Origin of the sequence: Halorussus halophilus (assembly GCF_008831545.1) — an archaeon.
Classification (GTDB): domain Archaea; phylum Halobacteriota; class Halobacteria; order Halobacteriales; family Haladaptataceae; genus Halorussus; species Halorussus halophilus.
Genome location: NZ_CP044523.1, coordinates 1,736,064 through 1,847,628, shown reverse-complemented (window position 1 = coordinate 1,847,628; position 111,565 = coordinate 1,736,064). Strand labels below are relative to the sequence as shown.

The following is a 111,565-nucleotide window of genomic DNA, read 5'->3' as shown; positions in this document are numbered from 1 at the left end:
TGGACACGGACGTTCTTCTCATGCCCGAGGGTGCGACCCGCGAGCAATTGGAAGAGACGCGCCCCGTGACCGCCGAGTTGGCGCGCGAGTACGGGTTCCGATACACCCCACGACTGCACGTCAACCTCTGGAACGACGCGCCGGAAACGTAAGTGAACGAAAAGAAGTGTAGTTAGTCAGCGCCCATGGCGACGCCAGCGTCTTCGGACTTGCCGGGGTCGTCGGTTCGCTCCACGAGTTCGCCGTAGAACGCCACCTGGTAGGTGTACATGAACCCGCCGAACAGCGCAGTCATCAGGAGGGTCGAGACGAGGTAGCCTGCGATAGTCGCCGTGCTGAGGCCCGTGTAGAGCGTGAACGTCTGGGGGTTCTCCATGAGTTGTTCGAACTGCGAGACGTAGAGCCAAACGGTCGGAAGACTACTCAGGACGCCGATGACGAAGACGACGACGTCGAATCCGAGCGTGGCGAGAACGTTCCGACGAACCAGGCCGAAACTCTTCTTGAGCGACCCGACCGCGCCAGTGTCGGAGACGACGACTGCCGGGCCGTAGAACTGCAGGAAGAACACCGGCAGCAGTGCAAGCAAGTAGATGAGGACGATTCCGAGAACCATCATCGAACCACCACCACCTGCTGCCGCGGCACCGAATATCACGATGAAGCCGACGATGAAGATGGGGATGAACGTCGCAATCATCACGCCGACGAGGAGCAGCGTCGCTCCGAGCATCGAGACGTAGTTCTCCTTGCCACCCGTGAAGAGCGTGCCGAGACTCGTCCGGCCGTCGAGTGCTTCGTCGGCCATCGCGTACGCTCCGGCGACGAAGAACAGCGAAACGAACTGCACGACGAACGACAGTCCCGAGACGAGAAACGGCGACACCTCGGCTACGGCCGATTGGACGCCGAGTACGACGGAACTGACGAGCGATACGAAGAACGCTGCGACGAACAGCACTGGATTTTGTTTCAACGTACTGAGAGCCGTCGAAACGGAGGAAGTGACACTCATACTGACGTGTTATTTTGTGAATTGATAATGTTGTTGGTAAACCTGACTTCTCGTCTCGGCTCAAATATTACCTATTCAGCAATTATGCGAATTGGGGCTGCCGATACCGCACGACTCATGTCGCGTTCTCCCCTTCTGTCGTCCATGAGCGACGATTCGAAACGTGCCGTCGTCCTCGCGTCCGGCGGCATGGACAGCGCGACGGCGGCCTATCACGCCGCGGAACAGGGGTACGACCTTTACCTGCTCCACACTTCCTACGGACAGGAAACCGAGAACAAGGAGTTCGACTGTGCGGAACGACTCGCGGAGGAGACCGACGCCGAGGACTTCCTCCACGTCGAGACGAGCCACCTCGCCAAAATCGGCGGGTCAAGTCTCACGGACGACGAGATGGACGTAGACGACGCCGACATGGAGAGCGAGGAGATTCCGACCTCCTACGTCCCGTTTCGGAACGCCAACCTGCTCTCGATGGCGGTTTCCTACGCCGAAGCGAACGACTGTGACGCCGTGTTCATCGGCGCGCACAGCGAGGACTTCTCGGGGTATCCCGACTGCCGTCCGGCGTTCTTCGACGCATTCCAACAGGTCGTGGACGTGGGCACGAAAGACGACACGCAAATCGACCTCGAAGCACCCTTCGTGGAGTGGTCGAAGACCGACATCGCGGAACGCGGCACCGAGTTGGGAGTGCCGTACGAACACACGTGGAGTTGCTACCGCGCCGAGGCACCGGCCTGTGGTACCTGCGACGCCTGTGCGTTCCGCTTGCAGGCGTTCCAGAATATCGGCGTTCGGGACCCCATCGAGTACGAAGAGCGGCCGGAGTACAGCGAAGCGTAGTTCGGAAGTGCCCCTCCAATCGTCGAAAATCCTTTACTCTGGTCGATAGTACCCAGCGGAAGGACTGAACCCTGGACATGGAGCCGATGGCACTCGTCTTAGGCGTCTCCTTCGTATCGTTGGGATACTACGCGTACAGGTATCCGGAGCGAACGCGGAGTTTCGTCAGTGCCCGAACGTGGGCTCAGCGTCCGAACTACGCCGAACGACTGCACGAGCGTCGTGCTCGGCGGTCAGCGATTTTCTTCGTCCTTTTCGGACTGACGTTCGTGGTTCTCGGCCTGTTGTTGTGAAGCGTGACCCAGCGTCGGATACGTCCTCCTGTCACGCTCGCCGTCGCGCCAACAGCACCGCAACCACCAGCGCGACCAGCGAAATTCCAACCCCGAATCCGGGAATCATTCCAATTCCGCCGGTTCCGCTCTTCTTCTCTTGGGCCTTCACCGACAACTCGACCGTCTGCTCGCCAACCTGCACGTCGTAGTCGCCCGGCGCGTCAACCTGCTGGACGAACGTCACCTGCTTCTGCTCACCAGCGGCTACTGTCACGTTCTCGGTCGCTATCTGCTCGCCGAATAGCGAGAGTGCGACCGACCGGGACCCCGACGCCCCGCCGAGGTTTTCGACGGTCGCCGTTATCTCGACAGAGTCGCCCGCGGTCACGGTGGAACTATTGAGCGACAGATTCGTCACTCGTAGGTCGGCAGGATTCTGGGCCACGGTCACCGACCCGACGCGCTCGCCGTCGATACTGACGTTTTCGCCACCGACGGCGAGTTCGTGGGTGCCGACCGAGAGCGTCGCTTCGAGCGAGACGTTCTTGGTTTCGCCGCCCTCCACCTCGACCTCCTCGCTGGCGACGACTTTACCGTCTGTGGTGAGATTCAGGGCGAGCGATTCGGCGTCTCCACCCGGGTTCTCGACCGTCGCCGTCACGACGACCGGCTCGTCCGGCCCGACTCGCTCCGCATCGAGACTCACACCAGTCACCTGCGCCGGGCGGTCTACACCGACTGCGACGGCAGTGAACTTGTCCGCGCGAGCTTTGACGCGCACGGAGTCGCCGCGGTCGTCTACTGTGGTGTTCAGTTCGGTCCACTCCCCGTCCAGTTGTCCGTACGCTCTTAGGTCCTCCTCGGTGACGCCGAGGTCGGCGAGTTTGCTCTTCTGAACGTCCACGACGTACCGAACTTCGGAGACTGCCCCACCGTCGAGATACTTTGGTGTGGTCGAGAGCGATCCGAGGGTCACGTCGGCTGGAATCGGCGAAAGCTCCACGTTCCGGTCAGTTTCCACCGCGAAGTGCGGTTCGTCGTCCGCGAGGTCCACCGCGAGACTGTAGAACCGCACGCCGGTTTCGTCGTCGGCCGCCGTCTCGGGCAACGTCGCCCGAATCGTCTTGTCGTCGCGGCCGTTCTGCACGTCTACGAGCGCGCTGCCGTCGCCCTGCGATTGCACGTCCAACGCGACCGGCGGCGGGCCGACACTGGACGCTCCGCCGCCACCGCCACCGCCTCCGCCGCCACCGCCGCCGAAGTTGCTCCGCTTCGGTTTCACTTCGAAGGCGACGGTGGCCGTGTTCGTATTGCCTGCCTCGTCGGTCGCAGTCACCGTCGCGGTGTAGTTGCCGGTCGCTTCGTAGCTGTGAGTCACCGTCTCGCCGGTTTTCGTCGTGCCGTTGCTGAAGTCCCATTCGTAGGTGACCGACCCCCTGTCGTCGGCACCCGTCGCCTCGAAGGAGACAGATTCCCCGACGCGAACCGTGTCGTCGTTTATCGCGGCCGAGACGTCCGGCGGCGTGGTGTCCGGACCTAGCACCTCGATTTGCGCGCTCGTCGTGGTCGTCTCCCCGACGGCGTCCGTGACTCGGAGCGTCACCGTCACGTTCCGCGACTCGTTTCCGGCCGGAGCGTAGGTGTAGGATGCTCGCTCGCCGGTCGCGTCGTCGAACTGACCGTCGCCGTCGAAGTCCCACTCGTAGCTCGCGACGCCGCTGTCGTCGGAGGCCGTCGCTTCGGCGGTGACCGACGCGCCTGCCGACACTTGGTCGGGGAGTTCGATACTGGCCTCCGGCGCGCTCCGGTTGGTCACTTCGACGGTCACGTTCACCGAGTCGGCGTTGTCGTTACCGTCGGTGACCGTCACAGTCGCGGTGTACGTACCCGGACTCGTGTAGCGGTGCGCAGCGTTCGCTCCGGACCCACTACTCCCGTCGCCGAAGTCCCAACGGAACTCGGCGAGTTGCCGGTTGTCCGTCGAGTCGGTGGCGTCGAAACCGATGGGTGCGCCTGCCTCGACGCGCGTCCGGTTCGCGCTCGCTCTGGCGTCGGGCGGCGACTCGTCGGGAGCCAACACGTCGAAGGTTCGGCTGACGGTCGTGTTCTGACCGCTGTTGTCGGTCGTTTCGAGCGTCACTGTGTAGGTCCCCTCGTCGGGGAACTGGTAGGTCACTCGCTGACCGGTCGCGGTGGCGTCGTCGCCGAACGTCCAGCGGTATTCGCTGATGGCGAGGTCGTCAGAGCTGTTCGAAGCGTCGAAGACGATGGTGTCGTTGCTGACGACGAACTCGCCAGCGTTAGTGCCGAAGGCCGCGTCCGGCGGGTCGTCCGTGTCGATAGTGACTGTGGCCGTTGCGCTCGCAGTGTTGTCACCGCCATCGACCACGGTGACGCTAGCTTCGTACTCGCCGGTCGATTGGTAGGTGAAACTCGTCCGCGGCCCGGTGGTCGTTCGGTCGATTTCGCCGTCGCCGTCGAAGTCCCAGCGGTACTGCTCGATGCCTTCGTCGTCGGTGGACCCGGCGGCGTTCAGCGTGACGGGGTGGCCCTCGACGCCATCGACGCCCGCGAGTGACGCGCTCGGCGGCGTCACGTCGGGACCGCACGTCCCGGTCCGAATCGTGACTGGCCGGTTCATGTTCAACCCGACCGTCTGGTAGTCGTTGATGCTTCCAGTGAGGAACTGCCACGCGCGGACGTTGCCGTCTCGGTTCAGGTCGTCGTAGAGCGCAGCGTCCTCGTCGAACTGCGGGCGAATGGTGACGCTCGTGCCGTCGCGGTCCAAGCCACGGAACACGCCGCCGTCGGTTCGCTCGCCGTACCACGTCCAGTCGATTCGGTTGCGCGAGAAGCGGTCGTCTTGGTCGCTGTAGGTGTCGTCCACGACCACCCAGTCGCCGCCGCTGGGGAGGCCGCTGAACCGGAACGTCGCGGCGCTGCCGCCGCTGGTACTTCGGCCGCCGTTTCGCAACCTGTTGTGGACGACGACGAGGCTCACGCCGTCCGGGCCGTCGTAGAGAAACAGCCGACTGGTGTCGTCGGCTTGGAGGTGGTTCGGCATGTACGAACTGTACGTCGTCGCAGTTCGGCCGTCGTAGTTGTCGGTACTCCGATAGTCGTAGAAGTTCACCGCGTTCTGACTTCCACGGAGTGGCGTCACCTCGACACAGCGAGAGCCTTGCTCGATAGCGAAACTGTGGGTGGCCGCGCTAGCGGTGCCGACGGAGGGCGGCACGGGCGGGACCGCCGCCACGACCAACAGGAGAACGATACAGACGACGAGTGGGGTTCGTATCCGAGTCATATGTTCGTGTGTTCGCGGATGACGGCCCGAGGCAGACGACGTGAGTCGTGGGCGACATCGAACCACGTCGTCAGGGGGCCGCGTTGTGTCACCGCCGCCGAGTTGGCGGGATACCCCGACGTTCCTGTGATTCGCCCTTTGTTATGTGTCAGCTGTACGTGAACCGGACACACGGGGCCTGAGACGACGGCGTAGCTTAACCGAGCGTCTGCGACCGCCGAACGAACCACCAGAACTGACCGAACTGTCGGTATCAACTCCGAGTCGGTCGAACTGGAGCTAGTGTGCGCGTAGCGACTCGGAAGGGCGAGAGTAACGTCCCGGTCTCGCGGAACGAAGCGGGGAAAACAGCGACCGCAACGAAAGGTGACAGAGAAGAGAGGAACCGGAGACTATCGCGTCATCGCTTCCGCGTGGCGACGAACGCGGCGAGTGCCAGCGCGAGTAGCGCGGCCGCGACGCCGAAGCCGGGGACGGTCCCCGTCGATTCGTCGTTCGTCTCCGTCACGTCGGGCACCGTCGTCGCGGTTCCCGTCGTCGTCTCGGTCGTCGTCTCCGTCTCGATGCCAGCGATGGTCAGCGAAGTCGTCGCGTCACCGACGCCGACCGTGTAGATGCCGGGCGCGTCGGCACTCACGTCGAAGGTCACTTCGCGGGTCTCGCCCGCGGCCACTTCGACCGGTTTCGCGACGACGGCGTTGCCGCCGACGGTCAGTATCGCCTCGAAGGTGCCGTTCGCACGGCCGTCGTTCGAGAGCGTGACGGTCAGTTCCGTCGAACCGTCGGCGTCGATGCGCGTCTCGGCCAGCGAGAGGTCGGCGACCGAAATCGAAGGCTGGTCGAGACCGACCGCGTAGGTGCCGCTTACCGACTCGATAGTTCGGAACCGGTAGGCGTCTCCCTTCGTCTCCAGTTGCTCGACTTCGACCGCGGACCAGCTACCGTTCTCGAAGCGGAAGAGGTTCACCTCGTCCACTGTCGCGCTCTCGTTCGCGAGTCGGTCTTGATCGACCGTGAACGTCATTCGCTTCGCGTCCCCCGTAATCTGGAGATACGAGAGCGCGGCGAAGCCATCCTCGAACGCGGGTTCGCGAACGTTCTGCGGAACCGTCGCGTTCGTCGCGACGGACGCGTCGCCCGAACCGGTCTTCAGCGAAATCGTTCCGAGGTCGTCGCCGAAGCTCTCGGTAATCGGCGCTGTCTTCGCGGCCGAGTCGCCGTTCGAGTTGCTCGGCGGGTTCGCGGCGGGGACCGAGCCACCGGTCGAACCTTTCGGCGGTTCGTCGCCCAATCCGCCTTCGTCGGGGTTCTCAGGGTCACTCGGGCCGGGGTCGCTCGGAGTCGGGTCCTTCGGGTCGCTACCCGAGTCGGCGACCACGGTTATGGTCGTCTCGACGGTGTGCTGGTTGCCCGCACGGTCTCGGAGAACGACCTGCACGGTCTTCTCACCGGTCGAGTCGAACGACCACGTGGCCGTCTTTCCTTCGGGGCCGTGTTCCTCGCCGTGGCCGTTGGCGGAGAACACCCAGCAGATGTGTGCGAGGTTCCCCTCGCTGAACTCCGTTGCTCGGAGTTCGAACTGCTCGCCGACGGTGACGGTGTTCGGCGCGTCGATGGTCGCCGTCGGTTTCGTGTGGTCTTTCTGCTCGATAGTGACCGTCTTGGTCACGCTGTCGGTCTCGCCTTCCTCGTCAACGACGGTCAGCGTCACGTCGTAGGTGCCAGCCTGTCCGTAGATGGCGTCCTTCCACGGAACGACCCACACACCCGACTGGTCCGTGAACGTGTGTTCGTACGTGCCGTCGCTGTCGAAGTCCCACTTGTAGGCCGCGATGCCTTTGTCGTCTTCAGAACCGCTCGCGTCGAGGTGGAACTTCTCGCTCAGCGGCGACGATTCAGGAATCGAGAAATCCGCCTTAGGCGGGACGTTCTCCGGCGGGTCGTTACTCGGCGGTTCCGATTCCTCGACCATGAACGTCGCTGTCGTCGTGTCCGTCTTCCCGGCTGCGTCGGTCACGGTCAGGGTGACGGTGTGTAGGCTCGCGCTGTCGTAGGTGTGAGTCACTGTCTCGCCGGTCTTCGTCGTGCCGTCGTCGAACTGCCAGTGGTAGCTGACGATGCCGTTGTCGTCGGTCGAGTCGCTTCCGCTCGCGGTGAACTGTTCGCCGACGGTCACGGTCGCGGGCACGTCGATTACGGCGGTCGGCGGCGCGGTTTCGGTCGGCTCCTCGCCGATTTGCTCGGGCGTCGGACTCGTCGCCGTCGTCGCACCGTAGCCGAAGGTGGAGAAGTCAGTCTCCCAGACGAGGTTCGAGTCGTTGCTGGCGGGTTCCCACGTCACCGTGAACGTGTGGCGACCGGGTTCGAATTCCGTCGGGGGTGCCGGGGTAGCCGACCCGCTGGTGAACTCGCTGCCGCCCACCATCATCTCGTCGTTCGGGTTGACGTAGCCGAACGTCACCTCGTAGGTGCCGTCGCTGACCTTCGTCGCGTTCTCGACGAACGTACTCGGTCGGTCCGGTCGGACTGCGTCGAGTTGCGCGTCGAAGTTCGGGTTGTCCTTCGCTGCCTCTTGGGGCGAGTCGAGGTCGCCCTCGTGAACCGCCACGTGGGAGATGACCGGTCCCCAGACGCCCTCTTCACGAGCGTTGACGACCGTCGTCCCGCTGACCGGACCGAGGTCGTAGTTCGAGGTGCCGACGCCGCTAGAGTCGAAGAACGTCGAATCCACGAACACCGTCTCGAAGTCGCCGTCGATGCGGACTGCCGTCGCGTTGATGTACTCGATAGTCGGTTCGTCGTCGGCTTCCTGCACCGTGATATCGACCGACGCGGTGTCGGTGAGGCCGTTCGTCCCGTTGTCCTCGACCATCACTTCGACCTGATACTCACCGGGGGCCGAGAACGCGTGGGTGTTCGTCGGCGATTCGGTGGTCTCCTCGAACTGGTTGTCGCCGTCGAAGTTCCAGTGATAGAACTCGATGCCGCTCTCTTCGTCGGAGCTATTCGAGGCGTCGAATCCGACGGATTCTCCGACCTCGACGGTGGTTTTCGACGCTGTCAGGTCGGCGGTCGGCGAGTTCAGGTCTTCCTCCCGAATCTCGACGGTCGCCGTCGTGCTGTCGGTCTTGCCTGCCGTGTCGGTCACGGTCAGCGTCACCGTGTGTTCACCGGTCGAGTCGAACGCGTGCGTGACTTCTTCGCCGGTCGCGGTGTCGCCGTCGTCGAACTGCCAGTGGTAGCTGACGATGGCGTCGTCGTCAGTGGAACCGCTCGCGCTGAACGAGGCACCTTCGTTCATGAAGGCCCAGTCGGGCGCTTCGATTCGGGCCGTCGGCGGCGTGTCGGTCTCGGTTTCTTCGACGGTGACCGTCACCGTCGTAGAGTTGTTGTTTCCAGCGGCATCGATGACGGTCAGCGTCGCGGTGTGGTCGCCCGCGGAGTCGAACGCGTGCGTGACCGTCTCGCCGGTCGCGGTGTCGCCGTCGTCGAAGGACCACTCGTAGCTGACGATACCGGTGTCGTCAGACGAGCCACTGCCGTCGAAGGTGGCGGACTCGCCGACTGAAACGGTGTCGGGCGAGACGCTCGCCTTCGCGTCTGGCGGCGTGTCGTCAACAGTCTCTTCGACCGTCACGCTCGCAGTCGCCGAGTCAGTGTTGCCGCCGCCGTCCACGACGGTCACCGTCGCGTCGTAGGAACTCGCGTTGGCGTAGCTATGCGTGACGGTTGCGGCGGTGGTCGTCTCATCGACGTTCCCGTCGCCGTCGAAGTCCCAGCGGTACTCGCTGATAGCCGTGCCGGTACCGTCGGACCCGCTGGCGTCGAAGGTGACGCTCTCTCCGGTCTCAACTGTCGAAGGCGAGGCCGAGAGGGCCGCGCTCGGGTCGGTCGTGTCCGGACAGCTACCCTTCGAGATGCTCACCTGCTGGCCCTTATCGAGCGGAATCTCGGTACCGTCGCCCGATTGGAGTTCCCAACTGAGGTCGTCGGTCGCGTCGGGCCACTGGGGGCTTCGCTCCTGATATGCCCACGACTGCTCGCCGAAGGCGGGGTCGATGGTGATCGCGTCGAAGTCGGCACTCATCCCACGGACGATTGCACCGTCGGTGCGGCCGTTCGACCACATCCAGTCGATGGAGGAACTGGTCGCGGCGTGGTCGAAGTTGTCGTCGCGGTTCTGATAGTCGTCGTCCTCGACCAACCACTCGCGGTCGCTCGGGAGGCCCGCGATGTCGAACGTAATCGCGCCGCCCTCCGACTGATTGAGGTCGTCGTGGAGCATGACCAAGCTGAGGCCCTCCGAGCCGCTGTAGAGGAAGAGATGGCTGACTTGGTTCTCCTGAATTGCTTGGGAGCCAGCACCGTAGGAGCCGTACTTCGTTCCCGCTCCGGCGCGGTAGTCGTAGAACTCCTCGGCACTGACGGTGCCGTCACCGATTGGGGTCACCTCGTAACACTGGCCCGCTTGCGTGACGTGGAACGTCGGCGACGTCGCGGCACTCGCGGGTGCGGTCCCGACGCCGACTGCTGTCAGCGGCGAGAGCAACAGCATGGCGACGAGCAACAGACTCCGAAGTCGCTGGCGGGTCACGCAGTCGCTCCCGTCGGTACGCTTCGCGGCGCGCACCACGCCGTAGTTATAGGCCGATACTGTCTGGGTCGCCCGTCGGGGATAGTCCGAGAGTACAGCCGAGTATCGGACGATTCGGGCGGTCTATTGGGGGTATTCGTTCCGGGCATCGTCGGTTCGGTTTCAGTGGGTAAGTTCGCGTTTTCAGTCCATTTCGGCGGTCTTAACGTCCGAGACGAGTATCACGGCATCGTTATCCAGAGCATCCAACAGGACCACCCTTTGTTATCGTCCGACTGTAGAACTGGCAGGCGGCGTATTCCGAATCGAGAAGCAGTGGCTGTTCGCTAGCAAGGAGCATCTACTATCGACAAGCGGTGCCTACACGGCCCCTTCGCCGTTCCTACGCCGCCGATTCTCGGCCCGTCGCAGTGACGTAGATTCCGAGGAGGACGACGACACCGCCGACCACGGTGAACGCGTCGGGGACCTCGCCGAGAAGCGCGAGCGCGAGCAACGTCGAACCGACCGGTTCCCCGAGTAGCGTGACACTGACGACGCTCGACTCGACGTACTTCAGCGCCCAGTTGATGACTGTGTGTCCGAAGATGCCGGGTCCGACTGCCATCCCGAGGAAGAGAAGCCACTCGTGGGGTGGGTACGCAGTCGGCGCGACTACCGCTCCCTCAGCGACTGCGACCCCGAGCAGTACCACCGCACAGACAGTGTAGACCACCGTCACGTAGGGGACGAGCGCGACGCGCTGGCGGAGCGACCGACCGGCGAGGACGTACCCGGCGGCCATCACCGCACCGACGAGTGCGAGTCCGTTGCCGTAGAGTGGTCGGGCACCAGCGAGTGCCGCACCGGACAAGAACCCGCCGAGAGACATCTCGACGGTTCCGGCGACCGCTACCAGTATTCCGAACACCATCCGGCGCGAGATTCGCTCGTCTAACAGCGCCGCCGCGCCCATCGCGACGAAGATGGGTTGGGCCTGCACGAGCGTCACGCTCGCGGCGACGCTCGTCCAATTCAGACTCTCGAACCACGTCGCGAAGTGCGCCGCGAGCGCCACACCAGTCACGACGGCCACGGTCAAATCGCGGCCAGATAGGGCCGCGAGGTCGTCGCGGTAGCGCGTCACCGCGACCGGCGCGAGCAGGAGCGTCGTCAGTACGACGCGGTAGAACGCCTTCACGACGCTCGGGGCGTCGCTGAACCGAATCAGAATCGCGCTGGTACTCACCGCGACGATAGCGACGGCTAAGGCCGCCATCGGCGGTGTTCGATCTTCGAGCGAGACCAGCGGTTCCATCGTGCCCGAAATTAGGGGGGAGACGTTTAGTCGAACCGGTTTAGTGACTCCTCTCCGAACGCCGACCATGGACCGTGTCGGCGTCGCGTTGGTGTTGATTTCGGCCGCCGGATTCGCCACGTTGGGAGTCCTCGGCAAGCTAGCGACGGCGGCGGGGTTGTCGATTCCGACCGTGCTGGCGTTTCGGTTTCTGCTTGCTTCCGCAATCGTCTGGGTAGTACTGGCCACTCGTGGTCAGTTGAAACTGCTTCGTGGGCGCGCGCTGGCAGTCGGTTTCGGACTCGGCGCGCTCGGCTACGCGGTCATGAGCGGCCTGTTCTTCTGGGGCTTGGAGTTCATGACCGCCGGACTGGTCGGCGTGGTTCTGTACACGTACCCCGTCTTCGTCGTCGGATTCGCGGCGATGCGACTCGGCGAGTCGGTGACGCGCCGAAAGGTCGTGGCGCTAGTCGCCGCACTCGCTGGCGTCGCGCTGGTCACGGGCGCAGACACCGCCGGTGCAGACCCCCGCGGAATCGGCATCGTCTTGCTGGCGGCGGTGGTGTACGCCTCCTACATCACGGCCAGTCGCGCGGCGCTCGACACGGTGGAACCGCCGGTGTTGACCGCGCACGTCCTTCCTGCCGCGGCGGTGGCGTATCTGGTCTTCGGCACGGTTTCGGGAAATTTGGGCGTTCCAGCGACAGACTACCAGTGGGCGATAGTCGTCGCTATCGCGGCGGTGGCGACGGCGATTCCCATCTTCACGTTCTTCGCTGGACTGCGCCGAATCGGCGCGAGTCGCGCGAGCATCGTCAGCACCGCGGAACCCGTGGTGACGCTGTTGCTCGGCGCGGTCATTTTGGACGAACCGATTACCGGCGCGACAGTCGTCGGGGCCGGACTGGTTCTTGCGGGCGTGTTGCTCGTGCAGACCGGCGCGGAGTAGTGGTCGCTAGTGAACCTGCGCGGAGACTGCACTCCCACGCCCTCCGCAGATTCGACGGGCAAAATAGACGGTACCGGTGCGTATATGCAGTGTCCGGGCTACCGTTATCGAAATGTCGTCCGAGTCGATTACCGTCCACCTGATTGGAGATTCCACCATGGCCGAGAAGGCGGCGGCCGAACGCCCCGAGACGGGCTGGGGGACGCCGTTCGCCGAACGCCTCGACGACTCGGTGACGGTGCAGAACCACGCTCGCAACGGGCGCAGCACCCGCACCTTCTTGGAGGAGGGTCGCTGGGACCCCGTCGTCCGTAGCTTAGCCGAGACCCACTACGTGTTCGTCCAGTTCGGCCACAACGACGAGGTACCCTCGAAGGAACAGCACACGACCGAGGCGGCGTTCGTCGCCAACCTCGAGAAGTTCGTCGAAGAGACGCGCGAACACGGGGCAGCGGCGGTTCTTCTCACGCCCATCGCGCGCCGTCACTTCGACGAGGATGGCGACCCGAAAGACACCCATCGAGTCTATTCGGAGTTGACACGCGAGGTAGCACGGGCACGTAGCGTACCGCTCATCGACGCGGACGAGCGGAGTCGGTCGCTCCTACGCGAACTGGGGCTGGAAGAGTCGAAAGCCCTCTACAACCATCAGTCGCCCGGCGAACACCCCAACTATCCCGAAGGTGTGGCCGACGACACGCACTTCAGCGAGCGCGGGGCTCGCCGGATGGCCGAACTGGTTCTCGACGGGGTCGCGGAACTGAACCTCGGGTTGGCAGACCACGTCGAACAGAACGAGGAGTAACTGGTCCGTTCCGGCAGGACGAGTCGTGGGGCCGTCGCATCTTCTCGGGCGAACGAGCGTCAGATGTACCCTGCTTCGCGGAAGTACGCCACCAGAATCACAGTCACCATGCCCATTCCGAGCATCACCGCGGGATAGCCGTACGTCCAGCCGAGTTCGGGCATCGTCGTGAAGTTCATGCCGTAGACGCCAGCGACGAACGTTAGGGGAAGGACGATGGTCGCCACGACGGTCAGTTTCTTCATCACCTCGTTGGTCGAGAGCGAGAGCGTGTTGAGGTAGATGTCGCGCGCACCGCTGGCCAAGTCGCGGTACGTCTCGGTCAGGTCCACCAGTTGGACGAGGTGGTCGTACACGTCGCGGAAGTACTTCTCGGTTTGCTCCTGAATCTGGTCGGGGTCGCCCCGTGCGAGGTAGCCGACGGCTTCCCGCGTCGGCCACAGTAGTTTCCGGAACGAGAGCAGTTCCCGGCGGACGTTGTTGATGACTTCGAGCGTCTCCACGTCGGTCGAAGTCGTGACTTCCTCTTCGACGGCTTCGATTTGGTCTTCGATTCTGTCGAGTACCTCGAAGTAGTCGTCCGTGATACCGTCCACGATGCGGTACGTCGCGAAGTCGGGGCCGCGACTGAGTATTCGCCCCTCCTCTCGGGAGACCAGTTCCCAGACTCGTTGGACGGAACCGAGTCGGTCCTGTGACAGCGAGACCAACCAGTCGTCGCCGACGAACAGTCCCACCGATTGGGTGCCGATTTCGTCGCGGAACGTCGTCTCGCCGCGGCGTAGCGTCGCCGATTTGACCAACACGAACGTGTGGTCCTCGAACTCCTCGGTCTTCGGGCGAACGCCGTTTCGAAGGTCTTCGACCGAGAGTGGGTGGATATCGAACGTCTCGGCGACGCGGTTCAGTTCCCCGGTCGAAGCGTCGGAGGCCCGAACCCACGTCGTGCCGTCGGCGTCACGTGCGGTCTGCAAGTCGGTGTGGTCGGTCGCGCCCGCTTCGGTGTAGACGACGGCTTCGACGGTCACGTCTCTGCACCTCCATCCGCACCGACGACGAGAAGCGCAATCCCGACCATCACGCTAGTCACGGAAAACGCCCGGCCGGGATAGGCGGTGGTGAGTCCGACGAGGTAGCCGACCAGTCCGGCGAGGGTGAACCCGAGACCGGCGGCCATCGCGGTGTTCATGTGGTTCGCTGATACGTCGGCACGCAAAGTGTTATCGGAGAAATCCAGACGAGGTCGAAGGGAAGCCGAGACGCTACGCTTCGTGTTCGATGCCTTCGATGAGACGGTCTACTTTCTGGTCGTGGTCGCTGAGTTGCTTGGGGTAGACGGCTAACGCGACGACGTGGTCGTTGCCGTGTTTGACTTTGGTGACGTGCAGGTACGCGTCGAACTGGATACCAGCGACCGTCGTCACGGTCGCTTCGTACTTCGAGACGGTCGTCTCGTTGCCGAGCATCGTGACCTGCCGCGTGCTAACCTCCTTCTGGATATCGACGTTCTCGAACTTGGCCGTGAACTGCTCCGCGAGTTTGCGATTGTTGTACTTGTCGAGCGGGTTGAACGACTTCCCGACGACTTCGACCTGCGGACTGGAGAAGGTAGCGAAGACTGCCGTGCGCTGTTCGGCGATGCCGGGAATGCCGACGCTCTGGTGGTACTCGGAGACCCAGTTAGTCACTTTCACTTCCTTGCTCTGGCCCGCCGCGGAGAACGTCCGACTCACGGTCATCTCTGTCGTGCGATTCTTCTCGTAGCCGGTGTCTTGCAAGGCCGCATCCTCGACGGTCGCCTCGGAGGCCGTGAACGTGACCGGTCCCGATAGCATCCCGACGCAACCGCTCGTGACGAGTAGCAACGCCAATGCGACGCCAGCAACTGCGCTCCGTGTCATGTAAACGGCCAATACAGGGGGAGGTAATCAATCCGGCGACCGAGAACTGGTGTATATGGGGTTCTACGTGTCGCCGAGGCGGAACGTCGGTCCCTCGTCGGTGTCCTGCACTTCGACGCCGAGCGCTTCCAAGTCGTCGCGCAACTCGTCGGCGCGCTCGTAGTTGCCGGAGTCCCGTTCCTGCTCGCGCAGGTCGAGGACGAGTTCGACCACCTCTTCGAGCAGGTGGACGTCGCCTTCGCCGTCGCCGACGAGTGCGAAGCCGAGTACGTCTTCGCCGAGTTCTTCGAACGTCTCGACGGCGTCGCAGAGCGCCCGATAGTCGTATTCCTCGTTGCTGTCGAGGTGTTTGTTCACCGCACTCACGAGTTCGAGCAGGGCGGTGATGGCTTCGCGGGTGTTGAAGTCGTCGTTCATCGCTTCCGCGAAGGTGTCGCGAGTCTCGGCGACTGCGGCGCGAAGCGCGTCGTCTTCGACTTTCGTTCGCGCGGTGGGGCTATCGACCGCTTCGACGGCCCGTTCGTAGCCGCGTTCGAGTCGCTCCCAGCGTTCGACGGCCTCTTCGAGAACTTCCTCGCTGTAGGTCTGGCGGTTGTTGTACGCCGTCGAGAGCAGGAACATCCGGATGGCGTCGCCGCCGAACTCCGCGACCGCGTTGCGCACCGTGAAGTAGTTCTGGAGACTCGACGACATCTTCTCGCCGCCGGTTTCGAGCAGGCGCACGTGAAGCCAGTAGTTGACGAACTGCTTCCCTGTGGCGGCCTCGCTCTGAGCGATTTCGTTCTCGTGGTGCGGGAACACGAGGTCCTGGCCGCCGACGTGGATGTCGATGGTGTCGCCCAGATGGGTCTGACTCATCGCCGAGCATTCGATGTGCCAACCGGGGCGGCCCTCGCTCCACGGAGACTCCCACGTTTGGCCCCCGGAAGAGGCGTCGTCCGGGTGTGCTTCCCCAGCTTTCCAGAGCGCGAAGTCCGCAGCGTGGCGCTTGTCGGCAAGTTCGTCTTCCTCGCCTTGGGCCTCCATCTCCTCGACTTGCTGGTTCGAGAGCTTACCGTACTCTTCGAACTTCGTCACGTCGAAGTAGACAGAGCCGTTCGACTCGTAGGCGTAGCCTTTCTCGATGAGCGTCTCCACGAGGTCGATGATTTCCGGAATGTGCTCGCTGACACGGGGGTAGACCTCCGCCCGAAGGAGGTTCAGCGAGCGCATGTCCTCGATGACTTCCGAGATGAACTTCTGTGCGATTTCGCCCTCGCTGTCGCCTAACTCGTCCTCGCCGATTCTGGCGACGATTTTCTCGTTCACGTCGGTGAAGTTCTCGACGTGGCGCACGTCGTAGCCGGAGTGTTCGAGCCAGCGGTGCATTACGTCTACGTGGACCCACGACCGCGCGTGGCCAAGGTGGGCGAAGTCCGAGACGGTCAACCCGCAGTAGTACAGCAGTACAGATTCGGGGTCCTGCGGTTCGAACGTCTCACGCTCGCCAGTCAGCGTGTTCGTCACGTGGAGCGTCATTGCACAATAGTATCCGTAGCGGCCGTTTTAAAGCGTCGGTAACAACATTACGCGCCTATTTTTCGGGAAATCTACGCAGAGCCGTGACGCGGCACCACGTCGAGTGCGTCTTCGACGAGTCGCACCGCATCCGGACCGTCGCGGCGCTCGACCACTACGAGAAGCGCCGCTTCGGAGACGCCTGCCGCGAGAATCTCGACCTCTTCGGCGGCGAGTCGCGCGAGAACCGCGGTCAGTGCCGTCGTATCGACCGCTCCAGTGGCGAGAATCCCGGTCAGCGAACCTTCTCCCGGAACGAACCCACTGTCGCCGACTGCGAGGAGTTCGTCCCCGGCGTTGCTATCTTTTAATTCCCCAAGCCCACTCTTCATGCTCACGCGTGCGCGTCGGTCGGTAGTTTCGTAGTCGTCCAGCGATTCAGAGAACCGGCGAAGTGCGGTCGCGACAGCGTCTACGTCCGCGTCGCGGTCCAGTTCCTCGGCCAGAAATCGGGCGGCCGCAGTGTAGTTCAGGACGCCTGCCCGGAGCGCGTCGAGGAGGAACGGACGGCGGCGAACGGCGGCGCGTGCGTCTTCCGCAAGTGACATGCGCGACTGGTCGAACCCGAGTGCGAAAAACGATGCGATTACCGACCTACCCGACCAGTAGGTATCCGGCGACGAGGACGCTTCCGACGACGACCAGCGCACCGACGAAGACCACGCCGCTGTGGGAAAGCACGGCCGACCCTCCGGCCACGAGAACTGCGAACACCGCGAACGCGAGGACTGGGGCGCTTTCGCGTACGGTATCGATGGAAGATACGAGTCCACCAGCGTCGCCCTCGTTCGTGTCCTCGGCGTTCGCGCGTTGCTTGAATTGGGCGGCGGGTGTAGCGAGCGTGCCGTCGATATCGACCGCGTCTTCGCGGTCTTCGGGTTCGACGATGGAGATGTCGATGTACTCCGTCTCCGCCCCGTGGCCAGTGACTATCTTGAGTCGGCCTTCGACGGGGTAAGCGCCGTCCCGAACTTCGACGGTCACTTGTCGAGTCGAGTCGGCATCGACGTAGTGGTTGTTCGCCGGAATCGTCGCGACTTCCGAGAGTGCGTCGTCCAAGTGCAGGTGGACGTGGACGGGGGCGTCACCGTTCTTCAACAGGAGCGGGAACGACCCCGTCGCCTCGAACGCTGTCGCGGTGCGAATCTCGTGCAGGCGGTCGTCGTTGAGGCTGACGGAGAGACTCTCGGACACAGTAGTCCAACCTCAAACGGCTAATAGAAAAAAGTATCGTCAGGCCTCGATGTCGCGCATGTCCGGCGGCAGGAGGTTCGGAATCCCGTCCTCGATGGGGTAGGTTTCGCCACACTCCGTGCAGGTCAGGGTTCCTTCGAGAACCTCCTCGCCCTCCTCCCGCTCGGCGTCAAGTTCGAGCTCCTGTTTGTCCAGCGGGCAACAGATGATGTCCATCAGCGACTGCTTCATACAGGTGGGTGTGAGCGGACGGGGCAAAAGCGTGACGGGTTCGGTGGGCCGAGCGTAGCTACTCGTCGTCACCTCTCGAAGAAACTGTTCCGCGGCGCGGCGTGGCGACGAATCGGGAACCGTCGCACCTGCTTCGACTGCGAGCGCAAACCTACTGCCGCGCGGGCTTACACCCGTTCTTCGTCGGTTCGCGGCTACGTTCGTGCGATTCGGTCGCTTCCGTTGTGTCGGCGGACCTGACCGACTCCGCCGATTCGCTCGACCGTTCGACTTCCAGCAATGACGCGCCCAATCCCTTCGACAGCAACTGCACCGCCGCCTCGTGGTCTGCTTTCCGGCGTTGGACCTGATACGGGCCGACTGCGCTCGTCTCGTACTCCTCGAACGCGTCCGATTGGAGGTCCCGTCGTCTCGCCACGTGCTCGTACAACTGTGCGAACAGCGCGTGGAGATAGATGAGTTCGACCTTCCGCATGCTTCTCTCGGGCGTCGAGGCTGACTGACACAGACGACGCTCCTCGACAGTCGCGTCACGCCTCCCCGACCAACCCGCTAATAGAGTGTGACTAAAATTCCTTAAAATATGTTCGTCTGACACCGACAGGTCCGAAAGAGAAAACGTCCGCGTAGAGAGGACAGGAGGTTCGACTACGCGACGAGAGGCCCAACTACGCGAAGGGGTCCTCTACGACGACGGTCTCTTCTCGGCCGGGACCGACGCCAACCGCGTAGATGTCCGTGTCGAGTTCGTCGCTAACGTATTCGAGGTAGGTCCGTGCGTTCGCCGGGATGGCGTCGTATCCGGTCTCGGCGACCTCGCCCCAATCGACGGACTCCCAGCCCTCGAAACTCTTGAAGTTCGGTTCGCACTCGCTCCACATCTCCGTGGTCGCGGGGATGGTGAAACGCTCCTCGCCGCGGAGGTCGTAGCTGTGGCCGACTTTCACTTCGTCGAGTCCGGACAGCACGTCGATGTGGTTGACTGCGAGACCAGTGAAGCCATTCGCTCGCGTGGAGTGCCGAAGCATCGGCATGTCGAGCCAGCCGACGCGGCGCGGGCGGCCGGTGACTGTGCCGTACTCGCCACCTTCTTCGCGAATGTACGTGGCGAGTTCCTCGTTTTCGCCTGCGCCCTGTTCGTCGTAGCCGGGGGTGTCGCCTTCGACGCCACCGAGTTCCGTCGGTAGTGGACCGCTCCCGACGCGCGTGAGGTACGCTTTGACGATGCCGACGATTTCGCCACCGCCGACGACGCCGGGGCTGAGACCGGTGCCTGTCGCCGCGCCGCCAGCGGTCGGATTCGAGGAAGTGACGTACGGGTAGTTGCCGTGGTCGATGTCGATGATGGTTCCCTGCGCACCCTCGAACATGACTTCCTCGCCGTCGTCCATCCGGTCGGCGAGGAACTCGCCCGCGGCGACGGTCATGTCGTTCTCTTCGAGACGCTCCCCGTAGCGTTTGTACTGGTCGTAGAGCGCGGCGATGTCGAACTCTTCGCCGACTTCGACGCCGAACACGTCTTCGGCGAGCGCGCGCTTCTGCGGGACGACGTACTCCAGTTTCTCGCGGAGGACGTCGGGGTCGAGCAGGTCGCCGACGCGGATGCCTCGGCGGCCCATCTTGTCCTCGTAGGTCGGGCCGATTCCGCGACCGGTCGTTCCCACCTTCACGTCCGAGTCGCTCTTGACCTCTTCTTCGATGCCGTCCAGCACTCGGTGATAGGGGAGGATGACGTGTGCGCGCCGCGCCACGCGAACGTCGGGGTCCAGTCCGCGTTCTCGAAGTGCGTCTATCTCCTCGAACAGCGTCTCGGGGTTGATGACACAGCCGTTGCCGAGAACGCCGACTTTCCCTCGCACCGCGCCGCTCGGCACGAGCGAGAGTTTGTACTCAGTGCCGTCCTCGACGACGGTGTGGCCTGCGTTGTCCCCGCCCTGATAGCGGGCGACTACGTCGGCGGCGTCGCCCCAAACGTCCACGATGCCGCCTTTTCCCTCGTCGCCGAGTTGTGAACCGACGATGGTTACGGTCATTACGCCGAATGGTTCTCGCGCACTTCCTAAACCGATTACGGTCTTTCTCATCCGAAAATACACGAACGTGCATAAAACAGTGGCTGTCAGCACATCATAACGCACTTTCGAGGATATCTGTCACCAGCCGAGGCCAGAACTGTTAACTACTAGCACCAGAAATATTCGAACAACGTCCTGCGATTCTGCGGTCTTCGACAACAACTTTTAAAAGCCTCTAAGACAAGTTAACACATGCCATGATAGACCGACTTGAGAAGGAAGTCGATATGTTGGAACGTCACCTGCAGGTTCTGAAGATGGTAATCGAGAGCGAGCCTATCGGCATCGTGAAGATGTCGAACGAGACGGGCTACCCGCACCACAAGGTGCGCTACTCCCTGCGCGTCCTCGAAGAAGAGAACCTCATCGAGCCATCGAGCCAAGGTGCCATCACGACCGAGCGCACCTCGGAGTTCGTCGCCGAACTCGACGACAAGATCAACGAGATCAACGACAAACTCGAAGGCATGAAGATCGGCGAAACCGCCGAAGCAGAGTAACTAACTACCTACTGTCTCGTTTGCACGCCCTGTGAAGTGTCCCCCAGCTATTCGCTGTGTCACTTCTGTAACTGCGGTTGCAAACGAGACAAAACGCGAAAACGAGGCGATACTACAGTTCGGGGACGTTCAGGTGGAAACCGCCACTACGTGACTCCACCAAGCAGAGGTGGAACCCCCGCTTTCGAGAGAGCTTGACGAAGCTCTCTCTCTTTTCGCGGCTCAGGAACCCGCCGCTAGTCGCGTTCTCGGCAGTTTCGAGCGCGGCCGGTTCGAAGAAGCTCGCAGTGACTTGGAACGCGCCAGCGAGTTCCTCGTGGGCCTCTGCGACGCCCGTCGAGGCGTCCACCAGCGACCCCATCATCTCGCCGGTCGTCGGGTCACGCGAGGCGTTGAGGTCTGCCGCCACGAGCGGGTTGCCCATCCGGTCGCGCATGATGACGTCGAACGACTCTTGGCGCGTGCCGTCCTCGTCCTCGCCTGCGCTGACCGAACCGTGGAAGTCCACGCGGTCCACCTTCGGGATGGCGTCGTAGAGGTCCTTCAGACTGCCACGATGGCCAGTGTCGCGGATTTCGTACAGGAGGTTCTCGACGACCCACGACGCGAACCGGTACTCGAAGGAGTCGGTCAGGAAGGCGTCGAACTCCTCTCCATCGACGGCCACGTCGTCGGCGTCGAACTGCGTGTGGTGTTCGAGTTGGAGGTTCGCGTTCACGTCGTCCGGGTCCGCGTTACCTTGCGCGGCTTCGTCTAAGGTCGCCTTCCCCTTCGACTGATAGCGGACGAACAGGTTCGTTCCCTCGAACGCCTGTGCGACGGTGAGCTGTGTTCCGGCGCTCGTCCCGCCGCCCTGCTGGGCCGCCGAGAGCTTCGATTCTAGTCGTTCGACCTCTTGGCGGAGGGTGTCGCGTTCGCGCTTCAGTTCGTCGCGCTCGGACTCGACCGTCGAAACGCGCTGTTCTAACTGCTCGACCTGCTGTTGGCTCTGCTTGAGCTTCGAGCGTAACTGCTCGGTGCGTTCGTTCGACTGGGAGTGTTGTTCTGTACTCGAAGCTTGTGCGGACTGCGCAGTACTGTTCGACTGTCGCTCGGCGGAACTACCGGAGCTACGCGAACTCGACTGCGCGGACGAACTACGAGCAGACTGTTCCGACGGCGTACTCTGGTCGCTGGACGACCCCGCTCCACTGGCGGACTGACTCGACGTACTCGTCGCTCTTTCGGTGGTCCCTGCCGCCGCGCTCGCAGCGTTCGACGCACCTGCGCCCGCAGCCTTCGACTTCGATTGGGACTTGCTCCGGTCGGGGTTCAGCGAGGGAATCGTCGTCGTCTCGCGCCACTCCTCTTCGTCGTCGAACGCAGCCCCGTCGGCGTCCGTTTCGGCGCCAGCACCAGAACTTGCGGCTGCCGCTTTCTCGCTCGAACTCGCTTCTGTGTTCGGTTCGGCAGGTGTCTCCGGATCGGACGCCTTCGACGCTGGAGTCGAAGCCGAGGCTTCTGACGACTGCGCTGGCGACTCACTGGCCGATTGCGACGCACTCTGACTGCCCGACTGGTTCGTGCTGGCTTGGCTGGCGGCGTCAGATTCTGCAGCAGTGCGCTCGCTGCGCTCAGTTCGTGACTGCTCGGCCGTCTCCGTCGCCGAGTCAGTCGATTGGGCATTCGATTCACCAGTCTGTTCGTGCGCATCAGAAGACCCGGCCGTACTCCCTGCTTCTGGACTCGGGTCGGAATCGGCCGTTTTCCCGCCACTCGGGTCGAAGGACTCGTAGTCGCCCGTCGCTTCGGTCGTCGATTCAGTCGCCGTTGACTTGTTCGATTCGCTCGCCCCACTGCTTCCAGTGGCCTGTCCTGCTCCGGCGGCACCAGCCGCTGCTCCGGTTGCACCGGCCCCAGTTGCAGCACCAGCACCTGCGGACCCGGAGGCCGCTGGCTCTTCGTCCGTCTCGGATTCGGGAACGTCGATGACGTCTAAGTCCACGTTCCGGACTTCGTAGATGCCGACTTCGTCGTTAGCCCGCTGGAAGGCGTCGTCGCCGGTGACGACCTGCTCGCTCGCGCCGACGAAGGCCACACTCATCGACCGCCCTCCGTAGTAGGCGACGTAGTAGTCCCCGCTCAGAACGTTCTCGCTGAGTTCGATGAAACCGGTGAAGTTCCCACTCTTCAGCGTCGAGTCGGCCTCCGAGAGGGCCGTGTCGTTGGTGTAGTACTTCGCCTGCGTCTCGCCACCCTTCTCTCGCATGCTAAACAGCAGTGGGAGAGAGGGATGGGGAGCACTGTAGGCGGTTCCGCTCGCGTCCTCGAAGCTTTCGAGTGACCCCTCGTAGATACCAATGATGCGCCCGTTGAGCATGAACAGCCACGCACCACGGGCGTTGATGGCCCCCGAAAATTCCCTGTCAGAGAGCTGTCGCAACCCGTCGTACCCACCGGAGAACGACCGGGAGTCCCAGCCCTCCACTTGTTCGACCGTGCGCGTTTCCATATTACGGTGAAACCACAAGCCACCCATATATTTTTCGGGCCAACCCCCAACTTTTCTACTCAACCTTTTGCTGCGCTTGCGTCGCCTAAGGCGACGCTGCGCTGGCAAAACGTCGATGAAAAGCACGTCGTCACCGCCTACGACGCGGCTTCGCCGCGTCTCCGACGGTTCCTCGGACGCGCTCGTTCAGCCAGACGCGCTCTGCGCGTCTGGCTTCTCTCGCGGTACAGACACTTGTGTTCGACCGCAGGTAGAAAGTGTCGCATGTCGATATAGTTCACAAATCACTTGCCGAAACCACCCCCAGTTCCGCTCGGCTAACCTTGTGCGGTTGAACACCGTAACCTACCGTGAGCGTAGCGAGCGGGCCAAGGAACCGTCGAAGGAGCGTCAGCGAGTCGGCTCCTCCGACTCGCAAGCGACTGAGGCGGTAACGCCGTGCTTTTCATCGACGTTTTGCCAGCGAGGTCGTGTGGAAGCCAACGGCTTCCACCGACCGAGCGCAGTAAAAGGTCGAATTAGATCTTCTGCTCAGCATCATCAGCAAGTTCTTCCATGCGCTTGCCGATGCGGCCCGCTTCGCTGAACTCGTCTTCACTCATCGCCACGGCGAGTTTGTTGCCCAGCACGAACACGGCGTGTTTGTGTTCGCTCTTGGACTTGTGGACGTGCGAGGGGTCCACGTCGAGTTGTTCGTACTCGTCGAACAGGCCGTCTTTCACGCTCTCCTGACGCTGGAAGTACTCCATGATGAGAACCATCTCCTCGTGGAGTTCGAGAAGTTCGTCTTTGTGCATGTCTGTGGCTACGGAACTGTCCGGTTTAAGGATTTCTGAGAACGGTTGGCACGCAGTGGAGATTAGAAGACGTACTCGTCTTCGTGACCCATCATCCCTTCGTCTTCAAGTCCGGGGTCTCGGTCGTCGTCGTCCATGGGGCCGCTCGTCTTGTAGGCTTTCAGACCGGTCGAGAGGAGGTCTTCTATCGCCTCCTCTCGGTTGACGAACTCCCCCTGCTCCACCATCTGCGCGATCTGCATTTCGAGATGCTCCGGGATAGTTATCTCTACCTTCGGCATTGGAACATTCGAGGGTTCGGGAGGGGTGTTCTTAAGTCTGACGGGTAGATTATTCCTGCCCGCGAATATTTTGGCTTCTCAACCGAAGATAAGTTCTCATTTTTGGAACTAATTATACTGGAGTGACAATCAGGGCCGCAGGGCAGAACCGGCGAAACCTGTGATTACTGGCCGTAAGACAGTGAAAAACGGCGATAGTCTCTCGATTTAGCTCAGCATCTGTTCGAGAGACTTTCGAATCCGACTCGGACCGACCGACTTCACGGCTTCTTCGATACGTTTTTGATTGTAGTAACTGGCGAACGCGAGTATAGTCGGCGGCCAGAGACCGATGAAGATTCCCTGTTCTTTGTTCCCCCGGACGAAGAACTGATGTAGCGCGAGCGCGACGGAGGTGGCGGCGGCCAGTACTGTCAGGTCGGTCGCCGTCTCCTCGGCGGCCTCCACCTTCGTCTCACCTTCCATCGTCCGTCGTTTTTGCGTGGACATGCGACCCGTAGGTTAGCCCACGGCGTCCTTTGTTATTCAGTCGGTACTTGGTGGTACCCTACATTGCCGAACGATGTGAGAGATTACCGTCGGGGAAACGCAGGGTTAGTTCGGCAGCAGCGACCGCAGTCGATAGACATACCACGCTCGATAGCCGATTCACGACCATGACTACGGACGTGACCGACCTCCACGAGGAGTTCGACGGCGAACGACTCCCGCCGGGCCAGCGCGAGACGAGCAAGTTCCCGGTCCTTTCGAAGGGTTCGACGCCCGACTGGGACCCCGAGTCGTGGAACTTCACAGTCGGCGGCGCTGTCGAGGACGAACTCGACCTCTCGTGGACGGAGTTCACCGACCTCCCCAGCGAGACGCAAACGCAGGACTTCCACTGCGTCACGGGCTGGAGCAAGTTCGACTGCGAGTTCACCGGCGTCACGTTCCCCACGCTCGCCGAGGCCGCAGGCGTCGAAGACGACGCCGTCCACGTCATGTTCTCTGCGCTCGACGGCTACACGACGAATCTCCCCCTTTCTGACTGCATGCGCGAGGAAGTCATGTTCGTCTACGACTTCGACGGCGACTCGCTTCCCGCCGAACACGGTGGCCCGCTCCGGGTCGTCACGCCCCACAAGTACGCTTACAAGGGCGCGAAGTGGGTAGACGGCGTCGAATTCCTCACCGAACCGGAACGAGGCTATTGGGAAAAGCGCGGCTACTCCAACACGGCGAACCCGTGGGAAGAAGAGCGATATAGTTAAACTGAAAGTCACTGGGTCCTGAGTGCGAACGAATGGAGTCACCGCCCCGCGACGGACAGGTGTCGGCCGAAGCGACCGGCTCCACCCTCGTCAGCCGGACCACGAAACTACCGGACCGCACCGCCCGAGCGTTCCTCGTCGGCCGAGACGCCCCGCGCGTCTACTGGTCGAGTCCGTACGGCCCGGAACTCGCCGGTAGCGGCACGGCCGCCCGAATCACGGCCGACGGTCCCGACCGGTTCGACGCCGTCAGAGACGGGGCACAGAATCTCTTCTCGAACCTCGGCTACGACGGTCCCGAACTCGCTCGCCCGCGACTGTTCGGCGGCTTCGCGTTCCACGACCAGCACCGCGCGAGCGCACCTTGGGTCGGCTTCCCGGGCGCGCAGTTCGTCCTTCCCCAAACACAACTCATCCGCGCCGACGGCGAGACGTGGCTCACGGTTTCGGCACGCGACGAGAGTCCCGAAGTCGTCGAGGACGTACTCGCAACTGTTCGTGACGAACTGGTTGCGAACTCCGACCCCGAATTCACCGACCCACCGGGCGTCGTCGGCACGGAACCGACCACGAGCCGCGAGGAGTGGGCCGAACAGGTCGAGGCGGCAGTCAGGAAAATCGAAGACGACGACTTGCAAAAAGTCGTCCTCGCGCAAGCGCTGGCCGTCGATTTAGACGGGGAAACCGCCGTTCCTGACGTGCTGGAACGCCTCGGTGAGTCGTACCCCGACTGTTTCCGGTTCTTCTTCGAACCGACTGCCGACGCGGGCTTCTTCGGTGCGACGCCGGAACGACTCGCCACGCTTCGCGGCCAGACCGTCGAAGCAGACGGACTCGCAGGGTCGGTCGGCCGCGGCGAAACTCCGGAGGAGGACGCCGAACTGGAACACAGTCTCCTCGACAGCGAGAAGATAGCACACGAACACGAGTTGGTCGTGGACGCCATCCGCGACCAGCTATCTCCCCTCACAGGAGCCGACGGCCTCCGAATCGCCGACCGTCGCGTACGGAAGTTGGCGAACATCCAGCACCTCTGGACGCCCATCGAAGCCGACCTCGAATCGTCGGACCACGTGCTGTCCATCGTGGAGGCACTCCACCCGACCCCGGCAGTTGGTGGCCTCCCGCCCGAAGACGCACTGCGCGCGATTCGTGACACCGAGACCTTCGACCGTGGCTGGTACGCCGCCCCGGTCGGCTGGTTCGACGCCGATGGCGACGGCACCTTCGCGGTCGGTATCCGGTCTGGCGTCGCGGCCGACGAGCGCGTCACGCTGTTCGCGGGCAACGGCATCGTCGCCGACAGCGACCCAGACGAGGAGTACGAGGAGGTACAGTTGAAATACCGGCCGATTCTAGACGAGTTGGAGCGATGACGGACGACAACCGCGACACTCCCTCGAACCGCGACACTGCGCCAAATCGAAATACGCTCTGGGCCGAGACGCTCGTCTCGGAACTCGCAGAGCAGGGCGTCGATGCGGTCTGTATCGCACCCGGTAGTCGTTCGACACCGCTCACAGTCGCCTTCGCGCAGCACCCCGAAATCGAGATTTTCTCGCACTTAGACGAGCGCTCGGCCGCCTTCTTTGCGCTCGGCCGAGCGAAGCGTACCGGGAAACCCACACCTCTCGTCTGCACCTCGGGAACTGCCGCCGCGAACTTCCACCCCGCAATAATCGAGGCCAATCAGGCCCGCGTCCCGATGGTCGTCCTGACGGCCGACCGACCCCCGGAACTGCGCGACAGCGGGGCGAACCAGACCATCGACCAAGAGAAGTTGTACGGCGACTCGGTCAGGTGGTACAAGGACCTCGCGGAGCCAGAAGCGACCGGCCGGAAACTGCGGTATCTCCGGACCACCGCGGCGCGAGCGATGGTGCAAGCAACAGGAAATCCGCCAGGCCCCGTTCATCTCAACGTCCCGTTCCGCAAACCGCTGGAACCGGTCGAGGTGCCCGACGACGTAGCGGAGGGCTTCGAGTCTGCGAATCCGCTCGCTGCTGAGGGGCGAGACGGCCCGTTCGTCCGAACCACGCAGGGAGTTCCCGAACTCTCGGAGGCCGACGTTTCGGAAGTTGGCCAAGCACTCGAATCGGTGGAGGGCGGGCGCGGACTCCTCGTCGTCGGGCCTGCCGACACACCGACGCCCGATAGAGACGCACTCGCGGACCTCGCGGACGCCACCGGATTCCCGATTCTCGCCGACCCGCTGTCGGGCCATCGGTTCGGCCACCCCCAAAGCGGTGAGAAAGCAGGGCCGACTATCGTCGGCGGCTACGACGGCTACCTCGACGCGGTTTCCGAGGCGTGGCCCGACCCGGAGGTCGTCGTCCGATTCGGGGCGTCGCCGACTTCGAAAGTTCTGCGCAACTACCTCGAAGCGAGCGATGCCCGGCAGTTCCTCGTTGACCCCGCTGGCGAGTGGCGCGAGGCGACCTACACGACGACGGACTTGCTTGTTGTGGACCCGACGCGATTCGCCGAGCGAGTCGCGTCCGAATTCGATGGCGTGGAGAGCCCCGAAAACTCGGCGTGGCGCGAGCACTTCGAGCGCGCCGAAGGGCGCTACTGGGAGGCCGTCGCCGACGGGCGGGAGGAACGACTGTTCGAAGGTGGCGTCCTCTCGCTCGTCGCCGACGAGACGCCCGACCCGGCGACCGTGATGGTCTCGAACAGCATGCCGGTTCGGGACCTCGACCGGTTCGGCGCGCCACGCGCGGCGGACGTGACGGTGCTTGGCAACCGCGGGGCGAGCGGCATCGACGGAATCACCAGCACCGCATTGGGTGCCGGAAGCGCCACGGACGACCCGCTCGTCCTCGTGACTGGCGACGTTGCGTACTACCACGACATGAACGGCCTGCTCGCAGTCGCGCGATGCGGCGTGGACGCGACCATCGTGGAAATCAACAACGACGGCGGCGGCATCTTTCACATGCTCCCGATAGAGGAGTTCGACCCGCCGTTCACCGAGCAGTTCCGAACGCCCCACGGCCTCGACTTCGACGCCACGGGCGACCTGTACGACGTGGAGTTCGAGCGCGTCGAGACGATAGACGGCTTCCGCGATGCGTTCGTCCAGTCGGTGTCCAGCGAGGGGACACAAATCATCGAAGTCGTCACCGACGCCGAAGCGAGCCATCGATTCCGCGAGCAGTTGACCGAGCGACTCGGTGCAGAACTGACAGACGGCGAGTAGTCACCTCTCGAATTCTAATCGTTCCCTTAGATTATTTAATATTCTGGTCAGATCATCAAGATTAATTATAGCGGAAGTATAATATCAGGGAGTCCCAATGAGCGAAGTCGCCTCCGAAGCACTGGCCGATTTTCTGAAACAGCGCGTCGGCGACCACCTGCGGAGCGTTCTCTACTACGATAGCGACGGGGGGAACGTGCTGTATCTCCGTGACGACGTTGCCGAGCAGTACGACGACAGCGAACGGGAGAAAGTCCTTCAAGACGTGCGCCTCGAAGCGTTCGAGAAGCCCCATCAAGAGGACCTCTACGAACACGGGCCGCTGAACTGCACGGTTCGGTGTTTCGAGGACGCAGTCGAGATGCACTTTGCCCACGACGAGACGAGCGGAACCGCAGTCGCGCTAGACGGCGAGGTGTTCGCCATCCACAACACCTTCATCGGCAAGTGTCTCGAAGCGATGGAAGAGTGACAGACCGGAACTACGTCTGCGTCTCTGTTTCCCTTACTGAACTGCGCGCGCCATCTCTTCGAGGCGGCCTATTCCGGTCTCGATGCGCTTCTCGCTGTTCGCGAAACTGATTCGAAGATAGCCTGCTCCCGCGTCGCCGAAGCCCTCTCCGGGAACTGTGACGACGCCGTACTCTTCGAGCAGTTTCTTGGCAACTTCGAAACTCGTTCCGGGGAGGTCGCCCACGTCGAGGAAGGCGTAGAAGGCACCCTCCGGGTTCGCACAGGAGACACCGGGAATCTCCGCGATTCGCTCGACTACCAAATCGCGACGTGCTTCGAACGCGGACTTCATCTCCGCGACCGGTTCCTGCGGACCAGTCAGTGCGGCCAGCGCGGCGTATTGGCTCACGCTCGACGTACAGGCGGTCGTACTCTCGCCGATGTGGCTCACCGCGTCAACGACTTCCTGTGGCCCGGCCAGCCATCCGAGTCGCCAGCCAGTCATCGCATACGTCTTCGAGCAGGAATCGACGGTTAGCACGTTTTCGGGGTACCCCGTGTAGCTTGCGACCCCCCGAAAGTCGCGGTCGTAGACCAGTCGGCCGTACACCTCGTCGGCGACGACGTAGGCGTCGTGTGCCGCAGCGGCCGCGACGACTTCCTCGATTGCGTCCTCCTCGTAGACCCGACCGGTTGGATTCGACGGACTCGTCAGAATGACCATCGCAGTCTCCTCGCCGATAGCGTCCACCACGCGTTCGGGGTCGAGGTCGAACCCCGTTTCGGAGGCCAGCGGAACCGTCACTGGAGTCGCCCCAGCGATTCGTGCTTGGTTGACGTAGTTCGGCCACGCGGGCGTGGGAACGACCACTTCGTCGCCCGGCCCTGCAAGCGCGAGGGTCGCCAGCGACAATGCTTCCATCGCGCCGTTCGTCACAGTCACCTGCTCGGGACCGACCTCGACGCCGCTCTCGCGGGCCATCGTCTCGGCGATGGCTTCCCGAAGTTCTGGGATACCGGCGTTCGCGGTGTAGTGGGTCTCGCCTGCGCGAGCGGCCTCCGCGGCGGCGTCGATGACGTGGCCGGGCGTGTCGAAGTCCGGTTCGCCCACTTCGAGTCGGACGATATCACCCTCCGCTTTCTCGGCGAGACCGAACATCACCCGAATCGTCGAGCGTTCGAGGTTGTCCACCCGGTCGGCGAGTCGCCGGGCAGTCTCGGTAGTCTCTGTCATGCCGATACCCACGGAACGTGCCCGCAAGTAAGTTTTCGCCCCGGAAGGGAAGCGACCTGATGGTCTCGGTGGCTACTCAAACTACCAGTATCGCCTCTCTGGATTTCACTACGGGTGGGACTGAAAGGGGCGGCCCGCTCGCGTTTGCGTGGTCGGTTCGGCGACCTCTATTCGGCGCGGGCGTTGCTGAGAGCGTCGAATATGTCGTCGGGAGACCGCGAGCGGGCCGGGGCTTTCGAAGTAGTCACAGTAGTGGTGATGGAATCTATCGACCGTGGTGAACCAATCACGACTTTCGAGACAGCTACGTTCTCGATAGAAATTCCTCCTCGTCGTGAACGAGGAATCTTTTTGCGCGCTCCGTCCGGACCCCGACACATGGTCTCAGAAATCTTCGACCCCGACGCATGGGAGTCTGCGGGTCCTGAATTCGACGACATCACCTACCATCGAGCAGTCGAGTCGGGCACCGTCCGGATCGCGTTCGACCGGCCGGAGGTTCGAAACGCCTTCCGACCCAAAACTGTAGACGAACTGTACGACGCGCTTGACCACGCGAAGCGCCAGACTGACGTGGGCTGTGTCCTCCTCACCGGCAACGGCCCGTCGCCCAAAGACGGCGGGTGGGCGTTCTGTTCGGGCGGCGACCAGCGGGTACGCGGCGACGAGGGCTACGAGTACCGCGGCGAAGACGGACAGAGCGAGCGAGCATCCAAGGGCGGCCGCCTGCACATCCTGGAAGTCCAGCGACTCATCCGCCACATCCCCAAACCAGTCCTCTGCGTCGTTCCCGGCTGGGCCGTGGGCGGCGGCCACAGCCTCCACGTCGTCTGCGACATGACCATCGCCAGTGAGGACCACGCGCTGTTCAAGCAGACCGACCCCGACGTAGCCTCTTTCGACGCCGGATTCGGCTCGGCGTATCTCGCCAAGCAGGTCGGCCAGAAGAAGGCCCGCGAAATCTTCTTCCTCGGGAAGAACTACGACGCCGAAGAAGCCGCCGAGATGGGCATGGTCAACGAGGCAGTCCCGCACGAGAAACTCGAAGAAGTCGCGCTCGACTGGGCCGAGACGATGAACGAGAAGAGTCCGACTGCGATGCGGATGCTCAAGTACGCCTTCAACATGACCGACGACGGCATGGTCGGCCAGCAGGTGTTCGCGGGCGAAGCGACTCGACTGGGGTACATGACCGACGAAGCGAAAGAGGGTCGAGACGCGTTCGTGGAAGGCAGAGAGCCTGACTTCGACGAGTTCGATTGGCACTACTAGGACCGGCCTTTTTTCCGCTCGGGTGGCAACGGGCCGCTTCGCGGCCCTGCCACCGCTCGCGCAAAAAACGTCGATGAAAAAAGGGACGCTCGAAATCCGTGCGCCGAGCGCACGGATTTCTCACGTCTTCTGCCACTGGACCGCAAGCGCGCCGCAGGCGCGCAGAACCGCGCTCACTGCGTTCGCGCAGACGCTGGAGGTGGTTGATTCGTCCTCTCGTTTCCGCCGGTGGTCAGTCCTGTCTTGACGCCTTCTACCCCAAATCCTTGGCATATGTGAGTCGCGGCAAGTCGAAGTTACCCGCACCACCCTCTTCGACTCGCTCGAAACCAGACGACTCGTAGAATCCGATTGCATCCTCGTTCTCCTGAAACACCGACAGTCGGAGCCGTTCCACGCCACGACTTTGCAGTTCCGCCTCCAATCGTTCGAGCAGTTTCGTTCCGACTCCTCGCCCCCAATCGTTGGGCTGGACGTAGATTCGATACAGGTGGTAGGTCGCGTCGCGGTCGTCGTCCGGCGCACCAATGGCGAACCCGACGACCCGACCCTCGGTGGTTGCGACGAAGAACGGTCGTTCCTCGCGGTTTACGTCTGCGGTCACGTTCTCGAGGTTGAACCACGAATCGACTTTATCCGTAACTGTTCCCTCCCCGAGTATCTCGTCGTAGGCCGCGTGCCATGACGCGCGAGCGACTCGCTGGACCGCCTCGGCGTCGTCGGCCGTCGTCTCACGGACGTTCATATCTTGCTTCGTTGATGTGAAGCCAAAATTCCTCCGACCTCCCAAACCACAGACGCTATGACCCGTTCGGCATAATCCCCAAATAATGAGCGACGTAGCTACCGAACACTCCCGCCGCGAGGCGTGGTGGATGGCCGCCCGGCCACACACCCTCCCGGCGGCCGCCGCGCCCATCTTCGTCGGCGTCGGCCTCGCAGTCCACGAGTCTAAGTTCGCCGCACTCCCGGCACTCGCCGCGTTCGTCGGCGCGGCCCTCATCCAAATCGGGACGAACTTCGCCAACGACTACTACGACGCCGTGAAGGGCGTCGATACCGACGAACGCAAGGGATTCACCCGCGTCACGCAGTCGGGTCTCATCGCGCCCGCCGAAGTCAAGCGCGCGATGTATCTCACCTTCGCAATCGCAATTCTCGTCGGCGTCTATCTGGTCTACGTCGGTGGGCTTCCCATCCTGCTCATCGGCCTCGCCAGCGTCGTCTCCGGTATCGCCTACGCGGGCGGCCCATTCCCCTTAGGGTCGAACGGCCTCGGCGACCTTTTCGTCTTCCTCTTCTTCGGCGTCATCGCCGTGATGGGTACCTTCTACGTGCAGGCCGCCGCTGTGGTCGCCGCCGCACCGTTCCCGATGGGGATTCCCGAAGGAACCGTCACACTCGCGGCGTTCGTGGCAAGTCTGCCTGTCGCGGCTATCTCTACGAACATCCTCGTCGTGAACAATATCCGAGACCTCGAAACCGACAAAGAGGCGGGCAAGCAGACGCTCGCGGTGATCATCGGCTACGGTGCCAGCAGAGCCGAGTACGTCGGGATGCTCGCACTCGCGTATCTCGCCCCCTTCTGGTTCTGGCTGGAAGCGGGGTACAGTCCCGCCGTTCTCCTGCCGCTGGTGACACTTCCCTACGCCGCCAAGATTACCCAGACCGTCCTCTCCGATACGTCGGGAGAAGCGCTGAACCCTGCGCTCGAACAGACCGGTAAACTGCTTGCGGGTCATTCCGTGCTGTTCGCGCTCGGGATGTTAGTTTGAACACGATGAACGCCGAAATTCGACCGTTCTCGTTGCCGCTCGCTTCGCCGCTCGACACTGCTCGCGGTCCAATCGAGCGACGGGACGGCTTCCTGTTCCGAGTGGAGTCCGCGGGAGTCGTCGGCGTCGGCGAAGCCACTCCGCTTCCGGGATGGACCGAATCGAGAGACGACTGCGAACAGGCACTCGAAACTGCGATAGAGCGACTCGACGCAGAGCCGGAAAATCCGGCTTCGAAAGGCGTTATCGCGGGCATGGACGAAACTCCCGCCGCGCGCCACGCCCTCGACCTCGCGCTCGCCGACCGCGAAGCGACCAACGAAGGCGTCCCGCTTTACCAGTATCTCGACGCTCTCTGGCGTGCCGACGGCGACGAATCGACCGACCGCGTCGTCGAACGAGTTCCCGCCAATGCGACCATCGGGGACTCCGGAGTCGAGGAGACCGTAGCGGATGCAGAGCGAGCGACCACCGAAGGCTTCGATTGCTTGAAGCTGAAGGTCGGCGCGCGAGACCTCTCAGCTGATATCGCACGCGTCGAAGCAGTCCGGGACGCCTGTCCAGACGCCGAACTCCGCGCCGACGCCAACGCCGCGTGGAATCGCGGGCAGGCCCAGACTTTCTTAGGTGCGGTCGGCGAGAGTATCGAATACGTCGAGCAACCGCTCGACGCGACCGACATCGCGGGTCTCGCCGCGCTCGACGGACCGGTCGCACTAGACGAGACGCTCGCCGAAGTCCCACTCGAAGACGCCCTCGACGCGAATCCCGAAGCGGTGATTTTGAAGCCGATGGCACTCGGTGGCCCGAGCAGAACGGTCGAGTTAGCGAGAAACGCACGCGAATCCGGCGTCGAACCGGTCGTGACCACGACTATCGACGGCGCAGTCGCTCGCACCGCGGCAGTCCACGTCGCGGCCGCGATTCCGGACGTGTCGGCCTGCGGTCTCGCTACCGCGACGATGCTCGACTCGGATTTGGGGCCGGACATCGCCCCGGTCGCAGACGGCCACGTGCTGGTCCCGCAGGGCGACGGCAACGGCACCGCGGATACGTGGGGTGCCAATAATAGCGGAGGCGAGGGAATCGACGGGGAGAACGGAGGCGAGAGCGATGCGTGAGGAACCGCCAACGCGCGACTGGTTGACCCACAGAGCGCGCGCGTCTCCCGAAAAGACGGCGCTCGTGGAAGCCGACGACGGGACCGAATGGAGCTACGCAGAACTAGACGACGCGGTCGCGGAGACCGCTGGTCAACTCGCCGCGCGGGGTGTCGAAGAAGGCGACCACCTCGGCGTGCTGATGGAGACTCGCGTGGCGTTCGTCAGGGTCGTTCACGCGGCGATGCGACTCGGTGCGGTGCTGGTGCCGCTGAACGCGAGACTCGCTCGGCCAGAGTTGGAGCGGCAGGCCGAGACGGCAGACGTGACGGCACTCGTCTGCGAGCGCCAGACGGAAGCCGATGCCATCGCCGTCGCGCAGCGTCGTAGCACGTCAGAGCGCGCCGCGACGATTCCAGTGGCAAGCGTCGATTCGCCCGAGGAGAAAGGAGCGGTCGCCCTGCGCGAACAGGGAACACAGCAATTCGAACCAGTCGAGTGGTCCCCCACAGACACGATGGCGATGCTGTTCACCTCCGGCACGACCGGCGACCCGAAAGCAGTCTCCCTCTCGATGGGGAACTTCTTCGCCAGCGCGACTGCCTCGGCGTTCCGCCTCGGCGTCCTCCCCGAGGACCGCTGGTTGCTCTGCCTCTCGATGTACCACATGGGCGGCCTCTCGGTCGTCCTCCGGTCGGCGCTGTACGGGACGGCCGTCGTCTTGCAGGAGGGCTTCGACGCGACTGCCGCGACGACCGCGATTGCTGAGTACGAGGTCACCGGCGTCTCGCTCGTGCCGACGATGCTCCGGCGGATGCTCGGTGCTTCCGACCTAGCCGACTCGCTCCGGTTCGTCCTACTCGGTGGCGCACCTGCCTCGGACGAACTTCTCGCGCGCTGTGAGACGCGCGGCGTGCCAGTCCACCCGACCTACGGCATGACCGAGACGACTTCTCAGATTGCCACCGCGTCCCCCCGAGAGGCGTTCGACTACGACGGTACGGTCGGCCGTCCCCTACTCGGCACCGACGTGACCGTGGTGGACGACGACGGTACTCCTCTGCCGTCCGGTGAAGCGGGTGAACTCGTCGTTTCGGGACCGACCGTGATGACTGGCTACTACGGCGATTCGGAGGCAACGGAAGAAGCGTTCGGTACCCACGGATTCCATACCGGCGACGTGGGCTACCGCGACGACGGTGGGCGACTCTGGATTCTGAATCGGCGCGAGGACCGCATCGTCACCGGCGGCGAGAACGTCCACCCCGGCGAGGTAGTCGAGGTCCTGCGCTCGCATCCGAAAATCCGCGAAGCCGCTGTCGTCGGCCTCGCAGACGACGAGTGGGGCGAGCGCGTCGCCGCACTCGTGGTGCCGGAGGAGGACGCGACTGACCGGGACGCATCGCTCACAGAAGACGCCCTCGACGCTCACTGCCGCGATAGATTGGCGGGCTACAAATGTCCGAAGACAATCGCGTTCGCCGACGAACTGCCGCGGACCGCGTCCGGAACCGTCGAGCGCGAGGCCGTCCGCGAGCGTCTGCTAGCGGACGGCGAGTGTGACGAGCGCGGAGATGAGCGCGACGAGCGCGACGAGCGCGACGAGCACGACGAGGGTGACGATTGCGACGAGTAGTCAGCTACAGTAGTGTCTCGACGGGACGCGTCTGTCCGCGGATTTCGCCTGCCTCGTTCTGCTGGGTGTGGACGTTGACGTACGCTTCCTCCGAGCGCATGGCGTCGAGCAGTACCGACAGCGATTCGCCGTCGAGCGGCCCTACGAACTCGTCACTCGTGATGGTCCCCTGTGCTATGACTCCGTTCGATTCTCCCTGTCGTAATTCTGGCTCGCGCGCGTCCACGCTGGGATAGAGCCAGACGCCCACCGGGCCGTTCTCGTCCGGGCCGCCGAGGTGGACGTGCGCCATGATGACGTTCTCGACGTTCGCCACCGCCAGCGAGTAGTCCACGCCGTCTTCGCCGACAGCGAAGATGGCGAGGCCCGTCGCAGGCGTCTCGACTGGCGGGTTCTGCTCGACTCCCGAGAGGGCGGCGACGAATAGCGTCGTCGCCTCGCCCTGCGTGGTAGTCTCCTGTTCGGTAGTCGTTTCTTGCGCGCCCGCCGACTCCACGACGCCGATTCCGGTGAGAGCGACTCCCAATTTGATGAGTTCGCGTCTCTCTATCCGCTCTATCATTCTCGAACCCCGGCCCTCTCTCGACCCGAACGAGCATAAGTCCTTGTCTACCTGACAAGATAGCGGTATTCGACCACGAGACGGGCAGCCCCCGCTTCCTGCCGGGGCCGCGACCTTTTAGCCGGTAACGACCGTAGTAGTGCCCGTGTGCACGCTCATCCTCGCGTGGCGGGTGTTCGACGGGACGCCGATAGCCGCCGCCGCGAACCGTGACGAAGCACTGGGTCGCCCCTCTCGGCCGCCCGGCGTCCTCGACAGCGACCCCACGGTCGTCGCGCCACAGGACGCCGAAGCGGGCGGGACGTGGCTCGGCTACAACGACGAGGGCTTGTTCGTCGCCATCACGAATCGACGGTCGGACATCGACGGCGAACGCTCGCGTGGTCTACTCGTCCGGGACGCCCTCGCCAGCGAGTCGGCCGCAGACGCCGTTTCGTTCGTCCGAACGGAACTCGCGGGGCGAGAGTACGCTGGCTTCAACCTCGTCGTCGCCGACGCCGAGGAGGCGACCCTGTTAGAGTGGGACGGGGTCCTTCGAACCTCGCATCTTGGACCCGGCGTTCACGTCGTCGTCAACGAAGGGCACAACGGCGCGGCCCCGAAAGCCAAGCGCATCCGCGAAGCCGCACATCCCGAGTATCACGAGACGGCCGACGCGTGGTTCGACCACGTGAAAGGCGTCCTGCGCGACCACGACCTGAAAGCCTGCGTCCACGCGGAGGGCTACGGGACGAAGTCCTCGTCGCTGGTCACGCTCGACGAAGACGGAACGGGACGCTACTGGTTCGCCGACGGCAAGCCCTGCGAGACCGACTACGAGCGGGTCGAAATCGAAGACAATCAATTTTAAACCGCTCCCGTTCTCACGTTGTGGTATGGCTGTATCCGAAGAGGACCTCAGCGAAGCGGAGCTCGCGGGCCTCGAACTCGTCAGGGAGACCGGCGGCATCCACCAGAGCGACTTCTGGAAGGAACTCGACGTTGACTCCCGCAAGGGGAGTCGCATCGTGGACTCCCTGTTCGAGAAGGGCCTCGTCCAGCGCGAGGAGACGGTGTACAACGGACACAACACCTATCTCATCACGCCCGCGCCACGCGACTTGGACTTCTCGCTGTTGATGGCAGGCGACATGCTCTCGCCGTTCATCGGTGAAGAGGAAATCGACGCCGAGAGCGACGCCTTCTCGCAGTGGATCATGAACTTGGCGTACGAATAATCCGATACAGACGACTTCTCTTGCAGATTCTTCCGTCGCTACGTCGAACAGAATAGCTCACCAAAAAGCGAAAATCGAACGAAACGGTCAGTTCTCCACAGCACTGCCCGCCCGAACAATCGTCTCCTCGCCGAACGCCGGACCCATGAACTGAATCCCAACCGGCAATCCGTCAACCTCACCAGCAGGCACCGAAATAGCGGGCAGGTCGGCCAGATTCGCGGGGACGGTGTTCGCGTCCGCGAGGTACATCTTGAGCGGGTCGTCCAGACTCTCGCCGACTTCGAACGGCGGGGTCGGCATCGTCGGACTCGCCACGACGTCAACCTGTTCGAAGGTCTCGTCGAAGTCCTGCTTGATCCACGCGCGAGCGTCCTGTGCCTGCTTGTAGTACTTGTCGTGGTACCCCGCCGAAAGCGCGTACGTGCCGAGCAGGATGCGGCGCTTGACCTCTTCGCCGAAGGCCTCTTCGCGAGCCTCGCTGAACGTCTCGTTCCAGTTACCGTCGAAACCGCCCGATTTCCCGTAGCGCACGCCGTCGAAGCGCGCGAGGTTCGAGGAGGCTTCCGACATGGCGATGACGTAGTAGGCTTCCACCGCGTGTTCGACCGAGGGGAGCGTGACCTCTTCGACGGTCGCGCCCTGCTCTCGGAGGTCGTCCAGCGTCTCCTCGAAGCGCTCCACGACGCCTTCGTCCGCACCCTCGATGAGTTCGGTTGGAACACCAATCGTTAGCCCCTCGACATCGCCGTCCGCCGCGCTGGCGTAGTCGGAGTCTGCACCTTCTTCTCGGGAGGTACCGTCGTGTTCGTCAGGACCACTAATCACGTCCAGCAGGCCTGCGGCCTCCTCGACAGTCGGCGCGAGCGGGCCGATCTGTTCGAGACTGTTCGCGTAGGCCACGAGTCCGTAGCGCGAGACGAGTCCGTAGGTCGGCTTGATGCCGACGACGCCGCAGAACGCCGCCGGGTTCCGAATCGAGCCACCCGTGTCGGACCCGAGCGCGAGGTCTGCTTTTCCTGCCGCGACGGCGGCCGCACTGCCGCCGGAAGAACCACCGGGAACCCGGTCGGTCGCGACAGGATTCACCGTCGCGCCATACGCCGACGTTTCGGTGGTCGAACCCATGCCGAACTCGTCCATGTTCGTCTTACCGACGATGGTCGCGCCAGCGTCCTTCAACTTCTGGACGACCGTGGCGTCGTACGGCGGCACGTAGTCGTCCAGCATCTCGGAGGCGCAGGTCGTGCGCACGCCCTCGGTGCTGATGTTGTCCTTGACGGCGACGGACTTGCCCGCGAGCGGGCCGTCCTCCTCGCCCTCGATGGTCGTTTCCGTGATGAAGATGTTCGCGTCGGAACTCATAGTTACGAGACGTTCGGTCCTTTGAAGTAGCCGTCTTCGGTCTCTGGTGCGTTGGCGAGTGCGTCCTCTTGGCTCAGGCACTCGCGGGCCTCGTCTTCGCGCATCACGTTCACGAGGTCGGCGTCACGTTCGACCTCTGGTACTTCGTCCAGCGTTTCGAAGTAGTCGAGGATGTCCGCGAACTGCTCGGTGAACCGCTCGACCTCCTCGTCGTCGAGATCGACGCGCGCGAGGCGGGCGATGTTGCGGACCTCCTCGGGTCCGGGAGACGATTCGCTCATACCTGTAGGGTTTCGTGGGCCAGCGGTAAGGGTTTCGATACGGGGTCTCGATTCGACGCTGAACCGCTCGCAACAACCATATTAAAAAGATAGGGAATTGCGCCGAACACACAACATAGAGATTCCGGGGTTTTCGGGACCGAGAAAGTCAGATATTGATGAACTGAAGAAAACGTTGCATCGAACCGCCACAGTCTTTAAGTAGATACGACCGCAACTGAAGAACGTATTCTGACCTCTGCGACAGCGACCCCTCTACCTTCGGTTGTCCCGTCGAACGACGCACCTATGATTCTGACCATGACTAACACACAAATTCGCAACCGAACGAACGAGCGAGCGGCGGACGAAACGGAGCGTGAACGGGAGGACGAGCAGGTCTGCCCCGAATGTGGCGGCAACCTCGTCGCCGACGACGAGCGCGGTGAGACCGTCTGTGCGGAGTGCGGACTAGTCGTGGACGAAGACCAAATCGACCCCGGCCCGGAGTGGCGTGCCTTCGACGCCAGTGAGAAAGACGAGAAGAGCAGGGTCGGCGCGCCCACCACCAACACGATGCACGACAAGGGTCTCTCGACCAACATCGGCTGGCAGGACAAGGACGCCTACGGCAACTCACTGGGGTCGCGCCAACGCCAGAAGATGCAGCGCCTGCGTAAGTGGAACGAGCGGTTCCGAACACGAGACAGCAAGGAGCGCAACCTCAAGCAGGCGCTCGGCGAAATCGACCGGATGGCGAGTGCGTCTGGTCTCCCCGACAACGTCCGGGAGACGGCGTCGGTCATCTATCGGCGCGCACTGAACGAGGACCTCCTACCGGGCCGCTCCATCGAAGGTGTCGCTACGAGCGCGCTCTACGCGGCCGCCCGCCAAGCGGGAACCCCGCGAAGTCTGGACGAGATAGCGAACGTCTCGCGGGTCGAGAAGGACGAAATCGCTCGCACGTATCGCTACGTCGTCCGAGAACTCGGCCTCGAAATCCAGCCCGCAGACCCCAAGAGCTACGTCCCGCGGTTCGTCTCGGACCTCGGCGTGAGCGAGGAAGTCGAACGGCGTGCCCGGGAACTCCTCGACAACGCCACCGAGAAGGGCATCCACAGCGGCAAGTCGCCGGTCGGTCTCGCCGCTGCGGCCGTCTACGCCGGTGCTCTCCTCAGCAACGAGAAAGTGACCCAAGCCGAGGTCAGCGACGTTTCGGACATCAGCGAGGTCACCATTCGCAACCGCTATCACGAACTGCTCGAAGCGGAAGAAGACACCGTCGCGCTCTAATTTTCCGTCGCTACCGCGCCTCCGAATTGCTCGGCAAACTCTCGAACCGGCGAGGTCGCTCGCCGAGAGTATCGCTGATTACGGAAGAGCCACCGAAGATACGTATTAGTGGTTCCGTGTCGTAGAACCTCCGGTTCATGAGTAACCCGGAGTCGGGGGAAACGCAACCGGGAGACACGCGAACGCAGTCGAGCGTTCGGTTCTGGGGACCCGCAGTCATCGCGTCGATGAGCATGTTCCTCGGGGTACTCGACTCGTCGATGATGAACGTCGCCGTGCCGTCCATCGTCGAGGACTTGAACACCACGGTCAGTTCGCTGCAAGGAGCTATCGCCGTGTATTCGATGGTGATGGCCGCACTCATCATTCCCGGCGGAAGCCTCAGAGCGGCCCTCGATTCCAGGCGACTCCTCCTCGTCACGCTCGCCGTCTACAGCGTCGGGACCTTTCTGGCAGGCATCAGCTGGAACTTCGCTGTCCTCTTTCTCGGTTGGTCACTCATCGAAGGCGTCGCGGCCGCTCTCCTGTTGCCGATTACCTACTCTATCGTCGTGGAGAACTACGCTGGAACCAACCGGGCGAAAGCCTTCGGGGCCATCGGGGGCGTGACGGCCGTCGGGGTCGCCGTCGGACCGATGGTCGGTGGAACCCTCACGACCTACGGAAGCTGGCGCTGGGGCTTGCTCGGCGAACTCCTCGTCGTGTTCGTAATCGTCGTATTGGCGCTCCGGTATCTGGAATCGAAGCCGAACGACGAGACCATCGCGTTCGACGCTGGCGGGACGATACTGTCGATTCTCGGAGTCGTCGGCATCATCGGCGGGTCGTTGCTCGCCGGGCACTACGGGTGGATTCGCCCGCTTCGGCCGTTCGTCGTCGGCGGGACCCAAATTCAGCCGCTCGGCCTCTCGCCAGCGATTTGGTGCATCGGGGTCGGAATCGTAGTCCTCTTCGCGTTCGTGCAGTGGGAACTCCGACAGGAGCGTGCCGACCGACCTGTGCTAGTCCCTCCAACAGTCTTGCAGAATCGAACGTTCGCGGCGGGCATCTCGACGTTCGCCAGCGAGTCGTTGTTCCTCGCCGGGTTCATGTTCACGGTTCCAGTGTTTCTCCAGTCAGCACTGGAGTTTTCGGCGTTCGAAAGCGGTGTCGCACTACTGCCGTTCTCCGTGACCACGCTCGTATTGGCAGTGGTCTCGACCGGTTGGCGGCAGTACGTCGCTCAGAAGCACATCATCCAGTTGGGACTCGTACTCATCGGCGTCGGAATGCTACTGCTGACCGGCCGTATCGGACTCGACTTGACTGTCTCTAAACTGGTCCTGCCGATGTCGGTCATCGGCATCGGTCTCGGACTGTTCACCGGGCAAGTGGTCGATTTATCGATGTCGGCCGTGCCCGAGTCCGAATCGGCCGTCTCGTCGGGCGTCATCAACTCACTGAGTCAACTGGGCTACGCGTTCGGGACGGCAGTGGCCGGTTCTGTCCTGCTGTCGCGGTTCTACGGGAGCGTCGTCGCTAGCGTCACCCGCCTCACGAGTGGTACGACGCTCGCGGCGGACGCTCGGCGACAACTCGCCGTTCGTCTCCAAGATGCGACGGAGACGACGACCCAAGCACAACAGGAGGCGTTCGTGAACGGGCTTCCACCTGCGACCCAACGCCAGATTACCGAAGCCGTTCAGAACGCGATGTTGACGGCCCAGAAGAGCGTGCTGGTAATCCTCGTGCTGTTCGTCTTGGTGACAATCTTCGTGTCGAGTTTCCTCCCACTGACGAAATTCCAACGGGGGGATACGTCGGAACCGACAGCGACGGCTAATGATGAAGAGACGGTCTCGACTGGCGAGTGACGGGAACCGCCGAAGACGCGTGGCTTGCGATGGGCGCGCTGGCGCTGATGACGGTTCTCTCTATCGCGGCCGCGACAGTTGCGATACGGCGTATCGATTGACGTGTGACTGGCTGGAGGTCATCCGAACGTCTCGGATTTCCTCACCAGCCCATCCCGGGATTATCGGCGGCCTGTCGGACCCAGGAAGCGACCTGCTCCTCGTCCAGCGTGTCCGTCTCTTTCACGTCCAAGGCTTGTCTCTCCGGTCCAGTCCCGCTCGGCGGTTCGGGTTCGAGGTAGGCGTCACACACGAAGGACAGTTTCACGTGGTTCTTGAACGCACTGAACGACGCGAACCAGCCTCCGTCTTCGACGCCATAGAACGGCTGGTGATACTTCACGGCGCGGCGCACGTCGGGCACTTCTCGTTGAATAATCTCGTCGAACTGTGTCGCAACCTCACTCTTCCAACCCGGTAACGCCGCAACGTACGCCTTCACCGCCGTCGAGCCATCGGTGTCGTCCTTCCTCCGTGCCGCTTGGTACCGTTTGCTCCGTACTTCCCACTCCTCCTGCGTCGGAACCTCGTCGGTCAACTCGATTTCCCCGAAGTCCTCGTCCACGATGGTCTCCTCGCCCGCTCGGCCTGAAATCGCGGTCACGACCAAGACTGAGTCTGGCTCTTCGGGTCCAGAAAACAGGTCGAAGTCCACCCGCAACGTATCTCCTCGCCAGTGACGAGCGAAGCCTACCCAGCCGTCGGGATGGTCGTCACGGGTGTCTCGCTCGACTCGAAAGAGACCCAACAGGGCTGGAATAGCGTCGGCACCCCATTGGAGTCCCTTCTCCAAGTCCGTGAAACGAACTCCCTCGTCGTGGTCGGCTTGGTAGTAGGGTGCTCTGATTGTTCGGTTCGCCATCACGAGTTCGGAGACCCGCTGGACGGTCAGTGACCCGGATGCGCTCATAGTCAGGTCCAATACGCGGTGTGAGGGTATCAAAATTCTTGTGGTTCACAGAACGCCGATTTCAGCCGTTTCCGGTGGTGTCAACAGACGATACGGGTATCGAGGATGTGCGATTAGTTTCTGGCGCGACGCTAGTTAAAGTCGGAACGCCAAAATCGACCGAATGACTGTGGACACACATGGAAACCACTCGCCACTTCACCGCGACGACGTACGTCGTCGAGAGCGGCGCGCTCGCCCTGCACCACCACGACCGACTCGACATGTGGCTCGCGCCCGGTGGGCACGTAGACCGGGATGAACTCCCCCGCGAAGCCGCCGAACGTGAAGTTCGCGAAGAGACTGGTCTCGACGTAGAACTGCTCGAACCGGAGACGAGCGTAGTCGCCGACGCCGGACGAGAACTCCCGCCTGCCGAACACACGATGCTGTTCGACATCGACGTGTACCCAGACGGCGATGTCGGCCACCAGCACATCGATTTCATCTACTACGCCGAAGCCGAGAACCGAGCAATCGACCCGGAAGACGGCGAGAAAGGTGCGTCTGCGTGGAGGTGGCTCACCGCCGACGAACTGGACGCCCGCGAGGAACTGGCGACCGAAGTCGTCCAACTCGGCAAAGAGGCTATCGAACGCGTCGAGTCGCGCTGAGCAAGAGGCCGTATCGACTGACGACTACCCACGAACGATTTTCAATTGAACACGCTATTTTATACTCTGAGAAGCTTAATTATCCACGGGTGTCAATACGTTACCAACATGAGCCTCGGCGGATTCGAGGACGTACTGCGTGCTGGCGAGCAATCGGCACTCTCGTGGGAAGCCTCCGACGTACGGTGGGCAGGTACGCGCGAGGACCCCCGCGACTCGCCCATCGAGTTCGCCGCCACGGAGCGTCGCTTGCTCCTCTCGAACGGGTCTCGAACGGTGACCGTCGAGTACGACCACGTCCGCGCCATCGAGTGCGAGCGGTCGGGGAGCGGGCCAGGACTCACCCTCGCGTTCGGCGCGTCGGGCGCTGTCGGCCTGTTCGTCGGACTCGTCGTCACGACGCGAGATTTCGTCGATGGACTCGGACTTATCGTCCTCTCGCTAATGCTCCTCGGCGTCGGAAGTACGGTCGGCGACTCGTTCGGCACGGACCACTACGAAACGACGCTCGTCATCGACAACGAGCGCCAGCGACTCACTTTCGTCACCTCCGAGGACGTCGCTCCCGAACTCCGGAAACTCGTCGCCGGCGCGGACGATTAAGAATCGACAGAACCCACCTGCGAGGCCACGTACTGCGAGACGTGGTCGTCCATCCGACGCTTGAACCCGGCCTGCCGAGCCAATCTATCGAGTTCCCGACTCACGAGACTCCCGTACTGGACAGCCTTCTTCTCGCGGAACGCCACGGGGTCGGGGACGAACTCGCGGGCCGCCAGTCGGAGTGCCTTCTTTCTCTCACCGCGGGAATCGACCAGCAACTCGCCCGGCAATCGGAGCGCCACACGCACTACCTGGTCGTCCAGCAATGGTGCGACCGGTTCGACGCCAGCGCCGCGCAGTGCCAGCACGTCGCGCTCTAGTTGGGCAGGGAGCGTGCCGACGACTTCGCGGGCCGCACCGCGAACCGTGTCCGCTTCGACGCGGGGGTCTTCTGGCGCACGAGCGACCTTCGCGTAGCCACCGAACAACTCGTCTGCGCCCTGTCCGACGGCGAGTCGGTCGTAGCCGTCTTCGGCCGCGCGCTTTCCGGCAAGGAACAGCGGGAGTGCGATGCTCACGTCCATCGCGTTCGTTCGATTCGTCTCGCGCGCGACTTCCGGAACTGCGTCTTCCACGTCCGACAGCGAGAGTTCGATAACGTCCAACTCTCTGTCCATCAGTCGTGCGGCCTGCCGCGCGGCCGCAACGTCGTGACTCTCCGGGAAGCCGACGACGTACAGCGGTGCGTCGAACGCGCTGGCGACGACTGCCGAATCCACACCGCCAGAAAACGCGACCGCGAGCGAGTCGCTTGCTGTTACATCTAAACTCGCCGCGAGTGCGTCACGGAGTTCCGTGACTGCTCGACGGTCGTCTTCGAACAGAGCGGGGTCTGGGAGTGAGAAAATCTGCTCGAACTCCTCGGCGGGCGCGTCCGAAGCGCCCGCCGGGCACACGTGTCCCGCCGGAACCGACTCGGGAGTATCGAGGTCCGACGGGTCGAAACTCCACGCTGCTGCGTCGTCGCGGTCGTAGAAGAGCGGTTGCCTGCCGAGTACGTCCCGGACGAGTCGGCCGTCGGGCAGTCGGCCAGCGAAGCCAGTAGTTCCAGATAGCGCGTCACCGTCGGCGACGGCCGAGGCGACGTGTTCGACCGACGCGCCGCGAATCACAGCATGTCGCCGAGTCGATTCTTGACCCGGCGTTTCGCACCGCCCGCCGCCTGTCGGAAGCTGATTCGCCACGGCGTGCGTTTTCCTTCGACGCTCGTCCGGCCGTCGAGGACCGCGTCGAGAATCCCCTCCGTCGTTCGCTCCTCGGCGTCGATTCGCGTGACTGCTTGCCCAACCATCTCGCTGATGTGGGCGTCACTGCCCGCCGTCTTCGGCAGGTCGTGGCGCTCGGCGAACTGTTCTGCCTTCCGGTTACCGCGGCCCGTGAGTAGGCGCGAGTTGTACACCTCGATGGCGTCTGCCTGGGCGAGTTGCGATCCGGTAATGTTCGCCATCACGCCACTGCGGGACTTCTGGAACGGGTGGGGAACGACTGCGACGCCGCCCGCATCGGCGATTCGGTCGAGCGTCTCGTCGAAGGACAGTCCGGCGGGGATGCGTTCCTCGATACCGAGCGCGAGGACGTGACCCGCCGTCGTACTGATTTCCATGCCGGGGAGTCCGACCAGCCCGTACTCCGGGGCCTTCTCTGCGGCTTCGAGGCTGGCGTCTATCTCGTCGTGGTCGGTGACCGCGACGGCGTCCAACCCGACGGCCTCCGCCTGCTGGAGCAGGAGGTCTATGGGGTCCCGACCGTCGTAGGAGAGCGACGAGTGGGCGTGTAACTCGACCGATAGCACAGGCGGACGTTGGCATGGCGGCGGCAAAAGCGACTCGGTACGAAATGGATGGCCAACGAACCCATTGCCGAGCGCCGTCCGCCACGGTCCGGACGCGCTCCACGGCGACTACAACCGTTCCGGACGCGCGTGGCTGGCGCTTGTCCAACCTCCGCAAGCATCCTCAGTGTCGTCTGTCACGGCTCGTTTGAAAGGGGACTTTCGTTTGTAGCCGTCAGTGCTATTTGTTTTCACGGAATATCACGTGACGTGTCCGATTTCGGTAATCCGGCTGGCTTCGATCTCGCAACAGTACTGACTGGCTCCGGGGTCACGCTCCTCCTCTCCGCCGGTATCGCTAAGTACGGCGACCAGTTTCGACTCAGCCCAGCAGAACTCTACGGCATTAGCGGTCTCGTCCTCGTCGTAATCGGGGTCGTCTTCGGTCTCGTTCTCGTCGCAACTGGGAACCGATAGTCGTACCGAATTGCGGTTCGGAGCGCTTCTTCTGGCAAATAGTACGGTCTAAGCAGCGCGCTACCCGTCACCGATGCAGACTCCCTCGCCACCAGTTTTGTATATCATCATGAGATTTATTAGTTCGAGGTCGGACGGAGTAAGTGTCAGATTTGAGGAGATAGTGTCAGAATCCAGAACTGAATATGCCGGAAAAACCGTCTCGCTCGCGGGAACGTCCGAACTCGGACGACTCCTCGTTGGTATGCACGTCCCTGCACATGGAAAGGCATTAATCTGCCCTGTCTGTACAGAAGAGTGAATGAGTCTCTCCGAGCAAGACCGCGAACTGGTCGTCGCCGAACTCGACCGGGAACCGACCCCGGCGGAGGCGGCGCTGTTCGAAAACCTCTGGAGCGAACACTGTGCGTACCGCTCGTCTCGACCCCTGCTCTCTGCCTTCGATTCGGAGGGCGAGCAGGTCGTCGTCGGGCCGGGCGACGACGCGGCAGTCGTGGAAGTCGCGGACGGCACTTACATCACGATGGGCATCGAGAGCCACAATCACCCCTCGTTCGTGGACCCCTACGACGGCGCGGCGACAGGCGTCGGCGGCATCGTCCGCGACACGCTCTCGATGGGTGCCTACCCAATCGCCCTGGCTGACTCGCTGTACTTCGGCGACTTCGAGAGGGAGCATTCGCGCTACCTGCTAGACGGCGTCGTGGAGGGCATCTCGGACTACGGCAACTCGATTGGCGTCCCGACGGTCACGGGCAGCACGGAGTTCCACCCGGACTACGAGGGTAACCCGCTCGTCAACGTCGCGTGCGTCGGACTGCTCTCCGAAGACCGCCTCGTGACTGCCGACGCCAAGGAAGTCGGCAACAAACTCGTTCTCGTGGGCAACGCGACGGGCCGCGATGGCCTCGGCGGTGCGAGTTTCGCTAGCGAGGACTTGGGCGAAGACGCCGAAACGGAGGACCGCCCCGCCGTGCAGGTTGGGGACCCCTACACCGAGAAGTTGCTCGTCGAAGCCAACGAGGAACTGTTGGACGAGGACCTCATCGAGGCGGCCCGCGACCTCGGCGCGGCCGGACTTGGCGGCGCGTCCTCGGAGATGATAGCCAAAGGCGGTCTCGGCTGTGAGATTCGATTGGAGGACGTCCACCAGCGCGAACCCAACATGAACGCGCTCGAAATCCTGCTCGCCGAATCGCAGGAGCGCATGTGCTACGAGGTCACGCCGGAGAACGTCGAAGCAGTCGAGGCAATCGCCGAGAAGTACGACCTCGGCTGTTCGGTCATCGGCGAAGTCACTGAGGGCAACTACACTTGCACCTTCGATAGCGAGGCGAACGACTCGGAAAAGCCGACCGAGGAGAGAAGCGACTCGGGAGGTCGTGAAACTGTCGTAGACGTAGACGCCTACTTCCTTGGGGAAGGCGCGCCGATGAACGACTTAGCGTCTGAGAACCCGGAGGAACAAGAGACGGACCTGCCCGACGCCGACCTCAGGGAGGCGTTCGAAGCAGTCGTCGCCAGTCCAAACTGCGCGAGTAAGCGGTGGGTCTACCGACAGTACGACCACGAAGTGCAGGTCCGCACGGCGACTGGCCCGGGTGACGATTCGGCGGTGTTGGCGCTCAGAGAAGCTGAAACCGGACTCGCATTTTCTTCGGGCGCGATTCCGCACTGGACGACTGCCGCGCCGTACGACGGCGCTCGCGCCGTCGCACTCGAAAACGCGACGAACATCGCGGCGAAGGGCGCGACACCCCTCGCGGCAGTGGACTGCCTGAACGGCGGCAACCCCGAAAAACCCGACGTGTACGGCGGCTTCAAAGGAATCGTAGACGGTCTGGCCGACATGTGTTCGGAACTCTCGGTGCCCGTCGTCGGTGGCAACGTCTCGCTGTACAACGACTCGCCGTCGGGGCCGATTCCGCCGACGCCGACGCTGGCGATGACCGGCACGAAAGAAGGGTACGATGCGCCGCCCGCCGCGCTCTCAGGTGACGGTACCCTGCTCGTCGTCGGCGACGACGGCGGCGCGAAGTTGGGCGGTTCAGAGTATCTCGCGCAGATGGGCGGGAGCGACCAGTTCCCCGAACTCCCGGAAAACGCGAGCGAAGTCGTGGCGGCACTCGCGGAAGTCGCAAACCTCGACTCGTCGCTCGCAGTTCACGACGTGAGCAACGGTGGCCTCGGGGTCACGCTCGCCGAGATGGTCACCGAGGAGGCGGGTGCGACGGTGGACGTTTCGAGCATCGAAGTGCTCTTCGCAGAGACGCCAGGGCGCGCAGTGGTGGAGACCACCGACCCTGAAGCAGTTCGCACGGCGTTCGACGGCGTCGCCCCAATCGCGGAACTCGGCGAGAGCGACGACACTGGCGTCTTGGAACTCTCGGTCGGCGACGAGTCGCTAGTCTACGACGCGGCCGAAATCGGCGGACTTCGAGAGACGCTCGCCCGCGAGTTGGACTGACTTTTCACTTCGGTCACCGCAACTCCTTTGCTCCGGCGGTCCCCGTGGTGAAACGTGTCACGGACCGCTATCGTCTGCGTCTTCTGTCTCTTGCTCGCGGGGTGTACGGCCCCCGCTGCGAATCCGACGACGAACGCCGTTGGGAACGGTGCCCCGCCTGACGCGAACGACCCCGTCGAGACGACGACCGTTCCCAGCGACTCGAACGCGACCACACAGAGTGGTGAATCCGGCTACGACATCCCCGTCAGCGGCGGGTCGCTCCCGATAGACCACGAGCGAACGTTTGGGAGAACTATCGGACTGCTCGGCGCGAACGCTTCGCCGCCGACGGTTCTGCTCGTTAAATCTCCCGAGGAGTTGGCCTCGCCGAGCGGTCCGAACGGTGGTTCTGGGAGCGGGCAATCGACGACCAGTCGGACGTTTCTCGGCGTGATGGGTGTCGGACAGGATTCGGGTGGTGGCGAACGAGACGACGGAGAATCGGACGACGGCGACGACTCCCGACCGACTGGCATCACCGTCGCGGCCTACGTGCCGTCGGCGTACTCAGTCGTCGTGAACGAGCGCCTGACCGCGCCGCGCTACGAACGGAGTCTAGAGCGGACGCTTGCCCACGAGTACACCCACACGGTGCAGTTCCAGCGCGATGCGTTCACGCGACTTCAGCGCGCGCTCTCGCTCCGAGACGACTACTCTCGGGACACGTATCTGGTCTACCTCGGCGTCGTCGAAGGTGCGGGCGTCTACACCGAGGTCGCCTACGACCGCGAGTACCTCGGGGGGCGTGGTTCGCCGACGATTTCGAACGCGCAGTACCGAAACGCCCCCTCGGCGGCCCAGTACTCGCTGGCGCGCTACTACTTCGGCTACCGGTACCTCGACGCCCGACTCGACTCCCCGTCGGGTCTCGAAACAGTGTACGACGACCCACCGCGAACGACCGAGGAGTTGCTTCACAATCTGACGCCGGGGTCAGAACCGCCGAAGCCACTCTCGGTCTCGACGGCATTCACAGACGACCGGTCGGTCGGACTCGCCGACACCAACGGCGAGTTGATGACGCGAATCTTCCTCGCGACCGAACTGAACGCTTCGCGGGCGTCGAGCGGTGCCGACGGCTGGGGCAACGACAAAGTCGTGCCAGTCGAAGGCCCGAACCGGAGTTTCGTCTGGGCGACTCGTTGGGACTCCCCAGCGGAAGCCAACGAGTTCGAAACCACCCTAACGGAGTATCTCGCGGCCCGTGGCGAGCAATCAGGCGACATCTGGCTTGACGGCCCGCTCCGATTTCGCGTGGTCAGGGTCAGCGACGAGTCGGTGGTCTTGCTCGCTGGCGACGAGTCGTTCGTCCGGAACAGTTCGGCTTCAGGGTCGGACTCGACTGTGGAAGTGAGGACAGAATAGGAAGTTGGGCGTCTCTTTCACGACCTTTGTCCTCGGGAACGGCGCGCGCTGGCCGCGGCGTTGAGGCCGCGGCCAGACACGTGCGAGGTCTTCGTGAACGCAGTGAACGAAGTCGTTCGAAAGGGCGAAGCCCTTTCGTGATGTTGTCAGACTACGTCTGACAGCTTGCAGGACCTCCGGTCCTGCAATGCCGAAAACCTTCGGTTTTCGAGCAGCTCGGCAGACGCGGTTTGTCTGCCGGGAGACGAGTATCACAGCGCGGAAGACGCGACCATTCGGGTCGCGTCTTCCGAACCCGAGAAACGCAGTCGGGTGGGAGGTGTGTGGCCGTCGCGGTGCGGTCTTCCCGGTTTCGGGAGTAGATAGCTTCACTGCGATTACTCTGTTCCTTCTCTACGCGTTGACTCTTCACTCGATTTCGTGTTCGACTTGCGTTTCCCGACCCTGTCCAGAATCCACGCCCAGAACCCCGTCCAACCTACGTTCGAACTCGTGCTGAGAGAGTTCACCGGCCGCGTATCGTCGTTTCAGAATCTCTTCGGGGTCGTCTTCGTCGCGTCGCACTCTCGCATCGCTACTCACACGCTCACTTCTCCCGACTTCGTACTCTTTCACCGACTCAAGATTGCCAATCAACGAGAGGTACACCGGCCAGAGGACAACCAGCGAAATCGCCAGCAATGCCGAACCGACCGGCACCGAGGCGAGTCCGACGAGTTCGCTCAGGAACAGCGGCGAGACCGGGCCGGTCACCTGCACGATACCCGCGAAGAACAGGAACGAACCGAGACCGAGGCCGAAGACCACTCCGAACAGTGTCCTGCCGAGCGCGCCGTCCGGCGTGTACTGCTCGATTCGGTCGTGCCACCCGAGCGACTGCGATGGAGAGCGAGGCATCGACTACGTATCAGTATCGAGCTGTAAAATAACTGTCGGGAAGGTGGTCGGGTCGAACTTAGAGGTCTACTCTGTCGCCGATTTCTACGAGTTCCAGTCGCTCCGGATACTCGAAGCTCTTCGCGTGGTGGTGCAGTACCTTCGGGTCCGAAGTCATGCCCTTCCACATGTCCCAATGGCTCGGCAGGAAACGGTCGAACTGCAGGTCGCTGGCTGCCTCGACGGCCTGATTCTCGTCGTTGTACCAGCGCGTGCGCGTCGGTTCGCCGGTCTGCTTGTCCGGGATGTTGCCCACGGTGCCGAACGCCAGCACGCCGAGGTCGATGTCGTACGTCTCGCCGATTCGTGCGAACTCGTCGCTGGGCTTGGTGTCGCCGCCGTGGAAGAAGGTCGCGTCCTCGTACTCGACGACGTAGCTCACGGGATGGGTCGCGTCGGGGTCGTGGGCGGGTTCGACGTGAATCGTGAACGCGCCGACTTCGAAGCTGTCGCCCTCCTCGATTTCCTCGAACTGGTCGTCGCTCACGTTCCACTCGTCGGTCCAGTTCTCGTCGTCCCGAGCGACTGCGAGGCTGTCGTCGGGCGCGTAGTAGTTTGCGCCAGTGTTCGCCAGAATCGGAGCCTGACTCGGTCCGTCAACGTGGTCGGTGTGTTCGTGCGTGGCCAGCACGGCGTCGGCCTCCGTCACGTCTTCGGGGTCGAACGGTACCGGAATCATCCGCGTGGTTCGCGGTGGGTCACCGACGCCGAGGTACGGGTCGATGTAGATGGTGGTCTGCTCGGCCTTCAGGACGAAGCCGTTACAGCCCAGATACCAGACTGCGACGCCATCCGGTGCTGCCTCGGCGACTGCTCGCGGGAGCCAGTCGCCCCAGTCGCTGTGAATCGTCATACGCGAGGAGTTGACGACGAGGCCGGTAAGCCTTGCGTTCGCGGCGAGCTTACAACTCCCGGAGTCTCACGTCTTCACAGACTCTTCAGTCGGACCTCGTCGTCCTCGATAGCTTCGATGCGCTCCGCCGACACGGAGTAGGCCTCTTCGTCGCGGCTTTTCCATCCGAGGCGAGTCTTGATTCTGTCGGCGATGCCCGGATTCGGGTCTACGTAGACCATCGACGAGGCTTCGTCTACCTTGGTGACGACCCCAACCTTCTCGCCGCTGGCGTTCACGACGCGCTTGCCGACGTCGCCGTCGTCTGGCGACAGTGACGGGGCTTCGTTCGTGGCCGAAACGGCTGCCTCGGCCGCCGTTTCGGCAGGCGCTTCCGTGGTCTCGGTCACTTTGGATTTGGGGTCGGTGTCTCGCTCTGCTTCCTCGTACGCGCCAGTACGGTCTACCAGTTCGAGTTGGCCGGGACCCTCGTTCGGCCGGTCGCCGTAACGGACGAGCGCCAACTCGTGGGCGTCGAAGCGCTCGAAGAACGCCTCCCACGACGTCTCTTCGACCGATTCGTCGTCGTCGCCGTCGGTTCCGGGGTAGTAGATGTACGGAAGCTCTCGCTCACCCTGCGTCTCGTCCGTTCTGAGTGCCGGTTTCGCGCCGTTGCTCTCGACCCACGTCCGGACCGTCTCGTGGGTCGTGGTGATGTTCGTCTCCTCGCTCGTGATAGTCGTGTCTGTGTCGTCGTCCATTCTCCCACCCACGACGACTCTCTACGAGGACGCACTTAGCCGTGCCGCCCCCTAAATACCGGTGTGTTCGTGGCCGCAAATTTAAGGGTTCGAATCGTCGTAGTGGCAAGGGCCTCTCCATGAGTGTAGTCGCCGAATTTCGGACAGTCTCCGAAGAGTTAGTACTCTCTCCGACGCTCCGCACAGTCCCCGAGATAACTGTCGAGGTCGAACGAGAGTTCGCAACCGACCCGGAACGCCCGATTCTGTTCTTCTGGGCCCACGGCGGGTGGTTCGACCGCTTCGAATCCGAGTTGCACGCCGACCCGAGCGTCACCGACGTGGTTCGTCTCGACGTAGTCGAAGACGGGTCGGCGGTCGAACTGTCTCGATACGACGGCAGTGGCGACGGCGAGTGTCGCCTGTACCGCGCGCAGTTGACCGACCACCCCGTCACGCTGTACCCGGTCTACGTGGGTCTCGGTGCCGCCATGCTCGAACTGGTCGGGTCCGGCGACAGGTGGGACGCGAAGATGCGGTTCCCCTCCCGCGACGCGCTATCGGAGTTTCGCCAGCACTGTCTCGACGAAGACGTCGAGTTCTCGCTCAAGCGACTGTACGGGCCGGAATCATCGACGAGCGGAACCGACGACGAGTTGACCGACCGCCAGCGAGAAGCACTCCGACTAGCACTTGACCACGGCTACTTCGAAGTGCCGCGAGAGACGCCACTCTCTGCGCTCGGCGACGAGTTGAACGTCTCGGACCAAGCGGTGTCAGAGCGCATCCGCCGCGGCGTCCGCTCCGTCGTCGCCGACAGCTTAGGTGAGAAAGAAAGCTGAGTCGTCTATTCCTGACAGCAACCGCCGCCCTGCTCGCCGAAGTCCACCGCGAGCGGTTCCGAGATAGCCTCGTTGACGGCTTCGAGCGTCGATTCGAGTTCGTCCTGTGCTTCCATGTACTCGGCCATCACCGGCAGTTCGTGGAGGTCTTCCTGCGCTTCGCGGACCTTCTCTACGTCCTCCTGTGTCGCCTCGCCGGTCTGGCGCGCGAGCATGAACTCCTGTCGCAGTTGCTCGAACTCCTTGACTCGCTCCTGCGCTTCGGCGTCGTTCTCGACGGCCTCCTTCGCTTCCTCGAACTGCTGGTACTCCGTAGACTCGGCGATGCGCTCGCCGAGTTCGCTGCCGAGTTCTTCGAGTCGGCTCAGGTTCGTGGTCTCGCCGTCGGCTTCGGTCTCGATGCTCATGTCGCGGGCTTAGACCTGTGGCGTTTTAGATGTGCCGGATGGAGACGTTATCTTGGGTTGTCGGAGCTAGTTGCTGTCGCTGAGAAATCAGTCTCGCCTTATTAGAACTATGTGACGCAGTGCAGCTAGCTACTCCCGAAACCAAGGTGGGACCGCACAGCACCGCACCGCGACCGCACCGGCCACACACCTCCCCACCCGACTGCGCGACTCAGTACGACCGGCGCGACGTGTCGCGTCTGTCGGGCTTTCGTTGCTCATCCCTCGCACGGGTTTGGCGCGGCATTGAGCCGCGCCAGCGCGCGCCGATGACATGAACTCAGTTTCGCGTATTTTCGCTGACGACCGGCGCGTGCGGGCGAATCCCAGAGGTGATTCGCCCGTTCACGTGAGGGATGACTGAGCGTTAGCGAAGGAATCGGTTGGGGAGGTGTGTGCCCTCGCGGAGCGGTGCTGTGCGGTTCTCCTTTGTATCGTGTGAGCAGGAAGCTTCTCTGTGTCCGTTATCCTTCGTATATTCGTTCCTCCGGAACGAGAAGCAGCACCGACGTACTCACTAACTCTTTCCAACCATCCCACCCACTTCCAGAACACCGCACTTAAACGCCCGCAACGACAACCCCGTTGCAATGAGCCAAGAGAGCGAGTATAGCGAGGGCGACCTCCGGAAGACCGGCATGTCGCTCAAGCACGACCGGGAGTGGGACTACGAACTCGACAGGATTGTCGAGGCAGTCGAAGAGCGAGACGCCACCAAGGTCGGCTTGCAGTTCCCCGAGGGTCTCAAGCGTCGCGGCCCGAAAGTCGCCGACGACATCCGCGCGCTCGTCCCCGACGACGTGACCGTGATGATTTCCGGCCAGCCCTGTTACGGGGCTTGTGACCTCGACACCTTCCTGATGAAGCGCACCGACGTGTTCGTCCACTTCGGCCACTCGCCGATGAAGAACACGGACAAGGTCATCTACGTCCCGCTGTTCTCGAACGTGGACGTCTTCCCCATCATGGAGGAGTCGCTGGAGGAACTCGCGGACCCAGACGAAAATCCCGACGTCGGTCTCGTGACGACCGCCCAGCACATGAACCGCTTCGAAGAGATGAAAGACTGGCTGGACGAGCGCGGCTACGAAGTCCACACTCGCCGGGGCGACGACCGCCTGACCCACGAGGGGCAGGTCCTCGGTTGTAACTACGCCAGCGCCGACATCGACGCCGACCAAGTGCTGTACGTCGGCGGCGGGAAGTTCCACCCGCTCGGCCTTGCAATGGAGCATCCCGACAAGAACGTCGTCATCGCCGACCCCGTGAACAACGTCGTGACGATTGCAGATACAGAAAAGTTCCTCAAGCAACGCTACGCCTCGGTCCACAAGGCGATGGACGCCGAAAAGTGGGGCGTGATCTTCTGTACGAAAATCGGCCAAGGTCGCTGGGAGCAGGCCCAAGAAATTCTGGACGACAACGACGACGCTTACCTCATCACCATGGACGAGGTGACACCTGACCGTCTGCGCAACTTCGACATGGACGCGTTCGTGAATACGGGGTGCCCACGCATCACGACCGACGACGGCCCGCAGTTCCACAAGCCGATGCTCACGCCCGGCGAGTACGAGATTGCGGTCGGCAACAAGCCACTCGAAGACTTGAGCTTCGATACCTTCCACGGGACTTGGTAAGCGGTTCGTTGTTCGCTCCGCTTTTTTCTCTTCGCTTCTCTCGTTCCGCGCTACTCTTTCGCGCGACGTTCCGCCAGCACGAGCAAGTCTGTCGTATCCACGAGGAAGACGATTGCACTGCCGATGACGAGCAGAATTCCCACAAGCGTCAGTACCGCATCCTGGCGAAAGACGAGGTAGATGCCCCCCACGAGCATCACTGCCGCGGCGGCGGCGAGGAGCGCACCTCGACGCGTGCGGTTCATGTGCTAACACTCGACGTGATAGTTGATAAACTACTGGCCTAATTCTGCGAGGCACCGGTTCGTGTCTCCGCCGTCGCTACATTTTTGTCGATACTCTATCTGGTCACGAGTATGTCCCTCCAACTCGAAAGTGCAACCACCACGGGGTGTCGCCCGTGAACCGCCGCCACTTTCTCGCCGCCGGAGCGGTCCTCGGCGGCGGGTCCATCGGTGCCGTCGCGCTCGGCGTCCCCGACGCCGTCGCGCTAGAACTCGCCAGACGCGAGTCGGTGCCGGAACTCCGACCGCAGGTTTCCGTCACTCCGAGTCACGCCGAAGCGGCCCGCAAACACGGCCAGCGAGTTCTGAAAGATGCTCGAACCGCGTGGGACCGCGCCGATACCTCGGCACTCGACAGACATCAGCACAGTTCGTTCGAGAGCAAGTTGGAGATGGCCGAAAGTTTTCTGGCCGACGTAGACGAGACCACGGCAACGCTCCAAACGCTCGAAGCGTGCCAGTACGCGGTTGGCGAGGCTGCCAAGACGCTCGGTGCGGCGCGCTACCTGAACGACCGATTCGACCGCGAGAAGCACGTAGAGGACGCCGAGCGACTGTACGGCGGTGCTGAGCAGTTCCGCGACGGTATCGACTACACTTGCGGGTACACCGACCTGTTCGTCGTTCACGTCGAACGAGCAGAGTACAACGCCCGCCAGACGAGGATGCGCCTCGACGGGTACGTCGAGGACGACGCGCAAAACGGCGAAGAGGAGAAGGGCGACGACGGGAATCCCATCGAGGCCGCCGCGAGCCTCGTTTCGGCAGTCGAGACGGCGAAGCGGGACTTGGAAGATGGCAAGCGAATCTACCGTGATTATCGCTCGCGCGACCCCGTTCGAGACCCGTTCGCAGACGCACTGGCGCGCAACTACGAGGACCTGCACTCGCAGGCGACGCAGATGCACGAAGCACGCGACGAGGACGCGCTCGACCACCTCGAAGACGGTCCCTACCTGCGGGCCCGCGACCGAATCGCCTCTCACGGCTGGTACTATGGCCAGTCGCGTTTGCGCGATGCGACCCGACAGCGCAAATTGGGCGACAGAGTCTACGCCGCCGTCACCGCCGCCGAGTCGTTGCAGGAATTTCTCGCGTGGCGGTACGGGACTGCACATCTCGAAATTACCCGCGAGACCGAGACGGTCGATGCGAGTACGGTCGCCGACGCGAAGCGAACTGCGGTCAGCGAATTCGAATCGGCGTACCAGCACGCGGAAGGCGCGCCCGTGATTCGTCGGCTTCTCGAAACCGCACGAGAGCGCATCGACACTGGCGACGACGCGCTGGATTGGAACGACAAGGAGTATCCGCGTGCGCAGGTCTGTGGTTACTACCTGCTCGGGGCGGGGCACGCGAAGTATGCCGTGCAGACTGCGCGGCGACTCACGCGAAGAGAATAGCCGAGCGCGAGATTAGAAGTTCGAGACGACTTCCGACATACAGCCGTCGCCGGGTTCGTGGTACGAGAAGTGGTCCGGCACGTAGTTGACGTTGTGGTCGGTGTAGTTCGCTGGCGGGGTGCCCTCACAGCCTTCCTCGCCGACTGCCGAGTCGAACTCGCCGGTCGAGTACGCCCAGTTCAGCACGTCGTCTTCGTCCTTCCAGTAGTTGTCCACGTGACCGGCGACGGCGGCGATGTCGTCACCGTACTCGCCGCTGACCGACACAGCGTCGTTGTCCGCGGCCGCGCCGAGGAGCGTGGCGGACTCGATGGAGTCCTGCTCGCCGAGTCCGTTGAGTTCCTTCAGCGTCGAGACCAGCACCCTGCCACCGAGCGAGTGGCCGATGAGTCGCACGTCGGCACCGGTCTGAGAGCGGTAGTACCGGATGAAGTTGGCGAGTTTCTTGCCGTTGCGTTCGGCGATGTCAGTCGCCGGCCACCAGTCGGTCGTGCTAGTGTCCGAGTCGTAGCTGAAGCCGATGACCGGCTGGTCGTAGCCGTTGTTCCGAAGCGAGGTCTTGATAGTCTGGAAGTGGTCCGGGGCGGCCGACTTCTCGACCAGCCAGCCGTGAATCGAAATCATCACTTCGTCCGGGTCGGCGCTACTGCCGTAGCCGGGGATGTCGCCGACGGTGCTGTAGTCCCACGCGGTGTGGCCGTCGGTCAACTGGTCGCCGTACCACCAGTGGATGTCGAAGTGTCCGCGCGTGGTCGCTCGTGGGAAGTCGGCGGGACCGGTGATGTCGCCGTCGTCGCCCTCGAACGCCGCGGCAGAGCCGGTGAATCCGGCGAGCCCCACTGCGGTGACGCCGGTCGCTTTCAGGAATCGTCGTCGCGTCGCGTCTACGTTGGAATCGTCTGGTGAGCGCATATTCCACGACATGCACTAACGATTATTAACTTTATTCCGCAGCATATGAACTTTACAGTAGTTTATCATTCCGCTATCAAAACTCCCCGGAGCGGATGTTTCGCGGAGTTCGTACCGGAGTTCACCCGTGCAGTTCGAACTCCACCGCGTAGACGGCCCCCTCGCCGTCTCGCTCGACTGGAACTGCGAAGGCGTACGTGCCGGGTTCGATGGGTCCGACGCGGAGTCGCCACGTCCCGCTTCCGTCGGACTCCTGCTCGCACGTTTCGTCGATATCGCGTTCGAGAGTCAGCACCCAGTCGTGGCTCCGTCGGGGTTTGAGGTACATCGCGGGCTTTGGCGTGAATTTCGGGGCGACGTGTCGCCATCCGTTTGCGGTTCGCTCGAAGAGGTTCCAGCCGTAGTAGTTCGTCTCTATGCCGGTGTCGCCGTCGTTCACCAGCCGAAGCGTGAACTCCGCTTCGGGGACCGACCTGCTGGTCGCAGACGAATCGAGTCGCGTCTTCGCGTCGGCGGCGACATCTGCCGACCAGACGACTCGTGCTTGGTCACCGGGAAATTTGGCGAGGATGTCAGCGCCGTCTTCGTTCATCCATCTGCAGTCTCTTCACTCGTCTCGACTTTGTACGTGTCGCCGTCGTACCGGACGTAGGTCGGGCCTTGCGTAGCCAGAATCACCGACGCCATCTCCTCGCGTGCGTTCTCGACGCGAACTGTCTCGACGCCCGCCTCGAAGTGCGCCAGCGCGTTCCGCACGGCAGTAGTTCGAAGCACCTGCTCGGTGACGACTCGCTTTGGCTCTTCCGGTGGGTCGCCGACCCGCGTTGCGGTGAGTCGCTTCTTCGAGTTCGACTTGGTGGTCGTCACGACGACGGTGCCGTCGTTCCGTTCGACGCTCTCGATTCCGACCGGTGTCAGTTCGAGCGAGTCCCCGGTAAGTTCGAAGCGTCTGACGAACGCAATCTGACGCTCGTCGCTCTGGCCCCGGAACCAGCCGCTGACGCCGAGCGCGTAGGTGCCCGCGCCGAGTCCGGGAACCGAGATGTCCTCAGTCCCCTGCGCGGTCGGTATCGGCTGGTCGAGGTCGGTGTTATCGACGGTGAGGGTCCACGTGTGCGAACCGCCTGATTCGAGGGTATGTAGTGGTGCTGGCCAGTACGATGGAGTGACGTGGTACCACGCTCCCTTGACCCGCTTCCAGAGTTTCCATCCGTAGAAGTTCGAGGCGAACGCGAGGTTCGTCGTGTTCTCCAGCGTGAACGACAGTTTGGCTTTCGGGAGCGTCTCGGAGTCGCTGGACCCGTCGAGAACCATCGGGCTATCTGCTCTTGGTGAGCAGACGACGTAGTTTTCGCCCCACTTCGGACACTCCTCTGGGTTCTGCACTCCGAGTTCCGGCGGTTCGGTGGTCGTCCTGGATGGGGTCTCGGTAATCGGGTCAGTCGTCGTCTCGTTCGTCGGCGTCTCGCTGGTCGTCCCACTTCCCGACGTGTCGGAGAGACAGCCACCGAACGCTGCGCTTCCGAGGAGGGAGAGGGCTTGACGGCGGTTCATGGCGATTCCTTTTCGCCCTCTGGATAAGTGTCTTCAGATGGCTGAAAGAACCGCTTCACTCTTTCCAGCACCGAGAGATTACTATTGCGCATACACAAACCTTTTAGTATAACCAAACGGAATGTGCTGTCAAGATGAGTACGACCCGTTCCGCCGACGCCCGAACCGCCGTCGAACACTGCCGAATCGAGGACGCGACTCCCGTCACGCTCGACGCCGAGGCACTGCCATCGACCGCGCCACAGCGTCTGCGTGACGTGAAAGCCGAACTGGACGCAGACGACCTCGTTCCCGCGCGACTCGTCGTGGACACCTGCTTCGACGAGGACTGCTCGTTCGCGACGCAGGAGGAGGCAGACCGCGTGCGGGAGTACGTCCGCGCCGCTGGCTTCCTCGGCGCTGGCACTGTCACCGTCGAGTTCGACGGCGTGGCCGACCCCGCGAAAGTCCGGCCAGCGCTCGCCGCAGTGGCCGAGCGCGCCGAGCGCGAGGGCGTGACGCTCGATGTGGACGGACCCCTCAGCTTGGACTGAATCCGAAGACTCTCTTTCTCCCGGCGTCTTCCCATTCGCATGAAGGCCGCTCTGGAGCGCCGTCTCTCGGAAGTTTCGGGCTTCGCCGACCCGAAGGTCGAGTACGAGCAGTACCCGACGCCCGCCGACCTCGCGGCCCATCTGGTCCACCTCGCGGACGTGCAGGGGGACCTCGCAGGCAAGACAGTCGTCGATTTGGGGACCGGAACCGGCATACTCGCGCTCGGTGCGGCGACTCGCAATCCGGCCCGCGTTCTGGGCGTCGAACGCGACCCAGAGGCACTCTCACTGGCCCGCGAGAACGAGGCGCGATTCGCCCCCGAAGTCGGGGTCGAGTGGCTCCTCGCGGACGCGACTCGCCCACCGCTCTGTCTCTCAGATGTGACCGTTTTGATGAACCCGCCGTTCGGCGCACAGCGCGGTAACGTCCACGCCGACCGCGCGTTTCTAGAAACAGTCGCGGACATCGCGGCGGTCTCCTACTCGATTCACAACGAAGGTAGTCGGGAGTTCGTGGAGGCGTTCGCCGACGACGACGACGGTGAGGTGACCCACGCGTTTCGCGCAGAATTAGCCCTCGCCAAACAGTACGACCACCAGACGAGCGAGCGCGAAGTCATCGACGCCGAAGTCTTTCGAATAGAGTGGTGAGCGCTTCGAAAACGCGGAGGAGTGGCGACCAGAGGTACATGTGGAATTGCCAGTAGATTCCTTGGAGCATGTTTTCGACGACCGAAATCGGAGAGAAGCCCGCGTCCGGATTCTCTGCAGGCTCGAATTTGGTTTCGAGCGTGCCCCGCGAGACGTGGCGTATCTCTCCCGTGTGTGCGCGCCGACCGTTCGCGTCCGTGACTCGGAGCAGTGTCACTTCTTCAGTCGCGCCGACGACTCTGTAGACGGTCGAATCACGCGCCTCGTCAGTTCGCCGGTAGTGGTTGCCAACTTTGATCATCGTCGTGGTCATTTCGACTCGATGAGCAAATCCGTTGCGCGAGTCGCGGTCAGTTCGTTCGTTGCGCGAGCCACGGTCAGTTCGCGCGCTCGACGCACTGGCCGCGTTCGAGGTAGACGTGTTCGTGCGTCGTCTCTTGGCCGTCTCGGCCGCTCGTCCGCACGTCGCCGAAGTAGACGGGCAAGCCCATCCCGAGGAAGAAGTTCGGGCGGTCTTGGACGTGGAAGTGGAGGTGCGGTTCGGTGGAGTTACCGGAGTTGCCACAGCGGCCGATTCGCTGTCCGCGCTCGACGCGCTGGCCTTCGGACACTTCGACGCTGTCTTCTCGGAGGTGTGCGAGGTCGCTGTACTCGTCGTCGGCGTGTTCGATGGTGACCCAGTTGCCCCGCAGGTCGCGCTGGCGCGGGTCGAGCCAGCCACCGGCGCGATGGTAGTCGCGGTGGCCGTCGCTGGCTTCCACGACGACGCCGTCGGCAGGTGCGACCACTGGTTCGCCGAAGCAGTAGTACTCTTCTGGACTGTCGCCGTCGCCCTCGTAGCTCTTGCCCGCTTCGTCTGTCATCACGAGGTCGTAGGCATATCGCTGGGTGAGAATCCCCCACGAGTGGGAGTCGTCGCGCGTCGGACCGCCGTTGACGACGGTCCACTCGCCTTCGACCGGCAGGGTGTACTCGACTCGTTGGTCGAATCGTTCCGGATTCGGTAGCCGGAATCGGTGACGGAAGAGAATCGGAACGTGGCCGAGCAACTGCAACAGTCCCTTCGCTTGGACGAAGGGGTTGAACTGGATGTACACCATCGAGACGAGCGGGCGAACGCCCGACTGCGTGCCCATCTGAATCCAGTCGGTTGGGTTCTCGTCGCTCCCCGGCGACGGTAGGAACCCCCGAACCACCGGCCAGAGTGCGAACAGGCCGAACAGGAAGAACTGCTGCATCCACTCCAGCGAGGGGACGAACACGCCGGGAATCCCGAGCAAGAACAGGAGACTCAGGTACGTCGGGTCGGGAAGCCGACGGAGCAGACTGTCGGACTGTTCGACCGACGGTTGGTCGTTTCGCAAAGTGTCAGTCATCGCTATCGGGAGAGATGACCGGACCCGGCATAAGCACTTGGCGAACGTTTCTTCTATCTAGAATTTTACTTTTCTGTGGCGACGACAGCCCCCGTCTCGTCCACGGTCACGTGGAGCGTCTCCGCGTCGAACGCCACGCCGACTTCGACGCGAACGGGGTCGCTGTCGAGAACAGAGACAGTCGAACCGTCCTGCACGAACGGTAGCTCCCAGACGTGTCGGTCTCGGAGCGTCCGACCGTGACGACGACAGAACGCGGCGACTTCTGGGTCTACGAGGAGACAGAAGCCGACCGGTCCGACGACTTGTCCGCCACAGGTGTCACACTCCGCGCGGAACCCCGGCCGAGGGTCATCCTCTCGAAGTAGCACTTCCGTCTCGATGGGCCCGTAGCAGTTCGGACAAGTGCCTTCGAGAGCCAACTCGATGGCTTGGAACGCCAGTAGTTCCCCCAACTCCACAATTTCTGTCAGCGTCGCACCCTCGGCGGCGTTCGGCGGGACGCTCCACTGGAAGAGCGCGTGGTCGTTCGCACAGGTGACGTGGCAGACGCTGTCCTCGTAGCTCGCCAGTGCTGGTTCGCCACAGACGAAGCAGTCGCTGTCGAGTTCGGTCGGTCCCCTCGACACGCGCTCGGTGTACGTCCCGGTGAGGATGGCCGTCACGACTTCCATGCCAGCGTGGGTCAACTCGTAGCCCTCCTCGGTCTTCTCCACGAACCGGCCCCGAAGTTTCTGGAGGTGGTAGCGAAATCGCCCGGAGTCGCGGACGCCGACGCGCCTGCGCAGGTCCGCGAAGCCGACCGGTCTCGGTTCTCGGGCCTCGCGCCAGTCGGCCGCCAACGCCTGCAAAATCTCGACGCGGACTGGGTCGCTGAGCGCACCGAAGGCCTCTGCCGGATCGCCGTCCGGTCGGTCGTCGGCCGTGGTGTCGCCTCGTCGGTCCTGTGACTCGCCGTCGTCTCGCTCGTCGTCTCGGCGGTCAGACGTCTCGCTCGTCGTCTCGGCGGTCAGACGTCTCGCTCGGTCCTCGGTCGCCGTCGTTCGCTGATGGACTCACGAGTGTCGCCTCCGAACGTGCTGGTCCCGAACGGACTGCCCTCGCATCTCGCGGTAACTGACTGGCAGGCGAGTAATAAACGACAGGGTCGAGCGGTCAGCGATAGCTCTCTTTCGCCGCGACTCGGATCCGAGTGCCGTTCGTCTCGGCGAACAGTTGCTTGCCCTTCCGTTCGAACTCGATGCCTTCGATGGTCACGTTCTCGCCCTTGGCAGGCATGGGGGCAGTCGCCACGGTGGAGTTGTTCTCCGAGAGACGAAGGAAGAACTTCCCGTTCTGGGGGACCACCGCGAAGTCCTTGTGTTCGAGTGTCGGGCCCGCAGTCGCTGGGTCTGAAGCGAACGTGTGTCGCCAGCCTTCCATCTCGGGGCCTTTCAGCCAGACTTGGTACGCCGTCTCGCCGTGGACCGTCTTCCACCCCGCTCGGTTGACGCGGACGACCTCGGACCACCCGACGCCCCCGACGCGGATTCCCGTCCGTCCGGTGAACGCGAGTTGCCCCTTCGAGACGGCCCGCGCCCAGATTTCGCGGTCGGGGTTGACCACGATGACGCCGCTCGTCTGGACGTCCGTCGTCTCGCCGAACAGCGACACGTCGATGACGGACACCTTCTCGTTGGGAACGCTCTCGGCGTACGTGACGGTGTAGCCGTTCACGTCGATAGTCGGTCCTTCGCCGGGCGCGTCGGCGCTCGGTTGAACGTCGGTCATGTTGACCGGGATTGCGACTCCGGCGAACACCGCCAACGGGAGCATGAGCGCGACGTACGCTGTCTGCTTGCGCGTGATGCCAGTCTGTGGGAGCAACGGTTTCTCGGAACTGACGACGCCGACGGCGGAGATAGCGACGAACACGGTCCCGAACAACAGACTGAGTGCGCTGATTTCGTAGCCAGCGATGGGAACCGTCTGGAGGAAGGCGGCGGGCGCGCCGAGCGTCCGCCAGAGCGCCCACCCGAGGACGAGAATCGAAGCGAGACCGACCGACGCGTGGCGGCGAGTCGGCACGGCGGGGAGCGACCGGTCGCTGGCGCGGGCCGCGAGCGTGGCCAACAGCGCGACCACAACGACGAAGACGATGCCCAGTCCGCGGTAGAGGACGTACGTACTCTCGCCGCGATACCACCAGAGCGCCCACAGCGACATGGACGTCCCCATAACGGTCAGACCGGTCCATAGTCGGAGCGCGCTCGGGCGCTCCCGCCGTTGGTAGAGGAGCGCGACGCCGAGGACGATGCCGAGGAAGAGACCGAGTGCGTGACCCTGTACGGCGATACCGTACCACCACGGCGTGTTGAATCCCGGCCGAGCGGTCCCGAGGATGACGGGGTCGCGCATCGCGAGGTAGACCGTTCGAACGAGGCTCTGCACCGAGAGCGCGACGACTGCGCCGAGGGGGTATCGAACCGCCGCGAATCCGGCGAACGCGAACACGACGCCCGAGAAGCCGATGATGGGACCCCACGCGAAGATGCTCGTGGCGAGGCCGACGACGAACACGCCTACCGGGAAGAGCACGAACGCACGAATCCACGGGTTCGTTCGCCACGACCCGAAGCTCCGTTCACCGCGCTTCGTCGGGTAGTGACTGAAGTAGTACTCGGCGAGCGGTGCGACGGCGAGCGTGCTGGTCATGTTGCCGACGAGGTGGGAGGCCCCGTTGTGCGAGAACGGCGCGAGCAACCACCCAGTCGGGTAGAGATACGACCACGAGGAGAACGGTAGCGTGACGGGATTGAACCAGTGGTCCCACCCTTGCTGAACGAACAGGTAGACCGAGACGACGGCGACGACAGACACCACAGTGCCCCACGGCACGCCCAGCAAGAACCGCGAGCGAACCTTCCGTCCCCAGCGTCCTCGCGGCCTATCGAGCACCCAGACCAGCACGACCGACAGCAGAAAAGCGAGGGGGATGGCTACTTGTTCCGGCGAGGGTAGCCACGTGAGGGACTGGCCCATATCAGCCTCTTGGCCGCAAGACGTATAAATGGGCGGCTGAATTTGGTTCGGGCTTTTACGGCGATTCGAAGGACGGAACGTTCGAACAATACCAGAACCAGTTTCCGCAACCTTGAAACGCGCGAAACCAGAACAGAGCGGTATGGAACTACGGGTCATCGAGAAGGAGGACGACGAACTCTCCATCGAAATCGGCGGCGAGGACCACACCTTCATGAACGTACTGAAGGGCGCGCTCCTCGAACGCGACGGCGTCGCCGCGGCGACGTACGACGTGAACCCCGAGCAGTCCGGCGGCCAGACGGAACCGATTCTCACCATCAAATCCGAAGACGGCTCGGACCCCCTCGACGAACTCGAAGGGGCCGCGGGCGACCTGCGGGACATGACCGACGACTTCCGCGAGCAGTACCAGAACGCCGCGTAGATTCTCTTTCTGTGGACTGAGCGCGGACTCACGCTTCGCGTGAATCGTAGCCCCGGACACGTTCGGTAAGCTACGTTACTTGATGTTTGCTGGTCCTACTGGCGTACGGGCTGGCGATATCCCGTCCCGAATAGGTCGGAACTAACGAGAGACAACGGGCCACTGAACTGACGAACGCCTGCGAACGGTCGGGTCGGTTTATCCGCGCGCTCGGAGAGTCTGGGTTCGTATGAGAATCACCGCAGTAGTCGTCGCTACACTCGTCTTGCTGGCCGGTGCCTCCTCGGTACTGGTCGCGGCCGAGTCGGCGGCACCGAGCGCACGTACCGCAAGCACTGACGCCATAAGCACCGACACGATAAACGCCGAGTCCTCGTCGGTCGCAGTGCAGGAGAACGCGACCGAGGTGACGCTGTCGAACTTGACCATCGAACGGCTCAACATGACCAACGTCGGCGTCGAGTTCGCGCGACTGAACGAGACGCTGCTCAACGGCACGAACGGCACCACATCGCTGGGGACCGCCACGGCGTCACAGATGACGGTCGTCAACGCGACGTTGGAGAACGTCACCTTGGAGAACGTCACGATTCGCAACCAGACGGTTATCGACGCGCTGTTCCCTGACGGCGTGCCCGAGAACGACACCGCCACCGTCGAGAACGCGTCGTTCGAGGACATCAACGTCTCGGCCATCCAAATCGAGACCGGACTCGTCGAAGACGCCGAGGTGAACAACGTCAGTGCGGGCATCTCACTCACGCCCGGCGTGCCGCCAGAGGACGCAGGTGACCCCGCAATCGAAGCCGAGAACATGACCGCCGGCTTCGTTTCCTTGGACGAAATCGAAGCCGAATCGGTGGGCATCGAGAACGCTTCCGTCGGCATGGCTGGCGGAATGGGCGAGGAGACGACGAGTGGCGAGGAGACGACGAGTGGCGAGGAGACGACCACGAGCAACGAGTCGGCGGCACGAGACGCACCAGTCTGGTAACGCAAGAGGCGAATACGAAGAAGAGCAAACGAAGCGAGACCGAATCGTCCGCGTCTCTTTCAGAGTCGCACTGGGACGCCGCGCTGGTCGAGATACTCCTTCACGTCCCGAATCGAGTACTCGCCGAAGTGGAAGATAGAGGCCGCGAGTCCGGCGTCTGCGCCTGCGTCGGTGAACACCTCGTACATGTCCTCCGGGCCGCCGCATCCCGAAGAGGCAATGACGGGCGTACTGACCGCGTCGCAGACGGCCTTCGTCAGCGGGATGTCGTAGCCGTCTTTCGTCCCGTCGGCGTCGATGGAGTTGACGAACAACTCGCCTGCGCCCCGTTCCTCTGCTTCTTTCGACCACTCCACCACGTCGAGTCCGGTGCCTTCGCGGCCCCCTTTGACTGTACACTCGAACCAGCAGGACTCGCCGTCTACCTCGGCGTAGTGTTCGCCCTGCTCGTCGAATCGGCGGCGCGCGTCCACGGAGATGACGATGCACTGGCTACCGAACGCCGCCGCGCCCTCCTCGATGAGGTCGGGGTTCGCAATCGCGCCGGAATTGATCGAGACCTTGTCCGCGCCTGCGCGTAGCGTTTCTTTGATGTCTGCCGTCGTTCGGATGCCGCCACCGACGGTCAGCGGGATGAACACCTCGTCGGCGACTTTCGAGACGGTGTCGAGCATCGTCTCGCGGCCTTCCGCGGAGGCGGTGATGTCGAGGAAGACGAACTCGTCGGCCCCGGCCTCGTTGTAGGCCCGCGCCATCTCCACGGGGTCGCCGGTGTACTCTAAGTCCTCGAAGTTGACGCCGGTGTAGACGGCGGGGTTGCCCTCGTCGTCTACGTCCACGTCGATGCAAGGGATGATTCGCTTCGTGAGGGTCATTCGTTGGGCGAAACTTCGTCCGAACGCCGTTTGACGGTTTCGACTGCGGCAGATTCCAAGACAGACGAAATTAAGTGACCACCGCTACAACGCTCTGCTATGGACGACCACACTGACGCACACGACGACGCACACAGCGGTGACGAGCACGGCCACGACGTAGAGGGACTCGACCGCGTGACCTCCCCGATGCAGGACTTTTCGATGTCACAAGTCGGCATCGGCTTCGCGGTGATGGTCGTCGGCGTACTCGTCGCGTTCGTCGTTCCGTTTCTCGCGGTCTGAAATACGGATTTCTTGGGTTTCGATACTGGTGAGTAGTGGTTTCGAGCCAGTGGCTACCCCATCCGGCGCGCGCTGGCGCGACTCGTTGTTTGAGTCGCGCCGGCCTGCGCGAGGGACGAGCAAGGAGGCCCGAACGGCGCGACTCGTCGCGCCGTTCGTACTGAGTCGCGCAGTCGGGTGGGGAGGACGTGGGTCTTGCGGTGCGGTCGCGGTGCTGGGCGGTTTCTCACAGGTTTCGGGAATAGCTAGCTTCACCGCGTTCGTTACTGCCGTGACAGGCAGAGCAACCGCAGTTTCTCCGAAAGCGCCCGGCCCCTGTCAGTCCGCCGTCGGACAAACCGCGTCCGAAGAGCCTTCCTTCGCTTCGCTCAGGAAGACCACCTGTCGGATATTTAGCCGGGCGTTATCGGTGGAAGGAGGCATCGAGCGTTTTGGAGATAGATAGGCCTGTCCGTTGTAGTCAGGTCCGTACTCCGAGCAGAACACTGCTACAGCACTCCACCCATACATTCAAATACGAAACCAAAGCCAACTCTCCCCGGACGTTTCGCGCGGTTGCGAGCAGATAGCTGGCGAGTCAGTCAGCAGTGTCTTCGACCTCGTAATCCGCCAGTCCGACTACCCTGAAAGGGCTGTGCCCCCTAATCGAGTCACGACGCTACGCGCGCACAATCACAACTCTACAACGCGCAGAACCTACAACGCGCAGAGCGCCGCAACCCCAGCCTCGACCCGGCCGCCTTCGACCCACTCTCCACCGTCGCGGAGAATCACGCCACCGTCGTTTGTCCCGGCGACGATAGTATCATCTCCGACCGTCCACGACAGCACGACTTCCTCGGGGTGGCCGGGGTACTCGACCACGTCAAAGCTATCCCCGTCGTCCACAGACTCGAAGAGCGCGGCGTCCGCGCCGCGCTCGCCGCGCCACGTGCCCGGCGAGGAGCGCGCCGCCGCGGCGTACAGCACGCCGTCGTGCGCGAACGCTTCGCGGAAGTACGTCTGGTCGAGGCTGTCGTCGAGGCGCGTCCAACTCTCGCCAGCATCTCGTGTCCGATAGAGGCCACCGCCACAGGAAGCCACGTAGTGGTCCGGCCCGCGCACGAGTACGTGGTGTACGTCGTCGTGGACTCCGTCCTTGCGCTCTTCCCACGTCTCACCCCTGTCGTCGCTCACGTGGACACCGCCGACTTCCACGCCTGCTATCACGCGCTCTGGTACGTCCAGGTGCGCGCCCAGACTCCGAACGTGTGCCTCGTTGCGGTGGCGCGGCGTGTACCACTCCTCGCGCGAGGGGAGGTCTTGGAACGACTCCAACTCGCGCCACGAGCGACTGTCATCTTCTCTCTCTTCGCCACTCTCGGAGACGTAGAGGTGCGCGGGATGCGTGCCCGCGTAGAGTCGGTCGCCGTCGGGACTGCCGACCACCGAGTACACTTCTTCGCGCGGCACGTCGAGGTCCGTCCACGAATCGCCGTCGTCCGTCGAGTGGTAGAGTCCCGACTTTGTCGCGGCGAACACGCCGTCGAAGGCGTCGAACTGACGGACGCGGAGGACCCGGCCGCAGTCGAGTACCTGTTCGGCCGCGTCGAACCGGGGCCCAGTTGTTCGATACACCCCGTCCCACGTTCCAGCGAGGAGCGTCATGGCGGTAGCTACGGCCTCCAGTTCCAAATGCCTACCCGATAACTATTCACACGCGGAATTTACGTCCACACTCGCATTTCACGTCAGTTCCTCGTCCTATCGGCGTGTGATTTATATGGAAGTTATGGGATGTGAATCGTATGAGTGACAATCTGACCGAAGTCGTGACCACAGAGGAGAGCGACGTGGTCGTAGAGAAGTCGTTCGAGGGTGAGGAGTTCGCCGTGCCAGCCATCAAATTCGTCGTCCGCTCGGAACGAGACGAGCAGACGAACTTCCGGCTCGTTGACAACATCCCCGAGTCGTTCCCGATGGACAACGTCGGGTTCCACCCCGACTACGAGAACGACAACTGGACCGCCTACAAGGACCACCGCGTACAGTTCGAGCGCACGCTCGAAGCCGGAGAAGAACTCGTCACTGTCTACGGCGTCCGTCTCACCGACGACGACGCGCCCGACGGCTTCCTCGGCTCGCCGACCATCGACGAGGTGTCGCCGGTCACGATGAACGCTGGAGAGTCGGAACCCGAACTGGACTCGGAAGCGAGCACGGAGTTCGACTCGGAATCGGACACGGGCGAACTCACCGGCCCGTCCGGCAACGAGGGCAAAACCATCACCGACATCGTCTCCGAAGAGGAGAGTCGGCGCGTCCGGGACGTAGTCACGGGTGAGCAGGGACTCGGCATCGACGACGAGGGCGACGACTCGGAGGACCCACTCGCTGAAGCGGACGACCCGTTGGCAGAAGCCGACGACGACCCGCTCGCAGAGGCAGAGGGAGATAACGACCCACTTGCAGAAACCGACGACCCACTCGCCGAGGCCGAAGCCGCCGACCCGCTGGCCGGCCCAGAAGAGGAAGGAGACCCGCTCGCAGAGGCCACCGAGGAGGAGACCGAAGAGGTGTCCGCAGACGACGACCTGCTCGGAGACGAAGACGAGAGCGCCGAAGAGCAGGAGAGCTTCCTCGCTCCCGAAGAGAGCGAAGAGGACGCAGACGAAGACAGCGCAGCCGCCGACGACGAACCGACGCTCGAATCCGACATCGACGCCGAGGCGGAGTCCGTCGAAGAGCCGGAAGTTTCCCCGCCGACGCCGGGCACCGTCGCGTCCACGCTCGCCGAGGAAATTCGCGCGGGCGAGGTTTCTGACGACGACCTCCAAGTTCTCCAGCGCGAGTTGGACATCGCAACCCCCGAGAGTACCAACGTTCGCATCCGCCACCTCCAGTCGCGCGTCGAGGACCTCTCGGCGTACACCGAAGCACTCGAAGAGTTCATCGACGAGAACGGCGTGGCGACGGAGATTCTGGACGACTTCGAGAGCGACGTCGCACAGGTCCGGGCCGACATCCAAGCCTTCGAAGACGAAGTGCAGGCAGTGCGCACCGAGACGGGCGAGACCGACGAGCGCGTGGACGACCTCCAAAGCGACCTCGCGGCCGTCGAGTCGGACGTAGACGCCCTCGAATCGGTTCGGGAGGACCTCGAACGACTCGAAGGCGAACTGGCCGACGTGGCTCCCGAAGAGGAACTCGACACGCTCGAATCGGACCTCGAAGCGGTCCAAGAGGACCTCGGCGGCGTCGAGAGCAGCGTGGACCGACTGGAGAGCGACCTGCGCGAAGCCGAATCCGAGTTGGACAGCGTCGAGACGCTCCGCGAAGAAGTCGGCGAACTCGGCGAGTTGCAGGAAGACGTTTCTGAACTCGAAAGCGAACTCGGGTCGGTCGGCGACCTTCGAGCGAGCATTGACTCGGTCCAGTCGGAACTCGACGAGATGGAGGACGTCGGCGAGAACGTCGAGAACGTTCGGACGCAGCTAAACGACCTAGAAGACCTCGTCGGTGCGAACACGACCGACGTGTCCGAAGTGCGCACCGAACTCGAAGCGGTCCGCGAAGAGTTGGAGAACGTCGAGGACGTGAGCGAGGACATCGAAGCGATTCACGACGAAGTCGCCTCGCTGTCCGACGACGTGGACGCCCTAGAGTCGAACCTCACAGCGCGGGTCGAAGACGTGGAAGCCGACATCAGCGACATCTACGACGAAATCGAGCGAATCCACGCGTGGCGCGACCAACTCAGCGACGTATTCGGTAACTGAAGGCTTCGAGACAGATGGCGCTAGGGTCCAACACAACCGGAGTCACACGCGAAGACGCACCCGCCCGCGGGTGGTCAGTCGTGACTCTCGGCGGGGGGCTACTGGTCGTCTCTGCGAGTTATCTGTTCGTCGGTGGCGACTTTTCGTGGACGGCCCTGGTCGGCGCGAGCATTCCCATCGGAATCTCACTGCTGGTCGTCGCACTCGGTCTCTGGCTCCGCACGACCGAACTCCCGAGCGCACTTCTCGACGTGGTCTTCCTCTGGAGTCTCGCGGGCGGTATCGTCATGGGACTGTTGACCGGCTGGGTCGCACTCTTGCAGTCCGTACAGGGCCAGTCGATGTTGCAGCCTGCGTCTATCGTGCTGACGAAAATCTCGGTCGGCGTTCTCGGTGGGGGCCTACTCGGCGTGTATCACAGCCACCTTCGATACCGAACGGAGCAGTTGGCCGAGCAACGGAATCGACTGGACGAGTTCGCAGGCATCGTCTCCCACGACCTTCGCAACCCGCTGAACGTCGCACAGGGTCATCTCAATCTCGCCCGCGAGACGGGCGACGACGACCACTTCGAAGCTATCGAGGGTGCCCACGACCGAATGGAGCGACTGGTCGAGGAAGTTCTGGCGCTCTCGCGCGGCGGCGACACCGTCGCGGACCGAGAGCCAGTCGATATCGGGCAGGTCGCCCGCGAAGCGTGGGGGACGGTCGAGACGGGTGCGATGGACCTGCGGGTCGAAACCGACCGAACCGTCGTCGCCGACGGGCGACGACTCCGCGCGCTGTTCGAGAACCTGTTCCGGAACTCAGTGGAACACGGCGCGACGAACGAAACTGTCGAAGACGGAGCGACGACCGCGCCGTCTGGCGGCGAAGTCGTCGTCACCGTGAGCGACAGCCGACTCGTCGTGGAGGACGACGGGCCGGGCATCCCGCCAGAAGAGCGCGAGATTATCTTCGAAGGCGGCTACTCGACCGAACCGGACGGCACTGGGTTCGGACTCTCTATCGTCCGGCGAATCGCGGTCGCACACGACTGGCGGATTTACGTGGACGAGAGCCAAGCGGGCGGTGCCCGCTTCGAGTTCGTCGGCTTCGACGAGTAACTTCTCGTACCGTTGTTCGATAGTAGCGTTTGCAAGTCTTCGCACGGCCCCGAGTAATCGGCGTCTCGCCTCCTGAGAGGACCGTTGGTAACTAACAGTGTGTAGAAACTTGCATACGCTGCTATGAAGCGCAACGCGTTTACTCCCGCCGTCCATGAGACCGAACAATGACAGAGACGATTCCGGTCGCAGTCCCGCGCAAGGGGCGGCCACTGGAGGCAGTCCTCCAGCGCGTCGCCGACGAGGGTGACGCCCAGCAGGTCGCCGACGAAATCATCTCGACGCTCCGTTACGAGAAGGCAGTGACGAAAGGCTCGCAGGTGGCCGAGCACGGCGCGTACGAACGCCTCGCGGACTACAGCACGCCGGAAGAGGAGACCAAGCCCGACTTCACGGTACTCTGTGACGACCGAGCGGGCAAACCGCGGCGTATCGTCTTCGACAGCGTCACGGTGCCTGTCGGCGACGTGAATCTTCGACTCGTCGGCCGTGAGGAACCGTTTCGTGCGCTCCGCAAGCACGAGTTCGCGCTCGGGTTCGACAGTGCGGACCTCGTTCTGGAAGAGGTCGTCGGACTCCGTCCGGACCCGCTGACGAGAATTGCCGACGTGAACGCCCGTATCGACCCCCACGACACGGACGTTCGAGTCGTCGCCGGGATGGGCGATACGGTGTACCACACGCTGATGGCGACACCCGAGTCGCTCCCGCAGGGCGAACAGCCGACGCGTGACTTTCTCGCTAACTACGAAGGCCCGCTCTGTATCTCGCCGCGCTACGAGCGACTCGTGGAGGCCGTCCTCGGCACGCGAAACACCGAATCGCTGGACTTCTCGTATCCCGTCGAGGACGAAGAAGAGGAGGCCGCTATCGCCGAGGACGGCGTCGGCGTCTACCTGACCGTGACCGGTTCGACCGCCCGAGAACACGGTCTGGTCGTCGGCGAGGAACTGTTCCCCAGCGAGACGGTGCTGATGGAGAACTACGAGGAATCGGGCGAGATAGCGGAGCACGCGAAGGAACTGTTCGCCACCGACGACTCCGAGACGGAAATCGCGATTCACTGACCGAGCGGTTCGATTCGGACCACCTGAGGTCGGCTAGGTGCCCAAATAATCGGTAGGATAGCCCTTTCTTCTGTACTCTGAGCCACCGTGGTAAATGGAGGTGTAACCGGATTCGGGTCGTCATCTCAAAGTCACCCAGAAATGAACCGAAATGAAAGGGCGTAAGACAGTGCCGCCGCTCACAAGCGGGCGGTCACGGAGCGACTCTTGGTTAGTCAGGCGGGTCGAGTCCGTAGTATTTCTTCGCCACTGTGAGGAACTGATTCGCGTCAACACGCGGTTTGTACGCACTATTCTCGCCTTCGAGTGCGAGCTTCACCAGTAAGTCAACCAACCGCCACACGTTGTACAGCACGCACGCGAACGCGAAGTTGAAGAACCGATAGTTGCGCTCCTTCGAGGTCGTCCGCACCATGAAGTGCTTGAGCTTCTTGAAACCGTTCTCGATACCCCAGCGATGCCGATAACGACGTACCATCCGCTCAACCATGTGGATGAACGCTTTCCCATCCATCCGCTGGCCGTCGGCGTCTTGTGCTGTCACATACGGGTGATTCGTCTCGAACACGACGATGCCGGGGCCTTCCCTCGCTTTGTCATCCTTGGTAGTCGCTAGGCGCTTGCGAGTTTCTTCGTCACGACGGATGTCCGCGAGGAGCCGAGCAAACGGGGATTCCGTGCCCTCATCCAAATCATCGTTCTCGAAACCCCACTCGTCAAGCATCTCCTGCCGCACATCTGAAACCTCCTCTCCCTCGGTCTCTGCTTCGCTCTCCTCCGAAACATCCTCGTCTGAGCCGGTTCGCTTTGGAAGGTAAATCTGCTTCCGAGAGGGCACTCCGTCTGGCGTGTCCTCCTCAGTGACGTGGAAGTATTCGTCGTTGCGGAGCATCCAGTCGATAGTGGCCGCCTCGTCACTCCCATTAAAGATGCGCGTCGGATTGAGGTAGTGGACGCCATGAGTCTCACAGGTGTCCTTGACGCCCGCGCTATCGAACTCCCTGTCCATCATTACGAGGTCGAGGTCGTCCACCATGTCTGTCGCGTGAGTCAGTAACTCGTCTACGATTTCGTCCTTTGACTGCCCTCTTACGCGAGGAATGGCGTCAAGGATGAGCGGGATGTCGAAGCCGACGAGTTTGATGACCGCCCACTGGTAGTACGGTTTCCCATCGGAATACCCGAGAATCTCATCCTCGTAGCCATCGAGGTCGCCCGTGAACTCGAATCCCTTGGTCACGTCGATGGCCGCCCAGAGCTTGCCGACCAGTTCGGAGTTGTGCCGGGCACGGGCGATGAGCATTCGGGTCGTATTCCGAAGCATCGAGCGGATTTCTTCGACGCTGAGCTTGCCTAGCTGGTAGCGGTGAGTTGAGCCGGTGGGCGTCTCATCATAGGTGCGAGACGTATCGTGTATAAACGAACGATGTCCACCACGGGCGTACATGTCCTCACGCATCCCCATGTACGTATGCTGTTCCCAGAAGGCATTCTCGTGTATCTGCCAATTCTGGCCGCGCTTGAGACTGAAGCAGTCGGTCACGAATGGTTTCGCCTGTCTCCAGACCTCCTCGGTCTTCTCTGCGATGAGGCGAATTTCTGACCGCTCGCTGGTCGCCTCTGTCTCTTCGGGCTGAAACACGGCATCGGGTGCTGGGATTCCGTTGTCACGGGCAAGTCCAAGGAGTTCCACCGCAACAGTCTTGCAGAAATCACGGTGGTCGTCGGTGAATTTCTTGTTCCACATCTCCCAGAGTCGAGACTGCCTCGGTGGGCGTGGACAAAGCGACCCACCGATAGGCCGTCCGTCTACGCCGATGTCACATTTGTAGAACCCGTAATCAAGCGCCATTCTTGGGTTCTCCTCGAAGTAGCGTTCGAGGTGTGTTTCCCCCCAATCCAACGCTAAACGGAGAATATGAGCGCGAAGCCACGCGAGGAGAGGTGTGTGGTTGTGATGCCACCGGGCACGTGTATCTGGGGGTGTACCATCGAAGTAGAGGTCTCCGATGAGGCCGTGAATACCCGGCCCATCGCTCGCTGTTCGCTTGTATTTGAGAGCGACGTGATAAGCAGGAGCGTCTTCACCGACGGTGAAGTAGGTACTCCACTGAATGTCGTAGGTTGGTTCAGAGTACTCTGTGGCAGACATCTACTAGCCAGTACGATAAACACAGTAAAAATACAACCCACCAGAGATGTGGCACGAAGCGGATTGCAACTATACTCAAATGACCCTTTGTTCTTACAGAAAGCCCTTGGGTAAGTACCGATATTTATTCTATATGAACCGACGCACGTTCCTCCAGTGCATGAGCGGAGGTCTCGTTACACTCTCTGGCTGTTCACAACTTGCATCTCTTACTCAGGAATGTGATGATATGCATAGTACAACTATCGATGTTAAAGAAGTCACACTTACAGATGAACAGTTATCTCACCTCTTCCCAATTCTGTTCAACGAAATCCCAGAGGAACAACAGGGGATTATTGAGTCAGCTAGCGAAGAGGGGCGGTACAAAGCCTGTCCACCAGAATCTGAGGGGTTAGACTCACTGATTGACCTCTCAGAAGAACGGATTAATCGACAGTGGGAAGAATACGGCGGCGAGCCGAAGGATAGACCGGACTATCTTCGGACAGCGTACCTCAAACGAGAGGGTTCGCTCTTTGCAATCGAAATAACTGTCGAAGATATGGTCATCTCAGGATAAACCGCAAAATCGGTTGTTCCGTATCGTGTTCATCGTAGACGCTTTTTGACGAATCCAAGCAATTATTCTCGACGTGCCTGACTTCAGGACCACAGTAGGATATAGCGGTATTGGATTTATATCTGGTCGCGCAGATTGCGTCTCCGCGTAGCGTTATCTAGTTCGTCGTCCGTGCTGTCTCAAAACGCGCTCAGCCGCCGCTCACCGGCTTTCGTGGCTGCGATGTGGAATGGCACGTCTGAACGAATAGCGTCTCGGAAACAGCGGCAGACCCCCAGCCAACGGATTCTGGTGGGTGCCTCTCGTACGACTCGTTCCGAGAACCGACTGCAATCGACATCGAGGAGAACCAGACGACCACGGTCGGCGACGAAAAGTCAAGAGAGAGCTACTACGTGACCCGAGTAAAATCCACACTATCCCTTCCCTCGATAAACTCCTGATGCGGCCAGACTGTGATGGGCCGAACCCTCCTTTACTCACGCCACGTTCGTGGCGAATCGAACCGGCGAATCACGCCTCCAAAAAGTATATGAAAATTGGTAGTTTGCGGGAGGGTAAGGGGTCACAGCAGACCCAAATCAGCTAGTTCCTCAGTAGAACGACGGCCCATTCTGAGCGAGAAACTCGACGCTCAGTTTGGTAATCTCTCTTCGTAGCACCGTCTCCAGCGTATCTCGAATCTTCCTAAGTAGCACTTTTAATCCGCCAATCTCTCTTAGTCGTACTATCTTTCCACGCTATTTCGGCACTACACGAGAAGATAAACTTACTTATCCAGTTCAGTGGGACAGGTTGATATACCGTCGGTGAGAGGGCACGAAACGAGCGATGAGCGAGGAGTTAGACACCGAACGGGCGGTCGTGAAGACGTTCGTGCCAACATATCAGAAAGAAGAGTGGAAGCGCCACGCCGACGAACTCGACATGTCCCAGAGCGAGTTCGTCAGAGCGATGGTACAGGCCGGGAGACGGGGGTTCGAGGTCGGCGAATCGGGGGATGTCGAGGAAGGTGGTTCTTCCACCTCGAACCCTGGGGGTGACGGCCTCGAAACACGGTTGCTCGCGCTCCTCGACTCGGGCGAGTATTTGTCGTGGGACCAACTAGTCGAAGAACTCGCTGGCGACTTCGAAGACAGGTTAGAAGAGACGCTCCAGCGACTCCAGAACGAGAACCGCGTCCAGTACAGCGGCCGGGGTGGCGGCTACACGGTGGTCGCCGATGGCGAGTAGTCGTCCGGCGGGCGACGTGGAGACGGACGACCCCGTGGGCTACTTCCTCGAAGACCTCCGGTTCCACGGGAAGAGCGAGCGCACCCGCGAGGCCTACGAGCGTGTCCTTCGTGAATTCGAGTCGTTCATCTCCGACCCCGAGCAGAATCCGGGCGGCGTCTCACTTTCTCCTGCGGAAGCCAGTCAGCGAGAGTGCATGGCGTGGGTTCACGGCCTCCGCGGCGACCTCGCGGAAAGTACCGTCGCCACGTACGCCTCCTACCTCCACCGGTTCTACGCCTACATGACCCAGGTCGGCGCGTTCGACTCGAATCCGATGGCACTGGTCGTCGAGGAGATGGCCGAAACCATCGACAAAGACCCGACGCGCCGAGAGTTGTCGATTCCGCAGATGCAGTCGTTCGTCGCGGGCATCTCCCATCCCTTAGAGCGGGCCGTCGTCGTCACACTCCTGAAGACCGGGATGCGTGTCGGCGAACTCTGTAATCTCGACCTGCGAGACCTGCGAATTTCGGGAGACGCCGCCGAGGAGTACGAGTTGGGAACGCGGGTGGCCCTCGACGGCCGCGGTGACTCGATATTCGTCGCCAGCGAAGTCGGTCGCGGCGAAGTCGTCAACGGCGAGGAGCGTTCGGCGGCGAACAAGCGCAAGCGCGACACCGTGGTGCCGGTAGACAAGGAGTTAGCCGCCGTCCTCACGCGGTGGCTAGCGGTTCGACCCGACGCGATTTCGCCTGCAGAGCCGTTGTTCGTCAGCACGAGCAGAGAGTGGGGCCACCGACTCACGCCCCAGATGGTGCGTAACGTCGTAGAGACCCACGCCCGCGAGGCCGGCTGGTACCGAACCGGCGGCGGTGCCGAAGAGAACGTGACACCACACTACTTCCGACACTTCTTCACGACGCATCTACGGGATAGGACCGGCGACAGAGGGATTGTGAAGTATCTCCGCGGTGACGTCGCCGAAGACATCATCGACACCTACACCCACAACTGGGGCGATAGGGTTCGAGAAGTCTACGAACAGCACATCTACGCGATGCCGTGAGCGGCACTTCCGACTATATAAGCTACATCGACGCTTCGATACCGTCCGACATCGCCCACGTAAATTGTATTTCGCTATATCCAAACTTACCGGTGGCGGGCGGGGAAATAGCGACGATTTCCATACTCGTCTGAGGGGTGAGCGGCGCTATTTTCGTCGTTCTCGGTGTACGAACCGGCGTACAGGTTCATCGATGCGTCTCTCCGTTCGAGGTGAGCGGTGAAGGTGACGGTCCAGAAGTTACTTGCTGGGAGCGACCCGAACGCCGTAGAGTCAGCGTCTGCTGGACGCGCGCTCGTAGAATTCGTACGTCGAGACCTCGTTTCGCGCGTCTATCCAGAGCGTCTCGCCTTCGATTCGAGACCCGCCTCCCTGCGGTCGGCGCAACTCGCCACTGCTCCGCTTCGAGATTCCTCCGGAATCTCGCCACGCTCCAGTTTCCGACAACACGAGTCGTTGGAGTGCCGGCGAGCGCCGCGTCGGTCGTACGGGTACGGTCAGTCCCGGTTGCAAGCGGGGAAACGTCGCTGGTCCGTCGGTTGCTCCTCCCGTCATGTGTACCTCTCCGGTCGGTGATAGCTTGGAGAGTCGTTTTACCCTCAGCCATCTGCGGAGTGAAAGTGAAACTGGAACGGAACGCGGATTCACTACGTGACACCGTCGAGAGACGCTCGTTTCTCGGTGTTCGAGGAGAGTGAAAGTAATCGCTCACGTCGTCGCCGAAACGAGCAACGAGCAGTCAATCGAATCACATTCTTTTTGGCGAACCTAAAAACACAAGTACAGTCCGTGACTACGAACGAGTGAGATGACGGACGGGGCCGACCGAAACGGGCGTATCGACGAGTACACCTTCGACGACGTGAGCGTCGTCATGGGGACGTACAACGAAGAAGCCGCGATAGCGACGGTGCTCGAAGACATCGAAGCTGTGACCGACGGCCGCGCCGAGGTGGTCTGCGTCGATGGCTCCTCCGACCGGACCCCCGAAATCGCCCGCGAACACGGTGCGCGAGTCGTTCGGCAAGAGCCACAGGGGTACGGCGTCGCCGTCAAGGAGGCAGTGCTGACGCCCGACCGGCCGGTCGTGGTGACGACCGACTGCGACGACACCTATCCGATGGAACAACTCCCCCAGTTCCTCGACGCCATCAACGCTGGCTACGACGTGGTCAGCGGCGACCGACTCTACTGGGGTGCCGAAGCCATGCCGGACATGAACCGCTGGGGGAATCGTGCGTTCGCCGCGCTGGCGAGTCTCCTGATGGGTCAACTCGTCCACGACACGACGACGGGTATGCGAGCGTATCGCCGCGACCTGCTCCACGACATCGAGTGGACCGAGAACACCGGACTCTCCGCCGAACTACTGATTCGGCCGCTGATGCGCGGCTACGACGTGCGCGAAGTTCCTATCGAGTACGACGAGCGCGCGGGCGAGACTAAGTTGGACCCGATCGCGGGCGGCGCGGCGATCGCGAAGTCCATCGTGAAGGTGTGTCTGGAAGAGCGACGGAGACCGGACTGACTATTGACTAGCGAGACCTCTCAATCCCACCAAACGCTCGGCTTTGCAAACGACATGGGTGGGACTACCGAAAGACTCGCTCCACTCGTCTTTCGACTTCCCCCTCGCTTCGTCTTCTCACGGGCTTCGCCCGTTCGAATGGTCTGCGGAGTTTCGCTCCGCACTACTCGCGGGAATGAAAGCGACCGCGAGCGTGCGGGGGCTTTCGGAAGTAGACGGGGACTGTTGTATCGGATTTCACGAATCGATGATGAGCGCAGAGAAGCTAGCTACTCCGGAAACCGAGGAGAAACCGCACAGCACCGCGAGAGCCACACAAAACTTCAAATACGAAGCAGAGACCAACTCGCCCCGACGTTGCAGGTCGCTCACGAGCGAGCGACCGCCAGTCAGCGTAGCCCGTAGAAAACAGGTATCACGGGCCGAGCCAAACTCACGACGCAGTCTCGTTCCGAACCGCACGGAGAATCGTCTCCATCCGAACGTCGTCCGGGACCGAACCCTTGACGTAGGCGGCTTCGCCGTTGCAGGTGACCGGGTCGAAGCAGACCTCGCGGTACGGTGAGAGCGCCGAAACAGTCCCGTTCGCGCGCCTGACCGGGAGTTCGAGCCGGTAGGTGAACCCGCCGCCAGTGGCGTCGCTGACGAACAGTTGGACGACCACTTCGTCTTCGCGGGCGACCGGCACCGTCGCGTTGCCGCCGACTGGCAAGACTGCCGACCCGGCGAGACGAGCGGTCCCGTTCTCGACGACGATGCGGGTCGAGAGGTTCGCTGGCGTGCCGTTTACTGCGTAGTAGGCGGTGCCCGATTCGGTGGAGACCCGTGCAGACACGCGGTCGGCGTGCGCTGGCACGCCAACCGTCGTCCGAAGCGCGAGCGCGTCGCCGCGGGCAACGTGAACGCGCTGGAGCGCAGGTTCGACCGGTTCGCCCGAGTACGGTGCCCACTGCCCTCGATAGACGTATCTATAGTAGGTACGGTTCGGGTACGCCTCGGCGACTGCGAGACTGTCGCCGCCGTCGTCCAGCGCGTACACCGTCTCGCCATCGAAGTCGGGACCGTTCCGGAGATGTTGGAACGGGTGATTGAGCCAATCGCCGTACGGCGTCGGGAGAAACACCACCGAATTCGAGAGGTCGCGCTGTTCGAACGGCTGGTAGGCCGCCTCGTACTCGTCGGTGATGGCGGCGTTCTCCTGCACCGTGGGTGCGAGGACTGCGCCGGTGGACGTCGCGAGCAAGAGAACGCCGAGGGAGGCGATTGCGAGGGTCGCGGTCCGGGGACGAATCGAGCGACGCGAAAGAGCAGTCGAGAGTCGGTCGGTCGTCGCGAGCGCGCCGTGGGCCGCGAACACCGCGGTCGGCACGAGCAGGTCGAAGTGGTAGTACGGTCCGAGCGTGTCTACGAGGCCGTCGTTCGGGTCCGCCAGACTCCCGAGGACGTTCAAGTTCCCCCAGAAGTAGACGTTGCCCGCGACGATAGAGAGGAACAGCCCTGCGAGGATGGCTCTCGCTTGCGTCTCGGTGAACTCGAAGTTCGAGGCGTCCACCAAGCCGCGCGGGATTCGAAGCGAACGCCACGCGCCCCGGAAATCGACCTCGCCAACCCACTCGCGCCGCAGGAACACACCGAGTCCGACCGCCGCGAGGAGCGTGCCGAGCGGACCACCGACCACCCACTCCGTAAAGAACAGCGAGACGACTTCGGCGTTCGCCCGGAGTGCGAGTTCCGGCGTGTAGTTCCGACTGTAGCCCAGAATCTCGCGGTGTCCGAAGCCGAGACCGTCTTGGGGTGCGAACGCCTCGTAGGGGAAGGTAAACGGCGACCCCGTCACGGCGGCGTTGTAGGCCAGTGCGGCGACGACGCCAAGGAGTCCGAACGCGGCCGTGACCGAGAGTCGGGTCAGTCGCTCGCGAGAGAACTCTCGCACCAACGAGTAGAGTGCGTGGGCGATGAACGGCGCGGCGAACAGCACTGCTGTGTAGGGCCGCGAGAAGAAGGCGACGCCGACGGCGATACCGGCGAGCGCCGCGTAGCGACGGCTCTGCGTCTTCGCCGCTCGAAGGTACGCGAACGCGAACAGCAGGTTCCAGAACGTCGTCGGCGCATACGGCAGGAACGCCGCGGAGTTGATCAAAAAGAGCGGCGAGGCGGCGAAGAGTACGGCCGCAACGATTCCGGTTCTGCGGTCGAACGCCTCTGTGACGACCGCAGACAGCAACGCCACGTTGCCTGCGGCGACGAGCGCGAGTGCGAGGCGAAATTCTCCCAATACCTTGCCCACCGCGAACATCGCCGCCGGGACGGGCGCGTACTTCGGATACAGTCGTGCGCCGTCACGCACGAAGAACCACGGGCGAAACGCCTCCGGCACAGGCGGCCAGACAGAGAGCTGACCCTCCAGTAGCATCGCGGCCTGCTGGAGATAGACGCCCTCGTCGTGGTTGGTCGTGTGGTACGGAAACAGTTCGAACGCGACGAGGAAGACAGTCACGCCTGCGAGTACGGAGAGCGCACCCGAAAAGAGGCGGAACCGACGGCGGTTCATTTACTCCGAGTTCGGGGGGTACCACGCCAGCGTGTGGTCGGCGACGAGGTCTACGCGGACTGGCTTGCCGATGCCCAGTTCTTTCACGTGGTTGTGTTGGCAGTGGACCACGTCGCCGTTGGTCAGTTCGACGCGGTAGACGAACGACGGGCCGGTGTACTGGCGGTGGATGATGTGGCCGTCCGCTTCGTGTTCGTCCACGACGGTCGCACGAAGGTCGTCCGGCCGAACGAGTACGTCGAGGTCGGTGCCCGCGTACTCCTCACTGAGACCGTTGAGTCGCTGGGGAGCGAACGTGTCGATTGGCGTCACCACGGTACCGTCCTCGTACCACGCCGAGAGGAAGCCCGCTTGGCCGAGGAAGGCGGCGACGAACCGCGATTCTGGGTGTTCGAACACCTCTTCGGGTTCGCCGACCTGTTCGACGTTGCCGTCGTTCATCACGGCCACGCGGTCGGAGATGGAGAGCGCTTCCTCTTGGTCGTGCGTGACCGAGACGGCGGTGACGCCTGCTTCTTTGAGAATCGCTCGGACCTCCTCGCGCATCTCGACGCGCAGGCGCACGTCGAGATTCGAGAACGGTTCGTCCAACAGGAGGATGTCCGGTTCCGGCGCGAGCGAGCGAGCGAGCGCGACCCGCTGTTGCTGACCGCCGGAGAGTTCCTCCGGTTTGGCTTCGCGGTGGGCCGAGAGGTTCACGAGGTCGAGCAGTTGAGTCACGCGCTCGTCTTTCTCCTCCTCACTGGCGTCTGTCAAGCCGAAGGCGATGTTCTCCGCGACGGTGAGATGCGGGAACAGCGCGAAGTCTTGGAAGACGAGTCCGACGTTGCGATCTTCCGGCTTCTCGAAAGTCGTCTCGTCTGCGACGGTCTCGTCGGCGAGACGAACTTCGCCGCCATCGGGTGATTCGAGTCCGGCCATCATTCGGAGCGTCGTCGTTTTCCCACAGCCAGACGGGCCGAGCAGCGTGAGTAGTTCGCCCTCCCGAACGGACAGCGAGAGCGAATCGACGGCCGTCTCGCGGCCGTACTCCTTGACGACGCCGTCCAGTTCCAACACTGGCTCGGAGTCCTCTAAGTTGCGTCGTCGTTGTCGCTGTTCGACCGCGCTACTCGCGTCGAGTCGTTCGTAGCCGTCGTTCGTCAGTTCCTTAGCCATCGTGTTCCTCCTGCGTTATCGACTCCATCTCGCCGCCGTCCTGTCTGAGCAGGACGAGCATCGAGAGCGCGGAGACGCCGACCAGCACCAGCGCGGGCACGGCCGCCTGTCCGTAGTAGCCCGCGTCCTGTACACGCCAGATGTACGTAACGAGGGTTTCAAAACCTGTCGGACGAAGCATGAGCGTCGCCGGAAGCTCTTTCATCGTCGTCAGGAAAACGAGCGCCCCGCCAGCGACGACTCCGGGCGCGATGAGCGGGAGCGTCACCTTCCGGAACGCAGCGCGGGGCGTCTTCCCGAGTGTCCGGGCGGCCTCGGTTAGCTTGGGGTCCACCTGCAACACTGACGACCGAATCGCGCCGACCGATTGGGGGAGAAAGCGAACCACGTAGGCGAACGTCAATAGTGGAATCGTCTGGGAGAGATTGAGTTCGAACCCAGCCAGTTCGGGCGTGTTCGCCGACGAGAAGTAGACCAGCGCGAGACCGAGGACGACACCCGGTGTCGCGTAGCCGACGTAACTCGCGCGCTCGAACAGCGCAGCGAGACGAGAGTCGTCGCGGCCCGAGAGGTACGCCACGGGAACCGCGGCGAGCGTGGCGGCCCCGGCAGCCAGTGCGGCGACGTAGATGGAGTTGAATCCGAAACTCCACGTGAATTCGAAGCCACCGCCAGCGTAGCCCGGCCCGGAGCGGGTGAGCCACATAAACAGGACACCGACGGGGACGACCAGACAGAGTACTGCGACGAGCGTGCAGAACAGGAGCGCGGGCCACTTCCAGACGCCGAGCGAGAAGCGAGCAGCGCCTCGGTGGCCCCGCGAAGCGTTCGCGTCGTCAGCCCCGACGCGCTTCTCCAGCGCGAGGATGACCGCGGCGAGTCCGAGCAGTTGCAGGGAGAGCACCGCCGCCAAGTTACGGTCCCACATGTTCTGGTAGATGATTCGCGTGAACACGTCGAAGTGCATGATGGACGGTGTCCCGAAGTCAGAGAGCGCGTACAGCGCGACGAGTAGACTTCCGGCGGCGATGCCCGGCGCGATTTGGGGCAGGGTCACCTTTCGGAACGCGGCCCAGCGGCCGTGGTTCAGCGTCCGGGCGGCCTCCATCAGCGACCCGTCGAACGAGAGGAGCGACGCTCTCGTCGTCAAGTAGACGTAAGGGTACGTAAACAGCGTGAGGACCAGCGTCGCGCCTTCGAAGCCGTAAATAGCCGGAATTTCGGTGACGCCGAGCGGCGCGAGTAGGTCCGTGAGGACCCCGCGCGGCCCGAACGCCGAGACGAACGCGAACGCGCCGATGTAACTGGGAACGACCAGCGGGAGTGCGGCGACGACGGTCCAGAATCGTCTGAACGGCAGGTCCGTCTGCACCGTGAGTACCGCAAGCGGGACGCCGATGAGGACCGACCCCGCGGTGACGCCAGCGACGAGGAGGATACTGTTGGTGACAACGTCGAACGTCGAGGGACTGGTGAATAAGTCGAGTGCCTGTCCGAAGCCGATTTCGAGCGACCGCAAGACGAGCCACGTCACGGGGAACGAGACTGCGGCGGCGACTGCTCCGGCGAGAAGTGTCAGGCCGACAGACGGCGAGTCGCCGTCGTCGGACACCTTCGCGGCGAGTCGCTGGAGACGGTCGCTCGTCGCCATCAGAGAACGCCCGCTTCCTTCATCAGCTTCAGCGTCGGTTCGAGGTTCGACAGCTTCGAGAGGTCAACTTTCGGCGGTGCGAGTTCGTCCACCGTCGGCAGGCCACCGACCGGTTTGACCTCCGGAATCATCGGGTAGGCGAAGGTCTTCGTGGCGAAGAACTCCTGTGCCTCCGCCGAGAGCAGGTGGGCAATGAAGTCGGCGGCGAGTTCTTTCTTCTCGGTGCCTTCGATGATTTCCGTGCCCGAGACGTTGACCAGCGCGCCCGCGTCGTTCTTGGTGAACGCGAGGTCGATTGGTGCGTCGGGACGCGAGGCTTGGACACGCAGTGCGTAGTAGTGGTTTGCGAACCCGGCCGCGATTTCGCCGTCGGCGACCGCGTTCGAGGTGATGAACTCGTCGGGGTACTTCGAGACGCCGTGGTTGACCATTCCCTTCAGCCACTGCTTGGTTTTCTGGGGACCGGCGTTGAGACGCATCGCCGTCACGAACGACTTGAACGCGCCGTAGGTCGGTGCCCAACCCATCGCGCCTTTCAGGGCAGGAGTTTGCGTGAACTGCTGGACCTTGTTGGGGATGTCCGACTCCGAAAGTTTGTTCGTGTTGTACGGAATCGAACGCGCTCGGCCAGCGATACCGACCCACTTCCCGTCGCTGTCGCGGAAGCCCTTGGGGACAGGTTTCTGGACGCGATTGGGGAGTTTCGTCGTCGCGTTCGCGTCGGCAACGATGCCGAGTGACGTGGAGTCGATGGACCAGAACACGTCGGCGCGACTCTGGCCGCCCTTCTTCGCCTCGACGATGGCGTTGGCGAGTTGCGTCGAGGAGTTCATCCGCGTCTTGGCGGTGAAGTTGGAGTACTTCTGTTCGAGGAGGTCGATGAGGTTCTCGTAGAGACCACCCTCGCCGCCACCGAGGTAGACGTTCAGGGTGCCGTCGAGGTCCGGCAGGTCGTCCATCGAGGTGCCGCCCGGTTGGGGCCGACTCTCGACTAGCGGCCCGGAACCGCGGAAGTCGCCCATCGAAACGGTCGTACCGCTCTCTTCACTGTTCGTAAACTGCGAAATACAACCGGAGAGTCCGGCCGTCGCCCCGACAGTACTCGTTGCGAGGAACCGACGGCGCGTCCACGTACGACGCTCGCTCATACGTTAAATTAGGTCGCCCTAAAACCCTTATACCTGCCGATTTTCGCGCTCCCTCAACAGCCATCAGCCACTGAACGTGTTGGTATCAGTCGTCTGCAGGGGCCGGCGTCGCTCGAAGCGCGCGGAGTTCGTCCAGCGCGTCGAGCCAGTCGAGCATGTACTCGCCGACGTAGTTGAAGAACTCGCCGTTGTTGTAGTCCTCGAACTCGCCCTCCGTGAGTTCGATCGCCATGGATTCGAAGACTGCTGCGTAGGTGTCACTGTCCTCCCCGACGCCGTCGATTACCTCCCACAGATGCTCGTTCAGTTCGAGACCCGGCACTTCGTTGTTCAGGTCGTCGAACGTCGAGCGCGGGGCCTTGTTGTGTTCACAGAGCGGGCCGCCGTTGTAGATGCGCTTGCCCAGCAGGTCGCAGGCGCGCTTGAGGAAGACGCCCGACCAGATGTCGTCGAATCGGCCCACGTCCCAGCGGTTGTCGTCCATCGGGAGTTGGTAGAACGCCGGGACGACTTCGCGGCGGAACGCGAGGTTCATCGAGCAGACGGTGAGGTAGTTGCCGCGCGCGGCGACGAAGTCCTCGCCGTAGTCGTCTTCTGTGGTTCTGGTCTGGGCCTGTCCTCGCAGGTCGCCGTCCATCAGGATTCTGACGGCGTCGAGGTCGGGGACGTTGGTCCAGAGGCCTTGGGAGGCGACGACTTCCGAAATTTCGGTAGTACCGGTTTCGACGGACTCGTCCATCGCGGAGTAGGGGTAGCCGCGGGGGTAGAGTCCGTGGTCGTCGTAGTTCTGGTAGAGGACGTTGACCCACTGCTCGTCGGAGGAGACTTCTGTTATCTCGCCCTCGAAGTCGAGGTTCGCCATGTGCTGGCCGAAGAAGTCCGCGTCGTCGTGGGGGAGCGTGTCGTCGTCGATGAAGAAGCCGTACTCGAAGTCGTTCGCCCAGAGGTAGAGCAGGCCGAAACTCGTCTCGGCGTGACTCGCCGCGGGAACGACGTGGCCGTACTCTTCGATGCCCTGTTCGGCGTACCACGCTTCGCGCCGACTCCCGTCGAAGACTTCACCGGAGACGCCCTCGTCGGCGAGCATCTCGCGCATCTCCTCGGTGTCACAGAAGTCTTCGGTGACCAGCAAGACGTGGAGTCGGTCCAAGTCGAAGCCGTGGTCGCGGGCGTTCTGGAAGTACGCTCGCATACACTCGTACTCTCGTATCGTCGGCACGACGACACAGATGTCCTCGCTCGCGCTCATTCGTTGCCACACTGTGGTTTAGGGAAACCTAAAAGGCTATCTATCTGCGTCGGACTCACAGAAAATACTTGACAGTGGTGTAATATGAACCGAGTATGTCCCCAACTCGTCGGATCTTCCTCCACAGCAGTTCACTCTGCATGCTCGGCGCGCTCGCCGGTTGTCCGGCCGACCCCGAAGGCCCGAAACCGACGACGAATCGAACAGAAAACGCGACTGAGACGACCGACCAAATCGCTCGAACGACTTCGAGTACGACTACAAGTACGTCCGTCACGACGACCGACCGCCGAGCAGTCGAGTTCGCGCATTCGAGTCCGATATTCGACTCCGGCGTCGCAGACGCCGACTCGTGGTACTACGCTCGCGTCTTCGACGGCGAGCGTAGCGTGAGGACCTTCGACGTGTCGAAGGTCCGCGCCGAGATGACCGAACGGCAGTTCGAAATGCTCCGGCAGTTCGTCGGCGACACCGACTTTGCGGACCACTCGCTGTACGTCGTGCAGGCAGAACTTCCGTCGCAGGAGTACGAACTCCGTTTCGAGTTCGTGGACCGGACCGCGTCACCGCCACAAGTGGTCGTCAGCGTCGGGCACCGTGATGGGGAGGCCGAATCTCAGTCTAGCGAAGTTACTTCGACACTCCTCGCTCGGGTGCCCGATTCGGTCGCACCGGACCCTGCGGTCACCCTCGTAGACGACGCTGGCGCTCGTCTCTCCGACTCGCTTCACGCCGTCGAGACGTTCCGACCGCCGAACCAGTCGCTGTTGCAGTCCGTGAACGTTCACCCTCAGTCGTACGAGCAAATCACCGAGCGCATGCCGGTCCCCGGTGGGGCGCTCGTAACGAGTTCGGAGACAGCCACTAAGTTTGTGTCAGAGGACGCGTCGTTCGCGTCGTTCGTCCGCGAGACGGAGTTCGACTCGTCGTACGTGCTTGCGGTGCAGGCGACGATGCCGAACAACAACTACCACGCGTGGCCCCAGTCAGTCGAACACGGGCCATCCGGCGTCTCCGTGCACGTTCGCCAGCAGAATTTCACCGGGGGACTGAACGTAGAGTACACTTACCTCGTGCTCTCGCGCGTCCCGGACCAATCGACGCCCGAGAGTGGAACTGCGAAGGTTCAGACTCAGGAGAGCGATGAGGGGGCGCTCTTCGAGAAGAAGATACCGCTCTCAGCGAGTCCTGAGAAGTGGCCGAACTCTAAACCAACCACGACTCGGTAACCACTGGTTTAGCCACTCCGACGGCAACCGAAGCTAAGTACCCGCACGTCGTGACGGTGTGTCATGAACCGAGACGACGCCGAACTCTGGGGTGGGGCAGTGTTGCTCGTCCTCGCCGGGGTTCTACTGTTCGCACCGCTCGTGCTGAACTGGCGGTACACGACGATACTGCTCGTAGTTGGCGTGCTGGGTGCGGCCGCCGGAGCGTTATTGGTCGGCCTCTCTCGGCGGGGGCGAGCGGTGTAGATGCCTGCAGTACAGATACCTGCGGCGTCGGTGCGTTTGCGCTCTTCGCGCCGTCTTGAAAGGGTTAATGTACGCACGGTCAGTAGAACGCGACAATGCCAGACGAGGATTTCACCGTCACGCCCTACGCCGTCGAGGGCGACGTGGACTACGACAAGGTCCTCGAACAGTTCGGTGCGGACGAACTCACCGACGAGGACCGCAACCGCTTTCCTGAACCGCTCCACCCGCTCATCCGCCGCGGCATCTTCTACGGTGGCCGTGACGTAGACGAGTGGTTGGACGGCGTCGAGAGCGACGAAACGGTCTCTATCGTCACGGGACGTGGCCCCTCGGGCAAGATGCACCTCGGCCACGCCTTCCCGTTCTACCTCGCCAAGTATCTGCAGGAGCAGACCGGCGCGCACGTCTACATCCCCATCTCCGACGACGAGAAGTACTTCGCCAAGGACCAGTCGTTCGAAGACATTCAGGGCTGGGCGAAGAACAACATCCGGGAACTGATGGCCGTCGGCTTCGACCCGGAGAAGACCCGCTTCATCGTGGACACTGCTGATGCCGACGTCGTCTACCCCCACGCCGCGAAGTTCGCCAAGAAGTACACTCAATCGACGGTGGACGCGACCTACGGCAATCCGGACAACATCGGCCTGTCGTTCTACCCGGCGGTGCAGGCGACGCACTTGTTGTTGCCCCAGTTAGTGCATGGCAAGCACCAGACGCTGGTCCCCATCGCGGTGGACCAAGACCCGCACATCCGCCTGTGCCGCGACGTGGCGGCCAAAGAGCAGTTCGACGTGACCAAGCCCTCCGCAATCCTGAGTCGCTTCTTCCCGCAACTGAAGGGCGACGGCGGTAAGATGAGCAGTTCGGGCAACGACCCGACCATCTATCTGGACGACGACCGCGAGACCGTCGAGGACAAGATCAAGACCTACGCTTACTCCGGTGGTCAGACGAGTCTGGACGAACACCGCGAGAAGGGCGGCGACCCCGACGTGGACGTGTCGTATCAGCTGATGTACTACTTCTTCGAAGAGGACGACGAAGTCGTCGAGCGTCTCGCGGAAGAGTACCGCTCGGGTGAGTTGCTCAGTGGCGAGATGAAGCTGAAAGCGGCGGAGAAGGTCGCAGACTTCCTCGAAGCGCATCAGGAGCGCAAGGAGGCACTGGGAGAGTTCGAGGCCGAATTGGAGAAATATACGTTTACTGAGGAGGAGCGTGCGACGCTGACCAGCGACCTGCTGTACTGAATTTTCGGGGTTTGGGTTTTTGTCTTTCGTGTAGTCGGGGTTGGAGAGGCTATTGCAGGCTACTCAACCGACAGCGAAAGCTGACTGAGGAAACCATACGGCGGGACTGAAAGGGGCCGGGCGTTCGCGCTCGTCTTGGGCGTTCAGCGACCCCTATCGACGTGCGGTTTGCGTCGATATGTCGCCGAACGGCCGCGAACGTCCGGGGGCTTTCGTGGAAGAATTGTCGGTCGCTTCAACTGCTACATTGCACCGACGAACGCAGTGAGGCTCGCTACTCCCGAAACCGAGGAGAGACCGCACTGCACAGCACCGCACCGCGGGGGCCACACGCCTCCCCACCCGACTGCGTTTCTCGGCTTCCGCTACGCTCCAGCCTGCGATACTCATCCCTCGCGCAGTTCGGCGTGACACGAGGTCACGCCAGCGCGCGCCGATTGGTCGGAACGAAATCATTGCTTCGTCGTCACCACAAACCAAGAGTCGGCGATAGAGCAAAGTAGCCCAGCGTCAGTCATGATACCATGTCACTCGACTACGAGCAGGAGTTGTCGAACTTCGAGTGGGACATTCCGGCTAACTACAATCTCCCGGCGGTCATCGAGGGTCACGCCGACGCCTTCGGGGACCGCCTCGCGGTACGATACCGCGACGAGGACGGCTGGGAGGCCGAGCGAACCTACGGCGACATCCGGGACGACGCGAACCGATTCGCCAACGCGCTCGCGGAGTTGGGCGTCGGCGAGGGCGACCGGGTGATGCACTTGATGCCGCGCCATCCCGACGCCTTTGCGATTCAACTTGGCGCGCTCGCTCGCGGTGCGCTCCTCGTGCCCTGCTCGGCGATGCTGAAGCCGAAGGACCTCGCGTTTCGGGCGAACGACTGCGAGGCCGAGACGGTGGTCTGTCACGCAGACCTGACCGAGATGGTCGAGCCGATTATCGAGGAGACGCCGCTCGAACGAGTCGTCGTTCTCGACGGCGACGAGCAGGGTCACGGAGGCGAAGATTGGCACTCCTTCGACGCACTGCTCGACGGCCGAGACACCAGTCACGACGGTCCCGAACTCAAGGCGAACGACCCGATGTCCATCAACTACACCTCGGGGACGACCGGCCAGCCAAAGCCCGTGCTCCACCGCCACCGCTGGATGCGCTGTTTCGAACTCGTCAACGGCCGCTACTGGTGGGGCGTCGAGCAAGGCACCGACTTCTCGGACGAGTTACTCTGGGCGACGACTGGCACCGGGTGGGCCAAGTGGTTCTGGAGTCCGGTCGGCGTGGCACTGACCACCGGCGCACCGCAGTTGCTCTACGAGGGCGACTTCGACGCCGAGACGTTCCTCGACGTGATGGCAGACGAGGACGTCACGCGCCTCTGTGCCGTGCCGACGCAGTATCGGATGTTCGCCCAGCACGGAGGCCTCGAAGAGTACGACCTCGCGCTCAGCGAAGCAGTCTCGGCGGGCGAACCCCTGAACAGAGAGCCGATACAGGCCTTCGAGGACGCCTTCGGCGTAACCCCCAGAGACGGCTACGGCCAGACCGAAACGGTCGCGCTCGTCACGAACTACCCCGGTATCGACGTGAAGCCCGGTAGCATGGGCAAACCGACGCCCGGACTGGGGACGACAATCATCGACACCCAAGAAGAGGAGGAACTGGACGCGGGCGACATCGGCGAAATCGCAGTGCCAGCAAATTGCCCGGGTATCTTCGACGGCTACTACGAGAAGCCGGACTTGGACGAGAAGACCTTCTCCGGCGACTACTATCGAACGGGTGACCTCGCATCGCGTGACGAGGACGGCTACTTCTTCTTCGAAGGTCGTGCGGACGACATCATCATCTCCGCTGGCTACCGCATCGGGCCGTTCGAAGTCGAGGACGCGCTCATCGGCCACGAAGCAGTCGCGGAGGCCGCCGCGGTTGCGAGTCCGCACGACGAGCGCGGCAACGTCGTGAAGGCGTACGTCGTCCTCGCCGACGAGCGCGAGGGGAGCGACGAACTAGCCACGGAGCTACAAGAGTACATGAAGTCCGAGACGGCACCCTACAAGTATCCGCGCCGAATCGAGTTCGTCGCGGAGTTGCCCAAGACCTCCAGCGGGAAGATTCGCCGCATCGAGTTGCGGAGCCAAGAACGCGAGCAGTTCGGCGAGTAGCTACGGGGAAATAGCGACGACAAATAGCGGCGAGACTGCCGTTACTTTTCGGGCAATTCGACGGCGCCTAACTGTTGCATGAGGTCGATCATGTCGGGCTGAACCCATCGTTCGACGACGGTCCCGTCCTCTATGCGAGCGAACTCCATCAGTTCGTGTTCGACCTGCCGGCCAGTCGGGTCGATACCCATGAACTCGCCTTCGTGGGTTCCGTGCTCTTTCCCACGCAATGCGACCGTATCTCCCTCGGCGACCAGTTCCTCGATGCTGACTGTGAAGTCCGAGAACGCCGAATGCAGATGTTCGGACAGCTCCCTGACCGCTTGGCGGCCTCGCGTCTCTCCCATCGGCGTGTGGTCGATTACGTCTTCGGCGAACACTTCCGCCATGGAGTCGAAGTTCTGCTCGTTGAACGCTTCCGTCGCTTGCCGGACGATTCGCTTGTTTTCCTCGGTGCTGGACGTTGCTGCCATACCTCCCCTCCGGAGTGCCTACTCGGCGTGTCTTCGCTCGGTGTTTTCCGACGTTACTTCGGAGTACGCACCACTGTTCCTACACCGCGTAGCAGGTTAGCTTTTGTCGATGTCGAGCAGTTCGACGCCAGTAACTTCGAAGCGCGCGCCCCCGTCTTCTCCCTCGCCGACGGTCACGTCCCAGCCGTGGGCACTGGCGATGTCTGCGACGATGGAGAGGCCGAGGCCAGTCCCGTTATCGCCGGTGGTGTAGCCCCCTTCGAAGACGCGGTCGCGCTTTTCGGGGGCGATGCCGGGGCCGTCGTCTGCGACGTAGAAGCCCGAGTCGTCTTCGAGCGCGCCGACCCGAACCGTTAGCGCTTCGCCGCTATCTTGCTCACCGCCGTGTTCGATCGAATTTCGAAACAGGTTCTCGAACAGTCGCAACAGTCGTGTGCGGTCGGCCGAGACCGTCACGTCGGTCTCGACGCACAGGGTCGCATCCCCGGTTTTGGCGGTCGTCCACGACTCCTCGACTGCCTCCGGGAGCGAAACCGGCGCGGTCTCGTTGACGCTCTGGCCCTCCCGAGCGAGCGTCAGCACGTCCCCGATGATGCGCTCCATGCGCTCGTTCGCCTGTTCCACGCGCGGAAGATAGCTCGTGTCGTCCTCTTCGCGCGCCAGTTCGACGTACCCCTTCGAGACGTTCAGCGGGTTGCGCAGGTCGTGGGAGACGACGCTGGCGAACTGGTCGAGTCGTTCGTTCTGTCGTTCGAGTGTCCGCTCGCGCTCCTTTCGGTCGGTGATGTCACGCGTGTTGGCGACGATGCCGCCCACCGCCGGGTCGTCGAGGAGACTGCGCCCGCGCGTCTCGACGGTTCGCCACTCGCCGTCGGCGTTTCGGAATCGGTACTCGATGTTCGCTCGATAGTCGTCGTTTCGCGCGATTTTGAAGAGTTCGTCGGCGACCGTCTCTCGGTCGTCGGGATGGACGAAGTCGAGCATCGAACGACCGACGACCGCCGTCGTCTCGTACTCCATGATTCGCTCGATGGACGGACTCTGATACTGTATCGTCCCGTCGGGGTCCAACACCGTGAGGAGGTCGGAGGAGTGTTCGAAGAGCGCCTGAAAGCGTCGTTCTGCACTCTTCCGGTCGGTGACGTCGTGGAGTATCAACAACCGCCCGCCGCTGTCGAGCGTCGAAGCGCGTACGGTGACGTAGCGTCGGTCGTCGCCGTCCTCGAAGACGAGTTCCGACTGTTCGACCTGCTCGTCGGCCAGAATCTCCGCACACTCCGGAACGACTTCGTCGGACGGACGACCGACCGCGTCTCGTGTCACCCCGAGGAGGTCGCACGCTGCCGGGTTCAGGTCCACGATTCGCCCCTCGTCGTCGGCGACGATGTAGCCGTCGCGCATCCGCTCGACCACGGTGTCTCGCGCGATGGGCACGAGTTCGAGGAACTGGTACCGGAAGACGGCGAACGCCAACGCGGCCCCTGTGAAGGCGAACGACATCGAGGTGAAATCTACGCTCGTCAGTCCGACGACCCACGCGACGTTCGCGACGAACGGCGGGACGATTGCCACCCCGAGCGCGCCGAGTTGGCCGCGGTACTGCTCCGGAGAGTCCAGAACCGTCCGAACCAGCAGGTAGATTGCGATGAGGATGAGGACGTAGTTGTACGCGGTGTTCAGCCAGTACCACGGGCCGAAACTCCGGTCGAGGACGTAGAACAACTCGACGGTCGTCACGTCGAGGTCGGTCCAAATGAATCCGTGGAGTGGCGTCGTCGGGGCTACCAAGACACTCGCGACGAGCGGTTCGGCCGCCAGTACGCCTATTCTACCGCGAGTCAGCGCCTCCTCGCGGTTCGCATAGAGGAGCGCGAACACGAGCAGTGTCGCCGGTGCGAAGTTGTGCCCGACGTACGCGACGACCCGCCAGACGAACTTCGGTCCGAGTCCGACGCTAGCCAGTTGGAGCGCGTCGCCGAGCGCCCAAACGCTCGTCGAGAGCATGAGCAGTCCGAACGCCACTCTACTCGGTCGGTGGGAGTGTCGTCGCCACTGCGTGAGGGCGTAGCCTGCTAATCCGGCCGTGACGACCGTCGCCAGTAACAGCGGGACTGTGTACGGCGTCCATTGCCATTGCCACATCATCGGTGCATATTGTTGAATCCTGACAGTGGGGTGGCGTTTCCAAGCGAGACTACTCGAAGGCCGATACCACGTTTCGACCGTCGAATACCCCGTCTACAGCTTTCGGGGGTCGCCACTCCGGTCTCTCAGATACAATACGTATCTAAAAAGCAATAAGTATGCCCCGGTTGTTCAAATCTGATAATCAGCTGTTAATTACAACACTCTAACTGTGGAACTCCATCGCCGTGTCACGAGGAGTCGAAGAACGACTCGACATCGTCGGGGTCGTCGGCCGCTCGAAGTGCCAGTGCTAACTTCACGCGGGCCTTCCACGACGGCAGGTCACCGCCCGAAATCGCGCCCGCAACTCGTAGCGTCTGGCCGCCGCCGGGAGTGCCGTACACTGCACCCGTCCGACCTGCGTGACAGCGCGACGTGACGACGACGGGGACGCCCGCTTCGACGGCGTCAGAGATGGCTTCGCCGAGGTCACTCGTGACGTTTCCGAGACCCGTTCCGGCGACGACGAGACCATCCGCGCCGGATTCGACAGCGCGTTCGAATTGGGCACCCGAGACGCCCGCGCCAGAGAGGACGACTGCTACGTCCGCGTCAGTGGAAGCGGCGGGCAGGTACACCGACTCGCTGTCCGGTTCGCGGTGGAAACTTATCTCGTCGCGCATCAGCGTCGCCACTGGGCCGTCGTTCGGCGAGTCGAACGCCGCGAGTTTGTGCGTGTGGACCTTCCGAACGTCGCGCGCAGCGTGGAGTTCGTCGTCGAACGCGACGAAGACGCCCTCGCTGACGCGCGGGTGCGTTGCGGCCCTGACCGCCGCGAGCAGATTCGCCGGCGCGTCGGAACTCGATTCGTCCAGTCGTCGTTGTGCGCCCGTGACGACGACGGGAATCGGGACCGAGAGGGTCAAATCGAGGAAGTAGGCCGTCTCGGCCAGCGTGTCCGTGCCGTGGGTGACGACGATAGCGTCAGCGCCGTCTTCGACGGCCTCTCGGGCGGCCTCGCCGACGTCGGCCATGACCTCGAAGTCTACGTCGAAGCCGGGAACTTGCGAGACTGACTCGACGGAGAGGTCGGCTTTCGCTTCGAGTGCTGGCACCGAGTTGAGGAGGTCTTCGCCGGAGATGGACGGAGCGGCCCCGTTCTCGCCGGGCGTGCTGGCGATTGTGCCGCCGGTTGCGACGACGTGAACGCGCGGGAGCATACGCTAACAGGCGGACTGGAATCTAAAATAACTCTGGGTAGCGGGGCTTACGTCTCCACTTCGAAGCCCTGCTCGCCCAAGAGTTCGACTACCCGGTCGCGGTGGTCTCCCTGCAACTCGATGCGGTCGTCGTCTACGGTGCCCCCAGTCGCGAGTTTCGATTTGAGTTCCGAGGCGAGGTCCTTCAGGTCCACGCCGGAGGGGTCGAACCCCTCTACGATGGTCATCGACTTGCCGTAGGTTCGCTCGTCCACGCGGACGCGCAGTCGTTGCTCGGCGCGGCCGAGGTCCTCGTCGATTCCCAACTCGTCCGGCAACCCCGAAATCGAACTCAGGTCGTCTTCGTCCCCCATGGTCTCTGCTCTGGGACGCACGGGTATTAGGTTGTTCCCGCCGTCACGGTCTGCCGTCTCCTCGTGGATTCGTCGCTTGCCCACATCTCGAAGCTATAAATCCTCGGGGTGACTCGTGGAGGACATGGACCGTGTCGCAATCATCGGCGCGTCGATGACGCAGTTCGGCGAGCGTGACGCGTGGCTACGCGAACTGCTCGCGCAAGCGGGCCGCGAGTGCCTCGCCGACGCGAACATCGACCCCGACGACGTAGAGCATCTGTACGTCTCGAACATGGCGAGCGGCGAGTTCGAGGGCCAGACGGGCGTACCGAACGCCTTGGCGCACGACCTCGGCGCGTTGCCGGCGTACACCCAACGAGTAGACCAGACCTCCGCGTCCGGCGGCGCGGGCATCTACGCCGCGTGGCAGTCTATCGCCTCCGGCGCGTCAGAGATGACACTCCTCGTGGGCGGCGAGAAGATGACCCACCGGACGACGGCGGAATCGACGGACGTAATCGCCTCGTTAACCCATCCCGTCGAATACAAGCACGGCGTGACCCTGCCCTCGTTCGCGGGACTGACCGCGCGCCGGTACCTCCACGAGTACGACGCGCCGCGCGAGAGTCTAGCGAAGGTCGCCGTAAAGAACCACGAGAATGGACTGGACAACCCGCACGCCCAGTTCCGAAAGAAAGTCGATTTGGAGACGGTCATGGAGTCGCCAATCGTGGCTGACCCGCTTCGACTGTACGACTTCTGCCCGATTACCGACGGGAGCGCGGCACTGCTGTTCTGCCCGGAATCCGTGGCCGAGGAAGTCGCCACCGACTACACAGTCGTCTCCGGCATCGGCGGCGCGACAGACACCCACGTCGTCCACGAGCGCGACGACCCGACGGTGATGGGCGGCGCGGTCGAAAGTTCCGAACAGGCCTACGAGATGGCCGACCGGAGTCCGGAAGACGTGGACGTGGCGGAACTGCACGACATGTTCACCATCCTCGAATTCCTGCAGAGCGAAGCGGTCGGCTTCTTCGAGCAGGGCGAAGGCTGGAAAGCCGTCGAGGAGGGCGTCACCGACCGTGACGGTGAGTTACCCATCAACACCTCTGGCGGCCTCAAGTCGAAGGGTCACCCGCTCGGCGCGAGCGGCGTCGCACAGGCGTACGAACTACACCAGCAGTTGCTCGGCGACGCCGGAGACCGACAGGTCGAGGCCGATGTCGGTCTGGCCTGCAACGTCGGCGGGTTCGGCAACTGCGTGACGACGACGATTCTGGAGGAACCATAGATGTCTCTCGACGCACACCGCTGTCCGAACGGCCACCTGACCTATCCCGGCCACGAACTCTGTCCCGACTGTGGCGAGGAGCAGGTCGAAAGCGTAGATTTGAGCGACGAGACCGGCGAAGTCGTGACGTGGACGACCAGCACGGCGACACCACCGGGCGTCCGGCAACCGAACTCGCTCGCTATCGTAGAGTTCGAAGTGGATGGCGAATCTGTTCGCGCGATTGGCCAGTTGGTCGAGGATGCAGAGGTGGAGATTGGCGACGAGGTTCGACCGGTTTACGCCGAGGAACTCCGCGACCCCGACGCTGGCATTCGGGAGCGCGAGAGTCAGGACTGGGATGGGTACAGATTTGAATCTGCCTAAGCGCACTCTCGTGTGCGCGCTCAGATTCAAATCTGTTAGGTTTGATTCCCTCTAAGGCCGCGTCTATGCGGCCGCCGGGAATCAAAACGAGAAGGTTCGAGCAGGCCTGAAGCGACATTGTAGCTCGGCCCGAACGGCCGCCGTCGGTGGCCGTTCTGGCTACACGGACTGGCGGTCGCTCGCACGCGAGCGACCTGAAACGTCCGGGCCGAGTTGGTTCCGTCTTCGCATTTCAACGTTCGTCCTATCACTGTACCATAAATTTTTGCCAGCGGGTGCAGTAGTGCCGGGAGATGGCAGACCGGCCGAGCAGGCAGACGCGCCCAGCCCAAAATCGGCGGCGACAGTCGTGGCACGGAATGGGAGAGGCGACGAGTTCGGAGAAAGACAGTTTCGGCGTCTTTCTCGACGACATCGCCTACGTGTTCGCCGACGTGTCGTTGCTGGCACTGCCCACGCTCTGGTGGGCACTGACGAGTGCTGATTTGGACTGGTTCGGCGTCAAGGCGACCACGTTCGTCGCGTGGCTGACGATGGTTCTCGGTGGCGCACTGATTCGCGGTGGCTGGGTCGCGCCGCTCTGGACCGAGGTTCGCGGCTGGGTGTCGATGACGCCGTGGCTTATTCTCTTTCGAGTGGTCTACTACAACGCCACCCTTGCTCTCGCCGCCTTCGGCGGGGCGTCGCTGACCGCGTGGTCGCCGTTGCTGGCGGTCGGATTCGCGTTCGGGGTCGGTGCGCTCTCTGTGGGAGCGTTCCCGCGCCTCGCCGAATCGTTCTACGGCGTCGTCGCCGATTGATGTGTTCGTCACTGACTGACGGGAGCGCGAAGGTTCCTTAACGGGTGGCCGTGAAGATTGCAGTTATGAAAGTTCCCGAAGAAGGCGAGGTACGGACCTTCGAGCGGACGTTCACCACAGAAGAAGTGCGGGAGTTCGCCGAAGTGTCCGGTGACGAGCAACCGCGACACCTCGAACCGGACGAGGACGGCCGACTGATGGTACAGGGGTTGCTCACCGCGACGATGCCCACGAAACTCGGGAGCGAAATCGAGGTTCTCGCCCGGTGGGTCGAGTTCGAGTTTCGCCGACCGGTGTACACCGGCCAGACCATCACCTGCGAGATGGTCAGCGACCGCGTCGAAGAACACGACGACCGGTACGACCTCGACGCGTCGATTACCTGCCGGAACGAGGCTGACGAGGTTGTTTTGAGTGGGAGCGTGTCGGGACTGATTTGGAAGTAAAAGACGGGCATCCACGAGACTGTCTGCTCCGCTGTTCGCCTGTGTGAGCGCATCGCAGAAAGAGCGGTTCAGGCCGTCGTCTCGTCGTCCGTATGCTCCGTCTCGTACTCTTCGTCTCGCTGTTCGACGCCGTTTGCGGCCTCCTGAATCTCGCGCTCGATGTCTTCGCGGCCTTTCTTGAATTCGCCCATCGCTTCGCCCGTCGAGCGGGCGAGTTTCGGGAGTTTGTTCGCACCGAACAACAAGATGACGATGAGGAGGATGACCATCATCTCCATCCCACCGGGGATCGGGCCGAACAGTGGTAGCAAATTCATAGCGATTCTAGTACGTGAGCACGAATTATCAATTATTCGCTTATCTTTTTCTAGATGCTTTAACAAGGGATAGATTTACAAGGCGGGAGTGGACGCTTCGTGGTATGTTCCCGCCGGGGCATTATGGGATGGCACTGCTGTTGTACGCATTCTTGGGGTACGTCTTACTGAAACGAGGGTACGTACGGGACGCGTTGTCGGGTGGCGGCGTCGTCCTCTCGCTTACGTTGTTACCCGACATCGACGGTCAGTTCGACTTTCTCGTCCACCGCGGCGTGACTCACACGCTATGGTTCGCGGTCGCCGTCGGCGCGTTCTGCGTCGTCGCGTTGTCCGGGTCACTCTACGGTCGGTCGCGCCGTGACGCGACCGTCGGCGCGCTGTGGGCGTTCTTCCTCGGCTGGTTCGCTATCGTCGCGCATCTAATCGCGGACGTGCTGAACCCGTGGGGCGTCATGCCGCTGTATCCGCTGACGCCAGCATTGTACTCGCTTGACGTAGTGCGTGCGACTAACGACGCCGCGAACTACGCGGTGCTCGTCGTCGGAATACTGGCCGCACTCACCGCAGTGGTGGCCGGGCATCCGTCGATATCGCAGCCTCGACCGCTGGTGCGGTTGTATCAGAAAGTTTGGGGACAGTCCGCCTCTTCGGAGTAGCGGTTCGCCGTCCTCGATAGGAGTCTACTCGTCGTCCGAGTCGTCGTTGTCCGCTTCCGCGTCTTCGTCTGTTCTCGCATCCGCGTCCGTTTTCGTGTCGGCGTCAGTCGATTCGTCTTCGCTCAAATCCTCCTGGTCGTCAACCTCGTCGTCGCCGTCGGCCTCTGGTCCGTCGATTTCGTCTTTGATAGAGCGCAGTTCGGCGTCTACGTCTACTTGACCGCGGTCGTCTTCCTCGTCGTCGCCGTCGTCACCGTCGAGTTCGATAGTCGTTCCTCGGTCCTCGATGTCGGTGGGTGGAGCGTCACGGTCCTGGGCGCGGGCGCTGTCGCGGTCGCGTTCCTCGCGCTCGTTCGCTCGCGCTTCGTCCGCTCGTTCCTGACTCTCGCGCACCCGGTCGCGGATGTCGCGGTTGATGCGGCGAGCGTCCTGTAAGATGTCGCGGGCTTCGCCTTCGCGTGGCAGGTTCCCCTCGTTGATGGCCGTCTCGACTTCGCCGAGAGCGCTTTCGAGTCTGTCGAGAGTGGCGCGACTCGCGTCTGCCGCTCGTGATTCGAGTCGGTCGCGGCCCTCCTCGGTCACGCTGTGGTTCGGGTCCAGTACTTTCACGACCTGTTGGAGCATCTCCAGCGCGCGGATGTTCGCCTCCAGAATGGCGATAACGGTCGGAATAGCGTACTCGCCAGTAAACGAGAGAACTTCGCGGGGCGTCGGCGGACGCGGCAATCCCATCGGTCCCTCCGGCGGGCGCGTCATCTCCGTCCTGAGGTCGCGCATTCGCGCTTCGAGGTCCGCGACGCGTTCGTCTAACTCCTCGGGGTCGTCTTCGTCGTCCCAGTCGTCGCGCCTGTCGCTCATGTTTGGGCGTAGGTGTCGAACGGTAAAGAGTTTGTCCGGTCGCCGGAAGTCGGTCAGAATCCTTCGCGGAGGAAGACCGGGCGAGCGGGGAATATCGCCGCGAGGAGTGCTTCGACAGTCGAGTCGGCGACTTCGAGCGTGCCGAGCGTCGTTGCGTCCGCGACAGAGTGGTAGCCGACGTACAGTTGCGAGAGCGTGCTGACGTTCGTCCGAACGTCGGCGTCTGGCTCTGGCTCTGGGTCGGCATCTGCGTCGGTGGTTACGCTGGCGTCGATTGGCTCGCAAGTCGCTAGGCCGCTCTCCACCACGACTCGGAAGGTCCGGTCGTTCCACTCCGCCAGCGGGTCGGTTACAGAGAGCGTGAACTCGCCGGTCACGTCTGAGTAGTCGAGTGCTTCGATAGCCGCCGGAACGTCCACGAGTCGGACCATCGGACCCGGCTTGACTTCGCAGTTCAGTTCGGCGGGGTCGTCGACGCGGTCGAACAGCGTCGTCTCGTTCGGTTCGAAGAATTTGATGGTCTCGACCTGCGAGTCGTGGTTGGCGCAGAAGCGCAGGAGGTTCAGATACGCCTCCTCGTCGGCGTAGGCGTGGTCTCGGACGAACAGTCGCTTGCCGTCGTCGCCCTCTTTGACCCAGTAGACGAGGTAGCCGCGTACCTCCCCGTCGTCGTCCGCCCACGCGTAGACGTAGGGGTCTTCGTTGTGCGCTTCGAAGACGCGCTTTCGCCACCACTGCTCGGAGTACTCCATGGCGAGTTCGTACGCTTCGCCGTGGGCCGCCAGCACTGGTTCCAACTGTTCGTAGTCGTCGGCTTCGAGACGGCGGAACTCGCCGCTGGCCGAGTCTCGTGCGAACGTCAGCACGTCGGGCGAACAGTCGTACTCGACGAACTTCTGGCAGAGTCCCCACCCGTACTTCGCGTAGAACGGATGCTTGAACGCCCACAGCGCGGTCAGGTAGTCGCCGCGTTCGCGGTACTCCGCGAGCGACTCTACGAGCAGTCGTTCGATGTGTCCCTTCCGGCGATGCTCCGGCGGCGAGGCGACGGCAGAGAGACCGGGCATCTCGTGCCAGCGGCCCCGCAGTCGCACGCGAAACCAGTAGTGGCGACAGACACAGAGCATCTCGTCGCCCGAGAAGAGCGCGCGGGCCTCGCCCGGTTGCTCGTCTGGGTCCCAGTCGTGGTCGTCCTGCGGGCCCTTTTCGGGGCTGAAAGCGTACTGGAGGTAGTCCTGAAACTGCTTCGTCCTCTCGTCAGGAAGCGAGCGGTAGTCCATGCTCGGAGAGGCACGGTGGACCGACAAATAGGTTGCTTCGGTGTGTTACGACGTGTCGTGGCGATGCGCGAAGACGCGGGGTGCGACTTCGTCGTCCCCCTTACTTCCCGACTGCGCGTCGGTACTGAATCGGCCACTCTACCCTGTCGCCAGCGTCCAGTTCCTCGGCGGCGTGGAGCGTGAAGTACGGGTCTCGAAGATGCTCGCGGCCGACGATGGCGAGGTCCGCGCGGTCGTTGCGAATCAGGGCGTCGGCCTGCTTCGGTTCGGTGATGCCGCCGACTGCGCCGACCAGCGCGTCGGTGTTCTCGCTAACTCGCTCCGCGTAGGGCACTTGGTAGTTCGGCCCTGAACTGGGAATCTGCTGGTCGGGGTGGATGCCCCCCGCGCTCACGTCCACGAGGTCCGCGCCGACTTCGGCGAGCAGTGGCGCGAGTTCAGCGGTGTCCTCGACGGTCCACGACTCGCGGTCCGGGAGCCAGTCGGTGGCGGAGACGCGCACGAAGACTGGTTTGTCGTCGGGCCAGACGCCCCGAACTTCCTCGGTTATCTCGCGCACGAGTCTCGTGCGGCCTTCGAAGTCGCCGCCGTACTCGTCGTCGCGCTGGTTCGTCACGGGCGAGAGGAACTCGTGGAGGAGGTAGCCGTGGGCGGCGTGGACCTCCGCGATTTCGAAGCCAGCGTCTCGGGCGCGCTCGGCGGCGGCGACGAAATCCTCCTTGAGGCCGTCGATGTCGTTGCGGGTCATCTTTCTGGTTCGGGGTGGCGTCGCGTCCTCGAAGGGGTACGGCTTCGCGCTCGGGGCGAGTGTCTCCCACCCGCCCTCGTCGGGTTGCAGTGGTTCGCTGCCGTCCCACGGGGGCGTCTTGCTCGCCTTGCGTCCGGCGTGGGCGAGTTGGATAGCAGGGGTTGCTCCTCGGTCTTTGGCGAACTCTGCAATCGGGGCGAGCGCGTCGGCGTGGTCGTCGCTCCAGATGCCGAGGTCGTTCGGTGAGATGCGCCCGCGCGGTTCGATGGCAGTCGCTTCCGTCATGACGATTCCGGCCCCGCCCGTTGCCCGACTCCCGAGGTGTGTCTCGTGCCAGTCGGTTGCGAGGCCGTCTTCGTCACAGGAGTACTGGCACATCGGCGAGACCATCACTCGATTGCGGACGGTCGTCTCTCGAATCGACAACGGCGCGAACAGGTCCTCGCTCATCGGTGGCTACTCGGCGGGCGACACTCGAAAGGCCTCGCTTCCCCCGGTTTCTTGCCGAGACTAGGGTGGTAGTGTTTCACAAACCCGAAACACTTATTGTATACATTACCGTCATTAGTGATTCAATGTGTGGGGAGGTAGGAAGGGGGAGTCCCGAAGCGGCAGCGAGGTTTCGGCATCGACTCTCGACGCTCAAGCAGAACGGGAGCAACATCTTGGTCGTCGGGACCGACGCACTGCCGGTGGCGTGCGAACGCTTGCTGGGCGAGTCAGACGCGAAGCCGCGGCGTCGGCTTCTCGTGACGACCGACGCGACGCCCACGACCGCTCGCGCTCGACTCGAAGCGGTTCGAGCGCGGACGGCCAGGGATTCGGCGACGATTCTCGACTGGGACGGCGTGTCCCGTGGTACGTCCGCCGACGGACCCGGCGAGTCGTCGGTCCGCGTCGCGCCTGTCGAGGCTGACTTGGATGCCTTGGAGACCGCCGTCGAGGAAGCTATCGAGACGTTCGAAGCGGATTCTGGCCCGCTATCGCCCGCAGAGTTGCGCGTCTGTTTCGACTCGCTGACGCCGCTGGTCGGCGAGTACGAACGGCGAGACCTCCGTCGGTTCCTGCTCAGACTCTCCGAGACGGTGACGGGGGTCAACGGGATGGCCCACTACCACGTCTCGGCAACGTTCGACTCCGAAGTCGTCCGCTCGCTCCGACCGCTGTTCGACGCAGTCGTCGAAGTTCGTCGGGACGACGAGCAGGTAGAGCAACGTTGGCACCTCGTGGACGAGGACATCACGACCGAGTGGTTGCCGCTGTAGTCATCGGTTGCCACAATAGTCAGGGCTTGCCGCGGTACTCAGCGATTGCCGCTAGTTAGAGGGGGTTCGCTGGTCGGATTGCGTCTGGTGGTCGGACGGCGTCTGATGGTCGGTTCGCGTTTGCCGGTCGGACGCAGTGTGCGGACGGGGGTTCGTGTCTTCGCAGTCGTCCGGACTGGACCGAAGCGCACCGCGTTCGACCAACCACGCGTATCGCTCTTTGAGTCGTTGCCACGTGCCGGTGTCCGGACCGGGCGACGACTGATTGGTGGTGCGGATGCGGCGCATGTCGCGGTCGGTCAGTTTCTCGAAGGTGAACTTGCCGAGCAGTTCGTCGAGTCCGGGGAGCGTCTCTGAACCGACGACCCGTTGTTTTCGACGCTCGCGCCCTTCCGAGATGTTCTCTCCGGGGGTGAGACTGTAGAAGTACGCCCGAACGGTGGGAAACCAGCCCGCTGCGATTGCCTGGTCGGTGTGGGCGAGCAGACTCGTGCGTAGTTCACTGCCAATCGAGTCCGCCGCCGTCTCGTTCGCGTTCTCGATGGCTGAGAGCAGTGCGTCGTGCGCACTGAAAAGGGTGCGCAAGTTCTCGATAGCGTCGGTGAGACGTTCGGCGGTCGTGATGCGGAACCGTCGCTCGGCCGTCTCGTCGTGTTTGAAGAAGTTCCCCTTCGCGGAGTCCTCGTACTGTCGTGCCTCGAAGTACGCGTCGTTGAGCGTCACGAGTGCTTTCAGGTACGCGGTCTTCGCTTCGTCCGCGTCTATCGGCGTGTCGGCGACCCACTGGCCCGCGGTGGCCAGCGACTGGAGAAATCGCTCTCCGTTGTATCGGAGGTAGTCTTGCCGCCCGTCGTTGTCTTCCACGAGGTAACGCGACCCCGTGAAGAACGCCTTCGAGACCATCTTTCTGCCTACGTTCCTTACGAGAAACCTCTCTTTCATAAAACTACCAGCCCGTTATCATCGATGAGAATCGAAAGAGGGGAGCGTATTAGTTCGCCGTTCTACAGGTCTCGGCGGTCGCTTTTCGTGGGAAAGTTAGAGGTAGCCTTTCACGCTGGTGTGGACGCCCATCGATTCGAGCGTCTCTTCGAGCGCGTCCAAGACGACGGCGAGGTCTTGTTGGAGGTCGTACTCTCTGTACTTCCCGCCCGCCGAGCCTTCGTTGATTTCGGTGACGTTGAGGATGCCGAGCATGGCGAGGTCGTCCAGATGTTCCCGGAGCCAGCGCGCGGTCAGCGAGTCCTTTCCAGCGGCGTCGGAGAGAGATTTGTAGCGGGTGTAGATTTCACGGGAGCGTGCTGGCGTGTCGTCTTCGGCTTCGAGCGTGGCCAGCGCGTAGACGACCAGTCGCTCGTGGTCGTTGAGGTCAGCGATGCCGCGGGCGACTTGCTCGCGTTCGAGCAGTTCGCGGCCGCGTCGGACGTGCTGTTCGGTGACGACTTCGTCGTTCTCCTCGCGGGCTAAGTCGCCAGCCTTGAGCAGGAGATCGAGCGCCTTTCGGGCGTCACCTGACTCTTGGGCACCGAACGCGGCGCACAGGGGAACAACATCATCTGTAAGCACGTCCGGCTTGAACGCGACTTTGCGGCGCTGGTCGAGGACTGCCCGGAGTTCGTTGGCGTCGTACGTCGAGAAGGAGATGGCGCGTTCACAGAGGGAAGAACGAACTTTCGGTGACAGCGAATCTCGGAACGTGAGGTCGTTGCTGATGCCGATGAGGCCGATGCGAGCTTCGGTTAGGTTCTCGTTCTCGCGGGCACGCGAGAGTTGGTAGAGGATGGAGTCGTCTTTCAGGTGGTCGATTTCGTCCAGTACGATGAGGATGATGCCACCGTAGTCGTCCAACTCGTCCCACATGATGTCGTACACTTGCGAGCGGGAGTAGCCCGTCTCGCTGATGTGGTTCGAGGGGTCTCGGATGGAGTTAACGAGGTGGCTGGCGACTCGGTAACTGGAGTTGAGACCGTCGCAGTTGATGATTTCGGTACGAATAGTGAGGTCTTCGTACTGTTCTGCGTTCTCGACGAGTTTGTTCAGGAGGAAGCGTGTCGCCGCGGTCTTGCCGACGCCTGCCTTCCCGTAGAGAAAGATGTTGTCTGGCTGTTCACCGTAGATGGCAGGTTGGAGCGCACCGTGGTACTCGTCCAGTTCGTCGTCGCGGCCGACCAGTACTTGCGGAGTGTAATCGTCCAAGAGGGCTTCCCGATTGGTATAGGGAGAGTACTCGCGGACGAAGTCGAAAGAACCCATTAGCAGGTCGGTGTCGGTGGTGGGTGAAGTAGTTATCGAAACCACCCGTTCCGTTGATTCCGCTGATTCATGTGAACGATTTGCTTAAAAGACACCCCCACCCCTTCGTTCCGCTGAATGTGGTGCGGGAGGGTAGGGGTGGGGAGTGGTCAGTAGCGATACTTAGAATGGGAACCTTCTTGTCCTAGACGAGAAAACAGTATCCGTAGTAGAGTCAATCAAGACTATTTCGTCTATATTAGTGTAGAATGAACGCCGAAATTCTGCTCGCGGAAATCCCAACCCCACCAGTTTCACGAGATTCAGCGGAACAGAGGGGTGGGGGTACATATAAACACCATCGGACAGATGAAACACCGGAAATGGTGGTTGGCGATATCATGGTTACTCGTCGTATGGCTGGCTTTCTCGTGGCGCGGCCGCACATACGAATCACACGGACTCGATGCGGGCGTCGGATTTCGACTTGCCGAGAGCACCCCCGAATTTATGAGAACTAAATAGAGAAATGAGAAGGAATATTCGAAACGACGTGTTCGATGGCTAGAACAATATTTCTGTACACATTTCGGGAAAGCTTTTTGGACGACTACTGGCTTTCATACGGCGAGCATGGCGAGCCCACGAGGTCGTCGGCGTCCGACCGAACTCAGTAACGTTCGCGGTGCGGTCTATCTCCCACAGGACGCGTGGAATGCCTATCAGTTCTGGGCGAACTACGAGAGCGACGTCGTCGAACGTGACCTCGGCTACGCGGCCCGATTGGGCCTCGACAGCGTTCGCGTCTGGTCGTCATACGAGTACTGGCGAGAGGGCGCATCGCAGTTGTTCGACCGCACCGAACACTTCCTCTCGACGTGCCGAGACCACGGCATCCGCCCACTCATCGTTCTCTTCGAAGCTCCGCCGAAGCAACCCCCGAAGAAATCGAACCTCCGGAACACCGACCCTGCCAGTGCGTTCGGGGTTCACTCACCCTCTAGACCCCGAATCCTCCAACGACGAAACTGGGACGAGGGCGACGGTTCGCCGATTCAGTTCTCCCGCTGGTGGGCCACTTCGTTCGGCGAAGACGACCGGTTGCTCGCCACCGAAATCGTGAACGAACCCGGCGACGTTCGCCCGCGCAGGGACTTCGCCTTCGACGCACTCCGAGCGGTTCGGGACGCCGCCCCGTCTGCTACGCTGACTATGGGGACGAAAGACGTGCGCTACGCGAGGCTGTACGACCGTGACGACGACCTCGACGTCTACCAGTTCCACATGAATCTCCCGAAGGACCCGGCCGCGGCCAAGTTCTACTTAGAGAAACAACGCACAGCCGCCGACCGGACGGACACCGACAAGCCACTCTGGTGTACCGAGTGGCAGCGCACCCTCGAAGAGCCACCGTCGAGATTCGCTCCGAATCTCTCCAGTCTCGGGCCGACCGTCCGGGGGGCAACCGCCGACGGAACTATCGACGGTGACTTCTTTTGGAGCCTGATGCTCAAACCCGCGTACCTCAAGACGCCACGAGAACGCGGGCGAGTCAACGGGCTGTTCCACGCGGACGGCGCAGTCTACTCGAAGGCCGACGCCGCGGCAGTGGCGACGGGCGACGCGACTGGACCCGAGAAGATCGCTTCGCTGTCGGGGACCGGTGGCGGCATGCCAGCGGACGAACTATCGGAACTCGACGTTCCCGAGCGGCACGCGTTTCCGTCGTCGTGGCAGTCACATCCGTTTCCCTACCCCAAGGTCGGAACGAACGACTCCGAAACGGCACACCCTACCACCGAATTCGGATTTGCTGACGCGTCGGAACCGAACGACCAATCGAAGTCGGACGGCTCCCGGGCCGTGACCCAGCAGGGCAAATCGAACGCCATGACGGAACTCGACTCGGACGAACAATCTGAGACCGAAGCGGAGGGCGAGTCGTTCCTGAATCGGCGCGAGTCCTTCCTAAGCCGACTGCTCGACGTCCTGAACGTCCGTGGAAAACGATGAGATTCGTCGTGACGAACGCAGGATTAGAGGATGATACTCTTCTCGCGGACCATCTCTTCGATGGTGTCGTGAAGCCCTTGGCGACCGATGCCGGAGGCCTTGTTCCCGCCGAAGGGCACGTCGCCGAGTCCGTGGCTCGGCGCGCCGTTGATGCGAACTGCACCTGCGTCCAATTTGTCGGCTAGCTCCATCGCGCGGTCGTAGTCCTTGGTGAAGACGGCGGCGTCGAGAGCCAGTTCGCCGTGGTTCGAGATTTCGATCGCTTCCTCGCGGTCTTCGAACGTCGTGACGACTGCGACCGGGCCGAACTGCTCTTCGTGGACGATGCGAGCGTCGTGGGGGACGTTCGCCAAGAGGGTGGGTTCGAACGTGGTGCCGTCGCGCTCGCCACCGCGGACGACCTCCGCACCTTTCTCGACGGCGTCCTCGACCAGTTCCTCGACCCACTCGGCCTGTCCTTCGTTGATGAGCGGCCCGAGCGCGGTGTCCTCGTCGAAGAGGTCGCCGGGTTGCCAGCTATCCATCTCCGCCTCTATCTTCTCGACTACCTCGTCGTGGACCGACTCGTGTGCCAGCACGCGACTCACTGCCGAGCAACGCTGTCCGGCGTACTTGAACGAACCTTTCGCGCACGCGCCTGCGACCTCGTCCAAGTCCGCGTCCGGGAAGACGACGGCGGGCGCGTTGCCGCCGAGTTCCATGTGGAGTTCGACCATGCCGCTCTCCTTGGCGACGTGCTTGCCAGCGGCCGACGACCCGGTCATCGCAACCATGTTGATGCGGTCGTCGCCAGCGAGAACGTCGCCGATGGCGCTCCCGCGGCCCGAGACGAAGTTGTACGCGCCGTCGGGAAGCCCAATCTCGGAAATCACGTCGGCGAGAATCGCGGCACTCACGGGAGTGTCGCTCGCGGGTTTCTGGACGACGCAGTTGCCCGCCGCCAGCGCAGGTGCGACTTCGAGAGCGGTCGTCGCGAGGGGGTAGTTGTACGGCGTAATCGCCAGCACGGTGCCGATTGGCTCGTGCTTGACGATGGCGTTCCAGCCCTCGTGGCCGTCGGTGGTGCCCTCGCGGAACTCGCCCTTCATCGAGCGAATCTCTTCTTTCGCGCGGCGGAACCGTTCGGCCGCGCTCTCGACTTCCCCGCGCGCGGACGAGATTGGCTTGCCTGCTTCGCGGACGATGACCTCCGCGAGTTCTTCCTTGTGCTCTAGAAGGCCGTCTGCAATCTGGTCCATCCACTCCGCGCGCTGGGGGATGGTGGTCTCGCGCATCTCGGCCTGTGCGCGTTGGGCCGCCGCGAGCGCGCCGTCTGCCTGTTCGGGGCTGGCCGCCGCGACCTGCGCGAACGTCCCGCCGTCCGCGAGGTCGGTGACTTCGAGGG

Annotated in this window: 106 protein-coding genes (2 of these 106 only partly in view); 49 read left to right on the top strand and 57 right to left on the bottom strand. The window is 62.6% G+C overall.

Annotation, left to right across the window (positions count from 1 at the left end):
- Nucleotides 1-152: the end of a 7-carboxy-7-deazaguanine synthase QueE gene (locus tag F7R90_RS09090; protein ID WP_158057116.1), read on the top strand. The gene continues 643 nt to the left of window position 1, outside the view; the window shows 152 of its 795 coding nt (coding positions 644-795); the start codon falls outside the window, past its left edge; the stop codon is at nt 150-152.
- Nucleotides 153-172: 20 nt separating this feature from the next.
- On the opposite strand, the gene F7R90_RS09085 is transcribed toward F7R90_RS09090, so the two are convergent.
- Nucleotides 173-1,015: a DUF7847 domain-containing protein gene (locus F7R90_RS09085; RefSeq protein ID WP_158057115.1), complete on the bottom strand. Its 843-nt coding sequence runs from the start codon at nt 1,013-1,015 to the stop codon at nt 173-175.
- Nucleotides 1,016-1,159: 144 nt separating this feature from the next.
- On the opposite strand from F7R90_RS09085, the gene queC reads away from it, so the two are divergent.
- The gene (queC, locus tag F7R90_RS09080; RefSeq protein WP_158057113.1) at nt 1,160-1,861 is read left to right on the top strand and encodes a 7-cyano-7-deazaguanine synthase QueC; all 702 of its coding nucleotides are present in this window, start codon (nt 1,160-1,162) and stop codon (nt 1,859-1,861) included.
- A 324-nt stretch (nt 1,862-2,185) separates the two neighbouring features.
- Here the strand turns inward: queC and F7R90_RS09070 are convergent, their stop codons facing one another.
- The 3 genes from F7R90_RS09070 to F7R90_RS09060 form a co-directional block, all read right to left on the bottom strand.
- Nucleotides 2,186-5,443, bottom strand: a complete 3,258-nt coding sequence (locus tag F7R90_RS09070) for a PKD domain-containing protein (protein WP_158057109.1) — start codon at nt 5,441-5,443, stop codon at nt 2,186-2,188.
- Between the two features lie 400 nt (nt 5,444-5,843).
- Nucleotides 5,844-10,073: a PKD domain-containing protein gene (locus F7R90_RS09065; RefSeq protein WP_158057108.1), complete on the bottom strand. Its 4,230-nt coding sequence runs from the start codon at nt 10,071-10,073 to the stop codon at nt 5,844-5,846.
- Nucleotides 10,074-10,419: 346 nt separating this feature from the next.
- Nucleotides 10,420-11,334 (bottom strand): DMT family transporter, encoded by a 915-nt coding sequence (locus F7R90_RS09060; protein ID WP_158057106.1) that lies wholly within the window; start codon nt 11,332-11,334, stop codon nt 10,420-10,422.
- A gap of 67 nt (nt 11,335-11,401) precedes the next feature.
- On the opposite strand from F7R90_RS09060, the gene F7R90_RS09055 reads away from it, so the two are divergent.
- Nucleotides 11,402-12,262 carry a DMT family transporter gene (locus tag F7R90_RS09055; protein WP_158057104.1) on the top strand — a complete coding sequence of 287 codons (861 nt, stop codon included), beginning with the start codon at nt 11,402-11,404 and terminating at the stop codon, nt 12,260-12,262.
- Between the two features lie 112 nt (nt 12,263-12,374).
- Nucleotides 12,375-13,067, top strand: coding sequence for a rhamnogalacturonan acetylesterase (locus F7R90_RS09050; RefSeq protein ID WP_158057102.1), 693 nt, complete (start codon nt 12,375-12,377; stop codon nt 13,065-13,067).
- Between the two features lie 59 nt (nt 13,068-13,126).
- Here the strand turns inward: F7R90_RS09050 and corA are convergent, their stop codons facing one another.
- From corA to F7R90_RS09010, 9 genes are all read right to left on the bottom strand, one after another.
- A complete protein-coding gene (gene corA, locus F7R90_RS09045) occupies nt 13,127-14,095 on the bottom strand; it encodes a magnesium/cobalt transporter CorA (protein ID WP_158057100.1) in 969 nt (322 codons plus the stop codon).
- A complete protein-coding gene (locus F7R90_RS22145) occupies nt 14,092-14,256 on the bottom strand; it encodes a hypothetical protein (RefSeq protein WP_192498266.1) in 165 nt (54 codons plus the stop codon). The genes corA and F7R90_RS22145 overlap by 4 nt, the downstream gene beginning before the upstream one ends.
- A 73-nt stretch (nt 14,257-14,329) precedes the next feature.
- Nucleotides 14,330-14,968 (bottom strand): DUF6517 family protein, encoded by a 639-nt coding sequence (locus tag F7R90_RS09040; protein ID WP_158057098.1) that lies wholly within the window; start codon nt 14,966-14,968, stop codon nt 14,330-14,332.
- 63 nt (nt 14,969-15,031) lie between these two features.
- Entirely contained in the window at nt 15,032-16,486 is a 1,455-nt protein-coding gene (gene cysS / locus F7R90_RS09035) for a cysteine--tRNA ligase (protein WP_158057096.1), read from the bottom strand.
- Nucleotides 16,487-16,557: 71 nt separating this feature from the next.
- Nucleotides 16,558-17,073: a DUF7523 family protein gene (locus F7R90_RS09030; RefSeq protein ID WP_158057094.1), complete on the bottom strand. Its 516-nt coding sequence runs from the start codon at nt 17,071-17,073 to the stop codon at nt 16,558-16,560.
- Nucleotides 17,074-17,119: 46 nt separating this feature from the next.
- Nucleotides 17,120-17,719, bottom strand: coding sequence for a DUF7524 family protein (locus F7R90_RS09025; RefSeq protein ID WP_158057093.1), 600 nt, complete (start codon nt 17,717-17,719; stop codon nt 17,120-17,122).
- A 39-nt stretch (nt 17,720-17,758) separates the two neighbouring features.
- Complete coding sequence (locus F7R90_RS09020) at nt 17,759-17,950, bottom strand: methytransferase partner Trm112 (protein WP_158057091.1); 192 nt, start codon at nt 17,948-17,950, stop codon at nt 17,759-17,761.
- Between the two features lie 151 nt (nt 17,951-18,101).
- Nucleotides 18,102-18,425, bottom strand: coding sequence for a UPF0058 family protein (locus F7R90_RS09015; RefSeq protein ID WP_158057089.1), 324 nt, complete (start codon nt 18,423-18,425; stop codon nt 18,102-18,104).
- Nucleotides 18,426-18,618: 193 nt separating this feature from the next.
- On the bottom strand, nt 18,619-19,983 hold the full coding sequence (locus F7R90_RS09010; protein ID WP_158057087.1) for an adenylosuccinate synthase: 1,365 nt from the start codon (nt 19,981-19,983) through the stop codon (nt 18,619-18,621).
- Nucleotides 19,984-20,222: 239 nt separating this feature from the next.
- Here F7R90_RS09010 and F7R90_RS09005 point away from each other — a divergent pair, with 239 nt between their 5' ends.
- Nucleotides 20,223-20,525: a hypothetical protein gene (locus F7R90_RS09005; protein WP_158057085.1), complete on the top strand. Its 303-nt coding sequence runs from the start codon at nt 20,223-20,225 to the stop codon at nt 20,523-20,525.
- A gap of 112 nt (nt 20,526-20,637) precedes the next feature.
- Here the strand turns inward: F7R90_RS09005 and F7R90_RS09000 are convergent, their stop codons facing one another.
- From F7R90_RS09000 to F7R90_RS08985, 4 genes are all read right to left on the bottom strand, one after another.
- Nucleotides 20,638-23,016, bottom strand: coding sequence for a bZIP transcription factor (locus F7R90_RS09000; RefSeq protein WP_158057083.1), 2,379 nt, complete (start codon nt 23,014-23,016; stop codon nt 20,638-20,640).
- A gap of 518 nt (nt 23,017-23,534) precedes the next feature.
- Nucleotides 23,535-23,813, bottom strand: coding sequence for a UPF0058 family protein (locus tag F7R90_RS08995; RefSeq protein ID WP_158057081.1), 279 nt, complete (start codon nt 23,811-23,813; stop codon nt 23,535-23,537).
- Between the two features lie 62 nt (nt 23,814-23,875).
- Nucleotides 23,876-24,094: a ribbon-helix-helix domain-containing protein gene (locus F7R90_RS08990; protein ID WP_135830413.1), complete on the bottom strand. Its 219-nt coding sequence runs from the start codon at nt 24,092-24,094 to the stop codon at nt 23,876-23,878.
- A gap of 207 nt (nt 24,095-24,301) precedes the next feature.
- Complete coding sequence (locus F7R90_RS08985) at nt 24,302-24,583, bottom strand: hypothetical protein (RefSeq protein ID WP_225741127.1); 282 nt, start codon at nt 24,581-24,583, stop codon at nt 24,302-24,304.
- A gap of 167 nt (nt 24,584-24,750) precedes the next feature.
- Here F7R90_RS08985 and F7R90_RS08980 point away from each other — a divergent pair, with 167 nt between their 5' ends.
- The 4 genes from F7R90_RS08980 (at nt 24,751) to F7R90_RS08965 (ending at nt 29,018) form a co-directional block, all read left to right on the top strand.
- Nucleotides 24,751-25,344, top strand: a complete 594-nt coding sequence (locus tag F7R90_RS08980) for a sulfite oxidase-like oxidoreductase (RefSeq protein ID WP_158057079.1) — start codon at nt 24,751-24,753, stop codon at nt 25,342-25,344.
- 32 nt (nt 25,345-25,376) lie between these two features.
- Nucleotides 25,377-26,720 carry an isochorismate synthase gene (locus F7R90_RS08975; RefSeq protein ID WP_158057077.1) on the top strand — a complete coding sequence of 448 codons (1,344 nt, stop codon included), beginning with the start codon at nt 25,377-25,379 and terminating at the stop codon, nt 26,718-26,720.
- Complete coding sequence (menD, locus tag F7R90_RS08970; RefSeq protein WP_158057075.1) at nt 26,717-28,546, top strand: 2-succinyl-5-enolpyruvyl-6-hydroxy-3-cyclohexene-1-carboxylic-acid synthase; 1,830 nt, start codon at nt 26,717-26,719, stop codon at nt 28,544-28,546. Before F7R90_RS08975 ends, menD begins: the two co-directional genes overlap by 4 nt.
- A 97-nt stretch (nt 28,547-28,643) precedes the next feature.
- The gene (locus tag F7R90_RS08965) at nt 28,644-29,018 is read left to right on the top strand and encodes a DUF7522 family protein (protein ID WP_158057073.1); all 375 of its coding nucleotides are present in this window, start codon (nt 28,644-28,646) and stop codon (nt 29,016-29,018) included.
- 33 nt (nt 29,019-29,051) lie between these two features.
- Here F7R90_RS08965 and F7R90_RS08960 read toward each other — a convergent pair whose 3' ends face one another.
- Entirely contained in the window at nt 29,052-30,233 is a 1,182-nt protein-coding gene (locus F7R90_RS08960) for a pyridoxal phosphate-dependent aminotransferase (protein WP_158057071.1), read from the bottom strand.
- 378 nt (nt 30,234-30,611) lie between these two features.
- Between F7R90_RS08960 and F7R90_RS08955 the strand changes: the two genes are divergently transcribed.
- A complete protein-coding gene (locus F7R90_RS08955; protein ID WP_158057069.1) occupies nt 30,612-31,505 on the top strand; it encodes a 1,4-dihydroxy-2-naphthoyl-CoA synthase in 894 nt (297 codons plus the stop codon).
- Nucleotides 31,506-31,758: 253 nt separating this feature from the next.
- Here the strand turns inward: F7R90_RS08955 and F7R90_RS08950 are convergent, their stop codons facing one another.
- On the bottom strand, nt 31,759-32,250 hold the full coding sequence (locus tag F7R90_RS08950) for a GNAT family N-acetyltransferase (RefSeq protein WP_158057068.1): 492 nt from the start codon (nt 32,248-32,250) through the stop codon (nt 31,759-31,761).
- Between the two features lie 85 nt (nt 32,251-32,335).
- Here F7R90_RS08950 and F7R90_RS08945 point away from each other — a divergent pair, with 85 nt between their 5' ends.
- Genes F7R90_RS08945 through menE form a run of 3 tightly spaced genes read left to right on the top strand, consistent with a single transcriptional unit; the run spans nt 32,336 to nt 36,016 of the window.
- The gene (locus F7R90_RS08945) at nt 32,336-33,280 is read left to right on the top strand and encodes a 1,4-dihydroxy-2-naphthoate polyprenyltransferase (protein ID WP_158057066.1); all 945 of its coding nucleotides are present in this window, start codon (nt 32,336-32,338) and stop codon (nt 33,278-33,280) included.
- 5 nt (nt 33,281-33,285) lie between these two features.
- Nucleotides 33,286-34,401 carry a mandelate racemase/muconate lactonizing enzyme family protein gene (locus tag F7R90_RS08940; RefSeq protein WP_158057064.1) on the top strand — a complete coding sequence of 372 codons (1,116 nt, stop codon included), beginning with the start codon at nt 33,286-33,288 and terminating at the stop codon, nt 34,399-34,401.
- Entirely contained in the window at nt 34,394-36,016 is a 1,623-nt protein-coding gene (gene menE / locus F7R90_RS08935; protein WP_158057062.1) for an o-succinylbenzoate--CoA ligase, read from the top strand. The genes F7R90_RS08940 and menE overlap by 8 nt, the downstream gene beginning before the upstream one ends.
- A 4-nt stretch (nt 36,017-36,020) precedes the next feature.
- Here the strand turns inward: menE and F7R90_RS08930 are convergent, their stop codons facing one another.
- Nucleotides 36,021-36,578 (bottom strand): CHRD domain-containing protein, encoded by a 558-nt coding sequence (locus tag F7R90_RS08930; RefSeq protein WP_158057060.1) that lies wholly within the window; start codon nt 36,576-36,578, stop codon nt 36,021-36,023.
- Between the two features lie 145 nt (nt 36,579-36,723).
- Between F7R90_RS08930 and F7R90_RS08925 the strand changes: the two genes are divergently transcribed.
- Both F7R90_RS08925 and F7R90_RS08920 read left to right on the top strand, forming a co-directional pair.
- Nucleotides 36,724-37,428: an NRDE family protein gene (locus F7R90_RS08925; protein ID WP_158057058.1), complete on the top strand. Its 705-nt coding sequence runs from the start codon at nt 36,724-36,726 to the stop codon at nt 37,426-37,428.
- Between the two features lie 25 nt (nt 37,429-37,453).
- Nucleotides 37,454-37,795 carry a helix-turn-helix transcriptional regulator gene (locus tag F7R90_RS08920; protein ID WP_158057056.1) on the top strand — a complete coding sequence of 114 codons (342 nt, stop codon included), beginning with the start codon at nt 37,454-37,456 and terminating at the stop codon, nt 37,793-37,795.
- A gap of 87 nt (nt 37,796-37,882) precedes the next feature.
- Here F7R90_RS08920 and gatA read toward each other — a convergent pair whose 3' ends face one another.
- Nucleotides 37,883-39,160: an Asp-tRNA(Asn)/Glu-tRNA(Gln) amidotransferase subunit GatA gene (gene gatA / locus F7R90_RS08915; protein WP_158057054.1), complete on the bottom strand. Its 1,278-nt coding sequence runs from the start codon at nt 39,158-39,160 to the stop codon at nt 37,883-37,885.
- 2 nt (nt 39,161-39,162) lie between these two features.
- Nucleotides 39,163-39,441: an Asp-tRNA(Asn)/Glu-tRNA(Gln) amidotransferase subunit GatC gene (gene gatC, locus F7R90_RS08910; RefSeq protein WP_158057052.1), complete on the bottom strand. Its 279-nt coding sequence runs from the start codon at nt 39,439-39,441 to the stop codon at nt 39,163-39,165.
- Nucleotides 39,442-39,741: 300 nt separating this feature from the next.
- On the opposite strand from gatC, the gene F7R90_RS08905 reads away from it, so the two are divergent.
- Both F7R90_RS08905 and F7R90_RS08900 read left to right on the top strand, forming a co-directional pair.
- On the top strand, nt 39,742-40,713 hold the full coding sequence (locus F7R90_RS08905; RefSeq protein WP_192498449.1) for a transcription initiation factor IIB: 972 nt from the start codon (nt 39,742-39,744) through the stop codon (nt 40,711-40,713).
- A 137-nt stretch (nt 40,714-40,850) separates the two neighbouring features.
- The gene (locus F7R90_RS08900) at nt 40,851-42,566 is read left to right on the top strand and encodes an MFS transporter (protein ID WP_158057048.1); all 1,716 of its coding nucleotides are present in this window, start codon (nt 40,851-40,853) and stop codon (nt 42,564-42,566) included.
- Nucleotides 42,567-42,708: 142 nt separating this feature from the next.
- On the opposite strand, the gene F7R90_RS08895 is transcribed toward F7R90_RS08900, so the two are convergent.
- Nucleotides 42,709-43,515, bottom strand: a complete 807-nt coding sequence (locus F7R90_RS08895; RefSeq protein WP_158057046.1) for a DUF1801 domain-containing protein — start codon at nt 43,513-43,515, stop codon at nt 42,709-42,711.
- A 179-nt stretch (nt 43,516-43,694) separates the two neighbouring features.
- Between F7R90_RS08895 and F7R90_RS08890 the strand changes: the two genes are divergently transcribed.
- A complete protein-coding gene (locus tag F7R90_RS08890; RefSeq protein ID WP_158057044.1) occupies nt 43,695-44,168 on the top strand; it encodes an NUDIX domain-containing protein in 474 nt (157 codons plus the stop codon).
- Between the two features lie 108 nt (nt 44,169-44,276).
- Nucleotides 44,277-44,771 (top strand): hypothetical protein, encoded by a 495-nt coding sequence (locus F7R90_RS08885; RefSeq protein WP_158057042.1) that lies wholly within the window; start codon nt 44,277-44,279, stop codon nt 44,769-44,771.
- Here F7R90_RS08885 and F7R90_RS08880 read toward each other — a convergent pair.
- Nucleotides 44,768-45,880 carry an asparagine synthase C-terminal domain-containing protein gene (locus F7R90_RS08880; RefSeq protein ID WP_158058876.1) on the bottom strand — a complete coding sequence of 371 codons (1,113 nt, stop codon included), beginning with the start codon at nt 45,878-45,880 and terminating at the stop codon, nt 44,768-44,770. The two genes, F7R90_RS08885 and F7R90_RS08880, sit on opposite strands and share 4 nt — an antisense overlap.
- Entirely contained in the window at nt 45,880-46,563 is a 684-nt protein-coding gene (locus F7R90_RS08875; RefSeq protein ID WP_158057040.1) for a PHP domain-containing protein, read from the bottom strand. Before F7R90_RS08875 ends, F7R90_RS08880 begins: the two co-directional genes overlap by 1 nt.
- Before the next feature lie 249 nt (nt 46,564-46,812).
- Here F7R90_RS08875 and F7R90_RS08870 point away from each other — a divergent pair, with 249 nt between their 5' ends.
- The 3 genes from F7R90_RS08870 to F7R90_RS08860 all read left to right on the top strand — a co-directional run bounded on the left by F7R90_RS08870 (nt 46,813) and on the right by F7R90_RS08860 (nt 50,893).
- Nucleotides 46,813-47,019 (top strand): hypothetical protein, encoded by a 207-nt coding sequence (locus F7R90_RS08870; RefSeq protein WP_158057039.1) that lies wholly within the window; start codon nt 46,813-46,815, stop codon nt 47,017-47,019.
- Nucleotides 47,020-47,320: 301 nt separating this feature from the next.
- Nucleotides 47,321-49,486: a phosphoribosylformylglycinamidine synthase subunit PurL gene (gene purL, locus F7R90_RS08865; protein ID WP_158057037.1), complete on the top strand. Its 2,166-nt coding sequence runs from the start codon at nt 47,321-47,323 to the stop codon at nt 49,484-49,486.
- A 54-nt stretch (nt 49,487-49,540) separates the two neighbouring features.
- Entirely contained in the window at nt 49,541-50,893 is a 1,353-nt protein-coding gene (locus tag F7R90_RS08860) for a hypothetical protein (protein WP_158057035.1), read from the top strand.
- A 408-nt stretch (nt 50,894-51,301) separates the two neighbouring features.
- On the opposite strand, the gene F7R90_RS08855 is transcribed toward F7R90_RS08860, so the two are convergent.
- From F7R90_RS08855 to F7R90_RS22525, 3 genes are all read right to left on the bottom strand, one after another.
- Nucleotides 51,302-51,790: an SHOCT domain-containing protein gene (locus tag F7R90_RS08855; protein WP_158057033.1), complete on the bottom strand. Its 489-nt coding sequence runs from the start codon at nt 51,788-51,790 to the stop codon at nt 51,302-51,304.
- Between the two features lie 58 nt (nt 51,791-51,848).
- Nucleotides 51,849-52,682: an MBL fold metallo-hydrolase gene (locus F7R90_RS08850; protein WP_158057031.1), complete on the bottom strand. Its 834-nt coding sequence runs from the start codon at nt 52,680-52,682 to the stop codon at nt 51,849-51,851.
- Nucleotides 52,683-52,756: 74 nt separating this feature from the next.
- Nucleotides 52,757-53,422, bottom strand: coding sequence for a hypothetical protein (locus F7R90_RS22525; protein ID WP_225741302.1), 666 nt, complete (start codon nt 53,420-53,422; stop codon nt 52,757-52,759).
- A 119-nt stretch (nt 53,423-53,541) separates the two neighbouring features.
- On the opposite strand from F7R90_RS22525, the gene F7R90_RS08840 reads away from it, so the two are divergent.
- Nucleotides 53,542-54,243 carry a helix-turn-helix domain-containing protein gene (locus tag F7R90_RS08840; protein WP_158057030.1) on the top strand — a complete coding sequence of 234 codons (702 nt, stop codon included), beginning with the start codon at nt 53,542-53,544 and terminating at the stop codon, nt 54,241-54,243.
- Nucleotides 54,244-54,248: 5 nt separating this feature from the next.
- Here the strand turns inward: F7R90_RS08840 and F7R90_RS08835 are convergent, their stop codons facing one another.
- Nucleotides 54,249-54,650, bottom strand: a complete 402-nt coding sequence (locus tag F7R90_RS08835) for a YlbF family regulator (protein ID WP_158057028.1) — start codon at nt 54,648-54,650, stop codon at nt 54,249-54,251.
- A 629-nt stretch (nt 54,651-55,279) separates the two neighbouring features.
- Here F7R90_RS08835 and dph2 point away from each other — a divergent pair.
- Nucleotides 55,280-56,329: a diphthamide biosynthesis enzyme Dph2 gene (gene dph2, locus F7R90_RS08830; RefSeq protein WP_158057026.1), complete on the top strand. Its 1,050-nt coding sequence runs from the start codon at nt 55,280-55,282 to the stop codon at nt 56,327-56,329.
- Between the two features lie 50 nt (nt 56,330-56,379).
- On the opposite strand, the gene F7R90_RS08825 is transcribed toward dph2, so the two are convergent.
- Nucleotides 56,380-56,574, bottom strand: coding sequence for a hypothetical protein (locus F7R90_RS08825; protein ID WP_158057024.1), 195 nt, complete (start codon nt 56,572-56,574; stop codon nt 56,380-56,382).
- A gap of 155 nt (nt 56,575-56,729) precedes the next feature.
- Here F7R90_RS08825 and F7R90_RS08820 point away from each other — a divergent pair, with 155 nt between their 5' ends.
- Nucleotides 56,730-58,016, top strand: coding sequence for a hypothetical protein (locus F7R90_RS08820; protein ID WP_158057022.1), 1,287 nt, complete (start codon nt 56,730-56,732; stop codon nt 58,014-58,016).
- 12 nt (nt 58,017-58,028) lie between these two features.
- Here F7R90_RS08820 and F7R90_RS08815 read toward each other — a convergent pair whose 3' ends face one another.
- From F7R90_RS08815 to F7R90_RS08805, 3 genes are all read right to left on the bottom strand, one after another.
- Complete coding sequence (locus F7R90_RS08815) at nt 58,029-58,928, bottom strand: esterase/lipase family protein (protein WP_158057020.1); 900 nt, start codon at nt 58,926-58,928, stop codon at nt 58,029-58,031.
- Nucleotides 58,929-59,049: 121 nt separating this feature from the next.
- Nucleotides 59,050-59,520 carry a hypothetical protein gene (locus F7R90_RS08810; protein ID WP_158057018.1) on the bottom strand — a complete coding sequence of 157 codons (471 nt, stop codon included), beginning with the start codon at nt 59,518-59,520 and terminating at the stop codon, nt 59,050-59,052.
- Nucleotides 59,517-60,482: a hypothetical protein gene (locus tag F7R90_RS08805; protein ID WP_158057016.1), complete on the bottom strand. Its 966-nt coding sequence runs from the start codon at nt 60,480-60,482 to the stop codon at nt 59,517-59,519. The genes F7R90_RS08810 and F7R90_RS08805 overlap by 4 nt, the downstream gene beginning before the upstream one ends.
- Before the next feature lie 134 nt (nt 60,483-60,616).
- Here F7R90_RS08805 and F7R90_RS08800 point away from each other — a divergent pair, with 134 nt between their 5' ends.
- Nucleotides 60,617-61,015, top strand: a complete 399-nt coding sequence (locus F7R90_RS08800) for a hypothetical protein (RefSeq protein WP_158057014.1) — start codon at nt 60,617-60,619, stop codon at nt 61,013-61,015.
- Nucleotides 61,016-61,048: 33 nt separating this feature from the next.
- Nucleotides 61,049-61,666 (top strand): METTL5 family protein, encoded by a 618-nt coding sequence (locus F7R90_RS08795; RefSeq protein WP_158057012.1) that lies wholly within the window; start codon nt 61,049-61,051, stop codon nt 61,664-61,666.
- Here F7R90_RS08795 and F7R90_RS08790 read toward each other — a convergent pair.
- The 3 genes from F7R90_RS08790 to F7R90_RS08780 form a co-directional block, all read right to left on the bottom strand.
- Entirely contained in the window at nt 61,632-61,979 is a 348-nt protein-coding gene (locus tag F7R90_RS08790; protein WP_192498448.1) for a hypothetical protein, read from the bottom strand. The two genes, F7R90_RS08795 and F7R90_RS08790, sit on opposite strands and share 35 nt — an antisense overlap.
- Nucleotides 61,980-62,043: 64 nt before the next feature.
- Entirely contained in the window at nt 62,044-63,042 is a 999-nt protein-coding gene (locus F7R90_RS08785; RefSeq protein WP_158057005.1) for a M23 family metallopeptidase, read from the bottom strand.
- 65 nt (nt 63,043-63,107) lie between these two features.
- Nucleotides 63,108-63,884 carry a DUF7351 domain-containing protein gene (locus F7R90_RS08780; RefSeq protein ID WP_225741300.1) on the bottom strand — a complete coding sequence of 259 codons (777 nt, stop codon included), beginning with the start codon at nt 63,882-63,884 and terminating at the stop codon, nt 63,108-63,110.
- Here F7R90_RS08780 and F7R90_RS22520 point away from each other — a divergent pair.
- Nucleotides 63,783-63,992, top strand: coding sequence for a hypothetical protein (locus tag F7R90_RS22520; protein WP_225741333.1), 210 nt, complete (start codon nt 63,783-63,785; stop codon nt 63,990-63,992). The genes F7R90_RS08780 and F7R90_RS22520 overlap by 102 nt on opposite strands.
- Before the next feature lie 205 nt (nt 63,993-64,197).
- Here F7R90_RS22520 and F7R90_RS08775 read toward each other — a convergent pair whose 3' ends face one another.
- Complete coding sequence (locus F7R90_RS08775; RefSeq protein WP_158057001.1) at nt 64,198-66,063, bottom strand: rhomboid family intramembrane serine protease; 1,866 nt, start codon at nt 66,061-66,063, stop codon at nt 64,198-64,200.
- A gap of 142 nt (nt 66,064-66,205) precedes the next feature.
- On the opposite strand from F7R90_RS08775, the gene F7R90_RS08770 reads away from it, so the two are divergent.
- Both F7R90_RS08770 and F7R90_RS08765 read left to right on the top strand, forming a co-directional pair.
- Nucleotides 66,206-66,490 (top strand): DNA-directed RNA polymerase subunit L, encoded by a 285-nt coding sequence (locus tag F7R90_RS08770; protein WP_158056998.1) that lies wholly within the window; start codon nt 66,206-66,208, stop codon nt 66,488-66,490.
- Between the two features lie 229 nt (nt 66,491-66,719).
- Nucleotides 66,720-67,484 carry a hypothetical protein gene (locus F7R90_RS08765; protein WP_158056996.1) on the top strand — a complete coding sequence of 255 codons (765 nt, stop codon included), beginning with the start codon at nt 66,720-66,722 and terminating at the stop codon, nt 67,482-67,484.
- Nucleotides 67,485-67,543: 59 nt separating this feature from the next.
- Here F7R90_RS08765 and hisF read toward each other — a convergent pair whose 3' ends face one another.
- Complete coding sequence (gene hisF / locus F7R90_RS08760) at nt 67,544-68,359, bottom strand: imidazole glycerol phosphate synthase subunit HisF (protein WP_158056994.1); 816 nt, start codon at nt 68,357-68,359, stop codon at nt 67,544-67,546.
- A gap of 99 nt (nt 68,360-68,458) precedes the next feature.
- Here hisF and F7R90_RS08755 point away from each other — a divergent pair, with 99 nt between their 5' ends.
- Nucleotides 68,459-68,644 (top strand): DUF7550 family protein, encoded by a 186-nt coding sequence (locus F7R90_RS08755; protein WP_158056992.1) that lies wholly within the window; start codon nt 68,459-68,461, stop codon nt 68,642-68,644.
- A 696-nt stretch (nt 68,645-69,340) separates the two neighbouring features.
- Here the strand turns inward: F7R90_RS08755 and F7R90_RS08750 are convergent.
- On the bottom strand, nt 69,341-70,291 hold the full coding sequence (locus tag F7R90_RS08750; RefSeq protein ID WP_158056990.1) for a WD40/YVTN/BNR-like repeat-containing protein: 951 nt from the start codon (nt 70,289-70,291) through the stop codon (nt 69,341-69,343).
- Nucleotides 70,292-70,431: 140 nt separating this feature from the next.
- Between F7R90_RS08750 and F7R90_RS08745 the strand changes: the two genes are divergently transcribed.
- The 3 genes from F7R90_RS08745 to F7R90_RS08735 all read left to right on the top strand — a co-directional run bounded on the left by F7R90_RS08745 (nt 70,432) and on the right by F7R90_RS08735 (nt 74,575).
- A complete protein-coding gene (locus tag F7R90_RS08745) occupies nt 70,432-72,402 on the top strand; it encodes a coiled-coil domain-containing protein (protein WP_158056988.1) in 1,971 nt (656 codons plus the stop codon).
- An 80-nt stretch (nt 72,403-72,482) separates the two neighbouring features.
- Nucleotides 72,483-73,508 carry a sensor histidine kinase gene (locus tag F7R90_RS08740; RefSeq protein WP_192498447.1) on the top strand — a complete coding sequence of 342 codons (1,026 nt, stop codon included), beginning with the start codon at nt 72,483-72,485 and terminating at the stop codon, nt 73,506-73,508.
- Between the two features lie 167 nt (nt 73,509-73,675).
- Complete coding sequence (locus tag F7R90_RS08735; protein ID WP_158056984.1) at nt 73,676-74,575, top strand: hypothetical protein; 900 nt, start codon at nt 73,676-73,678, stop codon at nt 74,573-74,575.
- 211 nt (nt 74,576-74,786) lie between these two features.
- Here F7R90_RS08735 and F7R90_RS08730 read toward each other — a convergent pair whose 3' ends face one another.
- Nucleotides 74,787-76,427, bottom strand: coding sequence for a transposase (locus F7R90_RS08730; RefSeq protein ID WP_225741299.1), 1,641 nt, complete (start codon nt 76,425-76,427; stop codon nt 74,787-74,789).
- A 460-nt stretch (nt 76,428-76,887) separates the two neighbouring features.
- On the opposite strand from F7R90_RS08730, the gene F7R90_RS08725 reads away from it, so the two are divergent.
- The 3 genes from F7R90_RS08725 to F7R90_RS08715 all read left to right on the top strand — a co-directional run bounded on the left by F7R90_RS08725 (nt 76,888) and on the right by F7R90_RS08715 (nt 79,570).
- On the top strand, nt 76,888-77,289 hold the full coding sequence (locus F7R90_RS08725) for a hypothetical protein (RefSeq protein WP_158056980.1): 402 nt from the start codon (nt 76,888-76,890) through the stop codon (nt 77,287-77,289).
- A gap of 831 nt (nt 77,290-78,120) precedes the next feature.
- On the top strand, nt 78,121-78,522 hold the full coding sequence (locus F7R90_RS08720; RefSeq protein WP_158056978.1) for a DUF5805 domain-containing protein: 402 nt from the start codon (nt 78,121-78,123) through the stop codon (nt 78,520-78,522).
- On the top strand, nt 78,512-79,570 hold the full coding sequence (locus F7R90_RS08715; RefSeq protein ID WP_158056976.1) for a tyrosine-type recombinase/integrase: 1,059 nt from the start codon (nt 78,512-78,514) through the stop codon (nt 79,568-79,570). The genes F7R90_RS08720 and F7R90_RS08715 overlap by 11 nt, the downstream gene beginning before the upstream one ends.
- 273 nt (nt 79,571-79,843) lie before the next feature.
- Here the strand turns inward: F7R90_RS08715 and F7R90_RS08710 are convergent, their stop codons facing one another.
- Nucleotides 79,844-80,125 carry a hypothetical protein gene (locus F7R90_RS08710; protein WP_158056974.1) on the bottom strand — a complete coding sequence of 94 codons (282 nt, stop codon included), beginning with the start codon at nt 80,123-80,125 and terminating at the stop codon, nt 79,844-79,846.
- A gap of 283 nt (nt 80,126-80,408) precedes the next feature.
- Here F7R90_RS08710 and F7R90_RS08705 point away from each other — a divergent pair, with 283 nt between their 5' ends.
- Nucleotides 80,409-81,098, top strand: coding sequence for a dolichyl-phosphate hexose transferase (locus F7R90_RS08705; RefSeq protein ID WP_225741316.1), 690 nt, complete (start codon nt 80,409-80,411; stop codon nt 81,096-81,098).
- Nucleotides 81,099-81,531: 433 nt separating this feature from the next.
- Here F7R90_RS08705 and F7R90_RS08700 read toward each other — a convergent pair whose 3' ends face one another.
- The 5 genes from F7R90_RS08700 to F7R90_RS08680 form a co-directional block, all read right to left on the bottom strand.
- Nucleotides 81,532-83,649 (bottom strand): ArnT family glycosyltransferase, encoded by a 2,118-nt coding sequence (locus tag F7R90_RS08700; protein WP_158056971.1) that lies wholly within the window; start codon nt 83,647-83,649, stop codon nt 81,532-81,534.
- Nucleotides 83,650-84,795 (bottom strand): ABC transporter ATP-binding protein, encoded by a 1,146-nt coding sequence (locus tag F7R90_RS08695; RefSeq protein WP_394352019.1) that lies wholly within the window; start codon nt 84,793-84,795, stop codon nt 83,650-83,652.
- Between the two features lie 4 nt (nt 84,796-84,799).
- Nucleotides 84,800-86,458, bottom strand: a complete 1,659-nt coding sequence (locus F7R90_RS08690) for an ABC transporter permease (protein ID WP_158056967.1) — start codon at nt 86,456-86,458, stop codon at nt 84,800-84,802.
- Complete coding sequence (locus F7R90_RS08685; protein WP_158056965.1) at nt 86,458-87,606, bottom strand: extracellular solute-binding protein; 1,149 nt, start codon at nt 87,604-87,606, stop codon at nt 86,458-86,460. Before F7R90_RS08685 ends, F7R90_RS08690 begins: the two co-directional genes overlap by 1 nt.
- 85 nt (nt 87,607-87,691) lie before the next feature.
- A complete protein-coding gene (locus F7R90_RS08680; RefSeq protein WP_158056963.1) occupies nt 87,692-88,855 on the bottom strand; it encodes an alpha-1 4-glucan-protein synthase in 1,164 nt (387 codons plus the stop codon).
- A 95-nt stretch (nt 88,856-88,950) separates the two neighbouring features.
- Here F7R90_RS08680 and F7R90_RS08675 point away from each other — a divergent pair, with 95 nt between their 5' ends.
- The 4 genes from F7R90_RS08675 (at nt 88,951) to F7R90_RS08660 (ending at nt 93,748) form a co-directional block, all read left to right on the top strand.
- Nucleotides 88,951-90,084: a hypothetical protein gene (locus tag F7R90_RS08675; RefSeq protein WP_158056961.1), complete on the top strand. Its 1,134-nt coding sequence runs from the start codon at nt 88,951-88,953 to the stop codon at nt 90,082-90,084.
- Between the two features lie 63 nt (nt 90,085-90,147).
- Complete coding sequence (locus F7R90_RS08670) at nt 90,148-90,330, top strand: hypothetical protein (protein WP_158056959.1); 183 nt, start codon at nt 90,148-90,150, stop codon at nt 90,328-90,330.
- Between the two features lie 95 nt (nt 90,331-90,425).
- A complete protein-coding gene (locus tag F7R90_RS08665; RefSeq protein ID WP_158056957.1) occupies nt 90,426-91,583 on the top strand; it encodes a tryptophan--tRNA ligase in 1,158 nt (385 codons plus the stop codon).
- Nucleotides 91,584-92,107: 524 nt separating this feature from the next.
- A complete protein-coding gene (locus F7R90_RS08660; protein ID WP_158056956.1) occupies nt 92,108-93,748 on the top strand; it encodes an acyl-CoA synthetase in 1,641 nt (546 codons plus the stop codon).
- A gap of 41 nt (nt 93,749-93,789) precedes the next feature.
- Here the strand turns inward: F7R90_RS08660 and F7R90_RS08655 are convergent, their stop codons facing one another.
- From F7R90_RS08655 to yciH, 4 genes are all read right to left on the bottom strand, one after another.
- The gene (locus F7R90_RS08655; RefSeq protein ID WP_158056954.1) at nt 93,790-94,221 is read right to left on the bottom strand and encodes an ester cyclase; all 432 of its coding nucleotides are present in this window, start codon (nt 94,219-94,221) and stop codon (nt 93,790-93,792) included.
- Between the two features lie 96 nt (nt 94,222-94,317).
- Entirely contained in the window at nt 94,318-96,366 is a 2,049-nt protein-coding gene (locus F7R90_RS08650) for a histidine kinase N-terminal 7TM domain-containing protein (RefSeq protein WP_158056952.1), read from the bottom strand.
- Nucleotides 96,367-96,596: 230 nt separating this feature from the next.
- Nucleotides 96,597-97,568 carry an asparaginase gene (locus F7R90_RS08645; protein ID WP_158056950.1) on the bottom strand — a complete coding sequence of 324 codons (972 nt, stop codon included), beginning with the start codon at nt 97,566-97,568 and terminating at the stop codon, nt 96,597-96,599.
- Between the two features lie 47 nt (nt 97,569-97,615).
- A complete protein-coding gene (gene yciH / locus F7R90_RS08640; RefSeq protein ID WP_158056948.1) occupies nt 97,616-97,921 on the bottom strand; it encodes a translation initiation factor in 306 nt (101 codons plus the stop codon).
- Between the two features lie 124 nt (nt 97,922-98,045).
- Here yciH and F7R90_RS08635 point away from each other — a divergent pair, with 124 nt between their 5' ends.
- From F7R90_RS08635 to F7R90_RS08620, 4 genes are all read left to right on the top strand, one after another.
- Complete coding sequence (locus F7R90_RS08635; protein WP_158056946.1) at nt 98,046-99,197, top strand: thiolase family protein; 1,152 nt, start codon at nt 98,046-98,048, stop codon at nt 99,195-99,197.
- Nucleotides 99,198-99,563: a Zn-ribbon domain-containing OB-fold protein gene (locus tag F7R90_RS08630; protein WP_158056944.1), complete on the top strand. Its 366-nt coding sequence runs from the start codon at nt 99,198-99,200 to the stop codon at nt 99,561-99,563.
- Between the two features lie 293 nt (nt 99,564-99,856).
- A complete protein-coding gene (locus tag F7R90_RS08625; protein ID WP_158056942.1) occupies nt 99,857-100,363 on the top strand; it encodes a hypothetical protein in 507 nt (168 codons plus the stop codon).
- A 65-nt stretch (nt 100,364-100,428) separates the two neighbouring features.
- Nucleotides 100,429-100,809 (top strand): hotdog family protein, encoded by a 381-nt coding sequence (locus F7R90_RS08620; protein WP_158056941.1) that lies wholly within the window; start codon nt 100,429-100,431, stop codon nt 100,807-100,809.
- Nucleotides 100,810-100,877: 68 nt separating this feature from the next.
- On the opposite strand, the gene F7R90_RS08615 is transcribed toward F7R90_RS08620, so the two are convergent.
- Nucleotides 100,878-101,126 (bottom strand): Sec-independent protein translocase subunit TatA/TatB, encoded by a 249-nt coding sequence (locus F7R90_RS08615; RefSeq protein WP_192498446.1) that lies wholly within the window; start codon nt 101,124-101,126, stop codon nt 100,878-100,880.
- A 104-nt stretch (nt 101,127-101,230) separates the two neighbouring features.
- On the opposite strand from F7R90_RS08615, the gene F7R90_RS08610 reads away from it, so the two are divergent.
- Complete coding sequence (locus F7R90_RS08610) at nt 101,231-101,785, top strand: metal-dependent hydrolase (protein ID WP_158056939.1); 555 nt, start codon at nt 101,231-101,233, stop codon at nt 101,783-101,785.
- A gap of 24 nt (nt 101,786-101,809) precedes the next feature.
- On the opposite strand, the gene F7R90_RS08605 is transcribed toward F7R90_RS08610, so the two are convergent.
- The 3 genes from F7R90_RS08605 to F7R90_RS08595 form a co-directional block, all read right to left on the bottom strand.
- The gene (locus F7R90_RS08605) at nt 101,810-102,643 is read right to left on the bottom strand and encodes a DUF7547 family protein (RefSeq protein ID WP_192498445.1); all 834 of its coding nucleotides are present in this window, start codon (nt 102,641-102,643) and stop codon (nt 101,810-101,812) included.
- 53 nt (nt 102,644-102,696) lie between these two features.
- Nucleotides 102,697-103,923 carry a GNAT family N-acetyltransferase gene (locus F7R90_RS08600; RefSeq protein WP_158056937.1) on the bottom strand — a complete coding sequence of 409 codons (1,227 nt, stop codon included), beginning with the start codon at nt 103,921-103,923 and terminating at the stop codon, nt 102,697-102,699.
- A 100-nt stretch (nt 103,924-104,023) separates the two neighbouring features.
- A complete protein-coding gene (locus F7R90_RS08595; RefSeq protein ID WP_158056936.1) occupies nt 104,024-105,121 on the bottom strand; it encodes an NADH:flavin oxidoreductase/NADH oxidase in 1,098 nt (365 codons plus the stop codon).
- Nucleotides 105,122-105,246: 125 nt separating this feature from the next.
- Between F7R90_RS08595 and F7R90_RS08590 the strand changes: the two genes are divergently transcribed.
- Nucleotides 105,247-105,936 (top strand): DUF7504 family protein, encoded by a 690-nt coding sequence (locus F7R90_RS08590; protein ID WP_158056934.1) that lies wholly within the window; start codon nt 105,247-105,249, stop codon nt 105,934-105,936.
- A gap of 51 nt (nt 105,937-105,987) precedes the next feature.
- Here the strand turns inward: F7R90_RS08590 and F7R90_RS08585 are convergent, their stop codons facing one another.
- Both F7R90_RS08585 and F7R90_RS08580 read right to left on the bottom strand, forming a co-directional pair.
- On the bottom strand, nt 105,988-106,839 hold the full coding sequence (locus tag F7R90_RS08585; protein WP_158056932.1) for a hypothetical protein: 852 nt from the start codon (nt 106,837-106,839) through the stop codon (nt 105,988-105,990).
- Nucleotides 106,840-106,974: 135 nt separating this feature from the next.
- Complete coding sequence (locus F7R90_RS08580; protein WP_158056930.1) at nt 106,975-108,189, bottom strand: Cdc6/Cdc18 family protein; 1,215 nt, start codon at nt 108,187-108,189, stop codon at nt 106,975-106,977.
- Nucleotides 108,190-108,801: 612 nt separating this feature from the next.
- Here F7R90_RS08580 and F7R90_RS08575 point away from each other — a divergent pair.
- Nucleotides 108,802-110,181, top strand: a complete 1,380-nt coding sequence (locus F7R90_RS08575; protein ID WP_158056928.1) for a glycoside hydrolase 5 family protein — start codon at nt 108,802-108,804, stop codon at nt 110,179-110,181.
- Nucleotides 110,182-110,204: 23 nt separating this feature from the next.
- Here the strand turns inward: F7R90_RS08575 and F7R90_RS08570 are convergent, their stop codons facing one another.
- Nucleotides 110,205-111,565, bottom strand: partial view of an aldehyde dehydrogenase family protein gene (locus F7R90_RS08570; protein ID WP_158056926.1) — the 3' portion only. The gene runs 70 nt beyond the window's last position; only the last 1,361 of its 1,431 coding nucleotides appear in the window; the start codon falls outside the window, past its right edge; the stop codon is at nt 110,205-110,207.

What these genes read in the sequence shown, in the direction of transcription:
- F7R90_RS08660 (WP_158056956.1), top strand. Translation starts at nt 92,108, where the DNA reads ATGTCACTCGACTACGAGCAGGAGTTGTCGAACTTCGAGTGGGACATT.
- F7R90_RS08975 (WP_158057077.1), top strand. Translation starts at nt 25,377, where the DNA reads ATGGAGTCACCGCCCCGCGACGGACAGGTGTCGGCCGAAGCGACCGGC.
- F7R90_RS22525 (WP_225741302.1), bottom strand. Translation starts at nt 53,422, where the DNA reads ATGGACGACGACACAGACACGACTATCACGAGCGAGGAGACGAACATC.
- F7R90_RS09015 (WP_158057089.1), bottom strand. Translation starts at nt 18,425, where the DNA reads ATGCGGAAGGTCGAACTCATCTATCTCCACGCGCTGTTCGCACAGTTG.
- dph2 (WP_158057026.1), top strand. Translation starts at nt 55,280, where the DNA reads ATGAGCCAAGAGAGCGAGTATAGCGAGGGCGACCTCCGGAAGACCGGC.
- F7R90_RS08735 (WP_158056984.1), top strand. Translation starts at nt 73,676, where the DNA reads ATGACAGAGACGATTCCGGTCGCAGTCCCGCGCAAGGGGCGGCCACTG.
- F7R90_RS08715 (WP_158056976.1), top strand. Translation starts at nt 78,512, where the DNA reads ATGGCGAGTAGTCGTCCGGCGGGCGACGTGGAGACGGACGACCCCGTG.
- hisF (WP_158056994.1), bottom strand. Translation starts at nt 68,359, where the DNA reads ATGACCCTCACGAAGCGAATCATCCCTTGCATCGACGTGGACGTAGAC.
- F7R90_RS08980 (WP_158057079.1), top strand. Translation starts at nt 24,751, where the DNA reads ATGACTACGGACGTGACCGACCTCCACGAGGAGTTCGACGGCGAACGA.
- F7R90_RS08945 (WP_158057066.1), top strand. Translation starts at nt 32,336, where the DNA reads ATGAGCGACGTAGCTACCGAACACTCCCGCCGCGAGGCGTGGTGGATG.
- F7R90_RS08615 (WP_192498446.1), bottom strand. Translation starts at nt 101,126, where the DNA reads ATGAATTTGCTACCACTGTTCGGCCCGATCCCCGGTGGGATGGAGATG.
- F7R90_RS08595 (WP_158056936.1), bottom strand. Translation starts at nt 105,121, where the DNA reads ATGAGCGAGGACCTGTTCGCGCCGTTGTCGATTCGAGAGACGACCGTC.
- F7R90_RS08750 (WP_158056990.1), bottom strand. Translation starts at nt 70,291, where the DNA reads ATGACGCTCCTCGCTGGAACGTGGGACGGGGTGTATCGAACAACTGGG.
- F7R90_RS08725 (WP_158056980.1), top strand. Translation starts at nt 76,888, where the DNA reads ATGAGCGGAGGTCTCGTTACACTCTCTGGCTGTTCACAACTTGCATCT.
- F7R90_RS08785 (WP_158057005.1), bottom strand. Translation starts at nt 63,042, where the DNA reads ATGACTGACACTTTGCGAAACGACCAACCGTCGGTCGAACAGTCCGAC.
- F7R90_RS08600 (WP_158056937.1), bottom strand. Translation starts at nt 103,923, where the DNA reads ATGGACTACCGCTCGCTTCCTGACGAGAGGACGAAGCAGTTTCAGGAC.
- F7R90_RS09010 (WP_158057087.1), bottom strand. Translation starts at nt 19,983, where the DNA reads ATGACCGTAACCATCGTCGGTTCACAACTCGGCGACGAGGGAAAAGGC.
- F7R90_RS08815 (WP_158057020.1), bottom strand. Translation starts at nt 58,928, where the DNA reads ATGCGCTCACCAGACGATTCCAACGTAGACGCGACGCGACGACGATTC.
- F7R90_RS08995 (WP_158057081.1), bottom strand. Translation starts at nt 23,813, where the DNA reads ATGCACAAAGACGAACTTCTCGAACTCCACGAGGAGATGGTTCTCATC.
- F7R90_RS08900 (WP_158057048.1), top strand. Translation starts at nt 40,851, where the DNA reads ATGAGTAACCCGGAGTCGGGGGAAACGCAACCGGGAGACACGCGAACG.
- F7R90_RS08720 (WP_158056978.1), top strand. Translation starts at nt 78,121, where the DNA reads ATGAGCGAGGAGTTAGACACCGAACGGGCGGTCGTGAAGACGTTCGTG.
- F7R90_RS09070 (WP_158057109.1), bottom strand. Translation starts at nt 5,443, where the DNA reads ATGACTCGGATACGAACCCCACTCGTCGTCTGTATCGTTCTCCTGTTG.
- F7R90_RS08835 (WP_158057028.1), bottom strand. Translation starts at nt 54,650, where the DNA reads ATGAGCATCGAGACCGAAGCCGACGGCGAGACCACGAACCTGAGCCGA.
- F7R90_RS08610 (WP_158056939.1), top strand. Translation starts at nt 101,231, where the DNA reads ATGTTCCCGCCGGGGCATTATGGGATGGCACTGCTGTTGTACGCATTC.
- F7R90_RS08840 (WP_158057030.1), top strand. Translation starts at nt 53,542, where the DNA reads ATGAGTGTAGTCGCCGAATTTCGGACAGTCTCCGAAGAGTTAGTACTC.
- F7R90_RS08730 (WP_225741299.1), bottom strand. Translation starts at nt 76,427, where the DNA reads ATGGCGCTTGATTACGGGTTCTACAAATGTGACATCGGCGTAGACGGA.
- F7R90_RS08825 (WP_158057024.1), bottom strand. Translation starts at nt 56,574, where the DNA reads ATGAACCGCACGCGTCGAGGTGCGCTCCTCGCCGCCGCCGCGGCAGTG.
- F7R90_RS08630 (WP_158056944.1), top strand. Translation starts at nt 99,198, where the DNA reads ATGTCTCTCGACGCACACCGCTGTCCGAACGGCCACCTGACCTATCCC.
- F7R90_RS08685 (WP_158056965.1), bottom strand. Translation starts at nt 87,606, where the DNA reads ATGAGCGAGCGTCGTACGTGGACGCGCCGTCGGTTCCTCGCAACGAGT.
- F7R90_RS09055 (WP_158057104.1), top strand. Translation starts at nt 11,402, where the DNA reads ATGGACCGTGTCGGCGTCGCGTTGGTGTTGATTTCGGCCGCCGGATTC.
- F7R90_RS09060 (WP_158057106.1), bottom strand. Translation starts at nt 11,334, where the DNA reads ATGGAACCGCTGGTCTCGCTCGAAGATCGAACACCGCCGATGGCGGCC.
- menE (WP_158057062.1), top strand. Translation starts at nt 34,394, where the DNA reads ATGCGTGAGGAACCGCCAACGCGCGACTGGTTGACCCACAGAGCGCGC.
- F7R90_RS08850 (WP_158057031.1), bottom strand. Translation starts at nt 52,682, where the DNA reads ATGACGATTCACAGCGACTGGGGCGACTGGCTCCCGCGAGCAGTCGCC.
- F7R90_RS08770 (WP_158056998.1), top strand. Translation starts at nt 66,206, where the DNA reads ATGGAACTACGGGTCATCGAGAAGGAGGACGACGAACTCTCCATCGAA.
- F7R90_RS08810 (WP_158057018.1), bottom strand. Translation starts at nt 59,520, where the DNA reads ATGAACGAAGACGGCGCTGACATCCTCGCCAAATTTCCCGGTGACCAA.
- cysS (WP_158057096.1), bottom strand. Translation starts at nt 16,486, where the DNA reads ATGACGCTCCACGTGACGAACACGCTGACTGGCGAGCGTGAGACGTTC.
- F7R90_RS09005 (WP_158057085.1), top strand. Translation starts at nt 20,223, where the DNA reads ATGATAGACCGACTTGAGAAGGAAGTCGATATGTTGGAACGTCACCTG.
- F7R90_RS08895 (WP_158057046.1), bottom strand. Translation starts at nt 43,515, where the DNA reads ATGAGCGCATCCGGGTCACTGACCGTCCAGCGGGTCTCCGAACTCGTG.
- F7R90_RS08890 (WP_158057044.1), top strand. Translation starts at nt 43,695, where the DNA reads ATGGAAACCACTCGCCACTTCACCGCGACGACGTACGTCGTCGAGAGC.
- F7R90_RS08710 (WP_158056974.1), bottom strand. Translation starts at nt 80,125, where the DNA reads ATGACGGGAGGAGCAACCGACGGACCAGCGACGTTTCCCCGCTTGCAA.
- F7R90_RS08955 (WP_158057069.1), top strand. Translation starts at nt 30,612, where the DNA reads ATGGTCTCAGAAATCTTCGACCCCGACGCATGGGAGTCTGCGGGTCCT.
- F7R90_RS08575 (WP_158056928.1), top strand. Translation starts at nt 108,802, where the DNA reads ATGGCGAGCCCACGAGGTCGTCGGCGTCCGACCGAACTCAGTAACGTT.
- F7R90_RS08790 (WP_192498448.1), bottom strand. Translation starts at nt 61,979, where the DNA reads ATGACCACGACGATGATCAAAGTTGGCAACCACTACCGGCGAACTGAC.
- F7R90_RS08675 (WP_158056961.1), top strand. Translation starts at nt 88,951, where the DNA reads ATGTCCCCAACTCGTCGGATCTTCCTCCACAGCAGTTCACTCTGCATG.
- F7R90_RS08940 (WP_158057064.1), top strand. Translation starts at nt 33,286, where the DNA reads ATGAACGCCGAAATTCGACCGTTCTCGTTGCCGCTCGCTTCGCCGCTC.
- menD (WP_158057075.1), top strand. Translation starts at nt 26,717, where the DNA reads ATGACGGACGACAACCGCGACACTCCCTCGAACCGCGACACTGCGCCA.
- F7R90_RS09040 (WP_158057098.1), bottom strand. Translation starts at nt 14,968, where the DNA reads ATGACACGGAGCGCAGTTGCTGGCGTCGCATTGGCGTTGCTACTCGTC.
- F7R90_RS08745 (WP_158056988.1), top strand. Translation starts at nt 70,432, where the DNA reads ATGAGTGACAATCTGACCGAAGTCGTGACCACAGAGGAGAGCGACGTG.
- F7R90_RS09030 (WP_158057094.1), bottom strand. Translation starts at nt 17,073, where the DNA reads ATGTCACTTGCGGAAGACGCACGCGCCGCCGTTCGCCGCCGTCCGTTC.
- F7R90_RS08775 (WP_158057001.1), bottom strand. Translation starts at nt 66,063, where the DNA reads ATGGGCCAGTCCCTCACGTGGCTACCCTCGCCGGAACAAGTAGCCATC.
- F7R90_RS09050 (WP_158057102.1), top strand. Translation starts at nt 12,375, where the DNA reads ATGTCGTCCGAGTCGATTACCGTCCACCTGATTGGAGATTCCACCATG.
- F7R90_RS08680 (WP_158056963.1), bottom strand. Translation starts at nt 88,855, where the DNA reads ATGAGCGCGAGCGAGGACATCTGTGTCGTCGTGCCGACGATACGAGAG.
- F7R90_RS09020 (WP_158057091.1), bottom strand. Translation starts at nt 17,950, where the DNA reads ATGAAGCAGTCGCTGATGGACATCATCTGTTGCCCGCTGGACAAACAG.
- F7R90_RS08605 (WP_192498445.1), bottom strand. Translation starts at nt 102,643, where the DNA reads ATGAGCGACAGGCGCGACGACTGGGACGACGAAGACGACCCCGAGGAG.
- F7R90_RS08855 (WP_158057033.1), bottom strand. Translation starts at nt 51,790, where the DNA reads ATGCCTCGCTCTCCATCGCAGTCGCTCGGGTGGCACGACCGAATCGAG.
- F7R90_RS08700 (WP_158056971.1), bottom strand. Translation starts at nt 83,649, where the DNA reads ATGAACCGCCGTCGGTTCCGCCTCTTTTCGGGTGCGCTCTCCGTACTC.
- F7R90_RS08665 (WP_158056957.1), top strand. Translation starts at nt 90,426, where the DNA reads ATGCCAGACGAGGATTTCACCGTCACGCCCTACGCCGTCGAGGGCGAC.
- F7R90_RS08930 (WP_158057060.1), bottom strand. Translation starts at nt 36,578, where the DNA reads ATGATAGAGCGGATAGAGAGACGCGAACTCATCAAATTGGGAGTCGCT.
- F7R90_RS08635 (WP_158056946.1), top strand. Translation starts at nt 98,046, where the DNA reads ATGGACCGTGTCGCAATCATCGGCGCGTCGATGACGCAGTTCGGCGAG.
- F7R90_RS08650 (WP_158056952.1), bottom strand. Translation starts at nt 96,366, where the DNA reads ATGATGTGGCAATGGCAATGGACGCCGTACACAGTCCCGCTGTTACTG.
- F7R90_RS22145 (WP_192498266.1), bottom strand. Translation starts at nt 14,256, where the DNA reads ATGAACACCGCGATGGCCGCCGGTCTCGGGTTCACCCTCGCCGGACTG.
- F7R90_RS08800 (WP_158057014.1), top strand. Translation starts at nt 60,617, where the DNA reads ATGAGTACGACCCGTTCCGCCGACGCCCGAACCGCCGTCGAACACTGC.
- gatC (WP_158057052.1), bottom strand. Translation starts at nt 39,441, where the DNA reads ATGAGCGAATCGTCTCCCGGACCCGAGGAGGTCCGCAACATCGCCCGC.
- F7R90_RS08950 (WP_158057068.1), bottom strand. Translation starts at nt 32,250, where the DNA reads ATGAACGTCCGTGAGACGACGGCCGACGACGCCGAGGCGGTCCAGCGA.
- F7R90_RS08765 (WP_158056996.1), top strand. Translation starts at nt 66,720, where the DNA reads ATGAGAATCACCGCAGTAGTCGTCGCTACACTCGTCTTGCTGGCCGGT.
- F7R90_RS08905 (WP_192498449.1), top strand. Translation starts at nt 39,742, where the DNA reads ATGACTAACACACAAATTCGCAACCGAACGAACGAGCGAGCGGCGGAC.
- F7R90_RS08670 (WP_158056959.1), top strand. Translation starts at nt 90,148, where the DNA reads ATGAACCGAGACGACGCCGAACTCTGGGGTGGGGCAGTGTTGCTCGTC.
- queC (WP_158057113.1), top strand. Translation starts at nt 1,160, where the DNA reads ATGAGCGACGATTCGAAACGTGCCGTCGTCCTCGCGTCCGGCGGCATG.
- F7R90_RS08755 (WP_158056992.1), top strand. Translation starts at nt 68,459, where the DNA reads ATGGACGACCACACTGACGCACACGACGACGCACACAGCGGTGACGAG.
- F7R90_RS09085 (WP_158057115.1), bottom strand. Translation starts at nt 1,015, where the DNA reads ATGAGTGTCACTTCCTCCGTTTCGACGGCTCTCAGTACGTTGAAACAA.
- F7R90_RS08990 (WP_135830413.1), bottom strand. Translation starts at nt 24,094, where the DNA reads ATGCCGAAGGTAGAGATAACTATCCCGGAGCATCTCGAAATGCAGATC.
- F7R90_RS08585 (WP_158056932.1), bottom strand. Translation starts at nt 106,839, where the DNA reads ATGGTCTCGAAGGCGTTCTTCACGGGGTCGCGTTACCTCGTGGAAGAC.
- F7R90_RS08960 (WP_158057071.1), bottom strand. Translation starts at nt 30,233, where the DNA reads ATGACAGAGACTACCGAGACTGCCCGGCGACTCGCCGACCGGGTGGAC.
- F7R90_RS08985 (WP_225741127.1), bottom strand. Translation starts at nt 24,583, where the DNA reads ATGTCCACGCAAAAACGACGGACGATGGAAGGTGAGACGAAGGTGGAG.
- F7R90_RS08620 (WP_158056941.1), top strand. Translation starts at nt 100,429, where the DNA reads ATGAAAGTTCCCGAAGAAGGCGAGGTACGGACCTTCGAGCGGACGTTC.
- F7R90_RS08920 (WP_158057056.1), top strand. Translation starts at nt 37,454, where the DNA reads ATGGCTGTATCCGAAGAGGACCTCAGCGAAGCGGAGCTCGCGGGCCTC.
- F7R90_RS08885 (WP_158057042.1), top strand. Translation starts at nt 44,277, where the DNA reads ATGAGCCTCGGCGGATTCGAGGACGTACTGCGTGCTGGCGAGCAATCG.
- F7R90_RS08805 (WP_158057016.1), bottom strand. Translation starts at nt 60,482, where the DNA reads ATGAACCGCCGTCAAGCCCTCTCCCTCCTCGGAAGCGCAGCGTTCGGT.
- F7R90_RS08645 (WP_158056950.1), bottom strand. Translation starts at nt 97,568, where the DNA reads ATGCTCCCGCGCGTTCACGTCGTCGCAACCGGCGGCACAATCGCCAGC.
- F7R90_RS08625 (WP_158056942.1), top strand. Translation starts at nt 99,857, where the DNA reads ATGGCAGACCGGCCGAGCAGGCAGACGCGCCCAGCCCAAAATCGGCGG.
- F7R90_RS09000 (WP_158057083.1), bottom strand. Translation starts at nt 23,016, where the DNA reads ATGGAAACGCGCACGGTCGAACAAGTGGAGGGCTGGGACTCCCGGTCG.
- yciH (WP_158056948.1), bottom strand. Translation starts at nt 97,921, where the DNA reads ATGGGGGACGAAGACGACCTGAGTTCGATTTCGGGGTTGCCGGACGAG.
- purL (WP_158057037.1), top strand. Translation starts at nt 47,321, where the DNA reads ATGAGTCTCTCCGAGCAAGACCGCGAACTGGTCGTCGCCGAACTCGAC.
- F7R90_RS08690 (WP_158056967.1), bottom strand. Translation starts at nt 86,458, where the DNA reads ATGGCGACGAGCGACCGTCTCCAGCGACTCGCCGCGAAGGTGTCCGAC.
- F7R90_RS08580 (WP_158056930.1), bottom strand. Translation starts at nt 108,189, where the DNA reads ATGGGTTCTTTCGACTTCGTCCGCGAGTACTCTCCCTATACCAATCGG.
- F7R90_RS08590 (WP_158056934.1), top strand. Translation starts at nt 105,247, where the DNA reads ATGTGTGGGGAGGTAGGAAGGGGGAGTCCCGAAGCGGCAGCGAGGTTT.
- gatA (WP_158057054.1), bottom strand. Translation starts at nt 39,160, where the DNA reads ATGAGTTCCGACGCGAACATCTTCATCACGGAAACGACCATCGAGGGC.
- F7R90_RS08655 (WP_158056954.1), bottom strand. Translation starts at nt 94,221, where the DNA reads ATGGCAGCAACGTCCAGCACCGAGGAAAACAAGCGAATCGTCCGGCAA.
- F7R90_RS08965 (WP_158057073.1), top strand. Translation starts at nt 28,644, where the DNA reads ATGAGCGAAGTCGCCTCCGAAGCACTGGCCGATTTTCTGAAACAGCGC.